This is a genomic window from Candidimonas sp. SYP-B2681, assembly GCF_003971065.1.
In the GTDB taxonomy this organism is placed as follows: Bacteria; Pseudomonadota; Gammaproteobacteria; order Burkholderiales; family Burkholderiaceae_B; genus Pollutimonas.
The window spans coordinates 286,665-402,007 of record NZ_RYDV01000003.1 but is presented as its reverse complement, the minus strand read 5'-3'; the positions used below and the strand labels follow the sequence as shown (position 1 = coordinate 402,007).

Genomic DNA, 115,343 nt, shown 5'->3' with positions numbered 1-115,343 from the left:
TTTCCAGCCGCGCGCTTGCGCAAGCTCGCGCAATGTGGGGCTGGGGTTAGTGGCGATAGGGTGCGTCACGACTTCCAGAAGGGGGAGGTCATTGGGCGAATCACTATAGAAGAATGAGTCTTCGAAGTCAGCTAGCTGCAAGCCCATGGCTCCCAGCCATTCGTTGACGCGTGTGATCTTGCCTGCCTGAAAACTTGGCACGCCCAGAATCTGGCCAGTGTAGCGGCCGTTATGCAATTCGGGCGTAGTGGCAATCAAGTGCGGGACGCCAAAAGCGCGGGCAATTGGAGCCGTGACAAACTCATTGGTGGCCGTGACAATTGCGCACAGATCGCCTTGCATAAGATGATTTCGAACCAAATTCTGTGCAATCGGCAATATAGCGGGACGCACGACTTCAGCCATGAAAACTTCGTGCCATTCGGCGAGTTCGCTTGCGTCGGCTCGTGTGAGCAGCCCCAACATGAATTCGGCAGATTGTTCGGCAGTCAGATTGCCTTCATTATACCGTTGCATAAGGTCTTCATTGCGGCGCTGAGCTTCGACAGGGTCGCCGGCGCGCCCAGTGCGAGCCAGGAAGTCGGCCCATTGATAGTCGCTATCGAGCGGAAGCAGTGTGTGGTCGAGATCGAACAGGGCGAGGCGTTTTGCGGACTTCATAGATGTAAATTCATATTAAGTGTGGCTGGATGCCAGCAGATCCTTAAGTAAAGGCAAGGTAATGGGCCGATGCTTCGCTAGGGAATAACGGTCGAGAGCATCTACCAAGGCGCTCAAACGGCTCATGTCGCGGGCATAGTGGGTAAGCACCCAGCTTATAACCTCGGGCGAAAGCTGTAAGCCGCGCTCGTTGGCCCGGGCTCGCAGGGCCTCGGCTCGATCTTGATCCGATAGCAATTCCAGGCGAAATACCAGATCCCAGCCTAGCCGCGTGCGCAAGTCTTCGCGTAGCGGCATGGCGAGCGGCGCCCGATCTCCGGCAGAAACAATAGCAAACGCGTCTTTCGTGGTAGCAACTTCGCGCCAGCGATTGTACAGGGCAAACAAGGCGGCCTGCCCTGCGGGATCGAGCAGTTCAATATTGTCGATGGCGATGATCTTGTGTTTGAGCTCGTCGCCTGTGGCGATGTCTTTCAGGATGGCAGGACTGTCGCCGGGTCCGTGGTATAGCGCAGCGGTCCCCGTCGCGCAGGCCCGAAGTAAATGACTTCGGCCAGCGCCGTGGGCGCCCCACAGGTAAATAGCACGGCCGCCTTTCCAATGGCGCAATGCGTCCAGCGCCGCCGCATTTTCGCCCACGACGAAGTTGTCCAGCGAGGGCGCGGAGGGTGGTAACAAGTCCAGAATCAGTTGCTGTGTCATGTGTTGTCTAATAGGGGGCGGCGCAATCAGGGCCTGCTTGCCATATTGCAGAGACGTGCATTTGCTGCGTTCATCGTAAAATCACCCCTGGTATTTAATTCAACATGCAATTCTTACACATCCCACGGCATTTCTCATGACAAACAAACATTCAGCTTCCTTGACCTATCGCGATGCAGGTGTCGATATCGATGCCGGCGATGCGCTTGTGGACCGTATCAAGCCTCTTGCTGCCAAAACCATGAGGGCCGGCGTGATGGCGGGGATTGGCGGATTTGGCGCCTTATTCGAAGTGCCAAAGCATCTTAAAGAGCCTGTTCTGGTGTCGGGAACCGATGGCGTCGGTACCAAACTGCGGCTTGCTTTCGAATGGCAGCGCCATGATACCGTGGGTATCGACCTGGTTGCCATGAGCGTCAACGACATTTTGGTTCAAGGCGCCGAGCCGCTTTTCTTTCTCGATTATTTCGCATGCGGAAAATTATCGGTCGATATCGCTGCAAGTGTAGTCGCGGGCATAGCGCGGGGCTGTGAACTCTCGGGTTGCGCTTTGATCGGCGGCGAAACGGCCGAAATGCCGGGCATGTATCCCGACGGCGAATACGACCTTGCGGGGTTTGCGGTTGGCGCGGTCGAGAAATCACGCATCATCGACGGCAAGTCTATCGTGCCTGGCGACGTAATCCTGGGCCTTGCATCCAGCGGTGCGCACTCTAATGGCTTTTCGCTGTTGCGCAAAATCCTGACCCATGCCAATGCCCGGCCCGGCCAAGATCTGGGTGGTCGGCCACTGGAAGATGTCGTAATGGAACCGACTCGTATCTATGTGAAGTCCGTGTTGGCAGCGCTTGCCGAGCATGGGCCCGCGATCAAGGGGCTGGCGCATATTACGGGTGGTGGTCTGCTCGATAACGTGCCCCGCATCCTACAGCCCGGTTTGTCGGCACAATTGCATCGCGATGCCTGGACTATGCCGCCGCTGTTCACATGGCTGCAGAAAAACGGCGGTGTTGCCGACACTGAAATGTATCGTGTATTTAATTGCGGCATCGGTATGGTTATTGTGGTCCCGGCGAATCAGGCTGAAGCCGTAAAGGCGACTCTTACGGCGCACGGCGAGCAAGTCAGTGTAGTGGGCGAAGTTGTGGACCGTGAAAGCGCTGATGCGCCGCAAACTGTAGTGGTGTAAAGAAAGTGTCCGGCGCCGTCTGTGGTCGAACATGGCGCCGGCAGTGCTGGCAGGGCGAATAGTCCGTTTCCCAGGAAAAATAAACCCGCTTTATTTTTTCGGCCAAAAGGGTGCAATCGTGTCCACGGCCCGCATGGCAGCGTCAGGACTCAGGCAGTCGATAATGTGACGCTGTGGCTCGGACCTAAGCCAGGTCAATTGACGCTTTGCCAGCTGGCGGGTGGCTGCAATTGCCTGTTCCACTGCTGCACTTAAGTCAATTTTTCCGTCCAGATAATCCCAAAGCTGCCTATATCCCACGCAACGCACTGAGGGTAAACCGGTGTGCAGTTCGCTTCGTTGGTGAAGCGCCTGCACTTCCCGCAGCAGTCCATCGTTGATCATCGTTTGATAGCGACCGGCGATTCTTGCATGCAGGGCAAGGCGGTCCGACGGCTCAAGGCTGACGGTGATGAATTCGAGTTCGCTGTCTTGCTGTGGTCGGGCATCGGCCAGCCATGCCGACATCGGCCTGCCGCTGATTCGGTAGATTTCGATGGCGCGCTGCAAGCGCTGGCTGTCATTGGGCGCCAGGCGCGCTGCGGTTATCGGATCATAATCGGCCAATTGCCGGTGCAGTTCGGGCCAGCCAGAGATTTGTGCTTCGAGGTCGATTTGCATTCGAACTGCAGCGTCGGCGGCGGGTAAATCGTTAAGCCCTTCCCTTAGGGCCTTGTAGTAGAGCATCGTTCCGCCACACAGCAATGGGATTTTTCCGCGTACCGTGATATCACGAATCAAGGCTGTTGCGTCTTGCTGGAACTCAGCGGCTGAATAGCTTTGCGCCGGATCCCGTATATCAAGGAGATGGTGCGGAACGAATGCCTGTTCGGCCCTCGACGGCTTTGCGGTACCGATATCCATACCGCGGTAAATCGTGGCGGAATCGACAATAATGATTTCAATCGGCCAGCGTTGTGCCAACGCCAGGGTCGCAGCGCTTTTGCCGGCGGCAGTGGGCCCCGCAAGGCATATGATGTTCTTTTTCATTCGCCACGCATGAACATACGGTCCAGGTCGCTGATTCGGAATTGGACCCAAGTCGGCCGGCCATGATTGCATTGGTCGGCCCTTTCGGTTTGTTCCATTTCGCGCAACAAGCCGTTCATTTCATCGATCGTCAGGCGCCGGTTTGCTCGTACCGAGCCATGGCAGGCCATCGTCGACAGCAGTTCGTTTCGCTGTTCGATCAGGCGCGGCGAACTACCCACCTGCGCCAAGTCGCGCAGTACATTGCGTGCCAGCGACTCGATATCGCCATTGGATAAAAGTGCGGGCACTGCGCGAACGGCAATGGTCGCGGGCCCGGTGGGCCTTAACGTAAGACCTAACTGACTCAGGGTATCGCCATGCTCTTCAAGCAATCCGATTTCCTTTTCGCTCACGGCAAATACGACTGGAACAAGCAGTTCCTGGCAGGGCAAACTCTGTGCATCCATTGCCTTTTTTAATTGTTCATAGACGATACGCTCGTGAGCGGCATGCATATCAACCAGAATCAGCCCTGCATGATTCTGCGCGAGGATGTAAATCCCGTGTAATTGGCCAAGCGCCATGCCCAATGGAAATTCATGATCTGCTAAGGTCGAGCTCGGGCCAGACCGCGCTGGCGTGGCTGCCGATTCCAAAGGACGATAAAACGACTGCCACTGGGCGGTAGTGTCGGCGCCGGAGTCGCGCAAAGGAAACGCGCGCTGTAACTGCTGTGGCGAAAAAAACGAGGCTCCAGAGCGGCCAGGCAGGCCATCGGGATAGTTATCCCTTGCCAACGGGCTATTCGGCTCGTGGGACCTATATTGATCCGGCGGCGCTGGGGGCATGCCAGTTGACGTTTCGGCAGCATGGCCGGTTTCGGCGGATTGGCCCCCGACACTTGCCAAAGTGTGCGCAAGCGTCTGGGACACGAATCGATGAATAGCACCGCTCTCGCGGAAACGCACTTCGTGTTTGGCAGGATGAACGTTTACGTCGACTCCGGCAGGATCGACCATCAGGAACAGCACGTAGGCAGGTTGCCGGTCGCCATGCAGCACATCGGCGTATGCCTGTCGTATCGCATGCGCTACGGTCCGGTCTTTCACATACCTTCCGTTCACATATAAATACTGGCGGTCGGCACGGCTGCGGGCATAGGTCGGCCGTGTCACGATACCTCGCAGGGAGATCAAGCCATGTTCGCGTTCGACCTCAAGACCCTGATCGATAAATTCGGCACCCAGCACATCACGTACGCGCTGGGCGATGTCAGTCGCCCGCCACTGACGCTGGGGTTTGTCGTTATGGAATAGACGAAAGGCAATATCGGGTTGTGCCAAAGCGATGCGCTCCAGCGCATCGACGCAGTGCCCGTACTCGGTGGCTTCGGCACGAAGGAATTTGCGCCGGGCGGGTACCTCGTCGAAAAGCTGACGCACGTCGATCGTCGTACCCACGGGGCCGGATGCAGCGGCAGGACTGCTGGCCGCCGACTCTACCTGCCATGCATGAGGGTCGCCCGCCGTTCGGGAGGTGAGGGCAATTCGTGCCACCGAGGCAATAGATGCCAGCGCCTCACCACGAAAGCCCATCGAGTTCACGGCTTCGAGTTCGCGCAGGCTTGTGATTTTATTAGTGGCATGGCGTGTCAATGCCAAGCTGAGTTCCCTCGCCGGGATACCCCAGCCATCGTCGCTTACGGCAATTCGGCGTATGCCGCCGCCGTCCAGTCGTATTTCAATCGCGCGGGCACCGGCGTCAATGGCGTTCTCGAGGAGTTCTTTCAGGACTGAAGCCGGCCGTTCGATCACTTCGCCGGCAGCAATCTGGCTGATCAGTAAATCAGGTAATGGAGCAATGGAGCGGCGTTCGGGCATTCAGGATTCCGTTAGACTAACTTAAGGCGATTGGCTTGATTTTAGCTGTTTGAAACGTAACGTTCTTACGCCGCTGCTTCGAACGCGTTATATTGCTGTATCTTTTTTTGGTTGCCCGCTATGCCCGATTTGTTAAACATGATCCTCCATATCGACCAGTTTCTGGGTACCTTCGTTACCCAGTATGGTGAATGGATATACCTGGTGCTGTTTCTGATTATTTTCGGAGAAACGGGATTTGTTGTGCTGCCTTTTTTACCGGGCGATTCCTTATTGTTCATCGCCGGTGCCTTCGGTGCCTCCGGTATGCTGAACCCGGTGTTGTTATCCGTTATCCTGATCATCGCCGCGATATTGGGCAATACGGTGAACTACGCGATAGGGCGGTATATCGGACCGCGCGTTTTTACCAGCAATTTCCGCTTTCTCGACCGCAGTGCCCTGATCAAGACACATGTCTTTTATGAAAAACATGGCGGTAAAACCATTGTTATGTCGCGATTTTTGCCCATTTTTCGTACCTTCGCTCCTTTCGTGGCGGGCGTAGGCAGCATGAATTTTGTGCGCTTTCAGTTATTCAATATATCGGGCGCCGTTCTGTGGATAGGAAGTTTGGTCACCTTGGGATACTTTTTTGGCAACGTCCCGATCATCAAAGAACACTTGAACACCATCGTGCTGATCGGCATCGGCGCCGCTGCAATACCGGTGCTATTCGGGGCCGTGTGGAAAATATTCAAGAAGAAGTCGCCGGCTGCTTGAATAGGGTAGTAAACAGGCCTGTGGCCCGTTTACGTGACCACTGTAAGGGGAAGGGTAAGTCAGGCCTTGCGCGCCAGGGCAGGGCGTGTAGCGAAATAATCGCTGATTCCGCTTAGCATGGCTTTGGCAATACGGTCTTGGTGCGCTGGGCTGCGAAGCAGGCGTTCCTCTTCGGGATTGCTGATAAAAGCAGTCTCGACCAGAATAGAAGGGATATCTGGCGCTTTCAATACCGCAAACCCGGCTCGTTCAACACGGTTCTTGTGCAAGGTGTTGATTTTTCCGATTTCGCTCAGTATGCGGTCGCCTACTCGCACCGAATCGTTGATCTGTGCGGCGGTGGAAAGGTCGAGCAATACCTGGGCAATCTGCTTGTTGTGCGAACCCAAGTTTATTCCGCCGATCAGGTCAGCATCATTTTCACGCTGCGCCATCCAGCGCGCCGCCGAACTGGTGGCGCCATTCTGGGACAATGCGAAAACTGAAGAACCGCGCGCGCTGGGCTTGATCCAGGCATCGGCGTGGATGGAAATAAACAAATCGGCTTTAACGCGGCGCGCTTTTTGAACCCGAACCTGCAACGGCACAAAGTAATCGTTGTCGCGCGTCAGGTAGGCGCGCATATTGGGTTGTGAATCGATAAGCTTTTTCAGGCGCCGCGCGATATTTAAAACAATGTCTTTTTCGCGCGTGCCATTCCGGCCGATAGCGCCTGGGTCTTCACCCCCATGGCCTGGGTCCAGGGCGACGAGAATCGGGCGTGCTTCGTCACGGGGTTGAGCCACGCTAGGCGGGGGCGGGGCTGGCGCCTGCGGTTTTTTGGCGATCGGCGGCAGCTTCTGCCCATTGACTGAAGGAATGGGTGCCTCAGAGGGGGCGTTCTGGGCCAGATCTTCCAGCACCTGCGCCAAGGGGTCGCTGTCCTTGTTGCCCATGATGGCCAGCAGAGGATCCTGGGCAACCTTGGGATACAAATCAAGCACTAATCGATACTTATATTCGCCGATAGGTTTCAGAGTGAACACCTGCGGTGCGATCGGCTGTTTCAAGTCCATTACCAGGCGGATTACGTCAGGTCTGTTCTGAGCAACCCGTACCGATGCGATATACGGATCGTTTGGACGAATTTTCGAAACCAGATCATTGATCGCCCGGTTCATGGTCAGGCCCTGGATATCCACCACGAGCCGGTCCGGTCCTTCAAGCGTGAAGTGTTCAGCCTTTAGCTCGCTATCCATTTCGAGCGTCACACGGGTGTATTCATCGGCGGGCCAGGTTCGCACGGCCAATATGGTGCCCGCCATTGCCATGCGAGGAACGACAGGAAGAATAAATAAAGTGCTTGCGGTTGCTATGAGCCGGCGGCGCGAGAATCCGTTCAGGGAGATTCCTGAGGAGGAAGGGCAAGAGTCGTCAGCCATAATTTTCCTTTGTTGCTATGGGCAGTTAAGCTGGCGTGCCGCCCGTGGTCTGCATATTCGAGATAAATGTCGAGATCTGGAGGGGGTAATAGTGCCCCGGCTTGCTCCGGCCATTCGATCAAAACTACTGCATTTTCATCGAGTATATCGCGAAAACCGGCATCAGCCCATTCTCGAGAGTCGCTAAATCTATAGAAATCAAGGTGATAGAAGTCTAAGTTAGAAAGATTATAGCTTTCTATAAGGGCGTAGCTGGGACTTTTTATTTTTCCGGTAATTCCAGACGCTCGCAAAAGCGCGCGCGCGAAGCTGGTTTTGCCAGCACCGAGGTCGCCGTGCAGATGAATTCGGCCGCCGCGCTGTTCGTGGCCAAACGCTGGATGGACGCCGCATAACATCGGAGCCAGCTGTGCGGCCAACGCAATTGTGGCGTCTTCATCGGGCAAATACAGTCTTTTGGTAGTCAAAATTAACCTGTTTGTTGTCGTGGGTATCGCTATAGGTAGGCGCCTAGCATGAGCCATAGCGGAATGGTCAACGCCGAGATAACAGTGCCACTTGACATGGTCACCGCTACGAGGGAACCGTTTCCTCCCATTCTCGCCGCAAGGACGTGGGCTGACGACGCCGTCGGCAAGGCACTAAAAAGCAACAGCATCTGGCGTTCGATCATGCTGAGATTCAGCGCCCATCCGATAACTACCGCCGCAATCGGCATGATCAGTAAGCGGACGGCGAGCATCCATGACATTAGTTTTCCCGCACCTTTTCCACCGTGAAGGGATAGCGTTGCACCCACGCACATCAAGCCGATCGCGAGTGCGCACGCGCCCAGCCGGCCAAGGCTGACCTGGATTACATCGGGAATTGGCACCGCGAAAAGGTTAAATATCAGCGCCAGGGCCGTCGCAATGATAAACGGATTCTTGACGATTTCCTTGAATACACGGCCTCCGTTTTGGCGAGCCAGGGCGTGCACAGCGGCCATATTCGCCAATGGCACGGCAAACCCTACGATCACCGCCATAATGGCCAGTCCCGCTGAACCGCCAAGGCCGCCAGCGAGCGACAAACCTATATAAGTATTGAATCGATACGCACATTGCGCGATCGAAGCATGCGCCATGGGGTTGGGCCGAAGCACCGGGACAGCTAGCCAAGACATGGCAACACCGAAGGCCATAACCAGCACGGTGGCTACCAGCAAAATATAGGTCGTCGACAGGCTCAGCGGCGTTTTAGTAATGGAATGAAACAGAAGCGCGGGAAACAGCACAAAGTACACAAGTCGCTCCGCGCCTCGGAAGAACTCGGCGGAGAATGCCAGTTTATGTAGCAACAGCCAACCCAGGGCAATAAGCAAAAAGTCGGGCAGGACCAGCTGGATCACAGACATGAAGCACTTATGGGAGCATGAAACGGGACGTCATTTTAGGCCATTGTTGACGAAGTATCGGCGCCTTGCCCACTGGTTGTGGCGCAATGAATGTGATAGGTGATTTCTGACAATTGCTGTTATTCTGCCAGCACAGTTAATCGCCTTGTTTTAGAATAGCGCGGCGTTAACAAATATTATTCTAAAGAGAGACTTTCCTATGGTTCCATTTCGCAATAAATTCGCCGTTCTTGCCTTGGTAACGGGCGTTGCATCAGTTTTTGGTGCAGGCGCTGCCCACGCTGCTTATCCCGAACAACCTATTCGCGTCATCGTGCCATTTGCGCCGGGCGGGTCAACGGACATCGTCGCGCGCATCGTGACACAACGCATGGGGCAAGAGCTCGGACAGACGTTTGTCGTCGAGAACAAGGGGGGCGCAGGCGGTGCAATAGGTGCGGCCGAGGCGGCGCGAGCCAAACCCGATGGCTACACACTTTCCATCGCAACGGTGTCTACGCTGGCAGTGCTTCCCGCATGTCGTCCTAAAGATCTTCCTTATGATGCCGTGAATGACTTCATGCCGGTAACGAATTTCGCCAACGTACCTAACGTTATTGAAGTCAATCCCAAGTTTCCAGCCAAGGACTTCAAAGAGTTCGTAAAAGTTCTTAAGGACAATCCCGGCAAGTATTCATATGGTAGTTCGGGCACATGCTCGGTACTTCACCTGTTCGGCGAGGCCTTCAAGCTTGCCACTCAAACTGACGCTGTACACATTCCCTACAAGGGATCGGGCCCGGCAGTAACGGATGCTGTGGGTGGCCAGATCGCCATCATGTTCGATAACCTGCCGTCTTCCATGGCGCAGATACAGGCCGGAAACTTGCGCGCCTTGGCTGTCGCGTGGCCTCAAAGACTGCCTGCACTGAAAGACGTTCCCACGCTGGCAGAAGTGGGTTACCCGCAGCTTAACCAACCCGCATGGTACGGCTTGCTCGCCCCGAAGGGGACGTCTCCCGAAATCGTCAAGAAATTGCGTGATGCCGCTGTAGTGGCGCTAAAAGATCCAAAAGTGATTGAAGCGCTCGAAAAGCAAGGCGCGGCTCCTTCGGGCAATACACCCGAGGAATTTGGCAAGGAAATCAAAACGCAATACGAGTGGGCCAGAGACGTTGTCGCCAAAGGCAATATAAAGCTTGAATAAGTAAAGGTAGCGCTAGGAAAAACCGGGGCAATCGTCCCGGTTTTTTTTCGACGGTGTAGTGCCTTATAATTCCGCTCTCATCTTACGTCTCCATAGTTAAATGGATATAACTTTCCCCTCCTAAGGGAAGATTGCAGGTTCGATTCCTGCTGGAGACGCCACTGCCTTACTGAATGTGCACATCGGACGCCCAAGAGCGTCTATTTTTGTACGCGCGGAATTGTCAAAGCCTTTATCCGTGCGGGCCCCCAAGTGTTCCCTGGTCAGCTTAAAGATTGCCAGTGCTTGCGCGTCTCCGAAGGCGTGCCACAGAATGGTTACCTTGCCGACATCCTGGCCGCTAACTTTGTGTCTCGCTGGATGATGGCGCGGTCCGTCGCTTGGCCCCTCGCGTTTCTGCGCAACTTTTTGTTGGCCGCGCGTCTGCGAAGCTGGATTGCTGGGCGTGGCAAGGCGCCTGATGCCGCCTGACATGGCACTGATCTGAGCGGCCTACACGTTCATCCACCAAGCACCTAGGGAAAACCGACCATGAACTGGAAGCAAGGCTTGCAAAAACCAGGCGTGATGAGCGCCTTACTGGCCGCGTTGCTATTTGGCGCTGGAACGCCCCTGGCCAAATTGCTCCTCGAGAGCGTCAGCCCGTGGCTCTTGGCGGGCTTACTGTATCTGGGCTCGGGTATTGGACTAACGCTCTATCGCCGCGTAAGGCGCGCTCCGGCGGTGCGCTTACCGCCCCACGAATTGCCCTGGTTACTTGGGGCCATTGGAGCCGGCGGTGTGGTCGGGCCCGTCTTGCTCATGCTTGGCCTGACCGGTATGCCAGCGTCCGGCGCCTCTTTATTATTAAACGCCGAGGGTGTATTCACGGCACTCTTGGCCTGGTTTGTCTTCAAAGAGAACTTTGATCGGCGCATCGCCCTTGGCATGGTCGCCATTGTCGCCGGTGCGCTTGTCTTGAGCTGGCCCGGCGAAGCGCGTTTTGCCGGTATGTGGCCGGCTTTGGCAGTGCTCGGCGCTTGTTTCGCATGGGGCATTGACAATAATCTGACACGCAAGGTGTCGCTTACCGATGCCACCTGGATCGCTGCGGTGAAGGGCTTAGCGGCGGGCGTCGTGAATTTGATCTTAGCCTTCATATTGGGTGCCTCATTGCCAGCATGGCCCAGCCTCTCGGGCGCGATGGTGGTCGGCTTCCTGGCGTATGGCGTAAGCCTGGCGCTATTCGTGGTCAGCCTGCGCCATTTGGGCACGGCGCGCACCGGCGCGTACTTTTCGGTGGCGCCATTTTTCGGTGCGGTCTTGGCCATTGCACTGGGCGAACCGGTTACTGTGCCCCTGCTCATCGCTGGCGCCCTGATGGCGCTTGGCATTTGGTTGCATCTAACCGAGCGCCACCACCACACCCATACGCATGAAATCTTGGAGCACGATCATGAGCACACGCACGACGAACACCATCAACACACCCACGACGAGCCCGTTGTTCCAGGAACCACACATCGACACTGGCATCGCCATGAGCCGTTAACGCATACTCATGAACATTTTCCCGATGCGCACCATCGGCACAAGCATTGATAACGTGGTTTGCGACTCGTCGTCGCGATGCAGTAGTGGGCCATTCAAAGCCCACGTAAATATGTAGCGTTTATTACCACAAGCTGAAACGCACAACCGGCCGCCCAAAATGAATTGAAGCGGCGCTCCACCACTGGCCTCGAGGAGACTTCTATGAAAGCATTGATCATAACTCTGGCACTTTTCACGACATCAACTTATGCAGCGGCAGCTACGGTAACCTTTGATGCGGATTCGGTCGGCCAACCTCCGTCGGACTGGACTTGCGGCGCTACGGGGAAAGGTAAGCCGCACTGGAGTATTGAGCCTGACGCGAGTGCACCGAGCGGCGCGAAGGTGTTGAAGCAATCCGGCTCGGCCACGTATCCGTGGTGCGTTAACAATGCGGTGACCATGGCCGATGGTGCAGTGGAGGTGAAGTTCAAGGCTCTTGCTGGCAAGCAGGATCAGGCCGGCGGCGTGGTGTGGCGCTGGAAAGATGGCGATAATTATTACGTTGCACGCGCCAACGCGTTGGAAGGAAACGTCTCTCTTTACTATACGATCAACGGCTCCCGTAAAACCTTGGCGTACAAGGATGCGCCGGTCGCGCCTCATCAATGGCACACGTTGCGGGTTGTCTTCAGCGGAACGACGATCCAAGTCTTGCTCGACGGGAAAAAGTATATTGAACTGCAAGACAACCATATTGCGGGGGCGGGGCACGTCGGCGTCTGGACCAAGGCGGATAGCGTGACGCTATTTGGTCAATTTATCTATAGTGCGTCCGCACCGTAGCGCTTGGCCGCCGTGCCGTGCAGCATAAAGCCGCCAAGTGATCGGCTTATGCTCTATTGCATGTTTGGCTGCATTGCGCCTGATTGCGATCGGGATGCGAGGTAGGAACCTTCGCTCAAGAAAGAGCATCGATCTGCACGGATTCGGCCTGACCAAGGTGCGCAAAAAAAACGACACGGCGTGATCCCTTTGCATTTTTTGCTGAGCTAATCGGTGCCGCGCATACCCGTCAACTTCTTTACAGCGGGTTGTGGATCCACGGCTTTCGGCCAAAAAGCAGCTCTTGGCAGCTACCGCGTAATTCGGCCACATCTCCTATAATCCATGGGAAATAGACTCGAAATCCATCGCAAATCCCATGAGCATCAGCGACAACTTGAAAGCCTGGGCCAAGCGAATAAAGCGTGACGGCGTAACGCTTTGGTTTGCAGGCAAGAATCGCAGAACGCCTTGGTATGCGAAGGCCCTGGGGGTGTTTGTGGTGGCCTATGCGCTGAGTCCCATTGACCTGATTCCCGACTTCATCCCAGTGTTGGGCTATGTTGATGATGTTTTGCTGCTTCCCGGACTAATCTGGTTAACCATCAGACTCTTGCCGCCTGAGGTACTCGCGGAATGTCGCGCCCAAGCAGACGAGTGGATGCAGGCGAAGGGTTCGAAACCAAGCAGCCGGGCTGGCGTGGTCCTAATCATGGCGCTATGGCTAGCCACAGGCGTAGCGGCATGGTTTTGGCTTAAGTCGCGTCCATAGGCCGTAAAAGTTTGACGCCCATGGTCGCCAATGCAGAGCGGATGCATGCCGATCTCCCCGACCTTTCGTGTCATCCGACTGCTGCGTACGCCGCGTTCAACTTTTCGGCAAAGCCACATTCACTGTCTTGGCGCCAAGTGGGTCGGCCAGCGTTCGCGCCGGAACCCCGATCAAATAGCCGCGCTTGCCGCCGTTCACATAGATTACCGAATACGCCAGAAGCCCTGCTTCTATCCATACCGGCATTTTCTTGCGCGTTGCGAATGGCGATGTACCGCCGACTAGATAGCCGGAATGCTTTTGAGCATTGTCTGGGGTGCAGGGGCTCACGCTTTTAACGCCTATCTGTCGAGCCAGATTTTTCGTCGACACCTCGCAGTCTCCATGCATGACCATAACCAAAGGATGTGATTTTTCATCTTCCATGATCAAGGTCTTTGCAACCTGATGCAAATCCAACCCTAGCCGATTTGCCGCCACCGTTGCACCTCCGTGATCCACGTAGTCATAAGGATGCTCACTGTAGGCGATCTGGTGTTTCTTCAGGAATTGTGTCGCTGGGGTTTCCGAAACGTGCTTTTCTTTTGCCATGATTCTGCATTGATAATGGCGGCGGCCAAGGTTTTGTCAAAAAACGGCGCGAACGTCAGGCGCGCGGATGGTGTTTTGCATGTAGCGCTTTAAGCCTCTCACGAGCCACATGAGTATATATTTGTGTCGTCGAAATATCGGCGTGGCCCAGTAGCATCTGCACGACGCGCAGGTCGGCGCCGTGGTTTAGCAGGTGGGTAGCGAAAGCGTGTCTTACGACATGGGGCGACAACGGCGTAAGGATATCAGCCTGGGCCGCGTGTTTTTTTACAATGAGCCAGAAAGATTGGCGCGTCATCGAGGCGGCCCTTGCCGTTACAAACAGTGCATCGCAACGGCGGGGACCCAGCAGTTCGGGACGAGCCTGCTTCAAATAGAGTTCGATCCAGTGTTGAGCCTCATCGCCAAGCGGCACAAGCCGGTCTTTTCCGCCCTTGCCCAGATTGACTCGTACCACGCCTTCCGTCAGGCTGACGTCCAGAACATTAAGGCTGATCAGTTCACTTACGCGCAAGCCCGTGGCATACAAGGTCTCCAGCATGGCCCGGTCGCGCAGCCCCAGCGTGCTCTTCTCGTTGGGTGCTTGCAACAGCGCGTCCACTTGGTCCTCTGACAGCGTTTTGGGAAAGCGTGCCGCCTGTTTGGCAGCGCGCAAGGTCAGGCAGGGATCCTTGCTTACCTGGCCGTGGCGCAGCGCCCAAAGGTAGTAGCGCCGCAGTGCCGCCAGACGCCGATTGGCGGTGGTGGCTTTGCTGCTGGTATGCCTGGCAGCAAACCAGTCCTGAATGTCATCGGCGCCGGCCTGCTCGAGCGCTTTGCCTTTCTTCGCATGCAGCCATAGCGCAAAGCTGCCAAGGTCGCGCCGGTAGGCCGACAGCGTATTTTGTGCTAGGCCGTCCTCCAGCCAGATGGCGTCAATGAATGTGTCGATGGAAGCGGGCGGTAAGAAAGCCAAAGTTATATTGCACCCAAATGAAAGGACGGACGGACAGGGGACGAACGGTTGGCCGGCATAGGCCAGCCTCGCGCCTTCGAGTGGATATCTTATCTCAGTGCAACGTTCCGGGAAAATTCGTTATTGTGCCGACCCGGATCGTAGATCCGAAGTAGGAAGGGCTAGCAAGCGAGGGCCGCTGTCTGGCCGGTTTGACTATCGTTATATAGCTATATATATTGCGGAACTACAGAGCGAAACAGTTCATAACGATGGTTAGGAGAGCAGTAATGAAATCAAGACTGTTTATGGCAACCGCGTTGTGCGCCCTGATTGGAATGAATGCAAGTGCCCGGGCTGATAATGTCCTGGTTTCTGCGGCGTCCAGCTTGACGAATGCCTTCACTGAACTCACGATTCAGTTTCAGCAGAAGCATCCCGGCACGAAGGTATTGATGAGCTTTGCCGGCTCCGATGTCCTCGCGCAGCAAATTGTGCAGGGCGCTCCAAGCGATGTATTTGCCTCGGCCGATCAGCAGGCAATGGACAAGGCTGTCAAAGCCAAAGTCATCAATCCGACGTCGCGGAAAGACTTTGCGCGCAATGAAGTGGTACTGGTCGTTCCCGTCAGCAACCCGCTTAATATCAAGTCGCTCGCAGATCTCAAAGGTAGCGGTGTCAAGCGCGTGGCCTTTGGGAATCCGGCTACGGTGCCGGCAGGGCGTTATACCAAGGCGGCACTCGAGCATTCCGGCAACTGGAACATGGTGAAGCAGCGTGAAGTCCTGGGTCAGAATGTACGGCAGGTTCTGGACTATGTGGCACGTGGCGAGGTCGATGCTGGTTTTGTGTATTCAACCGATGCATTGGCCATGGGTGACAAGGTTAAGGTCATTGAGTTGATTCCGTCTCCTGTGCCGGTGCTGTATCCGATCGCCTTGGTTCAGCGCGCCAATCGGCATCCTCTTGCGGCAGAATTCCTAACCTATGTACTCTCGCCAGAGGGTCAATCGGTTCTGGCTAAATATGGTTTTGCGAAACCCTGAGCGCTGTATGCATGAGTAGTCTCAGCGTCCCTTTATTGCTCTCGCTGAAGGTGGCTGGCTGGGCGGCATTTTTTGCTGCAATCCTCGGTGTGACCGCCGCATACGGGCTGTCACGCTGGCAGTCGCGATGGTGTGACGTAATCGATTCGCTGCTTACCTTGCCTATGGTGCTCCCGCCTACTGTCATCGGCTATTACCTCTTGGTGCTTTTTGGGCGTCGCGGTTGGTTGGGGCAATTCCTTGATGAGTGGGGAATCCAGCTGATATTTACCTGGCAAGGCGCAGTCATTGCAGCCACCGTGGTGGCGTTCCCCATGGTTCTGAAAGCCGCACGTGCGGCGTTCGAAGGGGTGGACCACACGCTCGAGGACGCTGCGCGGGTGTTGGGCATCAGTAATTGGGGCGTGTTTTTCAGAATTACTTTGCCGCTCGCGATGCGAGGAGTGCTTGCCGGCATCTTGCTGGCCTTCGCCCGTGCCCTCGGAGAATTCGGTGCCACGCTGATGATCGCCGGAAGTATCCCGGGACGCACCCAGACCCTTTCAATCGCTATCTATGAGGCAGTCCAGGCCGGTAAAGACGGTGTGGCATTAAGCCTGGTGCTGATAACCTCCATTACCTGCGTTATTGTGCTTTGGATAGCAAGCCAGTTAATGCCGAATCGATCCCGCCTAATAGGCTCGGGAGATCGCTTGCGATGATAAGCATGCATATAAAGCGTCGAGTACTGGCGGGCAAGCGTGAATTTCTGCTGGAAATCGAATTGGAATCGAAGGGATCGCGCATTGCCTTGTTTGGCCCATCGGGCTCGGGCAAAACGCTGACGATCCAGGCCATAGCGGGCCTGCTGCGCCCGGATAGCGGCTTTATTCGGGTGAACGGTACTACTTTCTATGATTCGGAATCGGCGACTTGCCTCTCACCCCAAGATCGTCGCCTGGCTTACCTGCAACAAGACTATGGTTTATTTCCTCATCTGACTGTCGCGCAGAATATTGCGTTCGGCTTAAGGAAGGGTTGGTTCAACATGCGGCGCAAGGGCTTGCCGGAAGCGGCTCGGCAATGGGCCGAAGATTTTGAGCTTGGATCGGTTCTAAATAGTTATCCCGCCGAAATATCCGGAGGTCAGAAGCAACGTGTTGCGCTGGCTCGGGCCCTGGCGGTGCAACCGAGCCTGATGTTGCTCGATGAACCATTGGCGGCATTGGACGCCGGTTTGCGTCTGCGAACCCGCGACCGACTTGCCGGGCTGCAGGCGAGCCTGAATATTCCCACCATCCTGATTACTCATGATCCTGACGATGCCATCGCGCTCGCAGACCATGTGTATGAAATTGAGAATGGCAGGATTGTCCGGCATTGCCGTCCGGATCAGTTGACGATTCCTTAGTCCAATACGCCGAGCATGACGCTGGATGCCTTGAAAATCGCATAGGCGGCTTGTTCTTCTTTTAGATCCATGGACTCAAGGCTTTCTTTACTGAGCATTGCCGCAATGATCTGGCCTTGTTCCAACGCTATGCTGACTTCGGCATTCACGGCTCCGGTGACGATACGGTTAACGGTTCCCTGTAATTGATTGCGGGCCGAAAGCCTGAGGTCTCCGCCGGGCAAACCGACGATCACCGAAGACGCCTGAATAAAGGCAATTGCCCGTTTTCCCGGATACAGGTCAAGGCTTTGTACACTTTCTTTGCTTATGGTGGCGATTATCTGAATCCCGTCGCCCACTGTCAGCGCGACTTCATCATTTATCGCACCGGGGCTGATGTGGTCGACGACACCTAGTAGCTTGTTGCGCGCTGAAGTTTCAATCATCATATGTTGCATAAGCTCCAGATTTTGAAAACACTCGTTATTTGCCCTGGACAGCAAAGCAATGAATCGCTTGTGCTCCTGATTTACAGCTTGATAAAGCCTTATCAGCTCGTGGGCTCGTTTGGTCAGCTTGGCGCCGCCTCCGTGCGGTCCACCGATGGAACGTAAAACCAGTGCTTCGCCCGCCAAATTATTCATGGTGTCCACGGCGTCCCATGCGGCTTTATAACTTAGCCCTATCTTCCTGGCCGCCGCGGTGATCGAACCTTCTTGCCCGATCGCGTCGAGCAATGCCATGCGTTTTTGATTGCCCCAGCTGTGTTGCCCCGAACGTAAGGATATCGCACCGCTAAGTTCTATGGCGGGAGCATTTGGCGAGATGCTGTTTGACTTGGTCATAAGCTAGTGTAAGCCGTGCCTTACATTTATCCAATCTTCATTCGTCTGGAGCAGCAAGCCAAATGTGCGCCGTCGTTTTCGCTGGGGTCTTTCTCGTTAGAATGGTGCTATTGCTTACTGACTTGGTGCCACCGGAATAATGATTGCAACCTTCAGGCCTATCTCCTTGGCTTCTTTGCCGGAGCTCCATGCTGGCACCACCTTGATTCTGACGGTCAACAATCGGCATGCCCGTCGTATTCTGGCGGAACTCTCCTCCCGTTTGACGGAAACCCGCAAAGTGATGGCGGTGCCCGACATCATGCCTTTGTCAGGATGGCTGGCTCATATCGCCGATCAGCTTTCTTTTGTGCCCGAGGCCGGGTTGGCGGCGCACACTCTTGATGCCTTCGGCTCCCAGTTTCTGTGGCAAAGGGTGATCGCCGAGGCCGAGTCTGACCACGTATTGCTCGATGTTTCCCAGGCTGCCCGTCTGGCGGCCCAGGCGGACCATTTATTGGACGAATGGCGTATACAGGTGCCTTCAGAGGTCGAGACGACCGATTATCAGCGTTTCAACGTATGGCGCGCGCGTTATCGTAAGCTGTTGCTCGAGCTTGATATCGAGGATGGCAACGTTGCCTACCAAAGAATTCATGATGCCATCAGCAATGGCCTGCTTGAAATGCCATTTTCAACGTTGGTGCTTGCCGGATTCAACGAAGTCTCACCGCGTTTTTCCAGTTTGCTGACCGCACTGCAACGACAGGGTATCGAGTTGCTCGCGTTGGAACAAGGTGAAAACCCGGCAGAACGGGTGCGCCGAGTCGTAGCGGCTGACCCCGATAAAGAATGGACCTTGGCCGCGCAATGGGCCGCGGGCCAGCTTAAGGAGGATCCTACCGGTCGGTATGCCATTGTGGCGGCTCGCCTTGAAGCCGATGTTGTGTTGGCTCATCGCAGTTTGCGTGCGGCGCTTGGCGCCGATGCGAATGGCGAACCGCTTCCTTACAACATCGCCGTTGCGCGCCCTTTGTCCGAGTGGCCGCTCGTCCGCGCCGCGCTCGCCTGGCTTCGAGTGATGGCCCAGCTTGCACAAAAAAAGCATTGCGAGCCGATTGAGCTAGGACAGGCATTGTTGGCAGGCGGCTGTGCTGGCGGTCAGCAGGAAGCGTCTGGCCGTGCCACGATCGACGCTGTCTGGCGCAAACAGGCAAAGATCAACGTCGCGATGGCGGATTTCGCAGACTTGCTCGGGCAACATACTCCCCAATTGGCACTGGCCTGGAGGCAGTGTATAAGCCTCTGGCCCGATGACACCGGTTCAGCGGCGATCGACATCTGGGCAGCACGTTTTCGCCGATGGCTGGAGGCTCTTGGTTTTCCCGGGCAAAATCGGCTCGACAGTCACGCTTATCAGGTGGTGGAAGCATTCGATGGCCTAATAGACCGTTACGCCCGGCAGGCTCCAGCGGCCGGGGCTACCGGGTTTGGCACGGCGGTGGCCATGCTGGCCCGATTGGCCCGCGAAACACCGTTTCAGCCGCAGCGCGATCCGGCTGCGCGCCTCGACGTACTCGGTTTCCTCGAGTCTGAAGGCGGACGCTGGGACGGCATTTGGGTATTGGGCCTTACCGACGACGTTCTGCCTGCTGTCCCCAAGCCAAATCCTTTCATTCCGTTGGCGGCACTGCGTCTGGCCAATGCTCCGCGAGCCACTCCCGAACGCGAACTCCATTGGGCTCGTACGATGTACCAAGCCTTGCTCAATTGTGCACCCGACATTTTGTTCAGCCATGCCCAGCACGAAGGCGAAAGCGAGCTGCGTCCCAGCCCTTGTATTGCCGATCTGGAAATATCGCAGCGCGAAGTTGCTCCGGTAACGCAAGCGCAATGCCTTCTGGAATTCGTGCAGGATGACCAGGGCCCACCCCTTACCGCTGGCAGCATCACTCGGGGAGGCATAGGCGTAATCGATACCCAGGCACGCAATCCATTATGGGCTTTTGTAAAGTACCGGCTCGGCGCGAGCCAGCTGGCCGACTATGCTGACATCTCGGACCAAAACGCTAGGGGTGTGTTCCTGCATCGCGCCATAGAGCTCGTGTGGCGGCTGGTGCCCGATCAGCAAGCTCTTAACGATCTGCATCATGGCGGCAGACTGACCGGTTTGCTTGAACAAGCAGTGGCGCAGGCGGCAGACGAGTGTCTGCAAGACTACGGTGAGGTATTGCGTTCGCTGGAGTCCTGCCGGGCTCTTCGAGTGCTCGCCGATTGGCTTATGCTCGAAATGAGGCGCAAGGCCTTTCGGGTGCGCGACGTGGAACAAAAATACCAGTGGTCGCACGGCGCGCTTGAGCTTAGCCTGCGTCTCGACCGTATCGACGAACTGCATGACGGCCGCCTGGCTGTAATCGACTACAAGGCGGGCGATGCCGGCATAGATCCAAAGTCCGACTGGATGCGCCCGCGGCCGGTGGGTCTGCAGTTGCCCTTTTACGCAGCAGTGTTGGCTGGCGAAGACCAGACGGTTGCCGCGCTTGTTCTGGCAAGGCTGCATGCCAGGGAAGTCAATCTGAAAGGCCTGGTCGACGGCGATTACGGTCTTGACGGCTTGTCGGCAGTGCAGGAATGGCCCGCTTTCACCGACTATACCTGGAATGGGTTGATGGCCGAATGGCGCCGTACCATCGAAGGTCTTGCAGACGAATATGCAAACGGTGTCGCCTGCAATCAAAGCCTGCGTGCAGACGATATAAAGTATTGCGACGTTCTGCCGTTTTTGCGTCTAACCGAGGAATACCAGCGTGTCGATTAAACAGCCCAGCGACAGTGCCGTTCGTGAGGCCGCCGTCGATCCGACGAAGTCCTTTATCATTCAGGCGCCTGCGGGATCCGGCAAAACCGAGCTTCTAACCGATCGAATACTGGCACTATTGGCGACCGTGAACCGGCCCGAAGAAATCGTGGCAATCACCTTTACCCGCAAGGCGGCATCGGAAATGCATGCCCGGGTACTAAGCAAGCTTGCCGCAGGCTGCGGGCCTTGTCCCGCCGAGGAATATAGGAAGCGCAGTTGGCAACTGGCTCGCAAGGCCATGCAGCGCAACGATGATCTGGGCTGGAATCTTCTACAGTACCCGGCGCGCCTGAGCATCCGCACCATAGATTCGTTCTGTACTTATCTGGTGCGGGCTATGCCGTGGCTCAGCTCTCTGGGCGGTTTGCCTGCCATTGCCGACAACGCCGAACAGCACTACGACGCGGCGGCCAAAGCCACGCTTTCCATGGCCGACGAGAACGAATCCGTTGCAAAGTTCATCTCGCATCTGGATGTCAATAGGCAAAGTGCTCAAAATTTGTTGGCCAGTATGCTGGCCAGCCGTGATCACTGGCTGCCGCTGCTGGCTTCCGGCAGTGACGTCGACCAGTTGCTGGAGAATCTGGACAAAGCGGTTGAAATCGATTTGCAGCGCTTGACTCAGTCCATGCCTGTGGGTTGGGCACCGTCCCTGGCACCTTTGGTATCCCGTGCCGCAAGTGTCTTGGCCAGCAAAGGTATACAGGCCGAGTGCTGCGTTCTGGAAGACTGGGAAGGAACACCGTTCGGCACCGATATTTCGTGCCTGCCGCAGTGGCAGGCATTGGCCAGCATGCTGCTTACCAAAGACAACAAGCTCAGGCGTACGGTTAATATCAGTCAGGGATTCGAGCCTAAATCTGCCTATAAAGACGATTTTATCGCCTGGATCAAGGCAATGCCCGAGTCCGATCCATGGATTGCCGCGCTAGCCGACCTCCGTAGCGCTCCGTGCCATGGTTATAGCGATGAGCAACAGGAAATCCTGCGTGTGCTGATCGAAGTGCTGTGGCTGGCGGCCGCCCAATTGAATGTCCGCTTCACCGAAACCGCTGAGGTCGACTTCACTGAAATTTCGCGGCGCGCACTTGAAGCCTTGGGAAGGGTGGACGACCCCAGTGATCTGCTGCTTGCTTTGGACACGGTGATCCGCCACATATTGGTCGACGAATTCCAGGACACCAGCCAGTCTCAGATCGAGTTGCTTGAGCGCCTTACCTCCGGGTGGATGCCCGATGATGGCCGCACGCTGTTTCTGGTGGGCGATCCCATGCAATCGATTTATCGCTTTCGGAAAGCGGAAGTGGGCCTGTTCCTGACAGTAAAAGAGCAGGGTCTGGGTGAGGTTTCACTGATTCCGCTTGAGCTCAAGGATAACTTTCGTTCTCAGGCCGGTCTGGTCGAATGGGTCAATAAAACCTGCAAGCCGATTTTTCCAAAAGAGGATCACTCCGGGCTGGGCGCAATACGCTATACCGCTTCCGTTGCGTTCAACGAAGAGGTCGAGGGCCTTGGCGTCGAGTTCCACCCTGTCTGGACCCTCAAAGGCAAGCAAGCCGAAGAGGCGTGCGATCCGGTCGCTACCGCAGAGTCCATTGCGATACAGCTGGCCAAGGAGGCCTTGGGGCGAAATCCCGAAAGCGAACATCCTGTGGCCATCCTGGTGCGGGCGCGTTCGCATCTTGACAGCATAGTGCATCGTCTGGCTCAACAGAACATTCCCTGCCGCGCCGTAGAACTGGTGTCTCTGAAATCTCGACAGGCCGTGATTGATGCCGCTCAACTGGCCCGAGCCTTATCGCATCCTGCGGATCGCTTGGCATGGTTGTCAGTTCTTCGCTCACCATTATGCGGTCTTACTTTAGCCAGTTTGCATGCCTTGTGTGGTACCGATCTGCACACGACCATACCCGTGTTGCTTTCCAGATGGTTGGCGCACGATTGCGAAGGCCTGGCGGATCTCGACCCTGTCGAAGCCCGACGAATGCGCCATGCGGCGACAGTGCTGCTCGACGATAGCAATATGTCGGGATCGATTCCCTTTGCCGCATGGCTGGAACAATGTTGGCAGCGCCTGGGCGCCCCTGGCGTCTACAGCAGCCAAAGCGATTCAGCCGATATCGAGCGCCTGTTTCGCTTGATCGAAGAGTTGGCGCCTTACGGCAACCTCGATCCACTTGAACTGGATAGCAAGCTGGAGAAACTCTACGCCGCGCCCAATAGCAGCGGACGAGCCGTAGAGGTCATGACCATACACAAGTCCAAGGGGCTGGAGTTCGATACCGTCATTCTGGCTGGCCTGCATCGCCGTCCCAAGGCCGATACGTCGCCTTTGATGCGTTTCGAGCACAGCGGCGGGGAACTCTTGCTGGGGCCGATTAAGCACAAGGTCTCCGACGAACACGATCCGGTATCCGTGTATTTGGCAGGTCGTGACAAGAAACGCGGGGCCTACGAGGCTGACCGGCTTTTATATGTGGCCTTGACGCGTGCCCGTGAACAATTGCACCTCATCGGCGTAGTCGGCATTGAAGAGGGGGGCGAGATAAAGAAGCCAGAGGCAACCTCCTTGCTGGGCCGCTTATGGGATCATATGAAGGCGCCTCAGATTCCCGATCTGACCGAGCTTGGCATCACCGGCTCGGATGTTCCGGAGGCATCCCGGCCCGAACGATTGTTAGTGCGCAGGCCTGAGGAATCTCTTCCGGTAGAAGCAGCGCCATCCGAGGAAAAGCGGCACGCCAGCGCCTGGAATTGGCGCCCTGATTCGGGGTACGAGGCCACAATTGGCACAGTCGCTCACGCATGGCTCGAACGTATCGGCAAAGAGGGGCCGGAATACTGGACAGTGGAGCGCGTCGAGTCCTGTTTGCCGGTGTTTCGCAAGCAACTGAGCCGGGCCGGACTTGTGGGTACGGCCATCGATCCCGCTGCAGAGGTATTGCGTGAAACGTTGGTGGCGACGCTGGCAAGTCCGAAGGGTCAGTGGCTGTTATGGGCGGCACGCGCTCATAGGGAATGGTCACTTCTTGATGTTAGCGGGCGTGTTTCCGTGATCGATCTGGCGATATCCCAGGAGCAGGACTGGCTGGTAGTCGATTACAAAACCGGCATACCGCGCAACGACGAAAGTAGCGATGCTTTCGCCCAGCGCATGCGTGAACGCTATCGTGAACAGATTGAACGCTATTGCGCGCACGTCAGTGCGCTGGACGGTCGTCCTGCGCGTGGTGCTCTTTACTTCCCAAGGGCCGATGTATGGGTCGATTACGGCTAACGATAAGCTGAGATTCGGCACGTTTGCTCAATCGCAGGGGTTTGCGGCCCCTGTGCAGTCAAACTCCTGTTAAACTCTTTTCTGGCGGGCCCCTTCGCATGGTCCGGCGGTGAAACTGGTCAGGTCGGGAACGAAGCAGCCATAGTCGCTTAGGATCAGTGCCGAAGTCAGGCTCGCCTTCTTGTTTTTCTCGTTGTCTCCCTCCAAATACCCCAAGCGCGCGACTAATCCGGTACACTTTTCGTTTATCGTTCGATAACTTCCGGCTTTTAGCTTTTTGCATGACTTATCTGGTATTGGCGCGTAAATGGCGGCCACGTTCGTTTGACACCCTTATTGGTCAGGACCATGTAGTCCGGGCCCTGACGCACGCCTTGTCCACCCAGCGCTTGCATCATGCATGGTTGTTTACCGGCACACGAGGCGTAGGTAAGACCACACTCTCGCGTATTCTCGCCAAGTCGCTTAACTGCGAAGCCGGCATTACGGCGACCCCTTGTGGCGTTTGTCGCGCCTGCACAGAAATCGATGAAGGTCGTTTTGTTGATTATGTAGAGCTCGACGCGGCTTCTAACCGCGGCGTCGAAGAAATGACCCAGCTGCTCGAGCAAGCGGTATACGCGCCAGGCAGCGGCCGATTCAAAGTCTACATGATCGACGAAGTCCACATGCTGACGGGGCATGCGTTCAACGCCATGTTGAAGACGCTCGAAGAGCCGCCGCCCCACGTTAAATTCATTCTTGCCACAACCGATCCCCAAAAAATACCGGTAACGGTCTTGTCACGCTGCCTGCAGTTCAATCTGAAGCAAATGACAGCGGAATCCATCGTTGCTCACCTCCAGAGCGTACTTGCTCAGGAATCGATGCCGTTCGAAACGCCTGCCCTGCGTTTGTTGGCGCAAGCTGCCTCGGGCTCGATGCGCGACGCGCTATCGCTGACCGATCAGGCCATCGCCTACAGTGCGGGCGATCTTACCGCCGAAGCCGTACAAGGTATGTTGGGCACGATCGATCATCGTCACTTGGTGGATTTGCTGCAAGCGCTGGCAGTAGGTGATGCCGTTCAAGTTTTGCGCGTCGCCGACGAACTTGCCGCGCGTGGTTTATCGTATTCGGGAGCGCTGGCCGACTTGGCCGTCCTGCTATCGCGCGTCGCTATCCAGCAGCGTATACCAGGCACCATCCCCGCCGACGATCCACAGGCTGAAGATATTGTGCAGCTGGCCGCGCGCCTGCATCCTGATCAAGCACAGCTGTTTTATTCGGTGGCAGTGCATAGTCGCCAGGAACTTTCTCTGGCCCCCGACGAGTACGCTGGATTTGTCATGGCGTGCCTGCGCATGCTGGCGCTAGTTCCCATCGGTACCGTGCCGCCACCCAGTCCCCCCTCATTGCCGTCAGGCTCTGCTGTCGAATCGTCGCCGGGCGGCGCAGCTGCCGCGGAGCCCCAGGTTCAGGCGGCCGCGGCCGTGGCCGAACCGGCTGCGATGGCATCAAGGGCCACGTCGGTTGTGCCGCCTGCCATGGTTGCGACGCCGCCAGTATCGCCTCCTGTTCCACTGCAAGCCGCTAACGATGCCGCCCCAGTCACCTTTGCGCCAGACGACATTCCCGCTTGGGAAGACGAGCCGTCGGCGTCTGTGGCAGGCGTCGACGCCCCCGCACCGGAAAGCGTCGTTCAGCCAGATATAAAGCCGGATTCCCCTGCCAAGTCAGTTTTTGCTGCAGTCGAACAAAACACTGAATTTGAAACCCTCGAGCCCGAAGCGTTCGAAACACTTCATTTTCAGGATGCCGATTCTGCCGACGACGGACATTTTGAACCGGTTGAGATGGGCGATCCTGGGTTCGAGATTCAGGATTCTGCCATCGAAGCCTCGGTCGAGCTCGCCGCGCCGGTATTCACTGCAGAGCGCAAGAAGACCAAGTCTCCACGTCTGCGTAACATGACGGCTCAGGCATGGCCCGCCCTGGCGGCGTCTTTGCCCGTAACCGGACTGGCCGCCGAACTCGCGCGGCAAAGCGAGTGGCTCGACCTGAAGGGCGATCAAGTCAACTTGCGCGTCGCCATTCGGACCCTTGCCGAAAGTCCGGGACGGGCACGTTTGTGTACTGTGCTGTCCGAGCACTTTGGCACGGTGGTTCAGCTTAATGTGGAATACGGCGCAACCGGTGACGAAACCGCTCACGCGGTCGAGCAGGCGCAAAAAGTCGTGCGACAGCAAAACGCCGAGCAGGCCGTTGCGGCTGACCCATTCGTACAAACTCTTATCAGTGAATTCGGCGCTAAGGTGGTGCCCGGATCCATTAGCGCCGTGCCCCTGACTCGGGCTGCATAGTCGCTACTTATTCTTTTACTTCAGGAATGTAAATCATGATGAAAGGTCAGATAGCCGGTTTGATGCGCCAAGCGCAACAAATGCAGGAAAACATGAAAAAGGCTCAGGATGCTCTCGCCGATATTGTTGTCGAAGGCAGTTCCGGCGGCGGGCTCGTCAAAGTGTCCATGACTTGCCGGCACGACGTCAAACGGGTCACGATTGATCCCAGTCTGCTCGCAGACGACAAAGACATGCTCGAGGATCTGGTTGCCGCCGCGTTCAACGATGCACTGCGCAAGGCTGAATCCACCTCACAAGAGAAAATGTCTGCTGTGACGGCCGGTATGCCTTTGCCTCCGGGAATGAAGCTGCCATTCTGATGGACGAACAGCTGCCCGAGCCCGAGCCGCTCAAAGCGCTGATCGACGCATTGCGCCGCTTGCCTGGCGTGGGAGTACGCTCGGCCCGACGTATGGCGTACCATCTGCTTCAACATGACCAGGCCGGTGCCGATCAGCTCAGTCGAGCCTTGGCCAATGCCGTGCAAGGCTTGCGTCATTGCACCCGATGCAATGGATTTTCTGAAGACGAAGTCTGCGCGACCTGCAGCAATCCCAAACGCGATCCGGCAGTGCTTTGTGTGGTCGAAACTCCGGCCGACCAGAACATGATTGAATCGAGCCACGGCTACCGTGGCTTGTATTACGTGCTGATGGGGCGGCTTGCGCCCCTCGAAGGTGTGGGTCCCGACGAGCTTCAGTTCGATCGCTTGATCCGGCGCGCCTCCGATGGTGTCGTGCAAGAAGTCATTCTTGCCACCAACTTCACGGCAGAGGGCGAAACGACGGCCCATTACCTGTCCGAGCTGCTCGGTGCACAGGGATTATCCGTGACCCGGCTGGCTCGTGGGGTTCCCGCTGGAAGCGAGCTCGAGTATGTCGATGCAGGCACAATTGCGTGGGCCTTGATGGAAAGACGCAGCACCTGAACTCGGCTGGGGCATATACCGATAAGGAAACCCGGCATTCTCGGGTAATATGTAAAAAAATTAACATCTCAAGGAGACATTGCATGTCTATATCTCGTCGCGATCTACTAAAGTTGGCCGGTGTTGCAGGTGCAGCGAGCGTTGCGCCCGGAATCGTCCAGGCTCAACAGCTTGAAAAAAAGGACGTGGTCATTGCCGTCGGTGGCCAGGCGCTTATTTATTACCTGCCATTGTCCATTGCCAATATCAAGGGCTATTTCAAGGAAGAAGGGCTCAATGCCCAGATCGTCGATTTCGCGGGCGGTTCAAAGGCCTTGCAAGCAGTTGTCGGCGGCAGCGCTGATGTCGTTTCAGGTGCGTTTGAACACACCATAACCTTGCAGTCCAAGGGTCAGGCATACCGCGCGTTTGCTCAGCAGGGGCGTGCCCCGATGATCGTGCTGGTCGTGTCGAACAAGACCATGGCCGACTACAAGACGCCAGCCGACTTGAAAGGCAAGAAAATCGGCGTTACGGCGCCCGGCTCCTCTACCAACATGATGGTCAGTTTTTTCCTGGCCCAACACGGTCTGAAGCCCACCGATGTATCGTTCATTGGTGTAGGCGCGGGCGCTGGCGCCATTACGGCAATGCGTACGGGTCAAATCGACGCCATGGCCAACCTGGATCCCGTAATCAGCACCCTGATCAAGGAAAATGCCGTCAAAGCCATTGCCGATACTCGTACCCTGAAAGATACGATGCAAATTTTCGGTGGCAATATGCCATCGGGTTGCCTGTACACGTCTCAGGAATTTATCGACAAGAACCCAAATACCACACAGGCCTTGGCCAATGCCATCGTACGCGCCGACAAGTGGATACAGTCTGCCAGCCCGGAAGAAATTGCGGCGGTCGTACCTAAAACTTATTTGCTGGGCGACCCCGACCTTTACAAGCTTGCACTTGCCGGCAATAAAGAAGCCTTGTCGCCGGATGGCAGCGTACCAGAAGACGGTCCGCAAACCGCATTAAAGGCCCTGACAGCCTTTGTGCCTAATTTCCCCGCCGACAAGATCGACGTTTCAAAAATCTGGACCAACGATTTCGTGGCCAAAGCCAATAAAAAGTATCCGAATGCCTGACGCTGCACTATTGCTTGACAACATTACCTGCACATTCGCTTCCCACGACGGCGGCAATAATGGATATACCGCGGTAAAGGAGGCTTCTATCTCCATTGCCCCCGGCGAGTTCGTCTCGGTGGTAGGGCCAACTGGCTGCGGCAAGTCCACGCTACTGAATGTCGGGGCCGGCTTGCTGGCGCCGTCATCGGGCGAAGTGAAAGTGTTTGGTAAAACGCTGCAAGGCGTAAATCACCGTGCTGGCTATATGTTCCAGGGCGAAGCGCTCATGCCCTGGCGTAGCGCTTTGTCGAACATAACCGCCGGCCTTGAATTCGCTAATGTCGCCACCGCAGAGGCTCAGGAGCTCGGGCGCGAATGGATGAAACGAGTGGGGCTGGGCGGCTTCGAGAACCGCTATCCGCACCAAATGTCTGGGGGTATGCGCAAGCGCACCATGTTGGCCCAGACCTTGATTCGCGACCCTGACATCATCCTCATGGACGAGCCGTTCTCCGCGCTCGATATCCAGACACGCCAGTTGATGGAAAACGAAGTTCTCGATATCTGGATGACGCAGCGCAAGGCAGTGCTATTCATCACGCACGATCTAGACGAAGCGATAGCCATGAGCGACAGGGTGGTGGTGTTGTCCGCGGGCCCGGGTACGCACCCCATCGGAGAATTCGATATTGATATTCCCCGCCCCCGGGACGTGGCCGAGGTGCGCAGCCACCCACGGTTCATCGAGCTGCACAAGGCGATCTGGGATGTCTTGCGTGAAGAAGTGTTAAAGGGCTATGCCCAACAAAAGCGGGCCTAAGATGTCGAAGTCAAATAAATCTAACTCCTTCACCATGCGGTTCTGGCAGATTCTCCTTTTGGTAATCGTGCTGGCCGCATGGCATTTTGCATCCCGTGACAAAAACTTTGCCTTTTTCTTCGGCCAACCCATTGAGGTCGCCAGGGTTATCTGGATGTGGTTTGTAGGCAATGCCGACATCTACCGCCACCTGGGCGTGACGCTGACGGAAACGGTACTGGCATTTGTCATTGGAACCGTCGCTGGCCTGGGCTTTGGGTTGTGGCTAGGCCTGTCTCGCGGCGCCAGTGCTTTGCTCGATCCCTACATTACTGCCGCGAATTCGATGCCTCGCGTTATTCTCGCGCCAATTTTTGGAATGTGGTTTGGATTGGGTATCTGGTCCAAGGTTGCGCTTGCCGTAACACTGGTGTTTTTTATCGTTTTCTTCAACGTGTACCAAGGGGTGCGGGAAGTCAGCTCCACGTTGCTGGATAACGCACGCATGTTGGGTGCCAACCGTAAACAGCTATTGCGCCATGTTTATATACCTTCGGCAACAAGCTGGGTGTTTTCCAGTTTGCATACGTCGGTCGGCCTGGCATTCGTGGGGGCCGTCGTTGGCGAATACCTGGGCTCGGCTAGTGGTGTTGGCTATCTGATTCTGCAAGCCGAGGGTACGCTCGACGTCAATACCGTGTTTGCGGGTATTGTCGTCTTGACTGTGTGCGCACTAATACTCGATGGCATGGTTACCCTGTTCGAAGACAGAGTCTTATCCTGGAAGCCAAAAGCGGGGGAAACCGAGAAGCTCTAAGGTTTTGCCAAGCGAGGACAAGCGGGCCGGACTAGCCGAAATGGCGTTAATCCGGCCCTTTTTTTTGTCGGTAGTCGAAGCGAGGCGCCAGGATACCTTTGATGCTACCCTTGCCGCGCCGTGGAAATCAGCGCGTCGAGCTTGATGCCGTCTGCCGCGAATAGCCGTATGCCCTCGGCCAGTTTTTCGGTCGCCATCGCGCTCTGGTTCATCTCGCTGCGGAATGCGACCTCGTTACTTGCCATCCATTCTGGAGCATGCGCTTTGGAGGTCTCGGGATCGAGCTGTCGCGGTAGCGGATCGGTACTGGCGGCGAGCTGGGCCAGGAGCTCGGGGCTGATCGTTAGCAGATCGCAGCCCGCTAAAGCCTGTATCTGACCGATATTACGGAAGCTCGCGCCCATGATTTCGGTTGGAATATCGTAGGACTTAAAATAGTCGTAGATTTGTTTTACCGACTTCACGCCTGGGTCGGCTGTGCCGGCATTGGCGGCTTCGTCCCATTGCTCGCCCGCTGACTTCTTGTACCAATCGTAAATACGGCCGACAAAAGGCGAAATCAGTTGCGCTTTGGCCTGCGCGCAAGCCAAGGCCTGGGGCAAGGCGAACAGCAGAGTCATATTGCAGCGTATCCCTTGGGCCTGCAGTATCTTGGCAGCCTGTATGCCTTCCCAGGTCGAAGCCAGCTTGATCAGGACTCGCTCACGCGGGATTCCCGCACGTTCGTATATTTCGATAATTTGATGTGCGCGTTCGATGCTGGCTTGCGTGTCGAAAGAAAGCCTTGCGTCCACTTCAGTGGAGACGCGCCCGGGCACGATTTGTAAAATTTCACGTCCGAACGCGACCAGTAAATGGTCGACGATTTCGCTGGCAGGACGCTGACCATGATCGGTGACTACTTTTTCCAGCAGGTGGCGATACTCTTCCTTCTGTACGGCCTTGAGAATAAGTGACGGATTGGTCGTGGCGTCAGTAGGCCGATGGATGCGTATGGCTTCGAAATCGCCGGTGTCAGCAACGACTGTAGTGAACTGTCGCAAGGACTCGAGTTGGTTGGGCATAGTAGTAGTCACACCGATTAAACAGTACAGGTTAGTGTCTGGTAATGTAGACCATTTTCGTAGCATGCACAGGCCGATACGGGTATTTACTGACCGTTCTTCAAGCGGTCTTCGTCTCAAGGTATAATCCGAAGGTTTACTTATTGACTTTACAACCGGGGTTTACAGTGCTGCCGTCACTCTTTCCTGAGGAACCGAACAGGTCTCCTTCTGCAATCCTTGCCTTGGCAGACGGTACCATCTTCAAGGGTGTCTCTATCGGCGCCGATGGTTATTGCGTCGCCGAAATCGTCTTCAACACCTCCATGACGGGCTATCAGGAAATCCTGACCGATCCCAGCTACAACGGGCAGATCGTTACATTAACGTATCCGCACATCGGAAATACTGGCGTCAATCTCGAAGACGTCGAATCCAGTCGTATTCATGCCGCAGGTCTCGTAGTACGGGATTGTTCCTTGCGCGTGTCGAATTTCCGCGCCACACAGTCATTGCCCGACAACCTCAAGGCCGAAGGCATAGTTGCCATTTCCGGCGTCGATACCCGCAAGCTCACGCGTATATTGCGCGAAGGTGGTGCTCAGGGGGCCTGCATCCTTGTGGGCGACGATGCCGAACGTGCTGTCCAGCTTGCCAAGGGTTTTCCTGGCATGTCCGGCCAGGATCTGGCCAAAGTCGTGTCCACCAAGACAACCGAAAATTGGGACCAGGGCACCTGGCAATTGGGTCGCGGCTTCAGCCAGCCCGAAACGGGCGCCTACCATGTTGTCGCATACGACTACGGAATCAAGACCAATATCCTTCGACTACTGGCCGATCGTGGATGCCGTATCACGCTCGTACCGGCTCAGACGCCGGTCGAAGATGTACTGGCTCTGGAACCCGATGGAATTTTCTTGTCCAATGGTCCTGGCGATCCGGGGCCTTGCCTTTACGCCATCGACGCCTGCAAGGCGGCTTTAGAACAAAAAATACCGTTATTCGGTATTTGTCTGGGCCAACAGATCCTGGGTCTGGGGCTCGGAGCCAAGACAATCAAAATGAAAACCGGCCACCACGGGGCCAATCATCCGGTTCAAGATCTGGACACCGGACGGGTCTTCATTACGAGTCAGAATCATGGCTTCAACGTCGATGCCGATACCCTGCCGGCCAACGCCCGCATCACGCATCTGTCGCTTTTCGACGGAACAGTGCAAGGGTTCGAGCTTACCGATAGCCCAGCATTTTGTTTCCAGGGCCATCCCGAAGCCAGTCCCGGCCCACACGATATCGTGGTCCTATTCGACAAATTCATCAGCCTCATGGCCGGACAAAAATAATTCAGCATTATGCCAAAGCGTTTAGACATAAAAAGTATTCTTATCATTGGGGCGGGTCCGATCATTATTGGTCAGGCGTGCGAATTCGACTACTCCGGCGCACAAGCCTGCAAGGCCCTCAAGGCCGAGGGTTATCGCACCATTCTGGTCAATAGCAATCCGGCCACCATCATGACGGACCCGGAAACCGCCGATGTCACCTACATCGAGCCCATTACCTGGGAAGCGGTCGAGAAAATCATCGAACGCGAGAAGCCCGACGCCTTGTTGCCCACCATGGGCGGCCAGACAGCGCTTAACTGTGCACTCGACCTGGTCCACAAAGGCGTACTGGAAAAGCACGGCGTCGAACTCATAGGCGCCAACGAACACGCCATCGAGAAGGCCGAAGACCGCCAGAAATTCAAACAGGCCATGACCAAAATCGGTCTTGAGTCTGCTAAATCGGGCGTCGCTCACACCCTTGATGAAGCCTGGGAAGTTCAGCGGCGCATCGCCAGGGAAGCCAATGTTTCAGGCTTTCCAGTGGTCATACGTCCCAGCTTCACCATGGGCGGCTCGGGTGGCGGCATCGCCTACAACAGTGAAGAATTCGAAACGATTTGCCGGCGCGGCCTGGAAGCATCGCCTACCAGCGAGCTGCTGATCGAAGAGTCCTTGTTAGGCTGGAAAGAATACGAGATGGAAGTTGTGCGCGACAGCGCCGACAACTGCATTATTATTTGCTCCATCGAAAACCTCGACCCTATGGGCGTACATACCGGCGACTCGATTACCGTGGCGCCTGCGCAAACCTTGACCGACAAGGAATACCAGATCATGCGTAACGCATCGATCGCGGTATTGCGAGAAATTGGCGTCGATACCGGCGGCTCTAACGTGCAGTTTGCCGTCCACCCCGGTACCGGCCGCATGATTGTCATCGAGATGAACCCGCGCGTGTCGCGGTCGTCCGCGTTGGCTTCCAAAGCGACTGGTTTTCCCATCGCCAAAGTGGCCGCGCGGCTTGCCGTCGGGTACACGCTCGACGAACTGCGTAATGAAGTCACGGGCGGCGCTACGCCCGCGTCGTTTGAACCGTCAATCGACTATGTGGTTACCAAGGTGCCACGATTCGCCTTCGAAAAGTTTCCCGCTGCCGATTCGCGCCTGACCACGCAAATGAAATCCGTGGGCGAAGTCATGGCCATTGGCCGGACCTTTCAGGAGTCTTTCCAGAAAGCGTTACGAGGGCTTGAAGTCGGAGTCGACGGGCTCAACCAGAAAACGACCGACCGCGAAAAACTGCAGGTTGAATTAGGCGAACCCGGACCCGAGCGTATCTGGTATGTGGGCGACGCCTTTGCTCAGGGTTTCACCCTCGAAGAAGTTCATGGCCTCACGCATATCGACCCCTGGTTCCTGGCCCAAATAAAAGAAATTGTCGATATCGAACTGGCGCTGGAACAAAAGACACTTGCCGACCTTGATTACGACACCGTGTGGCAATTGAAACGTCGCGGCTTCTCTGATCGCCGTCTGGCATTTCTGCTTGATACGTCCGAAACTGAAGTCCGTAAGTTGCGCCATCAGCTTGGCGTACGTCCCGTCTATAAACGGGTCGATACCTGCGCTGCCGAGTTCGCCACGAGTACGGCTTATATGTACTCCACTTACGAAGACGAATGCGAATCAGCCCCGACCGATCGTCAAAAGATCATCGTTCTGGGCGGCGGTCCCAACCGCATCGGACAAGGCATTGAGTTCGACTATTGCTGTGTCCATGCATCGCTGGCGCTGCGGGAAGATGGCTACGAAACCATCATGGTCAATTGCAATCCGGAAACCGTTTCGACCGATTACGATACGTCCGATCGCCTGTATTTCGAGCCGGTAACGCTCGAAGACGTTCTGGAAATCGTCCACAAAGAAAAGCCGGTCGGCGTGATCGTGCAATATGGCGGCCAGACTCCGCTAAAGCTGGCTCGTGCCTTGGAAGCCAATGGGGTGCCCATCATCGGTACCAGCCCGGAATCCATCGACGTTGCCGAAGATCGTGAGCGTTTCCAAAAGCTGCTTACCAAGCTCGGCCTGCGCCAGCCGCCTAATCGCACCGCCCGTACCGAGGGCGAAGCCCTGGCCCATGCCGCCGAAATTGGTTATCCGCTAGTTGTACGTCCCAGCTATGTATTGGGCGGACGCGCTATGGAAATCGTTCACGAGCAGCAAGACCTCGAGCGCTACATGCGTGAAGCGGTCAAGGTCAGCAATGATTCTCCTGTCCTGCTTGACCATTTCCTGAACAATGCAACCGAGGTCGATGTCGACTGCATTGCCGATGGCGAAACCGTCTTTATCGGCGGCGTCATGGAACACATCGAGCAGGCGGGTGTGCACTCAGGCGATTCAGCATGCAGTTTGCCTCCGTATTCGCTCTCGGCTGAAGCTATCACTGAAATCAAGCGCCAGACCTCGCTTATGGCTCGTGCTCTTAATGTCAAAGGTTTGATGAACGTGCAGTTCGCCATCCAGGATGGCGACGTGTATGTACTGGAAGTAAACCCACGGGCATCGCGTACCGTGCCTTATGTCTCAAAAGCGACCGGGCTGCAGCTGGCCAAGATCGCAGCAAGGGCCATGGCCGGCAAGACGCTTGCCGAGCAGGGTATACACAAAGAAATCGTTCCCACGTATTTCTCAGTCAAAGAAGCGGTATTTCCTTTCGTGAAATTCCCCGGTGTAGACACCATACTTGGCCCGGAAATGAAGTCTACGGGCGAAGTCATGGGTGTGGGCGAAAGTTTCGGCGAGGCTTTCGTCAAATCGCAGTTGGCTGCGAGCGTCTTGTTGCCTGAATTTGGTACGGCGTTCATCAGTGTGCGCGAACAAGACAAGCCGCGTGCCGTCGAAGTTGCACGCGGTCTTATTACGCTGGGTTTCAAGATTGTCGCCACGCGTGGTACTGCCATGGCATTCGAGGCGGCAGGCCTTGACGTTCAAGTTGTCAACAAGGTAACTGAAGGTCGTCCGCATATTGTCGACATGATCAAGAATGGTGAAGTTGCCCTCGTGATCAACACTGTCGAAGAGCGGCGCAACGCCATTGCCGATTCGCGCATGATACGGATTAATTCGTTGGCGGCCCGAGTCACCTTCTTTACGACGATCGCCGGGGCATGTGCCGCAGTAGAAGGCCTTCAGTATCTGCGTCAGGGGGGCGGCCTAAAAGTCTATTCTTTGCAAGATCTGCACGCCGGTTTGCCTAGCCAATAGGCCGGGCCTTGATGAAGCGCGTATTCATTACCGGGGCGAGCAGCGGCATAGGCGCCGCGCTCGCTTTGCTTTATGCGCGGCATGGTGTCCAGTTGGGGCTGGTCGGGCGCCGTTCGCAGGCGTTGCAAGCCCTGGCAGACAGCATCCCGGGCGACCACAAGATTTACCCGCTAGATGTCAGAGACCGTCAGGCCTTACATGCAGCGGCCGTCGATTTTCTTTCTGAAGGCGCGGTAGATGTGGTGATAGCCAGTGCGGGCATCAGCGTTGGCACCCTCACTGAAGCCCCTGAAGACTTCAAGATTTTTGAAGCCATCATTGACACAAACTTGACGGCTACGGTGGCGACATTCGAGCCTTTTATCGCCTCGATGACTCAACGAGGCGAGGGCCGACTTGTCGGTATATCCAGCGTGGCGGCCGTGCGGGGATTGCCGGGAGCGGGGGCGTATAGTGCGTCGAAAGCCGCAGTGCGAGCCTATTGCGAAAGTTTGCGGGTGGAATTAGGCCCGGCTGGAATTCGAGTTGTGACGCTGGCGCCGGGCTTTATTCAAACCCCGATGACGGCGCACAATCCATACAAAATGCCTTTCCTGATGTCGGCCGAGCGCTTTGCGGAACATGCCATGCGGGCTATTGAAAAAGGCGTTTCGTATAAAGTAATACCTTGGCAAATGGCGTGTGCCGCCAAATTGCTGGGCTGCCTGCCTGATGCTCTGTACGACTATCTTGCAGTGCGTCGTGAACGCAAGCCACGATCCACGTTATAGGCCAGGTTCTTTCGCATATCAGCCGGCGTTATGGCTGATTGAAATCCACATCGCCATCCACATAAAACCATTGTCCGCTTTCCAGTACAAAGCGACTGTGTTCTTTTATGCGGTGCGCGCGGCCGGCTTCGCGATACTTCGCCGTGAACATGACCTGGGCCTGCGTATCGGTAAGCTGCGTATGGCTGTGCACTGTGAGTCCGAGCCAGCGTATGGCGTGAGGGGCGCCGGGGGACTCCAGAACCAAATCAGTTGGCCGGGTGCTTGGGTGCCAGGTGGCTCGTACGTATGCCACATCAGCCATTACGTACGCGGTGTAGCGCGAACGCATAAGATGTTCGGCGCTGGGCGCCGGCTGCAGCCCTTCAATAAAGGGTCGGCAACAGGCCGCATAGGAAGAGCCTGCAATCATTCCGCCACACGGGCAGGTATTCAGATCCTGCTTCGTTTGCATCTGTTGCCTTAGATAATATCGTCTTGGGCAGCGTTTTCAAGGTGTTCGACTTGGCCCCAGTCGGTCAACTTCCATTGCAGATCTGAGTCGATCGAAAACTGATTGATACTGGCATTGAGAATAGGATGGGCGCGGGGAGCATCAAGCGGCAACTGTTCGACTCTGCGCCAGGCAATGTCGATGACTCCGCCGTGAGCAAAGGCAAGAATGTTCTTGCCTGGATAGCGTTGCGCCAGGTTCTCGAATGCGTCACTGATGCGTACATCAAACGCATGCAACGCCTCGCCCTGGTCGATAAGCTGCTGCGGATTGCGGAAATCGATACCGTTGCCGCGGGTCCGCATAATGTCGAGTGTGGCCCAGTCTTTACCCTCGTAGATGCCATAGCTGCGCTCGCGCAAGTCGGGTATGGCTTCTATCGGCAATCCTAAGTGGGTGGTGGCGATGCGTGCCGTTTCGACGGCACGGCCAAGGTCGCTGCTGACCACGACATCGATGGGTACGCCAAATGACGGCGACCGCAGGTAATCTGCCAGTTGTCGGGCTTGTTTTAACCCGATTGGGCTTAAGGGGATATCAATCCAGCCTTGCAGGCGTTTAGCGGCGTTCCATTGGGTTTCCCCGTGTCGTATCAGCCAGAAGTGAGTCATGCTCATGCAACGATTTTCATCAAGTTATCTATATTCCAGGTTTTTTTCAGCAGTGAAATAAGGCCAACAGTATTGCTTGTCCGGCGTTCTGGATGGGGCCGCCCGGAAGAAGGTGGATACCGCTTTCATGAAGGCCGTCGCGCTCGGGATAAGCCGCCATCGTAGGCGCAGCCGACACTCGACGGGTGCACACCTATTCTACCAGTTGGGTCGCAGGCAGCCCACGCGTCTTCAGTCTGGGCTACCCGTTAGCTCGACTGCCCTTCACCGGCAAGCAGCCTGATTTGCGCAGCTTCCAGGCCGATTGAGACCGATGCCCCAGGCCGATAAATGCTTAGGCCAGCGTAATGAGTTTGATCGGCCGTAATGCACTGTTCTCCGACACGTACCTCATAGCGGGTGAATTCGCCCAGGAATTCACTGCGCTCCACCACCCCTGGTAGCCAGATGAAGCGAGCGTTGCCTTGTCCTCCGACTGCTTCCATTTGTACTGTGTGAGGACGGAAGCTTGCAGAAATACGTGAAGTCGCGGGCGCGTCTGTGTGCAGGGGTAAGCTAAGGTCGCCCACTCCGTCTATGCTTAAAATTATGTTATTGCTGTTGCGCGCCTTCACGTCACCTTCAAGCACATTCATGGTGCCCACAAAATTAGCGACAAAGCGATTGCAAGGGAAATCAAAAAGAGTAGACGGGCTGCCTATTTGTTGAATCACGCCAAGGTCCATTACGGCCATGCGGTCGGCTGTCGTCATGGCTTCTTCCTGATCATGTGTAACAAAAATGGTCGTTATTCCCAATCTGCGTTGCAGAGAAAGCAGCTCTTGACGCATCTGTACGCGCAAATTCTTGTCCAGATTGGATAAGGGCTCATCAAGCAAGAGCACTTGCGGCTCGATGACGATAGTGCGGGCAAGCGCCACGCGTTGCTGCTGCCCACCCGACAATTCGTTCGGACGGCGCTTGCCATATTGCGGCAAGCCGACCAGTTCAAGGGCTGCGGCCACCCTGGCATTGACTTCGGCGCGGGGTGTTCTTCGCTCGATCAAGCCAAAGGCGACATTGTCCCAGACCGTCATGTGAGGCCACAAGGCATAGCTTTGGAACACCATTCCAATATTACGTTTATGCGGCGCGATAGTGCTGATGTCTTTTCCATCGACCAGCAACTGGCCAGAGTCTGCCTGATTAAATCCGGCGATCAGGCGCAACAGCGTCGACTTGCCCGATCCTGAGGGCCCAAGCAGGGCGAAAAATTCGCCAGGTTCGATACGAAGATTGATATCTTTCAAGACTTCGGTTTTGCCATACGAAAGCTTGATATTGCGGCATTCGACACTGACTTTTTTCATGTGGTTTCCAAACTGGCGCGCACGGGACGCTGGCGAGCCGAAGCACGTTCGACGATAAGATGGGAAGCATAGGTGCCCGCGGCGACGGCTACTACGGCCAGCACGCCTAGCGCCGCACCCGGCCCGCGCCCTGAAGCGCTTTGCATATACAGATAGATGCCATAGCTCATGGGCGCATCGCTGTCCCGCGTAACCAGCATGATAGTGGCCGAGAGTTCGACGGCGGCCGTAATAAAGCTCGTGACGAAGCCGGCCAGCATCCCGCCCGCCATCAGGGGAATCACTATCCTGCGGATTGTGCCGAAGCGATTGGCCCCGACCGACGCGGCAGCTTCTTCGAGCGACAGATTGATTTGTTGAAGGGCCGCAATGCATGAGCGCAATGCGTAAGGCAGACGCCGTACTGAGTAAGCGATCATGATCAAAACCCAAGTAGTCGTTATGCCAATTTCCGTACCGGGGATATCGATGCCGCGGAAAGTGCGCATGAAGCCGATGGCCAGCACAATGCCCGGAATCGCCAACGCCGCAGATGAGATCCAGTCCAGCCATTGACGGCCAGGCAGCCTGGTTCGCAACATGAGGTAGGCAATGGCAGTACCCAAGATGACGTCAATGCCCGCAGCCAGGCCACAGTAAAGCAGGGTATTGCTGATCATCCCTTGCGACTCATTGAACACGGCAGAATAATGCGCCAGCGTGTAGGCGTCGGGTAAGGGGGCGTAGCTCCATACGGTCGCCAGTGAGAGCAGTAGGACACCAAGATGGGGCGACAATACCAGCAGCAGCACTGCGGCGATCCAGGCATAGGCAAAAATGGATTGGGCTTTGCCAAGGGATCGTTGCTGTAGCGAGTTGCCGCCTTTTTGTAATGTCGAATAATCCTTGCCTTTAAGTGCCTTGGCGGACAGCCACAGCGCCAGAATGGAAAATCCGATCATGATCACGCTTATTACATAGCCTAGCGGGTCATCGATGCCTACCTGAGTAATTCGCAAATACGCTTGAGGCGCCAGCATATTCGTAATGCCCAGCACCAGGGGCGTGCCCAGATCGTCGAATACCTTTACGAAGACAAGTGACGCGCCGGCAACGTAACCGGGCAACGCCAAAGGAAAGATCACCCTCCGGAATAAGCGCCACCCTTTAGCGCCCAGATTGACCGCCGCCTCTTCCATGGCGCCGTCGATATTACGCAGCGCTACGGTGAGGTTCATAAGAATGAATGGAAAGTAATGCAAAGACTCTACAAAGATGATGCCATTAAGACCGTCCATCAGCGGGAGCGTGATGCCTAACCATTCATCCAACAGCAAATTGATCGTGCCTGCACGCCCGAAAATCAGCTGCATCGCAACCGCTCCGACAAAGGGCGGCATGATAAGCGGCAAAACCCCCAGTGTCTGAATGATGAGTGCGCCGCGAAAGTGAAAGCGGATAGTCAAATAAGCGAGCGGCACGGCGATCACTGACGAAAAGAAAGTGGCCGCCACGGCAACAAACAGACTATTGAAGAAAGATTCCTTTAGCAGAGTCTGATGAAAAAAAGCAGCAAAGTGGCCTAAGGTAAAGCTGCCATCTGCATTAACGAATGCGCTATAAAAAACGCTGGCAACCGGAATGATCAGGAACAAGGCAAGAAAGGCCAGCACAAGTAAGGCGATAAGCAAGAAACCGGAGGGAATCGCGATGAGGAGAAATAGGTCATGAAGGCCTTGAAACGTGCCGCAATTTGCCGCTGTTACTGGGAACACTAGAAACTGTGCCCGGCGTGCCCAATAGGCGCCCGGGCATGCCGGCTATTGCGAAGCCGCTTCTTTTGCCAGAGCTTGAGCTTTTTCGTAATTGATTTTTGCCTGGCTGTTCCAGTCGCCCTGAATCTTGGATAACTTCTGGCTTATGTCCGCGTCTTTCTTGTTGCCTGAAAACAGGGCAAGAAGTTCTGGCGACTTGGTTTGTTCGGCGCTTAACAATGGCGTCCAGGCCAGTTTCTTGGCTTCGTCCAGCAGCTGGCGAGCTTTTTCGCCGATGTTGGCTCCGTGTCTGGCATGGGCGGCGTGAATTGCCTTGGTGGCCTGTTGTAAATCGGCGTGCCGGAAGGTGATGGTTTGATCGAACAGCGATTGCACGATGTAGTAGCGGCTTTGGGAAAGGTCTACGTCGAACTGGACTTTGCTGCGCTTGGCGATTTCGCCCGGATCCGGATAACCTTCTGGAACGTTGTTCAGGTTCTTATAGGGCAGAACCGGCAGGCGGGAGATCTCGGGCTTGAGCAATAATTCCTGGCCTTCTTTGCTAAGGGTGTAAGCAATGAACTTCTTGCCCTCTGCCGTGCTCTTCGCGCCCGCGATCAAGGCGATATTGGCCGGCACGATGGCCGTTTCTTCAGGGTACACAAACTCTACGGGAAACTTCGAGTACTTACTTGAAAGGCCAAAAAAATCGATAACCGGCCCCGCGCCGAATTGTCCGTTATTGACCCCGTCAGGTACCCCAAAGGAACGATCGGTAATGGCGGCGCTATTGCCTGACATGCGAAGCAGCGTATTCCAGCCTTTGTCCCAGCCCTCGCCCTGCAAGATGGTTTCGACCGTCAGGTGCATGGTGCCCGAGCGCGAGGGCGACGTGATCCCAACGTTGCCGTACCACTCTGGCGCTAGCAGATCCGCCCACGAGGCTGGCGGCGCGAGCTTTTTGGCTTTGATCAAACGCGTGTTGTACATAATGCCGTAGCCGGCCAGCGCCTGACCCAGAAAGTAGCCGCTGGGATCGTTGATAGGAAAGTTGCCGATTTTGTCAGGGACATCGTGGTTGGCGATATCGCCCGCTTTCTCCAGCAGGTTCGCCTGAGCGAGAACTTCGAATGCATCGGGCGCGCTAGCCCAGAATACTTCCGGCCGTTTTCCAGCCTCGGTTTCTTTGACATAAGCGATTCCAGACACGGTGTTTTTATTCAGGATCTCGAGCTTTATATCCGGATTTGCTTTTTCGAAGGCTGTCTTATATGCCTGCGTAAGCTCTTTGGGAAAAGAGGTGATTACCGTAACGGTTCCCGAAATTGCCGGGCCGGCCGCCACCAGCAGCGCAGCTGCCAGCAAGGGTTTGAGTTTCTTATTCATATTTGTCTCCCTGGTAACGACGGATGCCCGAAACATAGCAACGTGACGGTCATCATCCATTAAAAATTTTTAAACTCGATGATAAGCTGGCGCGCGTAATAGTCTCCTAGGGAAAACCTTAGTCCCGAGCGTATTATTTCTTGCCGCGGAGCCGCAGGCAAACGTACACTCTGCCACGGTAAAAATGCAAATCCATAAAAAAGGCTACACCTCATGTTGAACTCTTATTTTCCCCGCTGGCGAAAAGTGCAAGGCGGCGCCCAGGGCGTTGTCGTGCAGCCAGATGAATGCTTATCCTGGCCGCAGAATATTGCGATGGGCGCCCAGCACGTTGTTGCAATGTTCGGATCCACAATCCTTGCCCCTCTACTCATGGGGTTTGACCCGAATGTGGCGATACTGATGTCCGGTGTCGGCACCTTGATTTTCTTTCTTTTTGTCGGCGGCCGTGTTCCAAGCTATCTCGGATCCAGCTTCGCGTTTATCGGGGGCGTTATTGCGGTAACCGGTTATGCCGGTTCGGGCCAGAACCTGAATATCGGCGTGGCATTGGGGGCAATTATTGTCTGCGGGTTGGTTTATACGCTTATTGGATTGCTGATATGGTGGATGAATGTCCGATCCGGCGGCGCTGCGGCATGGATTGATCGCTGGATGCCCCCCGTGGTCACGGGCGCAGTCGTTGCGGTTATAGGCTTGAATCTTGCCCCGATTGCCGCCAAAGGCGCCATGGGCGGCTCGACATTCGACGCATTGATGGCGCTGATGACTGTATTATGCGTAGGAGGGATTGCCGTTTATACACGGGGAACTACGCAACGCCTGTTGATTCTTGTCGGCTTGCTGCTGGCCTGCATTATCTACGCGATATTCGCCAATGGATTAGGCTTCGGCCGTGCTATTGACTTCGCTGACGTGGCAAAGGCCCCTTGGCTTGGTCTGCCGCAATTCGCGGCGCCTGTGTTCCAGCTACATGCAATCAGCGTCATCGCGCCGGTCGCCATCATCTTGGTGGCTGAAAATCTTGGCCACATCAAGGCGGTTAGTGCCATGACGGGCAGGAATCTCGACGTCTATCTCGGCCGCGCATTTGTGGGCGACGGCGTAGCAACAATGCTGTCGGGCTCTGTAGGCGGTACAGGTGTCACAACCTATGCGGAAAACATCGGGGTAATGACTGTAACCCGTATTTATTCCACTCTGGTCTTTGTGGTTGCGGCCCTGATCGCGATCTTGCTGGGCTTTTCGCCCAAGTTCGGAGCCCTTATTCAGACCATACCCGGGCCTGTGCTGGGTGGGATGTCGGTAGTGGTTTTCGGTTTGATTGCGGTGGCCGGCGCCCGTATCTGGGTGGTGAACCAAGTCGACTTCAGTGATAATCGTAATCTTATCGTTGCTGCCGTCACGCTGATTTTGGGAGCGGGCAACTTTACACTGCAGTTTGGCGCATTCAAGCTTGACGGCATCGGGACCGCCACGTTCGGCGCGATCATCCTATATGCGCTATTACGCCTAGGATCGCGTGCTGCTCCTAAGGGCGTTGTCTAGGCCTTTCGTCGACTTGCAATTTTTCTGAAGTTTGCCGACAATACAGACATATCCCCGGTTTGATCATGCGCCGGGGTTTTATTTTGAGCTAGACCTAATCGTTGTTTACAGCTATAACAAACCAACGCTTCCTTTAGTTCGCATCACAGTACAGTCCGATACTGTTTGACCAATTCATTATTTATAGGCGCTCCTTGTGAGGAGCGTCTTTTACTTTTTATTCAGGAATGTTATGTCTGCGATACCGTTGACAGTGCGTGGCGCTGAGCGCCTGCAAATCGAGCTGCATCGTTTGAAAACCGTTGAGCGCCCCGAGATTATCAATTCGATTGCCGAGGCCCGCGCCCAGGGTGACCTTTCCGAAAATGCCGAATACGATGCGGCGCGAGAGCGCCAGGCGTTTGTTGAAGGCCGGATCAAGGAACTCGAGGGTACGTTGTCCAATGCGCAGATAATCGACCCTACATCGCTCGATGTCGATGGCCGGGCCGTTTTTGGCGCTACCGTTGAAATTGAAGATCTGGAGTCTGGCGAACGCGTCACGTACCAAATCGTGGGCGATGTCGAGGCCGACATCCGTTCCAATCGTATATCAGTGTCAAGTCCGGTAGCGCGCGCGCTCATCGGCAAAGGCGAAGGCGATGTTGTGTCGGTCAAAGCGCCCGCCGGAATTCGTGAATTTGAAGTGCTGAATGTTAGCTATCTGTAATTGATGCCTTCCAGCCGCATTGGCGGCTGGCGTACAATACGCGCTCAAAAAATAAAAGCCCAGTCACTCGGTGTGTTGGGCTTTATAATTTGAATCAGCGTTTTCCTGGTCCTTGTGTGCGCCTGGCTCCTGCACGCAACGACATGGCACTGCCCGCACGGCGCGGGATTCCATGTGCAGGACGTTCTGGTGTTGCAGCGCCGGCGCGGCGGGCGCGTGGTGGGGCCGATTCAAGCCTTTCGACCTTGCGTGCTTTCCGCTCGGCTTTCTCGGTTCGGCGTGTGCGTGTAACGCCCTGGGCCGCCAGCTTCTTGGGTGTATGTGGTTCCGAGGGCTTGCGGACTGCGCGCGTTGCATTTTCGGCGTCGAACTTGGCTCGTGCAGCAGCGGTATCTGGCCGGTAAATAATCAGGGTTTTGCCCAAATGGTGAACCAAAGCGCACGATAACGTTTCGCATATGGTTTCCAGCATGGCGGTGCGCGCTTCACGATCGTCGTCTGCAACGCGCACCTTGATCAATTGGTGGGCATTCAGATTAAGATCGATTTCTTTAAGCACTGAATCGGATAAGCCCCGGTCTCCAATCAGTACGACCGGACGCAAAGGGTGGGCGGCAGCGCGCAGTGCGCTACGTTCTTGGGAAGTAATGTCGAGTTTTGGCATAATGAGATTGTACGGGAATGGCCAAAAATAAATTCTCAAAAGAGTGGATTCAGCAGCATATTAATGATCCCTACGTCAAAATGGCGCAACAGAAGGGGTATCGGGCAAGGGCAGCATTCAAGCTGACCGAAATTCTTGATACCGAAAAGCTTATGCAGCGCGGCGATATCGTGGTTGATCTTGGGTCGGCGCCAGGCAGCTGGTCGCAGGTTGCTCGGGAACGCCTCGCGGGCGCAGGTGGGGTCGTTACTGGCCGGATCATCGCGCTCGACATGCTGCCCATGGAGCCCGTCGCCGGAGTCGAGTTCATACAAGGCGATTTTCGCGAAGATTCCGTACTAGAGCAACTAAAGATTTTGCTCGAAGGGCAGCAAGTAGACCTTGTAATCTCGGATATGGCCCCCAATTTGTCTGGGGTAGGGTCGGCCGATTCAGCAAGAATTCAGCATCTGTGCGATTTGGCGCTTGAATTTTCCTGCAGTTATCTAAAGCCGGATGGCGCACTTATTATCAAGGCTTTCCATGGCAGCGGGTTCTCCCAAATCGTCGAATCGTTCAAGCAACGTTTCCAGCGAGTGGTAGAGCGCAAACCCAAGGCCTCCCGCGATAAATCCTCCGAAACCTTTTTGGTCGCCCGGCGTCTTAAACGGTAAGGTTTTGACAAACATATTTCTATCTATCAGGTAGAATGAATTATTGACATACTTGTTTTGCTGCCGTCTTTGCGGGGGTCTGGCAAGTCGTAGTTACAAGTAGGAGGTTGGCTTTGAACAACTCGTTTTCCAAGGTTGCGATCTGGATGGTGATTGCGCTCGTTCTGTTTACTGTTTTCAAGCAGTTTGACGGGCGTGCGACCACCACCGAGGCCGTAACATATACGCAATTCATGAGCGACGCTCAAGCGGGCCGCATCAGTAAGGTCGATATTCAGGGCGACACCCTTTATGTCACGCCTGACGCGGGTCGCCCCTATAGTCTGACTTCGCCGGGCGACCTATGGATGGTGCCTGAACTGGTTAAGTCTGGGGTTCAGGTGTCGGGCAAGGCACGCGAAGAGCCTTCCTTCCTTGCAAGCCTGTTTATTTCGTGGTTCCCCATGCTGCTTCTGATTGGAGTGTGGGTATTTTTCATGCGTCAAATGCAGGGTGGCGGCAAAGGCGGGGCATTCAGCTTTGGCAAGTCGCGCGCTCGCATGATGGATGAAAACACCAACCACATTACCTTCGCCGACGTCGCTGGGTGCGACGAGGCCAAAGAAGACGTCCAGGAACTGGTCGATTTCCTGCGCGACCCTACCAAGTTTCAACGGCTTGGCGGCCGTATTCCTCGCGGCGTCCTGATGGTCGGCTCGCCAGGTACGGGTAAAACGCTACTGGCCAAGGCCATTGCCGGTGAAGCGAAAGTGCCGTTTTTCAGTATCTCGGGTTCCGATTTTGTCGAAATGTTCGTCGGTGTGGGTGCTGCCCGGGTCCGTGACATGTTTGAAAACGCCAAGAAACAAGCGCCTTGCATCATCTTCATCGATGAAATCGATGCGGTCGGTCGTCAGCGCGGTGCTGGCCTGGGTGGCGGCAACGACGAACGCGAGCAAACACTTAATCAGTTGCTTGTTGAAATGGACGGCTTTGAAACCGGTCAGGGCGTTCTGGTTATTGCCGCGACCAACCGCCCTGATGTGCTCGACCCTGCCTTGCTTCGTCCAGGCCGCTTCGATCGCCAGGTGGTTGTATCGTTGCCGGATATCCGAGGCCGCGAGCAAATTCTGAAAGTACATATGCGCAAGGTTCCTTTGGCGACGAATGTCGACGCCATGGTTCTTGCTCGCGGTACACCGGGATTCTCGGGTGCCGACCTGGCAAACCTTGTCAATGAAGCGGCTTTATTCGCCGCACGCCGCAGTGGTCGTACGGTCGAAATGAGCGACTTCGAAAAGGCCAAAGACAAAATCATCATGGGTGCCGAGCGCCGCTCGCTCATCATGCCCGAAGAAGAACGCCGTAACACGGCCTACCACGAATCGGGCCATGCATTGGTAGCGCGCAGTTTACCCAAGACAGATCCGGTCCATAAAGTAACCATTATCCCGCGCGGCCGAGCACTGGGTGTGACCATGCAATTGCCAGAAGGCGATCGCTACAGCATGGATAAAGAACGCCTGTTGAACACTATTGCTGTCTTGTTTGGTGGCCGTATCGCCGAAGAAGTATTCATGCATCAAATGACAACCGGTGCCTCCAACGACTTCGAACGAGCCACAGCCATTGCGCGCGATATCGTCACGCGCTACGGCATGACGGACTCCCTCGGGCCAGTCGTCTATGCCGAGAACGAAGGCGAAGTGTTTTTGGGCCGCAGCGTTACCAAGACTACCCATGTGTCCGAAGCCACGATGCAAAAAGTCGACCACGAAATCCGTGCGATCATCGACGAGCAATACAATGTGGCGCGCAAGATCATCGAAGAAAATCGCGACAAGATGGAAGCGATGACGGCTGCCTTGCTTGAATGGGAAACGATCGATGCAGAGCAGATCGAAGACATCATGCAAGGTCGCCCGCCGCGTGCGCCGCAGCCACCTGCTTCATCCACCGATACGCCTGACAGCACTCCACCAACAGGCTTGACATCGGCTGGGGGCAACACTGCCGCGACTCCTGTATAGGACTTAGCATTACACCAATGACCTCAACTTTGGTTTGCGGGCGCTTCGAGCTTCAGCTCGAGCGCCCGTTAATAATGGGGATCGTCAATGTCACCCCAGACTCATTTTCTAATACATCCACGCAGTTCGGAACCGATGTCGCCATTGCTCATGCCAAGGCGTTAATTGCCGAAGGCGCCGATATGCTCGACATAGGGGGGGAATCAACCCGCCCTGGAGCAGAGCCGGTATCAGCGGCTGACGAACTCAAGCGCATTCTGCCCGTTATTGAAGGTTTGCTGGATACCGGCGTTCCGTTGTCGGTCGATACGTTTAAACCAGAAGTGATGCGCGCGGTGCTCGATGCCGGCGTGGATATGATTAACGACATCTATGGCTTCCGTCTTGCTGGCGCCCTCGAGGCCGTTGCGCGGTCCGGGTGTGGCGTGTGCGTAATGCATATGCAAGGCGAGCCTAAAACCATGCAGCAGGCGCCGCGCTACGACGATGTGCTGCATGAGGTGCAAGTTTTCTTGCATGAACGCTTACAAGTGATGAACGCTGCCGGCATCGATTCGCGACGTATTGTCCTGGATCCGGGTTTTGGTTTTGGCAAGACGCCGCAACAAAACTACCTGATGTTAAGGTGCCTCAACGAAATTGACAGCAAAGGGCTTCCCTGGCTGCTGGGCCTGTCGCGAAAATCCATGATAGGTCACGTTACAGGCAGGGTACCAGCCGAAAGGTTGGGCGGGAGCGTGGCAGCGGCGTTGGCCGGTGTGGCGCGAGGCGCAAATATAATCCGTGTGCACGATGTCGCAGCGACGGTGGATGCGGTAAAAGTATGGCAAGCGATTGAATACGGAACATTTTTATGACAGAACGTAAGTATTTTGGTACCGATGGTGTGCGCGGCGAAGTTGGGGGCGCGACCATCAATGCAGAATTCGCCCTTCGTTTGGGTTATGCTGCCGGCCGTGTCTTGGCGCGTTACTATCCGGGCCGCGGCCGCCCCACTGTGGTGATAGGAAAAGACACACGCATCTCGGGCTATATGCTCGAATCCGCGCTTGAGGCAGGTTTATCCGCCGCTGGTATCGATGTTTTGCTGGCTGGCCCGGTTCCCACACCCGCCGTGGCTTATCTGACACGAGCGTTGCGGCTGGTGGCGGGCATCGTCATTAGCGCCTCGCATAATCCCTATCAAGATAACGGAATCAAGTTCTTCTCGGCTCAAGGCATGAAACTGCCCGACGAGGTCGAGGCCGAAATTGAAGCGGCTATTGATGAACCGCTGGGCTGCGTCAGTTCCGAGGCTCTGGGACGCGCACGCCGTATCGACGACGCCGCTGGCCGGTACATTGAGTTTTGCAAAAGTACTTTCCCAAACGAGTTGGACTTGTCTGGCCTATCGATCGTCGTCGATGCGGCCAACGGTGCTGCTTATAACATTGCGCCACACGTATTCCGCGAACTTGGCGCTGAGGTCTTCGCCATTGGCTGTCAACCTGACGGGCTGAATATCAACGAGGGCGTTGGCGCGATGCACCCCGAGCATCTGGCAAGCGAGGTCAAGGCTCGCGGAGCGGATCTGGGCATCGCTCTTGACGGCGACGCCGATCGCCTGCAGATGGTGGATGGATCCGGGCGCATCTATAACGGCGATGAATTGTTGTACGCCATCATCCGCGATCGAATGACACAGAGCACGGTCGATGGAGTCGTCGGTACGCTGATGACGAACTTTGGTTTTGAAAAACAGATGCAAGCTTTGGGTGTCGGTTTCGAGCGCGCCAAGGTAGGCGATCGCTATGTACTGGAAAGCATGCAGAAACGCGGTTGGCTCTACGGCGGCGAGAGCTCAGGCCACTTACTGTGTCTAGATTGCCACACTACAGGCGATGGAATTATCGCAGCCCTGCAAGTGTTGACGGCAATGAGCCGAAGTGGCGAAAGCCTAGCGACTTTGGTTGCCGATCTGAAAATGTATCCGCAGAAAATGGTCAATGTTCCATTGGCGCCAGGCGTTGACTGGCAAAATCACATAGGCCTGCAAAATGCCAAGGATAAGGTCGAGCGACTATTGAACGGTCGAGGTCGCGTCCTGATTCGGGCGTCAGGCACCGAACCTAAGCTGCGGCTCATGGTAGAGGCAGAAGAAACCACGCTGGCTGAAGAAGGCGTACGAAACCTCGTCGCGGTCGATTTAACAAACGGGTAATGTGACGATCAAAATCCTGCAACATTCCATGACCATAATCATGGAATGTTTACGGAGTCACAACTATGCTCGAACTTGCACGTACCGCATCTGAACCTAAACCTGGTGTCTCCTGGCCTGGCCCTTCACATGGCGGCCTTGCAGTCGGCCTAGCCCGCAGCAACGAAGAACTGGAAGCTATACAGCGTCTAAGGTACAACGTTTTTACTGAAGAGTTGAATGTCGTATTCTCGGATGCTGCCGACGGCCTGGACAGCGACCGCTACGATCCCTGGTGTGAACACATCATGGTCAAGGAATTGGATACGGACCGGGTCGTGGGGACTTATCGTTTGCTTACCCCGGCCAATGCCGTGAAGGCTGGCGGCTACTATTCCGAGACGGAATTTGATATCTCCGGTCTCGGTGTCGTGCGCCAGGAACTCGTCGAAATAGGACGCTCTTGCACCCACGCTGATTACCGCAATGGTTCAGTCATCATGTTGTTATGGTCGGGAATGGCCAAATTGGTCTATGAGATGGGCCTGCGGCACGTGCTTGGCTGCGCTAGTGTCAGCTTGCGCGATGATGGGGTAACGGCCGCCGAGGTTTGGCGCCGAGCCAGTGCAAATATGGCGGGCAGGCCCGATTTGCCGCGCGTCGTTCCATTGCATCGTTATCCGGTAGACCGGCTCGATAGTGTGTTGCCCGCTCGCGTGCCTCCCCTAATCAAGGGATATCTGAAGATCGGAGCAGACATTTGCGGAGAACCTGCCTGGGATCCCGACTTCAATACGGCCGATTTTCCCGTGTTGTTAGATATTCAGCGTATGGACCCGCGCTACCGCAAGCACTTTGGCATTAGTTGAAAGGGCGGCCTGCTCGCAGCAGGTCGTGTCAGTCGTAACCAGGCAGTATTCAGGTTTCGATCAGCTCGAAATTGAAACCCGCCTTTTCCCATTCATGTTTCTCGGCCTTTAGCGAGAACTCGGTCAGGGGATGGGCCTGGAGCCACGATCGATCGGCGCTGATCTGCACGCTTTTGCCATTGGCCTTCACGGTAATAGGCAACGATCCCGTATTATCCCGCCGCCGCGATACCAAGACGGCAAGCCTCAAACACAGCAAAGTCAACCATTTTGCGCGGGTCGGCTCAAGCACCTGAAGCTTATTGACCTTGCCCATGTGTCCCAACGTAAACATGGCGAGGCGCGCTTGATCGTCATTTGAGAATCCCGGCATGTCGGCGTGTTCAAGGATGTAGGCACTGTGCTTGTGGTAATCGGAGTGCGCAATGCTGATGCCGATTTCATGCAAGTCGGCGGCCCAGCCAAGTGTCCGTTCCAGTTCCTGAGTTTCCGTGCCGTCCGTCAACTGAAGCTGTTGAAAGAAATCCAACGACGCACGTTTGACCCTGGCCGACTGGCGTATGTCGACATGGTACCGTTTCAGGAACTGGCGTACTGTCTCGTCGCGTTTGTCATGATGGGAATCGCGACCGAGCAAGTCGTACAGAACGCCTACCCTTAAGGCACCTTCACCGGGCATCATCATCTTGATTTTCAGCTCCTGGAATGCTGCCATCATGATGGCCAGACCGCCCGCCAGTACCAGCGCGCGATCATTTTTCAGACCCGGAAGTTCACTCATGATTACCTTGCCATCTTTTACTAGCTTGGCTTTTAACTGCTCCATGCCATCAAGGGTAATGCCCTTCTTGGACATGCCGCCTTCGATAAGAACGGCCAGAATTCCCTTGGCGGTACCTGAGGAACCATAGGCTTCCTGCCAACCCGTCCTGCAATACAGCTTGGAAATGCCTTCGAGTTCTCGGCGGGCGGCCAACTGCGCTTGTTGCATGCGCGCTTCGGTAATCCGACCGTCGGGGAAAAACTGGCGGGTGTAGCTGACGCAACCCATGTACAAGGACGACATATGCAAGGGTTGAAAGCCTTTGCCAATAATCACCTCTGTCGAGCCGCCACCAATATCAATCATCAGCCTGCGATTCGTCGATGGCGGAAGCTCATTGGTAATACCCGAAAAAATCAGTCGCGCTTCTTCCTGCCCGGCAATTACCTCAATAGGAAAGCCCAGGGCTTCTTCGGCACGCGGCAGAATTTCCGCCACATTGCGCGCAATGCGAAAGGTATTGGTGGCCACCGCCCTGACGCGATTAGGATGAAAACCGCTAAGCCGTTCGCCAAAACGTTTAAGAATCGTAACGGCTCGCTGAATAGCTTCTTCGGAAATTACGTTGTTTTCGTCGAGCCCGGCGGCCAGCCTTACTGACTCTTTGAGTCGGTCGATGGCATAGATCTGGGCATTGCCTTCTCGTTGTACGACCCGCCCGATAGAGAGCCGGAAGCTGTTCGAACCAAGGTCAACAGCGGCGAGTAAGTAGTCCATTTTTTGGCTGATAGTGGGTGAATACCCTAGGATTATAAGGACTGTGTTCGCCTGCGGCGGTCAAATCAGCAAAACAATCGATCTAATTGCGTTGTTTGATAGTATTGAGGCTTGAATCGCTATCTGCGCGATTGTCACTTAACTGTAATAAAAATGAAGTAAAACATTACGTTATACTCCTGCACGGAAAATTCATGCTCCCTTTGTTGTCTAATCCCACTTTGCTCAATCGGGAATTAGCTCTGCTCAAGTTTAATGAGCGGGTTCTCGCCATGGCCGAGAATCGTTCAACGCCTTTACTAGAACGGCTTCGTTACCTTTGTATTGTCAGTTCTAATCTAGACGAGTTCTTCGAGATCCGTATTGCCAGTCTCAAAGAGCAGCAGCGCCAGAATCCTGAGCAGGTTGGGACTGACGGCTACACGCCCGGCGAGGCGTTCGAACGGGTCCAAGCGGCGGCTCATGAACTGGTTGAGCGACAAAATTCTCTGTTGACCCACGACGTACTTCCCAAGCTGCGAATCGAAGGAATCGCCTTACTGGATCCTCCCGAATGGAGCGAAGAGCTTCGCGCGTGGGCGCAGGCGGGTTTCTTCAGGGACGTCATGCCGATGTTGACGCCTATCGGCCTCGATCCGGCGCATCCTTTTCCACGAGTCTTGAACAAAAGCCTGAATTTCATCGTGGCCCTGCATGGACAGGACGCCTTTGGTCGCAGCGCCTCGATCGCCATCGTGCAAGCACCCCGCGCGCTGCCTCGCGTAATCAAGGTACCGACCGAAATATCGGGAATACCTCACGGTTACATATTGCTGACGGCGCTGATCAGTGCCTTTGTGTCCGAGCTCTTCCCCGGACTTGAAATCAAAGGCTGTTTTCAGTGGCGCGTGACACGCAACAGTGACCTATTTGTAGACGAAGAAGAAATTACCAATTTGCGGCTAGCCTTGCAAGGTGAATTATCGCAGCGCAATTTCGGTGCTGCCGTGCGCCTGGAAATTGATCATGTCATGCCTGGAGATCTGGCGGTATTTCTTCAGAAAGAATTCCATCTTAAGGCACCGGATACCTATCGCGTAAGCGGTCCGGTCAATTTGTCGCGCCTGATGCAACTATGCAATGTCATCGAGCGGCCGGAGCTCTTGTTTTCAGATTATCGTCCTCGCATCCCGCCACCTTTTGATACAGCACTAGACAAGCCTGAAGAAATCTTCGTTGCCATCGCTCAGAAGGACCGCCTACTGCATCATCCCTACCAATCATTTCAGCCGGTGCTCAATTTCTTGACTGCGGCGGCGCTCGACCCATCTGTCGTCGCTATCAAGCAGACGATCTACCGTACGGGCGAGGATTCCGAACTGATGCGGCTGTTGGTCGCGGCAGCCAAAGCCGGTAAAGAGGTGACGGTAGTCGTAGAACTTATGGCGCGGTTCGACGAGCAGACTAACATTAACTGGGCCGCTAAATTGGAAGAAGTCGGCGCGCACGTTAGCTATGGCGTAGTAGGGCACAAGACACACGCCAAAATGTTATTGGTATTGCGTCGCGAGAGCGGAAGCATCCGCCGTTATGGTCATCTGGGTACTGGAAATTATCACCCGCGCACGGCCAGGCTTTATACCGACTTCGGCTTGCTTACCGCAGATCAAAAAATTTGCGAGGACATGGATAAAGTCTTCTCCCTGTTAACCGGATTGGGTGCGCGTCGGCCACTGAAACTGTTATTGCAGTCGCCCTTTACCCTTCACGAAACCATGTTGGCTCTGATTCGTAACGAAGCGGTGAATGCCAAGGCGGGGAAAAAAGCGCGCGTCATGGCCAAAATGAATTCTTTGCTTGAGCCCAGTATTATCGATGCGCTTTACAAAGCAAGCCAAGCAGGCGTTAAAATCGATCTCGTCGTTCGCGGCGCTTGTGCCTTGCGTGCAGGCGTCGAGGGATTATCCGATAACATTCGTGTGCGATCCGTCATTGGTCAGTTTCTAGAACATTCGCGAGTATTCTACTTTTACAGCGACGGCGCTGAACATGTCTATCTATCGTCGGCCGACTGGATGGACCGTAATTTTTTCCGGCGCGTGGAAATCGCTTTCCCCATTCTCGACAAGGTGCTGAAAAGGCGGGTGATCAACGAATCATTCACTTATGCGTTGCGCGATAACCAGCTAGCCTGGCGTGCGCTTCCGAACGGAAGCTACACCAAGGTGAAGGGCCGCGGCAAACCCTTCAATCTCCATGACCACCTGATGGAAACACTGGGCTAATTCATGTAAGTACAGGCGATCTCATTCATTGTCACGAACATGTAATATTAAGTTCTTAATATAGTGTTTGTGCAGGTTCACCTGTCTTTCAACTAGCTATCAGGTCAAGAGGAATCCTCTATGTTTAAACGCGCTTTATTACAAATTTCGGTCGGTGTGGCTTTCGCTGCAGCATCGCTGTCCGTGCATGCTGCCGACATTACAGGTGCAGGGGCTTCGTTCCCATACCCGATTTACGCTAAATGGGCTGCTCAATACCAGAAGGAAACCGGCCACCGTATTAATTACCAATCCATTGGTTCGGGCGGCGGTCAACAACAAATCATCGCCAAGACGGTTGATTTCGGCGCCTCCGATGATCCAATGAAGGCCGACGCGCTGGAAAAAAACGGCTTGCTCCAATTTCCGGCCATAGTTGGCGGTACGGTGCCCGTCATTAACGTCAACGGCGTTAAACCGGGCGAGTTGAAGTTGTCGGGTCCTGTCATCGCTGACATCTTCCTGGGCAAGATCACTAAATGGGACGACGCTGCCATTAAGGCGATGAATCCCGACGTGAAGCTGCCAAGCGCGTCTATCATTGTTGTACACCGTTCCGACGGCTCGGGCACCACGTTTGGCTGGACCAACTACCTGTCCAAGGTATCTCCGGCCTGGAAAGAAAAAGTCGGTGAAGGCAAGGCCGTGAAGTGGCCTACTGGTCAGGGCGGCAAGGGTAACGAAGGGGTGGCAGCGTACGTTCGCCAGCTCAAGAACTCCATCGGCTACGTCGAGTACGCCTATGCCAAGCAAAACAATCTTTCCTGGACGCAACTGCAGAATAAAGACGGCCAGTTTGTACAGCCTACACAAGCCGCTTTTGCTGCTGCCGCTGCCAATGCCGACTGGAAGAGCGCGCCTGGTATGGGCGTAGTCTTGACTGAAGAGCCCGGCGCTGAATCCTGGCCTGTTACATCGGCCAGTTTCATCCTGGTCCACAAGAAACAGGACAAGCCTGCAAACGCCAAGGAAACGCTTGCTTTCTTTGACTGGGCCTTCAAGAACGGCGACAAGCTTGCCGAAGAACTGGACTATGTGCCGATGCCTGATAACGTGACAAATCAGATCGCCGATTTGTGGAAAACTGAAATCAAAGCGACCGACGGCTCCGCAGTCTGGAAGTAATGGGTAAAATCAGGGTTTCCATACCCCGATACACCTGACAAAGACGGTGCCGTGAAGATGGCACCGTCTTTGTTGCGTAGAGATTATGCTGATACATCTCGGTCATATACCTTCAGTACTACCTTGCTTACATTACTGGTTCAACCGAGAATCGCAATAGAAACGACATGAAAAAAAATCAGAACGCGCTGATGGACCTGCTGTTCAAGAACCTTACGCGAACCTTTGCGTTTCTAGTCTTCTTGCTACTGGGCGCCATTATGGCGTCGCTCATTTATGGCAGCCGCGAATCGATTGCCGCCCACGGAATTGCGTTCTTGTGGACCAATAATTGGGACCCCGTGCAGAATGTGTACGGCGCCCTGGTGCCCATCACCGGAACCTTGTTGACCTCTGCCATCGCCCTGGTGATAGCCGTGCCGGTGTCGTTCGGCATTGCCATGTTTCTTACCGAACTCTCGCCGGTGTGGCTACGCCGCCCGCTGGGGACTGCGATTGAAATGCTGGCCGCTATCCCCTCCATTATCTACGGTATGTGGGGTTTGTTTGTATTTGTGCCGCTGTTCCAACAATACGTGCAGCCCTATGTGATCGATTTTTTCGAAGGTGTACCTTTGCTGGGTGATGCCTTTGCCGGGCCCCCATTTGGTATTGGGGTGTTTACCGCCGGACTGATCCTTTCCATTATGGTCATTCCTTTCATTACTGCCGTCATGCGTGATGTCTTCGATTTGGTTCCGCCCTTGCTGAAAGAATCTGCCTATGGGTTGGGCGGAACGACTTGGGAAGTGATCTGGCAGGTGGTCCTGCCCTACACAAAAACCGGAGTCATCGGGGGCATCATGCTGGGCCTGGGTCGCGCTTTGGGCGAGACGATGGCGGTAACCTTTGTCATTGGTAACGCCTTCAATTTGCCTTCGTCGATTTTTTCGCCCTCCAATTCCATTGCTTCTGCCTTGGCCAACGAGTTCAACGAAGCTGGCGGTATGCAAAAAGCAGCTTTACTTGAGCTGGGCCTTATTCTTTTCCTGATTACCACTGTAGTGCTGGCTTTCTCGAAACTTCTGCTTCTTCGCCTGGCCAAGGCTGAAGGAACTTCGCACTAACCGAGCAACACGCTATGTTCAATTCCGATTCCATCGTTAATTTATCTAACCCCGTCTACAGAAGGCGGCAAATCGTGAACAAGGTGCTGCTGGGCCTGTCTGGCGCAACCGTGGTGTTTGGCTTGTTCTGGCTGTGCTGGATTATTCTGACACTCTTCGTAAAGGGCGGTTCGGCCCTGTCGCTGACTTTGCTGACTGAAAGCACGCCGCCTCCAGGAGCCGACGGCGGCCTGCTCAACGCCATCCTGGGCAGTGTCATGATGGCTGCGGTGGGCACGCTTATCGGCACCCCCATCGGCATATTGGCAGGAACTTACCTTGCTGAATATGGCCAGCGCGGCTGGCTGGCACCGGCCACGCGCTTCCTGAACGACGTTCTCCTGTCGGCGCCGTCGATTATTATCGGCCTGTTCATTTATGCCACTTATGTGGCGCAGGTCGGCCACTATTCTGGATGGGCCGGTGCGTTAGCGCTCGCCATACTGGTTATTCCAGTGGTCGTCAGGTCGACCGATAATATGTTATTGCTGGTTCCCAACAGTTTGCGCGAGGCCGCTGCCGCGCTGGGATGCCCGCAATGGCGTATCGTGATGGATATCTCCTACCGTGCAGCGCGCTCTGGCATTATCACTGGGGTTTTGCTGGCAATCGCACGAATTTCCGGTGAAACAGCTCCGTTGTTGTTTACTGCTCTGAACAACCAGTTCATGTCCGTGAACATGAACGCGCCCATCGCCAATCTGCCCGTGGTCATCTTCCAATACGCAGCCAGTCCCTTCGAAGACTGGAATCGCCTGGCATGGGCCGGCGCCGTACTCATTACTTTGCTGGTGCTGGGCATCAATATCGCCGCTCGCAGCCTTTTCCGTAAATAACATATGTGGGCAGAAAGCGCTGCGCTTTCTGCCGGGAATTTATTATGCCGATCTCTACACCCCCCGAACGTGTCAAGCTGGAAGTCAAGAACCTGAATTTTTATTATGGCAAATTCCAAGCCATCAAGGACGTTAATCTGTCTATCAGGGAAAACAAGGTTACGGCATTCATTGGTCCTTCCGGTTGCGGCAAATCGACACTGCTGCGCACGTTTAACCGTATGTTCGAACTTTATCCGGGCCAGCGCGCCGAGGGTGAAATCAATCTGGACGGCGAGAACCTGCTTTCATCAAAAACCGATATCTCGCTTATCCGGGCCAAAATTGGCATGGTATTCCAAAAGCCCACTCCATTTCCCATGAGCATTTACGACAACATCGCCTTCGGCGTGCGTCTATTCGAAAAGCTTAGCAAGGGCGAGATGGAAGAGCGGGTCGAATGGGCATTAACCAAGGCAGCCTTATGGAACGAAGTCAAAGACAAGCTGAATCAAAGTGGAAACAGTCTGTCGGGTGGGCAACAGCAACGGCTTTGCATTGCGCGTGGCGTGGCAATCAAGCCAGAAGTTTTATTGCTTGATGAACCATGCTCGGCTCTGGACCCTATTTCTACCGCCAAGATTGAAGAACTTATCGCTGAGATCAAGTCCGAGTATACGGTTGTCATCGTGACCCACAACATGCAGCAAGCGGCACGTTGTTCCGATTACACGGCATATATGTACTTGGGTGAGCTCATGGAGTTCGGGGAGACCGACCAGATTTTCGTCAAACCCGGACGTAAAGAAACAGAAGACTACATTACCGGACGTTTCGGATAGCCTAAAGGGGTTGACTCCGCTCCTTAGGACTCGCATGCTATAGGCAGCAAGCGGGGCAATCGTTCTGTATTGCGTCTGCTTGCACGATCTGTCAGGAGACCGTGTATGCCAAAAGCAGATAAATCGTCAAAGAAGCCTGCATCTCTTAAGCCAACCGCGCGAGGTGGGGGCGTCGATCCGCAACCGCCCTCGAATTCCAATACTGGCGACACCGGTCGCTACCTCGTGCTGTTGCGCCAAGACCGGCCACAGGAATCGCTCAAGGCTTTGCGCGAAATGACCGGGGTCGATATTGCGATGTCCGCGCAAACTGACGACGATGCAAGCCGTCAATCCAAGTTGCCGCCTGAGTGTGCCATTGTCTTCGAAAGCATAGGCGTAGCCGTGGTTCGCTGCGCCCCCGCCACCCATAAATTGATTGATATGGCCGTCAAGAACGGCGATGGGACCATTCTTGCGATCGAGCCGGAACGACGGGTTTATGCGATCGGGGCGCGGCAAGAGGTCGGTATTCCTGCTCCAGTCGAATCCGGCGACGCCCCAACAGCGAGTTATCTGAAAGGGTATCGTGACGCGGTGAACGACCTGGTGGATCGCGCTCTGGCGCGCCACGATGTGGAAGCGCCTCCTGTGCCGCGACAGGCGCTTGACGAGACGGCGGTTACATGGGGCGTTCAGGCCACTCGCTCAGACCTCTCATCCTATACAGGAAAGGGTGTGCGTTTGGCCGTACTGGATACTGGTCTGGACCTTAAACATCCAGATTTCTCCGGCCGGCGCATTGAAGCGCGTTCTTTTGTCGAGGGGGAGCCGGCGCAAGACGGAAATGGGCACGGCACGCATTGCGTTGGTATTGCGGCCGGGCCTGAAAGTCCTGGCTCGTCTCCTCGGTATGGTGTTGCCAGCGAGGCCGAATTATTTATTGGGAAAGTCTTGGGCAATCAGGGCGCGGGCTCGGATGGCGGGGTGCTCGATGGCATTAACTGGGCGGTCGAAAACAAGTGCCAGATTGTCTCCATGTCATTGGGCAGCACGGTAGCAACTGGGGAAACGTATTCCACTATCTTCGAAGAAGTCGCCAAGCGAGCGCTGACAGCCGGCACGGTGATCATTGCTGCTGCAGGCAATGACAGTGAGCGCCCAGAATCGATTGCACCGGTTTCCCATCCCGCCAATTGCCCTTCCATACTGGCTGTTGCGGCAGTGGATAGGTCGCTGGACATTGCACCATTTTCATGCGGTGGCCTGGTGCCTGACGGAGGGCAGGTCGATGTCGCCGCTCCGGGGGTTGCCATCTTTTCGTCGTGGCCAGCCCCTAGACTGCATAACACCATCAGTGGAACAAGCATGGCCACTCCTTTTGTTGCGGGGATAACCGCCTTGCATGCGCAGGCCCACCCGGAAACACGGGGCCGCGCCTTGTTGAACATCGTTCTACAGAATGCGCGACGTCTACCGTTGCCGTCGCGTGACGTCGGAGCCGGCCTCATACAGGCGCCCTAATATTTCCCGAGTAATGTCATGACCCAGATTGTTATTTCTATCCTTATCGACGAGGCCTGCCGGGACCACTTTGCCGAAGTGGTCGAAAGCTGCCGGTCGGTGGGATTGGTCGTTCATCACGAAATGGCGCTGCTGGGCGTCATTTCCGGCTCTATAGATTCATCCGAGCTTGCCGGTCTGAGCCAGATTAAAGGCATCGCGCGTATCGAAAAATCGCATGACGTGAGATGTCTTGATAAGTCATCCGGCCCTCGCTGAAAGTCGGGGTCGGCTTGATCGCCGTATTGGCCGAGTTCCTATTGCCGACTTTACAGACAGGCTTTTTCGGCCCCGATACTCTCCACGTTTACCCTCTGTTTTATTTCGATAGTCTGATTCGCACTAGTTAATGTCCGTTTCGAATGAGTCGATGCTCCGCTGTTTTGATAACCTCGGTTCAGCCCTTAAGCACAACAATTCGTAACAATGCTCACGGCTGCATTAAAAATTAGAAATAACCGGTAGACAAAAACACGCTCAACGCTACGCATTGACGCGGCGACAGAGCATATTTCTTAAGTCAGGAAGTGTCCATTCCCCTATGGGAAGGGGCGCAGCTTGTCAGCAGAAGACGGAAGACGGATTCGAACGTTACCGAAATACTCAAAGGAGAGTACCAGTGAAAGAGACAATTATTCATAATATCGAGGCGGGTTCCACCAATCGTCGTGGTTTTCTTAAGACCGGGGCGACGGTAGCAGGGGGGCTTTTAGTACCAGGAGCCTACAGTTCTGCCGCTTCGGCGCAAAAGAAAGATTATCCCAAACTGGGCAACTATCCAGATGGCGTAGCGGGCGATACGGTGGTTGCGGGACTCACCCTCGACCTGACGGGCCCATATTCCGCAGAAGGCGCGGGGCAAAAGCGCGGCTTCGAGCTGGCCGCCGAACTTATCAATAATGGCGACCCCAGAATTAAAAAAGTATCGCCTTTGACGAAAAACGGAATCCTCGGCAAAAAACTGGTTCTTGCGATTGGCGATGCCGAAACCAAGCCGAACAGCGCCGTCCAGGCCGCCACCCGCTTTATCCGCCAGGACAAGGCCATGATGATCGCTGGTAGCGTCAGCAGCTCGGTCGCGATTGCACTGCAAAACACCTGCGAACGGGCCAAGACCCTTTACTTTCCCATTATCAGCGGCTCCAGCGACACGACTGGCAAAGATTGCCGGCGGTATGGCTTCCGCTTGTGTCACCACGCTTACACCGCGGCAAAGGCCATTGCTCCGCCGCTTGCTGAAGCCTACGGCAAAAAGATGAAAGCCATTTATCTGGTGCCGGATTACAACTATGGACACTCGATTCATGACCATATGCGCGAATTTACCGAAGCGCAGGGCTGGACGACTATCAATTCGCCGCAAATCCATCCTCTGGGCGCAACCGATTACAGCGCTTACCTGCTTAATGTGGCCAATAGCGGCGCCGATATCCTCATCAATCTCGACTACGGCGCCGATGCGGTCAACTCTGCCAAGCAGGCGCACCAGTTTGGTGTCCTGAAAAACATGAAGATGTGTGTGCCTTATATGCCGGCATACATGCTTGAAGAAGTCGGGCCGGAAATCATGCAGGGTGTATTCGGCACAATGGATTTCTGGTGGACCATGGCCGATACCAACGAAATTGCAAAAGATTTCGTTGACGCGTATCAGGCCAAGTTCGGCGGCAAACCGCGTGATCCCGAACATAATGCTTACATGAGCATGCTCTTGTGGGCCGACGCCGTCGAACGCGCGGGTACCTTTTACCCCGCTGAAGTCGTCAAGGCCCTTGAAGACAGTGTCAACCACAAGCGTCCGCACACGATGGGTGGTGACGTTTACTTCCGCGCTGAAGACCACGACGGTGCTGCTAACTTTGCGGTCGTACGTGGCAAGAAGCCTTCCGAGATCAAGAATAAGGACGATCTGGTCGATCTTATTACCGTCGCTGATGGCGTGGCTACATTACCGCCCGTCGGATACGCCGGCTGCAAGATGGCGCCTGCCGCATAAGCGTACTTACTACGCTCGACTATAAATAAGGAGGGGGACTCGTATGCCTAGCCTGGGCCTATTCATGTCACAAGTGTTCAACGGTCTCGCGCTGGGGGTGCTGCTCTCCCTCATTGCGGCAGGGCTGACCATTATTTACGGCACGCTCGGTGTAATTAACTTTGCGCATGGCGCGCTGTTTGTAGTGGGTGCTTATGCCGGCTTTTCTGTATATACATTCACTGATTCGTTTGTCCTTAGCATCGCCGGGGGTGCCGCGGCAGCCATGATCGTCGGTTTGATCATGGAAAGGGGGCTGATCAAGCGGTTTTACAACCGTCCGGTCGAAGATCAAATTTTGGTCACGTTCGGAATCAGCATCGTGTTGGTGGAAATTATCCGCGCTATATATGGCGGTGTTGGCCAACGAGTACCGATCCCGACATGGGGCGAAGGTGTGGTCGACATGGGTTTCGTCGTCTATCCCTTGTATCGGATCCAGATATTAGCGATTGCGGCGGGGGCGCTGGGCCTTTGCTGGATGGTGCTGTATCGCACCCGTCTTGGGTTGATCATTCGATCAGGAATTGAGGATGCGCTTATGGTGCGCTTGCTGGGCATCAACATTCAGCGTGCTTTCCTGGTCGTGTTTGGGGTTGGTGCCGCGGCGGCAGGTTTCGCCGGGGTCATATACGCCCCCATTGTCTCTATCGTGCCCGACATGGGCTTCCGCATCCTGATCCAGTCGTTTGTAGTCGTGGTGCTGGGCGGCGTCGGATCATTTCCAGGCGCTATTCTGGGCGGCTTGATCGCCGGCCAAATACTCAGTCTCACCTCTCTCGTTAATCCTGTTTATTCCGATGTCATGCTTTTCGCAGCCATGGCGTTAGTTCTTATTTTGCGGCCTCAAGGGCTCTTGGGCGTGGAGGGTAGGGCATGAGCCAGACAGATAACTCAGTGGCGATCGACGCCAGCGCAGGTTCGTCCAAAGGGCAGAATGTACCCGCAGCGCCGTCATCTGGCGGCCTGCGTCGCCGGTACAGCGTCGAGTTCTTTACCGCGGTTGTACTGACTTTGGCACCGTTCCTCGCACCCCTCATAGGTGCGGGCCCCGATTTGCTGGGCCGTGTCCTGATATGGGGACTATTTGGCCTCGGTTTCGATCTGTTGTTCGGGTACGCGGGTTTGCTGTCATTTGGGCAAGCGGCCTTCTACGGAACAGGAAGTTTTGTTACCGCCTATTTGTTGACGACAGGCCTGATTCCCAACATGCTGCTCGCCCTTGTGGTCGCCATGCTGGTAGCTTCAGTATTGGGTCTGCTGATTGGCTACCTTACTCTTCGGCGTAGCGGCATTTATTTCGCCATGAGCACTCTCGCTTTTGCGGAAATGATCTATTTCCTTGAATTCGGGCCCTTGCGCGACTGGACGGGCGGCGAGAACGGGATACCCGGTATTCCTGAACCTGTGCTGGACTTCGGTTTTTACAGCATATTGATCCAGCCTGGCTGGCCAATGTATACCTTCCTTGCCGGAATGTTCTTCATTGGTTTCATCATTGCTCGACGCATTTCCTTGTCGCCTTTTGGTGTGGTGCTCACTGCGATTCGCGGTAACCCCACCCGCGCAATGGCGGTGGGACATAAAATCCAACGATACAAGTTGGCAGTGTTCGTCGTCGCGGCCGCTTATGGCGGTGTGGCGGGCGGTTTGTTGGGCTTGTTCCAAGGTTATATGCCGCCCGACGCGTTCAACCTTCATACGTCCGCTGAACTCGTCATCCAGACCGTAATGGGGGGCTCGGGTACGTTATTTGGCCCATTGCTTGGCGCCTTGATATGGCTATACCTGTACGAAGTCCTGCAGTTTGTCGATTCCGTGGGCGCCTACTGGCGGCTGATACTGGGCGTTATCTTTGTCATCCTGGTCACGGTCTTCCGCCGTGGTATCTGTGGCGAATTTATCGCGTGGCGTAATAAGCGCATGACAAATCGCCTTACCCGTGCCACAGCGACTGGCAATGGCGGGGCGCATCCAGGTCATCACCATGGCAGGCAGCTACTTATGCGTGCCTCCAAATCTCTACCAGCCGGCACTCCCGTGTTACAGGCCAATAATATCGCCAAGCACTACGGCGGTCTTAAAGCGGTCAAGGGTGTGTCGATATCCATAGCGGAAGGTGAGTTGCGGGGTCTCATCGGGCCTAATGGCGCGGGCAAATCGACCTTCTTCAAAATGCTGGCAGGCGAGATCACCCCCACGTCAGGCGAAGTTTTTCTCCGGGGCGACAATATCACCGGTATTGGTGTAACGCAGGTATGCCAGCTTGGCATGAGTAAAAGCTATCAGGTCAATGAGCTCTTCGATGCCCTGACTGTGCGCCAGAATATTCTGATGTCGGTGCTTGGCCAGCAACGTGGATCTTTCCGCTTCGATGCTTTGTCCAGTCTTAACGGTGTCAGCGGCTACGGCGCGCAGGTCGAGGCGGCACTCGAACTCGTCGAGCTTTCTCATAAGGCCGATACGCTGGTGCACGAGCTTTCCTATGGCGAGAAAAGGCGGGTCGAAATCGGTCTGGCGCTGGCGACCGGGGCGAACGTTCTCCTGCTTGACGAACCGCTGGCAGGTATGAGTCCCGAAGAGCGGGTGCAGACCGTGGCGCTGCTAAAAAGCATACGGCGTGGGCGAACTGTCCTGATCGTCGAGCACGATATGGACGCCATGTTCGAACTGGCCGACAAAATCACTGTCTTGTATGACGGAAATTTCCTGGCAGAAGGTACGCCCGAGGAAATACGTAATAGCAAAGCAGTTCAGGAAGCTTATCTTGGAGGCGTAGACGAATCATGAGTTTGCTTGAAGTCGAAGGTATCAATACCTATTACGGTGATTCTCACATTCTGTTCGATGTGTCGCTCAATGTTCAAGAGAACGAAGTGGTAGCCTTGTTGGGTCGAAATGGCGCAGGCAAGTCCACATTGCTCAAAACCATCGCCGGCGCTCTGACGCCCAAATCGGGCACCATTTCGTTTGACGGGACGCCCACGCATCAGTTGCCGGCTCACCAGATCGCGCGACTGGGTCTTCAATTGGTACCTGAAGAGCGGCGAGTCATCGGCGGCATCACGGTTCACGAGAACCTTCAGCTTGCGGCAATGACGGCAAAGAAACCTTTGAGTTATGCGGAAATCTACCGTACTTTTCCCCGTCTGGATGAGCGGCGCAATAACAAGGGGCGTGAACTGTCGGGGGGGGAACAGCAAATGGTTGCGATTGCTCGCGCCATGATTCGCGATGCCCGCCTGATTTTGCTTGACGAGCCGTTCGAAGGTCTCGCACCGCTTATTGTGCGCGATCTCATGACTATCTGCCAAGGCCTTGCACGACAGGGCAGAACGATAGTCGTTGTCGAACAGAACGTTGCTGCAGCGTTATCCATGGCCGACCGTTGCTACCTATTGAACACCGGCCATATCGTCTTCGGCGGTACTACCCAAGAGCTGCAACAACAGCCCGAGATCATGAATCGCTATCTTGGTGCAGCCGCCTAAGCCCTTTCTCCGTAAATGCAGGAGTGTATGCAATGTCGTCTACCATTGATTCCATTCTCGTGGAAAATCGCGTGTTTTCACCGGGACGTTCCGCCGTGGCTGGAGCCACTGTGTCGGGTATGGAAAATTACAAGGCACTCTGTGAAGAGGCGGATCAGGATCCGGAGGGCTTCTGGGGCCGCCATGCTCAGGAACATCTGCGCTGGAGCAAGCCCTTCACTCGAATTCTTGACGAATCACGGGCGCCTTTCTATACCTGGTTCGACGACGGTGAATTAAACGTTTCAGAAAATTGCCTGGACGTCCATCTTGAAAATGGCAATGGCGACAAGAACGCCATTATTTTCGAAGCTGACGACGGGCAAGTCTGCACTATTTCCTACCGTGCACTCCACGCTCGTGTATGCCGGATCGCCAACGGCTTAAAATCACTGGGTTATGGCAAAGGTGATCGGGCCATTATTTATTTGCCGATGTCTATTGAAGCGATTGCGGCGATGCAAGCGTGTGCCCGTTTGGGCATTACGCATTCGGTTGTATTTGGCGGATTCTCGGCAAAAAGCCTGCACCAGCGTATTGTCGACGTCGGTGCACGGCTTATTATCACGGCCGACGCGCAGCAGCGCGGTGGCCGTGCAATCCCATTGAAGACGGCTGTTGATGAAGCGCTGGCCGAAGAGGGCGGCGACGTCGTCGAAAAAGTTATCGTCTATAAGCGCGCCGGTACAGACGTCGCCTGGGACAACGCCCGCGACGTATGGCTGCACGAGCTTGAAGCTGGGCAAGCCGAGACCTGTGAACCGGTTGCTGTCGAGGCCGAACATCCTTTGTTCATTCTATACACCTCGGGGTCTACAGGAAAGCCTAAGGGCGTGCAGCATTCCTCAGCCGGATATCTTTTGTGGGCGTCCTTAACCACGAAATGGGTATTCGATGCCCGGCCCAATGATGTTTTCTGGTGTACTGCCGACGTAGGCTGGGTAACGGGCCACACGTATATCGCCTACGGCATCCTTGCCGCAGGTATGACGCAAGTAATCTTCGAAGGCATACCTACTTACCCGCATGCTGGCCGTTTCTGGGAAATGATCGAGCGCCATAAGGTGAGTATTTTCTATACTGCGCCGACGGCGATCCGTTCGTTGATTAAAGCTTCGCAAGCAGCAGGCGCTGCGCATCCGCGCAACTTCGACCTCAGCAGTCTGCGTTTACTGGGTTCGGTCGGAGAACCCATCAATCCTGAAGCCTGGATCTGGTATCACAACAATGTCGGCGCCGGGCGCTGCCCCATCGTCGACACGTGGTGGCAAACCGAGACGGGCGGCCATATTTTGGCTCCGCTACCCGGGGCCACACCGCTTAAACCGGGTTCATGCACTTTTCCATTGCCGGGTATTTCGGCAGGCATAGTCGACGAGGCGGGCAACGATATCCCGAACGGGCGCGGCGGCTATCTGGTCATTAAACGGCCTTGGCCTGCCATGATACGTAACGTATGGGGCGACTCCGAGCGTTTCAAAAGCAGTTACTTTCCTGCCGAGCTGAAAGGCTATTACATGGCGGGCGATAACGCGCAGCGGGATAAAGACGGCTATTACTGGATCATGGGCCGCACAGACGACGTTCTAAGCATTTCCGGGCATCGCCTTGGCGGGACGGAAATCGAGTCGGCTCTGGTGGCGCATGAGCTCGTCGCAGAAGCCGCGGTGGTAGGGCGCCCCGATGCGACCACCGGAGAAGCGATCGTCGCTTTCGTGATACTCAAAGGACAGCTTCCTGAAGGTCAGAAGGCCGAAGCTCTGGCGCAAGTGTTGCGCGATTGGGTGGCGAATGAGGTCGGTCCCATCGCCAAACCGCGCGATATTCGCTTCGGAAATAACCTGCCCAAAACCCGATCCGGAAAAATCCTTAGACGCTTATTGCGTGTGGTAGCGGAAGGCCAGGAAGTCACACAAGACGTGTCGACCCTTGAAAACCCAGATGTCTTGAAGCAGTTTACGGGCGTGTACTGATAAACACAGCTTGCCCGCGGTACAAAAAGTCAAGGTTCCTAACCCCGTTTTTCGCGGGGGTTTTCCTCCATGGCTTTACGTACTGACCCCAGTAGAATCGGTGTAACAATACCGCGGCAGAAGGGTGTGCAAGGGGATAAGTATCGCTTATGATGTCGCAGCTTAATACGGGTGCTGCACTTGGCACCGGTGTACTGGTCGGCGGACTCAGCCGAGACTTCGCCGACTCTACCGTGCTTTCCAGTCTCGGGCACGGGATGGGCGAGCTTAAACTCGCCTTAAGTGGCGTAATGATAGTTTCCAGCACCGATGGTCATTGGGTGGTCCCTCCTAGCCGCGCCCTGTGGTTGGCGCCTAACGTCAGGCATAAAGTACGCATGTTGGGCAAGGTGCAATTGCGTTCGGTGTTTGTCAATCCTGAATTTCAGCCAGATCTTCCAGCTCAAAGCTATATGTTGTCAGTCTCGCCCCTGTTTCGCGAGCTAATCAGTGCAGTCGCTGCCGCCCCGGCACAAACGGTTTCGTGCCCACGAATCACCTTGCTGATGGATCTGCTGCTCGAACAAATCAACGGGTCGTCCGCGCTGCCTCTGCACTTGCCGACCCCGCGTGATCACCGTCTGGCGCGAATCTGTACACATATCCAGGAACACCTTGACGATACGAAAACCCTGCAAGAATGGGCCATGGATCTGGGCTACGATCAACGCACCTTGCACCGTCTGTTCGTCCATGAACTGGGTATGTCGTTCTCGCAGTGGCGTCAACAAGCCAAGCTGCTGATCGCCCTGGAATGGTTGGCGGAAGGACGGCAGGTCTTGAGTATTGCGCTCGATCTCGGATACCAGAACCAAAGCGCGTTTACCGCAATGTTCAGGCGGAACCTCGGTATCACGCCCAGCGATTTCATCAGAAATTCGCTCCTCCAGTCGTAATCCGGGGATGCCGGTACATGGTGTCCGGCAGGCATGAGGTTCAGCTTTATTCTCTTAACGGTTGCGTCACCTTTATCTTGGAACTCCCAGTTTTACCTTGGGCTTTTCAGTGCGCCAAACCTAGCTCGATAAGCCCCGGTATGCTTGCCTGGGCAGCGCGGCGGCCCTCGTCCATCGCCACTTGGGCTCGGTGAAAATCCAACAGGCCTAAATGAGCGAGTTTTGGCGAAATCACGATGTCGGCAGGCTCGCCAGCCAGGCGGCTGCGCGTAATGCGTACTTGCATGATGTTTATGCTTGCGGCCACCACATCAAGCATCGATGGCAGTCGCTGTTCCGGCGGAATCGATTCGGGAAGGAAAGAGCTTAAATTGAGCTGCAATTTTCTCATCCATTCAGAGCCCACCGTCCCCGTCGTTGCAGGGGTCGGGCTGCGGTCTGTATGGCGGCCCATGATGTCGGAATTAAGCTCGACAGCTATCGTTATGTCGGCTCCCATCGCGCGTGCGAGGGAAACTGGCACGGGATTTACGAGCCCACCATCGACCAGTAACTGTCCTTCGTGCCAGACCGGAGAAAATAGGCCGGGAAGTGCGATCGAGGCCCGTACGGCATCGACAGTTGAACCGCTGCGCAACCATATCTCGTTGCCATTATGCAGCACGGTCGCGACGGCGCCGAAGGGGATTTCCAGCTCGTCAATCGGCTGATCAACGAAGTTGCGCCGAAAGAATTCCATAAGACGTTCGCCTTTTAGCATGCCGCCATTCAAGCGAACGTCCATGAACGATACGACGTCTTTGATGCCCAGGCCAAGCACCCATTTTTCGAAGCGGTCCAATTCGCCAACAGCATAAGCAGCGCCTACGAGGGCTCCGATGGAAGTGCCACAGATTATGTCGGGACGAATGCCCGCTTGTTCTAATACCTGTATTACGCCGATGTGTGCCCATCCGCGTGCAGAGCCGCTACCCAGCACCAGGCCAATGCGCGGTTTGCGCGGTGACCTGTGTTGAGCGGAATTCATCAACAGAGCCGCTTTGACACTATCGTGGCTTAATTCCAGCGGCCGTTTTTGCCGCCCAGGCTAAAGCGGCCAGCACCCAACAGGACAACGGCCAGGCTGCCAAACAGAAAAAGTCCCTGGAGCTCGAGGCGCCAGCCGCCAGTGTTGGCCAACTGGAACAATTGCCCGCTATGAGCAAGTGCGATCGCAACCACCATGTTCGCCAGAATCAGCAAGGCGCCCACGCGCGTGTAAAACCCGATAATCACCAATAGTGGAGCAATGACTTCGCCAATATATGCCCCCCAGGCGATGAATGCCGGCATGCCGCGGGCCACCAGCATGCTTTCAATAGGGCCAATGCCATTGAGTACCTTGGCCACCCCGTGGAACAGGATCAAAATGCCGATCGTCAGACGGAGGATCAGTTTGCCAAGATCATCAAGCGAGTTAGGGGACATGTCGTGATTCCGTAGTAGTAAAAAAAGGGCCGGATGGGCAGGCGCGCCATTATAGGAGCATCAGGCATAACAAAGGCACTGCGAATTTCAGGAGTTTTCGGCGCTGGTTACATCGTGGCGTTGCGGTGTCTGATCTCGATAAGTCAGTACCAACCCCGGAAATTGTGAGAACGGAATTTTTAACTCATCTTCGCTTTTGATCAGGGCATCACCAAGCTTGTCCACAATAATGGCAGAGGGGTGGGTATCGATCAGTATTTGATGCAGCTGCTCTGACGTGCCGTAGCAATTCAAGGGCACCAGCGTTTTTCCAGCAGCCAATATGGCCAACATGCTGACAATATATTCCATCGAGTTGGCCGCACACAGACCGACCTTTGAGGCCGGAATCGGATCTTTCACCTGAAGGGCTACGGCCAGCGCATTGACGGAGATCAATAGTTCGGAATAGCTTACTTGGGCGCTGGAATCTTCTATCGCGATTTCGTCGCCGCGTTGTTGCGCAAGGGTACTTAAAAAATCTAGTGAGGGCAGCATTAAGAGACCTGTGGATTAGTGGGCGTGGGCTGAGTATAGATAGCCTGCTTCACGTGTACACGGGAAAACTCTAGTGGTTTTCCCCTGTTGCCGTCCTCCGGCCAAGGCCATCGTCACCCTTGGCCTGTGCACCCATAGCAATAAATTCCCTTATGGCATTTTCGTAGGCTTCGCCGCTTCGACTTGCCCCGGAATGCGACGCACCTTCTATCTTTACAACACGTCGCAGTGGTCCATTGGGCTTTTCGGCGGCTGCGCGCAGCGCATCGCTCATGCTGTGTGGAACCACCGAGTCCGCAGTTCCATGAAGGAAAAGAATCGGGACTTTGACACTTTGTATCGTGCCGATCGAATTAAAGGGTTGCGTGACCAGCATAGCCAGCCCTGGTATGTGAGCATAGCGGGTGTTACCTATCATGCTCTCGATACTGGTAAATGTAGATTCAAGAATCAGCCCGGCAAACTCGGGCTGATCCGCTTGGACTGCCAGCGCAACAGCGACCGCGCCTCCCAGGCTATGTCCGTATACAAATCTGCGTGCTGGGTCGGGTTGCCGGCGCGCAAGCTCCTGCAGGGCAGCGTTGGCATCTTGCGTTGCAGTGCCCTGGGACGGTAGAACATGGCTCGATTCCCCAAACCCACGGTAGTCGATGGCCAAAACCGAAAAACCCATCTCGAGCCAGCGTTCAATACGGAATACGCTCCCGTTAAGATTCCAGCGGGAACCATGCAGATAGAGCACGGAAGGGGCCTGAGGATTGGGATTGGCAATATACCAACTGTGTATCTTTTCACCGTTTTTCAGGGTGATGTCGAACACTTCGGTTCCCTGCGGGGCCTCTCGCCACCAGCGGCTATCGCCCAGTTCTACGGAAAATATCGTCTGGCGCTGCCAGCGGTCCAGCCAGATATAGCTGCCCGCCGCTACTAACAGCAGGCATACCAGTATGATCAGGGGTAAAAGCCGGCGGATACGCATCGATCAAGTGCAAGAAAAAAAGTCGACAGCTACTAAGATTCTCGATTGACCCAGTAAGTTCCCTTGAGCCACGGTGTATGCCGCGACGCCGGAGCGGAATCGGGCCTAAGCCTTTTTTAGAAAGCAGGCCTTTAGCATAAAGCTAGCGCCATCGATTTTGCAATCGACTTCGTGGTCGCCCGCAACCAGGCGTATGCTTTTGACTTTGGTGCCTTTTTTCAACGTGGTCGATGAGCCTTTTACCTTGAGGTCTTTGATCAGAATGACAGCGTCGCCATCGGCAAGCGGATTATTATTACTGTCCTTGATGACCCTATCGTCGGATTCTTCATCGTTGCCAGAAGAATCGATGGGCCATTCGAGGGCGCAATCGGGACAGATGTAATGTTCACCGTCGGGATAGGTGTTGTCCATGGCGCATTGAGGGCAAGAAGGCAGTGTTTGCATAACAAGGTATAGAAATTTAAAGTGGCTCGATCCTAACATGAACAACGTAACAATCACGGAAGCAGACGGCGTGCGTAATATGCACTTTGGCACCCGATGGGTGCAGGGCTCTATGCGGCTGGACGACCCTTTCGCACTGGAGCTGGAGTATGTGCAGCAAATGATGATATGGGCACTTTTTATTCATCAGCCAAAGAGCATTGTCCAGCTTGGGTTAGGCGCCGGTGCACTGACTAAATTTTGTTATCGCCATTTTCCGCAGGCAAGGACTACCGCCATTGAACTCAGCAGTGCAGTCATTACCGCAAATCACGCCATGTTTGCCTTGCCTCCTAACAATAGCAGGCTGCATGTCATTGAAATGGATGCCATGAACTTTGTGCAGGATCCTGGCAATCGGGGCGTCGTCGACGTGCTACAGGTCGATTTGTATGACGCCGATGCGCATGGACCTGTTTTCCAGTCGGCCGAGTTTTATCAAGCTTGCGCTGATTGCCTGACACCGCAGGGCATGATGACGGTGAATTTGTTCTGTGATTACCCCGATCATGGCAAGAATCTGGAAGCCATGGACCATGCGTTCGAAGCGGTGGCATGGTTACCCGAAGTCCACGATGGCAATGTCGTGGCCATGGGTTTCAAACAGGCGCCGTCGGTAGACTTCGATCAGCTTTATGCTCGCGCTGTACTATTTCGGCGGGATACAGGGCTTCCCGCTGAAAGTTGGGTCGACGGCCTGCAAGCATGGATGCAAGGCGCTTGAAAAAAACATTATTGCGTGGGACACCGACCGGGGCGTCCGGTGGTGCCCGGGTTTTGCGCTTATTTAAATTGTATTGAGGGCGGCTGCGTGCCCCAAGGCATCAGTGGTACCGTTGAAATACTATTCGAGGGCGAGCCCTCGATTATTTTTTCGCTGACGACCAGGTAAATCAGCGAATTGCTTCCCCTGTCTACCAGCCTTGATACGTTCAGGCCCTTGAACAGGAAGCTCATACGATGAGTGAATACGTCTTCTTCGTTTTGCGGAATGATTTTCTTGCTGCTGATGGGGCCGACCTGGCGGCACGCGATCGAGAAGCGGGAGGGGTCTTCTGCAAAGCCCAGGGCGCCGGAGATGCCCCCGGTTTGTGCGTAGGATACATGGCAGACCACGCCGTCGATGTCAGGGTCTTTGAATGACTCAACGCAGACCTTGTCGTTATTGAGTACCCGCCACGTGGTGCTCACGCAGCCGACCTTTTCGGCATGCGCCATGTTACCGAACAGGCCGGTTGCGGCCAAAAGGAAGAAGGCAAGAATACGGTTCATAACAATGGCCTTGCTGAAAATTAGATTCTATCGCGAGCGTCGCATTAGTCGAGCGTGTTTAAATAGGTTTTTAATTTGGATACGAAGACCCGTAATGAGCACTATAGGGATTCTTGCGGCGCTGCATGACGAGATTGCTACATTGTTGACGGCCATGGGGTCTGGGGCTGTCACCCACCGCATTGGGCAGCGCGATTATCATGTGGGCGAGATATCCGGGCAAAATTGCGTGGTGGTGCTGGCTCGCATTGGTAAAGTGGCGGCGTCAGCCACGGCCGTGACGTTGATACGCGAATTCAATGCCAGTTGCGTGATTTTTACCGGTTTGGCCGGCGCGGTTGCTGAACATGTCCGTATCGGCGATGTCGTGGTGGCGCAATCCTTGTTGCAGCACGATCTGGACGCCCGGCCCTTGTTCCCACGATACGAGGTGCCGCTCCTGGGACGCAGCTATTTCGATGCGGATGTCCAGCTGGCGGCGTTATTGGGCGCATGTGCCAAGGACTATTTGCAAGAAGATTTGCCCGCCCAGGTGTCATGCGAAATTCGAACGGTTTTTGGCGTGATCAGCCCGGTGGTGCACTGTGGCACGATCATCAGTGGCGATTCGTTCGTTAGCAGCACCAGCGGCATGGAGGCCTTGCGAACTTGCTTGCCCGACGCCCTGTGTGTCGAGATGGAAGGCGCGGCGGTGGCTCAGGTTTGTTTTGAATATGGCGTTCCTTGCGGTGTGGTCAGAACGGTATCGGATCGTGCCGACTGTTCTGCCGGGATAGACTTCAACGCCTTTCTGACACAAGTTGCCAGCTTCTATTCGGCCGGAATATTGCGCCGTTTCTTAATGAGCTACTCTGGCTGATGGGCCGCTCGCCCATTCTTCCGAAGGCTTCAGCGATGAATACAATACCGTTATTCCCCTTGGCTACGACCCTTTTTCCGGCTGGCGTGCTGACCTTGCGCATATTTGAAGTCCGATATTTGGACATGATAAAAAAGTGCATCGCGGACGGTAGCCAATTCGGGGTCGTGACACTCCTGAGCGGCAGCGAAGTACGCAGTCCCGAAGGCAATGAACAGCTCGCTACGATAGGCACTATGGCGCGTATCGAGGAATGGAGTGCTCCCATGCCCGCCTTGCTGCACGTGCGCTGTACCGGTACGAGCCGATTCCACCTGGCGTCGGCCGAGCAGGGTAAGTACGGCTTATGGTCTGGTGTTGCCGTGCCTATTGACGACGACCCGGAAGTGCCCATTCCGCCGAAACTACAATCGCCGGCAAACGCATTGGGCGCGCTGATAGCATCCCTGCAGAAAGACGGCGTACCGGCGGATCAAATGCCTTTGGCTGCGCCGTTTCGGTTAGACGAAAGCGCTTGGGTCGCCAACCGCTGGAGCGAGTTGCTACCCTTACCAGTTGAGGAAAAATTGCGCCTGCTTATGTTGCAGGATCCGATCCTGCGTCTGCAAGCCATCCGGCAATTGCTCGACGATCGCGACCTGCTTTCGTAATTCTTTTGGTCGTGAATCGCTTCGTGTTTCGACTGCAAGTTTCGTGCTTCGAAACCTGCAGACAAAGAAAAAGGGCCTACACAACTAGTGTGTAAACCCTTGTTCATTTTCGCTGTGATTTATTGGTCGGGGCGATAGGATTCGAACCTACGACCCTCTGGTCCCAAACCAGATGCGCTACCAGGCTGCGCTACGCCCCGACTGAATTTCACAACAGCCAGCAACTATAACATAAATAAATTTATCATGCAGCGTCTGACTGGTGCATGCGGTCGTAATCGGACACCATGGCCGTTCTTTCGATCTGAACTTTGGCTATTCTTCGACCTTCTCGCTGCAAGACACGGAACAGGAACTGGCCGTTCGCATGGTCCACGTTTATTTCGTCTCCCACGTCAGGCAGTCGCCCAAACTGGCGCAGCAGGTAGCCAGCTACCGTGCTGTATTCGTCAGACTCTTCCAGGAGTCCTTCCACGTTCAGCGTTTGTTCGAAATGATGCATGTCAGTGGCGCCGTCCACAATCCAGCGATTCTCGCCTTCGGCAATGATGTCAGGGCTCTCATCCTCGTCGGGAAAGTCGCCGGCAATGGCTTCGAAAACGTCTATGGGAGTAACCAGCCCTTCGACGGTGCCGAATTCGTTGATAACAATGACCAGTTGCCCGCGTGCCGACTTAAGGGTTTCCATCAAATCAAGAATACGGACTGTTTCGTGAACAATAATCGCAGGACGAAAGCCTTTTTCGTTCAGCGTCTTGCGCAGTATCAGGTCGGCGATCATGTCCTTGGCGCGGCCTATGCCGACGATGTCATCAAGCGAGCCGCGGCACACGGGGAAAAAACCATGGGGCGTGCTACTGATTTCCTTGCGTATGGTTTCAGCGTCGTCATCCAGATTGATCCACGTAATATCATTACGTGGAGTCATGATCGAGTGCACGCTGCGGTCGGCCAATCGCAGTACGCCGCTGACCATGTTCCGTTCTTCCACAGCGAAGGGGGTGTCATCAGCGCCTGAAGCTGGGTCGCTTGACGTGTCATCGCCCGAAAGGGGCCGTTTCCCCAGCATGCGCAATATGCCTTCTGCCGTGCGTTCACGCATGGGACGCGGCGTGCTCAAATTGATCAAATTACGTCGTGCCACTTGATTCAATGATTCGATCACCACCGAGAATCCGATGGCGGCGTACAGATAGCCTTTGGGCACTTTGAAGCCGAAGCCTTCTGCGACAAGCGCGAAGCCTATCATCAGCAAGAACCCTAAACACAGAATAACAACGGTGGGATGCGCATTGACGAAGCGGGTTAGCGGCTTTGACGCAACCAGCATGATGCCGATTGCGATGATGACGGCGGCCATCATGACCTCCAGCCGATCGACCATGCCCACCGCCGTAATGACGGCATCAAGCGAAAAGACGGCGTCCAGCACCACTATCTGCGTCACGATGATCCAGAAACTGGCGTACATCCTTGAGCCGGACAAATTCGCGGCCTTGCCTTCAACACGCTCGTGCATTTCCATGGTGCCTTTGAACACCAGAAAAAATCCGCCCATGATCAGTATCAGGTCGCGACCCGAAAAAGACATAGGTCCGACAGCGATTAATGGCTCGGTAAGCTTGAACAGCCAGGAAATGGCAGAGAGAAGGACTAGGCGCATGACAAGCGCAAGAAGCAGGCCGATGACGCGAGCGCGATCTCGCTGCGAAGGCGGAAGTTTGTCCGCCAGAATGGCAATGAAAATCAGGTTGTCGATGCCTAGAACGATTTCCAGGACGACCAAGGTTAACAAGCCGACCCACATGGTGGGGTCAAGCAGCAACTCCATTACAAAGTTTCCAATATCGAAAAAGCGATTATAGAGATAAATGTCTAAACTTTTCCTGCAGTTTGCGTGCAGTTAGTGAAAGTCAGTAGTTTATAGGTATGATTTCCGGCTTGTTTTTTACGTGTTTTGGCGGGACTATATCGTGATGGCGAGCGTAGCCTGATATCCGTTGGGTTAATCGAGGCAACTTCATAATTTACGAAACAGGACGAGATAAATCATGAGTAAAAAGCTTTTGATGCTGGTGGGCGACTATGCCGAAGATTACGAAACGATGGTGCCGTTTCAAACCTTGCTAACTGTCGGACATACGGTGCATGCGGTGTGCCCGGACAAAAAAGCCGGCGACACGATTGCCACCGCTATTCACGACTTCGAAGGGGCGCAAACCTACAGCGAAAAGCCAGGTCACCGATTTGCGCTAAACCATAATTTCGACGACGTCGACGTCAATGACTATGACGGGCTGGTAATTCCGGGTGGGCGGGCGCCGGAATATTTACGCATGAACGACAGAGTGCTGGAAATCGTGCGTCAGTTTGATTCGGCAAGCAAGCCGATTGCCGCGGTGTGTCATGCGGCGCAAATACTTGCCGCGGCCGGTATCTTGCAAGGACGTACCTGCTCTGCTTATCCGGCTTGTGCGGCTGAAGTGCGTTTGGCCGGTGGAATCTATGCTGAAATCGGGATAGATCAGGCATACACCGACGGGCACCTGGTTACTGCACCGGCGTGGCCGGCCCATCCTGCCTGGATGGCGCAGTTTTTGAAGGTGCTCGGCACGACAATAACGCATACCTGATCAGATCTTCAGGTGCAAATGAGGTAGGGTGTATGCCTGGTTCTGGTAGACCCAGCTGGGCCATATTGCATGGGCCAGGGCTTCGCGAGCCAGCTCGGCATTCAACGGCATCGGGGTATAGTTGGCAGGCGCCTGGTAGCGGTATTGGCTGGCATCGCGGTGAGGCTCAAGTACGATCAACTCGTCGCCCTTCAAGTAGCCATAGTTTTCGCCGTATTGCATCATGGCTCTACCGCCACCGTTCCGTGTCAGATCATGCCCGATCATGGGATGCTCACAACGCAGGCCCATAAGCGACAGCAAGGTGGTCGGAAGATCAATCTGACTGATGAGCCGGTCGTCGCGCCGGGCCGACACATCGGCGCCGAGGATCAATGCCGGGATATGGAAATGCCGCAAGGGTACAAGGCTGGCACCGCCCACCCTGGAATCATGGTCGGCCACAATCAGGAATAGGGTGTTGTCCCAGTAGTCCGACTGTTTTGCTTGGTCAAAAAACTGACCCATGGCCCAGTCAGCGTAACGGACCGTGTTTTCCACGGTCGCAGGGTCGCCATCGGGATCGATTCTGCCGCTGGGATACTCCCATGGCGAGTGATTGCTGACCGAAAATGCGAGGGTGAACGTGGGCTGCCCGGCTGTGGCGCTGAGCAAGGCGTGCACCTTGTTGAACATGTCTTCGTCGCTGGCACCCCAGGTTCCTACAAAAGCCGGGTCTTTAAAGGTGGGCGCATCGTAAAGATCATCAAAGCCGTTTCCCAGGAAAAAGCTCTTCATATTGTCGAAGTGCGATTCTCCGCCATAAACAAAGCTCGAGCGATAGCCGTGCTGCTTCAATACCTGGGCCATCGTAAAGAAATGGCTTTGCGCTCCCGAAAGCCGCAGTGCGGCATCGGAGACAGTGGGCGGGAAGCCCGCCACTACCGCCTCGAGCCCGCGTACCGATCGGGTGCCGGTGGCGTAAGCCCGCGTGAAATTCCAGGCGGTTTTTGCCAGCTCATCGAGGCAGGGCGTAAGGTTGGCGCCGCCAAGGTTGCTGACATACTGTGCGCCCAGACTTTCTTGCACGATCATGACTACGTTTAACGGGCGTTTGCGTTTCGAGGTGGGCTCCTGCCAGTGAAGGGTGGGGATCTCGGCCGGCCCTTCCTCCAGAGTAGCGCATTGCCTCACAATGGCATTCATCTCGGCGGGTGTTATCTTGCCGTAAACGTCTTCCGCCGAGCGCTCGTTTTTCATGCTGTAGATGGCGTAAATTACGTTATAGAGCGAGTTCAGCGGCAGGGTATTGAGCATGCTGTCGCCGCAGTAGGCGACGGTCGATGGGTTAATGGGGCGATGTCCCAGGGTGCCACGTATCGCAAGGAATGTAATGATTGCGGCTGCGACCGAGATCAGGGGGCGCAACCACCATGTCATCCCGGCATCGGCCCGCGCCTCAATAAATAACAGGTAGCCTATCCATGCAAACAAGCCCAGCATGGCAACGGCGCCGAATATAACGGCCTTGTAGCCTTTCCAGAGCATGCCAAAGACTTCTTGCGGATGTTGCAGGTATTCGACATACAAGCGGTTTGGCCGGGTATCATATTCATGAATGAACTGTGGCGTGGATACTTCCATTAGTACCAGCAACATCCATGTAAGGAGGAACCACCACCCCGTGATTGCCACGGCCAAAGGAATATGCCCGATCCATGGCGCAAGAACGGCAGGTATGCCCGCAATAACCGCTATCTGGTTGGCGTCGATGCGCAAGCCGCCCTTCAGTATGGGTAACATTCCGCCGGCCTGCTTTACGCGCTTCCATTGCCAGGCCGCCAGCAGGCACCGGCTAAGCATAAGCAGGCACAAGCTGGAAACGACGAAGATCAGGGTCAGATTGAGCATGTTTCAGTTATTAAAAATCGGTTAACGGCGTAGTGTAATGGCTGCTGCCGAGCGACCGGCGATAATGCGTACAATTTATTGTGATCGCTCTTTACACGATTCAGAACAGGAACTTTATATGAACACCCCTCCGGTATATGCGAAGTTATTGAGCGCTGCTGCCTTATCGGTAGTAGCGGCGTCGGTTTGTGCGCAAGACGTCATCAAGATAGGCGAACTCAATAGTTATAAAAGCCAGCCCGCCTTCCTGGGTCCTTACAAGAAAGGCATGGAATTCGCAGTTGAACAGGTAAATGCCGCCGGAGGCATAAACGGTAAAAAACTCGAACTCGTCATCAAGGACGACAATTCCAATCCGGGTGACGCGGTCCGCGCCGCGGAAGAGCTCCTTTCACGTGACAAAGTCGACGTCTTGACGGGCACGTTCTTGTCACACGTCGGCCTTGCGGTAACGGATTTTGCTAAGCACAAAAAAGTCTTCTTCCTTGCCAGTGAGCCCTTGACCGACAAAATAGTATGGTCTGACGGCAATCGCTATACCTATCGCTTGCGTAATTCCACCTATATGCAAGTGGCCATGTTGATTCCCGCCGCAGTGAAAATGAATAAGAAGCGCTGGGCAATCGTCTATCCGAATTATGAATATGGTCAGTCTGCGGTGGCAACGTTCAAGACACTGCTTAAACAAGCCCAACCCGATGTCGAGTTTGTAGCGGAGCAGGCCGCGCCATTGGGTAAGATCGATGCCGGCAGCGTGGTGCAGGCCTTGGCCGATGCAAAACCCGACGCCATGTTTAATGTGTTATTCGCCACCGATCTGGCGAAGTTTGTCCGAGCAGGAACACAGCGCAATTTTTTCAAGGACCTGTCCGTGGTCAGCATGTTGACCGGAGAACCAGAATATCTGGATACTCTCGGTAATGAAACGCCCACAGGGTGGGTGGTCACTGGCTATCCTTGGTATGCCATCGATACCCCCGAGCACAAGTCGTTCTTGAAAGCCTATCAGGATCGCTTCAACGATTACCCCCGTCTCGGCACTATTGTGGGCTATAACGCGATTTTATCGCTGGCCGCAGGAATCAAGAAAGCCGGGTCAACCGAGACCGAGGCCTTGATCAAGGCATTCAAGGGGCTCGACGTCGAGACGCCCTTTGGCCCTATCCAATATCGCGCTCTGGACAACCAGTCCACAATGGGCGCCTATGTGGGAAAGTTGGCCATCAAAGACGGCAAAGGGATCATGACCGACTTTGAGTACGTGGACGGCGCGAAGGTCCAGCCGTCCGATGAACAAGTCAAACAATGGCGACCCGCCTCCGCTAACTAAGTGTCTTATAACGCGGCGTCTTCGAGGCGCCGCAATCCACAATGCAGCTTACCGGTTTTATCGTTCAGTTTCTGAACGGCCTGGCCGAGGCGTCATCCTTGTTTTTGGTGGCGGCCGGTCTCTCGCTGATTTTTGGTGTCAGCCGTATCGTCAATTTTGCGCACGGGTCTTTGTATATGACCGGCATATACATTGCGTATTCGGTCGTCCAGCGGTGGGGACAGAGCCCTTATGGATTTTGGGCAAGTCTGTTTGTGGCGTCACTTGTCGTGGCTATCATGGGCGCCCTGATAGAGATACTGCTGCTTCGGCGCATTTACAAAGCTCCGGAGATGTACCAACTGCTGGCCACTTTTGCATTGGTGCTGGTCATTAACGATGCCGCCCTCTGGTTTTGGGGCCCTGATGACCTGCTCGGACCTCTTGCGCCAGGTCTGAATGGCTCTGTACTTATTTTCGACCGCTATCTACCCGTATACGATCTGGCCCTGATCGTTATTGGTCCGGCCGTCCTGTTGGTCTTGTGGCTGCTATTGACCAGAACCCGGTGGGGTACGCTCATTCGTGCTGCGACCCAAGACCGAGAAATGCTGGGGGCGCTCGGGGTGAACCAGGCGTGGCTTTTTACGGGCGTATTTGCCCTGGGAGCTTTTCTTGCAGGGTTAGGAGGGGCGATTCAAATTCCCCGGCAGCCAGCCAGCCTGATGATGGACTTAAGCGTCATCGGCGACGCCTTCGTGGTGGTCGTAGTCGGAGGCATGGGATCCATACCGGGAGCCTTTCTGGCTGCCTTGATCATTGCCGAACTAAAAGCACTCTGCATTGCGCTGGGGGTAGTCGACATCGCAGGTGTGAGCGTCGCGTTTCCCAAACTGACTCTGGTGGTCGAGTTTATTTTCATGGCTTGCGTTCTGGTTTTTCGGCCGTGGGGGCTACTGGGCAGGCCTCTTGTGAACATCCGGCATGCTGGTACGCCAGATGCACCGCTGCGCCCTGGAGGATCGGCGTTCAAAGCAATGGTGGTTTTGTTAGTGGGGGTGTTTGCCATCTTGCCTATGTTATCGACTACCTTTCCCTATGCCCCGGTTCTGGCTCAGGACATTCTTGTGGCAGTGCTATTCGCGGTGAGTTTGCATTTCATGATGGGCCTGGGAGGCATGGCTTCGTTTGGCCATGCCGCGTACTTTGGTATGGGCGCCTACGGTGCCGCCTTGTTGTTTAAATCGGCTGGTCTGGGCATGGCTGGGTCAATCATTGCAGCGCCGCTCGTGGCGGGTATGGCGGCGATGATGTTTGGCTGGTTCTGTATCAGGCTTTCCGGTGTTTATCTTGCGATGTTGACCTTAGCCTTTGCTCAGATCATATGGTCGGTCGTTTATCAATGGGACGCCGTCACGGGCGGGTCCAACGGCATTATTGGCATCTGGCCAGAGCCGTGGCTGTCGGGCGATGCTTACTATTACTTCACGCTGGCGGCGACAATACTTGTCATTTTTGCCATTCGACGGCTCGCGTTCTCGCCTTTCGGCTACGCACTGCGTGCAGTAAGGGATTCGCCTTTGCGCGCCGATGCCATTGGTATCCACTCGAAAGGCGTGCAATGGACGGCTTTTATTGTCGCGGGGTCGCTTGCGGGTCTAGCCGGCGGTCTGTATGTTTTCTCAAAGGGAAGCACGTCCCCCGAGGTGATCACGGTGGCTAAGTCGGTCGATGGCCTGGTGATGGTGTTGTTGGGTGGCATCCAGACCTTGTTCGGACCTGTCGTCGGGGCGGCCAGCTTTACGATGCTGCAGGATTATTTCGTGGGCGTCACTGAATATTGGCGCGCCCTTTTCGGGGCAGTCATTTTGTTGATCGTCTTGGCCTTCCCGCAAGGCATCGCGGGCTATTGCGCCAGGTTGATGCAAGGCATAAGGAAGCGAGCATGAGTTTGCTGTCAGTGCGTAATTTGACCAAGCGATTTGGCGGCAATACGGCCGTCGACAATGTAAGTTTCGATCTGCAGGCCGGCGAATTGTTGGCCCTTATCGGTCCCAATGGTGCCGGGAAGTCGACGACTTTCAATATGGTCGGCGGACAATTGCCTGCAAGCTCGGGTTCAGTGATGTTCAACGGCACCGAATTATTGGGTATGGCTTCGCGTCGTATCGCCCATTTGGGAGTAGGAAGGACGTTTCAGATCGCCGCTACCTTTGCATCTCTTACGGTCGTGGAAAATATCCAGATGGCTTTGCTGTCCCATCATCACAATGTTTATTCTTTCTGGCGTCCTGCATATCGCCGATTCAAGGACGAAGCGCTGCAGCTTCTGGAACAGGTCGGCATGCAAGCGCAGGCTGACCGACCCTGCAGTGAATTGGCCTATGGGGATGTGAAACGGGTAGAGTTGGCAATGGGGCTGGCCGGGAAACCGCAGCTTCTGTTAATGGATGAGCCCACGGCCGGGATGGCCCCCGCGGAACGCAATGCATTGGTGGCGTTAGTAAAGAAAATGGTGCTGGAACGGAATATGGCAGTCTTATTTACCGAGCACAGCATGGACGTGGTTTTTGCTTATGCCGATCGCATTATTGTGCTGGCGCGCGGGCAGCTTATCGCTGAAGGCAACGGCGAACATATACGGCTTCATCCTAAGGTCCAGGAAGTTTATTTCGGAAGCGGCAGGACATTTGAAACCCAGACTGCCGGAGGGGCATGATCATGCCTCCGAATCACAATTCGATCGTGTCTGTTCCCTTATTGAAGGTAACCGATCTGAACGCCTGGTATGGCGCCGCGCATATCCTGCATGACATCGACCTGCATGTCGGCCGAGGTGAGGTTGTGGCGCTAATGGGGCGCAATGGTGCGGGAAAATCCACGACACTGAAATCCATTATGAACCTCATGCTAAAGCGCAATGGCCAGGTTCATTTCTTGGGGCATGCTCTCGAAGGAAAACAGTCTTACGAGGTGGCGCGCCTGGGTTTGGGCTATGTGCCGGAAGATCGCCGAGTCTTCACCGAGCTTACTGTCAAGGAAAACCTGATGACCGGTCGCCAAATGCCCAGAAGCTGGCCTGATGGTGGGGTCGGCCTGAACTGGACGATCGAATCGATTTACGAGCTGTTTCCGAATTTGGCGCCGATGCAAAATCGTCTTGCCGGCTCCATGAGCGGGGGCGAACAGCAAATGCTGACCGTGGCAAGAACGCTGATGGGTAATCCGTTTCTTGTGTTGCTGGACGAGCCGTCCGAGGGGGTTGCCCCACTTGTCGTCGAGCAGATGGTCTTGATGATTCTCGCGTTGAAAGAACGCGGCGCCAGTGTGCTGTTGTCTGAACAGAACATCCATTTCGCCCGTCTGGTGTCAGATCGCGCCTATGTGCTCGAGAAAGGCGCCATTCGGTATACAGGGTCTATGCAGGATTTGGCGGAAAATGAAGAGGTCAGAAGATCGTACCTGGCACTGTAGGCGGAATGGCTTTTTAGCGGTCAGGCATCGGTTCGCGGTGTGCGCACCGAACATTTGCTCTTGTGCGATTTTGCTGACCGCGAGAACGGCGGGATGCTGAAGTCGACGTTCGGTGGTAATGGCATACATCGTAGACTATCCATAAGCGTTCGCAACTACGTGAGGAATACCTCATGCATGGAGTCGAAACCTTTGCTACCTTGCCAATGTGGGCCGGTTTTGTCTCGTTCGTACTGGCGGTTCTTGCGCTGGACCTATTCGTCCTGGGCGGTAAGCAGTCACACCGGGTATCGTCACGGGAGGCCCTGAGTTGGGCGCTCGCCTGGGCCACGCTCGCCACGATGTTTGGCATTGTCCAGTGGTGGTACCTGAACGAAACCTCCGACCGGATCGTCGCCAATAGCAAGACGCTGGAATTTTTTACGGGATATTTGATTGAACTGTCGTTGTCTGTGGACAATATGTTCGTGTTCTCGATGATTTTCAGCTACTTCGCGGTTTCTCCCGAATTTCAGCGCCGCGTATTGCTGTTCGGCGTGCTCGGCGCTATTGTGATGCGAATCATGATGATCCTCACTGGCGTGTGGCTAATATCGAAATTTGTATGGCTCTTCTATGTGTTTGGCCTGTTCCTGGTTATCACTGGCATCCGAATGTTGGTCATGGCAGAACATGCGCCGGATCTCGCTCGCAACCCAATTGTTCGCCTGATGCGCAAAACCATGCGAATGACCAAGGACTATCAAGGGGAATCGTTTTTTGTACGCATGAATGGGCTGGTGTATGCCACGCCGATGTTCGGCGTGCTGCTGCTGGTGGAAGCCACTGACCTGGTGTTCGCCGTGGACAGCATTCCTGCTATCTTCGCTGTAACAATGGACCCATTCGTCGTCTTTACTTCGAATATTTTCGCGATTATGGGGTTGCGGGCCTTGTACTTTCTATTGGCCAATATGGCAGAGCGATTTCGCTACCTGAAGTACGGTTTGGCGATCATACTGATTACTATCGGCGGCAAGATGCTGATGGCGCCATGGGTCCACGTCCCTGTGCACTGGTCGCTCGGGGTTGTTGCCATGATTTTGCTGGCGTCCATCGGCGCCAGTTTATCTCTGTCCCGACGGGCATCTACCCGCGATGCAGATCACAGCACACGCATCGCGAATCGAAAGTCTGCAGAGTCAAAAAGGAGACCATGATATGAACAATATCGTACTTGCGACCGACGGGTCCGCGCGCAGCGATGCGGCGGCGCGATATCTGGTCGAGAGTCCTTTGCTGAACCGTGATTTCACCGTGCATGTGGTTCATTGTGAGCCGGGCGTTAGCGGCGACATCCAGACTTTCGTGAACCGTGATGATATCGAGGCCTGGCATCGAGAACAAAATGAAAAGGCCATGATCTCAGTGACCAACATTTTGCGCCAGGGCGAGATTGCCGTCGAATGCCACGGACTGGTCGGGCATACGCCAGACCGCATTATCGAGTATGCCCGTAAGGTTGACGCAATGGCCATCGTGATGGGCTCGCACCACCGTAGGCCCGTGCTCGATGCCATCATCGGGTCGGTCTCCGGTCGTGTACTTGCCCATGCACACTGCCCCGTGTTGCTGGTTTGACATTCGCAGGCGGGTTCACAGGGCAGGTTGGCGGGGCTGCGGCGGGGTAGCCGCCGCGGCGCGTCGCTTCGCATGCTCGCCGTGCGGTGCCGGGTCGCGGTTCACAACACTATGGGCATGGCCGACTTGAGCGCGTTTGCCAACAGTCAGGCGACCCTCCCCAAAATAGCTGCCTGCCGATAGCTGTCCAGCAGGGCGCTGCGTTTTGCCTTTGCCGCCAGCATACTTTTTTCCTTTACGTGGCCGAAGCCACGAATGTCGTCGGGGAGGTTTGCCAACTCCAGCGCCATGGCGAGGTTTTTTGCGGTCACGGTTTCGGTCAATTCCTTGACAAGTTGAAAGTATTCGACAACCAGCTCGCGCTCCTGTTGTCTTTCTCGGGTTTTTCCGAACATATCCAGCGCGGTTCCGCGCAATCCTTTCATTCGCGCAAGCAGCTTGAAGACGGTCATCATCCACGGACCAAATTTTTTCTTCACTAACTCGCCCTGTTCGTTCCGTTTTGCAAATAGTGGCGGTGCCAAGTGAAAGTTAAGTTGATAATCGCGTCCTGGTTCGCCTTCGAACTGTTCACGTAGTTTTTCGGTGAACACCGGATCCACATACAAACGGGCGACTTCGTACTCGTCTTTGTAGGCCATCAGTTTGGCCAGATTTCTTGCAACAACCGGAGTCAGCCGCAAGGGTTTAGGCATCGATAGCGCCGCCTCCCGCTCTCGTATCAAGGCGATAGCATTGGTGTAATGCTTGGCGTAATCGGCGTCTTGATATTCGGTCAGCCATCTGGCGTTGCGTTCGATTAACTTATCGAGCGTTTCGGGCATGGCAATAACCGCTGCGGCGTATTCGTTCTTGCCCAGATCTGGCGCAACAATGCTCACACCGTGATGGGCCGCAGCGCGGCCCCATTCAAATGCTGACAGATTTTTCTCTATCGTGACGCCGTTAAGTTCGATTGCACGCACCAGGCTCTCGTACGATAAAGGTATCCAACCTTTCTGCCATGAATAACCCAAGAGCAATGGATTGGCATAAATGGCGTCTCCTAGAAGCTTAAGGGCCAGCGCATTGGCATTCAGAAACTCGCACCCTGTTCCGATGGCAGTGGTCAGGTCTCGGGCAGCGGCCGCTTCGGGGAACTGCCACTTCCGATTGTGAATAATATCGGCGGTTGGAATAGGAGCGCTGTTAACAGCGGCGTGAGTGACATTTTTATGAGCCCTGGACAGGACTTCCGGCGAGGTCGTAACGATAGCATCGCAGCCGATAATCAGTTCGGCTTCACCTGTTGCGATACGTGTAGCGTGAATATCGTCAGGATGATGTGCGATTTGCACGTGGCTTAGCACCGCTCCGCCTTTCTGAGCCAGACCCGCCATGTCGAGTACCGTCACGCCCTTATTTTCCAAATGGGCAGCCATACCTAGCAGGCCGCCGATCGTAACGACGCCAGTACCACCTATACCGGTGACGAGTATGCCGTAAGCGCCAGCAATAGCGGGCAGGGTCGGTTGCGGCAAGCCGGTATTGGCGATGCCGCCTGCGTCGCCCGCTTTGGGGCGGGGCTTTTTAAGTTGTGCGCCTTCAGCGGTGATAAAACTGGGACAGAACCCATTTACGCAGGAATAGTCTTTATTACATGATGATTGATTGATCTTCCGCTTGGTTCCTGAAGCGGTGTTCAGGGGCTCAACCGACAGACAATTTGATTTGACTGAACAGTCGCCGCAACCTTCGCAAACGGCGTCATTGATAAAAGCCCGACGCGCAGGGTCGGGATAGGTGCCGCGCTTGCGCCTGCGCCGCTTTTCGGTGGCGCAGGTCTGGTCATAGACCAATACGGTCGTGCCCTCGATCTCGCGCAACTCGCGCTGTACGCGGTCGAGTTCGTCGCGGTGATAAACAGGCGGATTGCCGACCAGTGTCATGCCACGGTATTTTTCTGGTTCGTCGGTCACGACCACGACTTTTTTGGCACCTTCCGCATGGACCTGTGCGATGACGTCTGTCACCTTGAGCACGCCGTCTACGGGTTGCCCCCCCGTCATGGCGACCGCGTCGTTATAAAGAATCTTGTAGGTAATGTTGGCATTCGCGGCAATGGCGGCCCTGATTGCCAATACTCCGGAATGAAAGTACGTTCCATCGCCCAGGTTGGCAAAAATATGCTTTTCTTTGGTGAAGGACTTCTGACCTATCCATGCCGCGCCTTCACCGCCCATATGGCTGAAAGTTTCCGTTTTCCGGTCCATCCAGATCGTCATGTAATGGCACCCAATACCGGCAAGGGCGCGCGAGCCTTCGGGCACATTGGTCGACGTATTGTGTGGACACCCGGAGCAGAACCACGGCTTGCGCTCTGTGGTCGCCACAGGCTGCAGCATTTCGCGTTCTTTGGCATCGATGATGGCGATACGGGCCGCGATTCTGGAGCGCAACTCGTTGGGTAGGTCGGTTCTTTCCAGTCGCCGCGCGATAGCGCGGGCGATCATGGCTGGTGACAGTTCGGCGCGGGCAGGCAGTAGCCACTGGCCCCGGGGTACCGACCACTCACCGCCTGCATTGTCTTTTTCGTCGAACTTTCCGAAGACCCGGGGGCGAACGTCGTCGCGCCAGTTGTACAGTTCCTCTTTTAGGGCATATTCGAGTATCTGGCGTTTCTCTTCAACGACCAGGATCTCCTCGAGCCCTGTAGCAAATTCGCGGGCATCTTGCGCGTTCAATGGCCACACGCAGCCGATTTTTATCAAACGTATGCCGATTTGCGCACAGGCGGCTGCGTCGAGACCCAGATCGGCCAATGCCTGTCGAGTGTCGAGATAGGCCTTTCCAGCCGTCATGATGCCAAAGCGTGCGCGTGGCGAGTCGATAACCACACGATTAAGCTTGTTGGCGCGTGTGTATGCCAACGCTGCATACCATTTATAGTCGATCAAGCGCGCTTCCTGAACCAAAGGCGGGTCCGGCCATCGTATGCTCAGACCTTCGGGCGGTAGCATGAAATCTTCAGGAATGATAATGCGCGCGCGGTCTGGATCAATTTCCACCGAAGCCGTGGACTCCACGACGTCGGTTACGCATTTCATGGCGACCCATAGGCCTGAATACCGGCTCATGGCCCAGCCGTGCAAGCCATAGTCCAGATACTCCTGGACGTTTGACGGGTACAGCACCGGAATGCCTGCTGCCTGAAATGCGTGTTCGGACTGGTGTGCCACCGTAGACGATTTTGCTCCGTGGTCGTCGCCTGCCAATACCAGTACGCCGCCGTGTCGCGCGGTACCTGCAGAATTTGCATGCTTGAATACATCCATGGAACGGTCTACGCCTGGCCCCTTGCCGTACCACATGCCGAAGACGCCTTCACGGGTAGCGTCGGGATACAGGGTGACTTGCTGCGTGCCCCACACGGATGTTGCCGCCAAGTCTTCGTTAAGACCGGGTTGAAAGACAATATCCTTGTCGCTCAAGTGTTTTTTTGCTTTCCACAGAGCCATGTCGAGCGCACCGAGGGGAGAGCCGCGATAGCCGGAAATAAACCCCGCCGTATTCAGACCGGCTCGTTCGTCACGTGCCTTTTGCAGCATCGGCAGCCGTACGAGCGCCTGGGTACCGCTCATGTAGGCACGGCCGTGTTCCAGCGTGTACTTATCGTCGAGCGTTGCCTTGGCATGTGCCGAAAGCATCGACTGATCAAGGGGAGCATTCATTCGGCCGTCTCCTATTGGAATAATTAGTATGGCGAGTGTAGAAGCTAAGTTTGCCATCGTAAAATCAAATTTTCCGTTAACAGCTATTGGAAAACCAAATGAAGAGCGAAGTCACTCTGCGCCAGTTCCGATATTTTATTGCCGCAGCAACTTCCGGCCAGTTTTCCACTGCTGCAGTTTCGGCGCATGTGTCTCAGTCGGCGATTACCAGTGCAGTGCAAAGCCTGGAAAAGCAACTGAAGGTGCGCCTGTTCGAGCGCTTGCCGCATGGTGTGGTATTGACTCCGGAAGGTCAGGTTTTTTTTCACCATGCGCGGCATGTGATGGACTCGGTGAACGATGCTATGCGCCATGCGAGCTTGCTGCCCCAGACGGCAACGGGCACCATACGGGTGGCGGCCACCTACACTGTGTTGGGGTATTTCTTGCCTGACTTGCTCAGCCGATTCAAACGGAGCTTTCCCCAGGTAGAAATTGATCTGGTCGATATGGACAGGGGCGCTCTTGAGAAAGCGCTGGCGGATAATTCCATCGATTTGGGCATAGGGTTATTGTCGAATATCGATTCGGGCGGGCATTATGGTCAGCACTTACTGGTGCGCTCGCGACGTCGAGTCTGGATGGCTAGCAACCATGCTTTAGCCAGGAAAGCAGCCGTTAGCCTGCAAGAAATTGCAGAGTGTCCTTATATATTGCTGACGGTCGACGATGCCGATGTTGCCGCTATGCGCCACTGGGGCGCTGCCGGCGCCAAGCTCAAGGTGGCTATGCGAACAAGCTCGCTGGAAGCTCTGCGAGGCTTGGTCGCCTATGGTTTTGGCGTGTCGATATTGTCGGATTTAGTCTACAGGCCCTGGTCGCTTGAGGGAAAGAAGATCGTTGCGGTCCCGATCAGCGATGCCGTTGCGCCTATGGATGTGGGTTTATTATGGCCTGCATCGAAAGAGCCTGTGGGCCTTGTCGATACATTCAGGCAGTTCCTGATTCACGCGTGCGATACCGATAGTTAGGGAACCAAGGCAATTCCTATACGAATCTGGCCGTCGCTTTTGCGGTTGTAGTTAAGCAAGGTTTGACCATAACCTTGAAAATACTGTACATGAAAGTAGCCATTCATATTCAGGAAGGTTCTTCGCAATGGCCATGCGGCTTCTAACTGGCTGGTATTACGTCCGCTCTTTCCGTGACGATACAGACCAGACAACACAAGGCCGTTATCCTGGGCCCAGCGCAGTTTCCAGTCTACGTAGCCAGCATAATCTGCATAGTCCGGGTTCTCGTTCTTCTCGAAGTACGCTTTGATGCGTGGGGCAAAAGTAAGGGTGCTTCCGCCATCGAAACGGTAGTTGAATTCCGGTTGTACGTAAGCGAAATTCAGGGACCGTGATTCATCCTCTTTCTTCCCGTTGGATTCATGCTCTACACCGCTGGCAAGCCCGACAAACCAATCTTTCTGCGGAGCCTGCCAGAGGGCATCTTTACGCCAAAAAAGACTGGGTTTGAACGAGGTGTCGACGAACGGATTCGAATCAGAGCTCAAATCCCACAGTGACGTTTGTGTGTATCCAAAATAGAAGTTGTCTATGAATTCCGGGTTGGCTGGATCGTTGGGAGAAAATAGGCGATATTTGAAACTAACCTGATAGCGTGCGTTTCGCCCCCCTTTATTGCCTACATCGAAATAGATAGGTTCATAGGGCGAGATGGCGCTTCGAAAATTCTCGAATGCGGTAGGCGGGGCAACCAGACGTTCCGGCGTGTTCACCGGCGGTCCTTCAGTAACAGACGCTCCGGTCGCGGCGACGATGCTGTCCGGAAGAGCTGGATCACTAAGCCCGCGGCCTGCTCCCGCATCGATGACGGGGCCGGCGGCAACGGTTCCTGATACCGGACTGTTTTCCAAGGGGCTCGTGTCCAACGCCAGAAGCGTAGGTTCGCCTTCAACATTGACAGCTTGCAATCCCTTAACGCCGGTTGGAACCACGGCGCGCCATGCGAATTTCACAAAATTATTCACCGGGACGTTGACCTGGGCTCCGCTTGTAGTCAGACGCGCGAGGCTGCGTATCACTTTGCCATCTTGATTACGCCACTGCAGAACCAGGCTTTTCGGAGCGGTCCAGCTAATGGCCGTGTCGCCGTCATTGAACAAGAGACCAATAATATTGATCGCCTCACCGGCAAGTGCTTGGGGGCGGTCAAGTTTGTAGGTAATTGCCGCCGTTGCGGGACCTGCCAGCAACAGTGCGCCGAGCATAGCGATACTGTGAAGAAGTCGTTTACGTAATGGGGTAGAGGGGCGCATCGGCTGCTTTATCGTGTTGTGGCTCAGGCGGGAAACTGTAGCATTTGGCCAAATTGACTACGTTACCTAATGTAATAGTGTCGTTTAAGTGATACTTTCATGCGGCACCTGACATGCATTCTGCTTCGCAAGTAGACGAAAACAGAGGGTTTTCCACTTTTGGATGTGACGCGGTAAAATGCGCCCACGCGTCGTTAGCTCAGTTGGATAGAGCAATGCCCTTCTAAGGCATGGGTCGGGGGTTCGAACCCCTCACGACGCGCCATTTTCCTCTCAACGCTGCCGAGCACATCGACTTTCTCTTATTCCAATACCTCGCGGGGCTTACCTGTATATATCGGTTGAACGCCCGCAGTCTGCACCAGCGCGCAATATGCAGATCTGAGCTGCGCCTCTCGGTGTAGGCACCGCCGCCGAGGATCTCGAAGGCTCCGTCGCACTATCTTAGTTTGCCGACGTCGACATCGTTTTCGACGCGACTTGGACCGTTGCTTACGTATAGATGACGCCTACTCGCTCAGTATTAAGCCTGACATTCGACTAAATAGACCTTATGGGCGGGACAAGCAACGCGACGGATGCGCGGGCGTTCAGGTAGGAGCATCACTGGTAAAGGCTATTTCTCATCATCTTGATGCCCTACTCAGCCTGTGAACCAACATGGCAGAGGGCGAGCTCGCCATCGCTCACGACCAAAACGCCCGTATGTTGGTATGAGAAATAAGAAGAAGCGAATAGTGTTTCATGATCGCGGGTGTTTTCCCCGCTGGCCCTAAACTGGTTGAGAGCGTGGTACTGCGTGGTGAGTTTGATGATACGCCTTACGATGAGCAACGGGCTTTTCCGTACGATAAAGTCATGGAGCTGATCGAAGCGATGCCTACATATCGGGACAAGGCTCTGTACGCGCTACTCGCTGCTAGTGGATGTCGTACATACGAGGCGTTACAGGTTTTGTTCAACGATGACGTCGATGTGGAAGGAGGAGTAGTACGACTCGTAAGTCCAAAGAGTAGGCCGGGGCATCCGAGCTACAGGGCCCTAGTTCCTGCGCAGCGAGAACTGCTTGCATGGAAGGGGCGAACGTCGAAACTTAGCCGCATCCGGGCATGTTCCTTTGAGCCTTGGCAGAATAGTCCAGATAGAGTGACTGGAGCAAAACGAACAAAGATATGGGCAATCGCGCCTCGCTTCAACGAACAGTATGCCGACTTTGCTGCTAGCAGCTCGTCCGAAACCTCACTTCGTGGCTGTTATTTTGGAGTGCTGAAGCAGCTTTAGAAAATTATTCGCCAGCACAGAAGGGGTCCGGCCTTCCCTCGTCACGATGCCAAGCGACCTGTGCATTGCCGGTGAACGCAAAGGAATAACCCGCAAGTCAATTTGCCCGAGTTGAGGCAGGACTAGACGAGGAATAGCAGTAATCCCCAATCCCGCAGCAATCAGTTGGCCGGTGAGCCGAAGGCCATCTATTTCGTACGCCGGCTCGACATCCAAATGGAGTTGTTTGAAGACCTGTTGGGTCAGCAGAGACATACTTGTCGTAGGCGAAAGCGCAATGTAGGGATATTTTTTAAAAACACTCCATCTACATGATGACGATTTGGCCAACGGGTGAGCAGGACTGCAGATCAAGACAAACTCATCATCCAAGAGATGTTCGTACAGTACCTTTTCACTTTTCGGCGGCTTCATGGTAATGCCGAAATCCACCTGACCGTTAACAACTAAGTCGGTCAAGATCTGGTTGTGTGGGGCGACGATGGACACTTTCACTGCGGGCCAGGTCCTTGCAAATTCGCACATCACCTCAGGTAGTAGCGTGGCTCCCAATGAAGGCAATGCGGCGATAGAAAGCGTCCCGCGATCGCCATCCATATATTCAGTAACTCCCTCTATAAGACATTCAAAGTCCATAAGAAGGCGACGAGCGATAGGCAAAAACGATGCCCCGGCCGGAGTCAGGCTGACATTTCGGGTGGTTCTGTCAAAGAGTTTTGCTCCAACTGCCTCTTCTGCGCCCTGGATACATCGGCTTAAAGCCGGTTGCGATGTATGCAACTGCAATGAGGCTTGGTGAAAGCTTAAGTTTTCCGCCACAGAGACAACCGCCTCCAAATGAACAAGGGTGAGTCGCGACCGCATGATTATTCCACTTTTTGCAATACATTAATGATACTTTTGCATTTTACAGAATAATGATGAGCGCATAAACTCCTCGACTCTATTGGTCTTGAAGCAAGGCTGATAACGTAACGGAGAAGACACAATGATAAAGATTGCGCTGTCCGCAATAACAATGATGGTATTGACAATAGGCACGATGGAAGGACCCGTCGCATTCGCCTCAACATTTCCTGAAAAGCCCATTACCCTGCTCGTGCCATTTCCGGTTGGAAGCGGCAGCGATAATACGGCGCGCGTAGTCGCGCAGGAAATCTCCCGTCAGAGCGGACAACCTGTAGTCGTTGAGAATCGGCCTGGAGCGAATGGATTTATCGCGACTCGTGCGGCAGCCTCCGCCCGTCCTGACGGCTACACGCTATTGCTTACGAGCAATACCCATTACGCGAACAAGTTTCTTTTCAAAAGCATGCCCTATGAACCTATCGCGAGCTTCGATACGGTAGGGGTGATCCGCGAGCCCTCACCGCTCGTGCTGGTTGTGGGTGCAGCCTCCCCTTATCAAACGCTGGACGATCTAACCAGAGCGGCGCGGGCAAAGCCGGGGGCACTGTCATACGGAAGCGGCAACTCTTCCTCTCGAGTCGGGGCAGAGCTCTATAAACAGCAGATTGATGCCGATATTCTTTATGTGCCTTACAAGGGCAATGCGGAAGCGCTCAATGATGTGGCTGCAGGGCGTGTGGATATGATCTTTTCTGATGTGGGTGCCATGAGGTCCATGTTTGAGGCCGGTAAAGTACGGCCACTTGCCATCACGGGCAAGCAGAAATTAGCGTTCCTCAAAGGCGTCCCCTCTTCTTCAGAATTAGGGTTGCCAGGCCTTGAACTTGGTTCATGGGGTATTTTTCTAGCGCCCAAAGGTACGCCAACAGAGGTCCTGAATAAGCTTCATAAGTGGATCTCTGATGCTTCAGAGGCGAAACCGGTTAAGCAATTGATTGCCGCAACGGACGGAATTCCGACCCGAATGACCCGTGAAGAAATGGATAGGTTTGTCGAAACAGAGATGATGAAATGGGGCGCGATCATTCAAAAAGCGGGTATTGAACCGCAATAGCAACCGTCATCTACATACAACCAAAAGGAGTTCTTCTCGTGTCTTTAAAAGGTATACGCGTTGTCGAGATAGGGCAAGTGTTATCCGCCCCCTACGCAGGCATGATTTTTTCAGATCTTGGCGCTGAAGTCATCAAGGTCGAAAAGCCTGTGACGGGCGATGACTCGCGCGCAATGGGGCCCGCATTTCGTGATAACGCTTCCATGACATTTCATGACGTCAACCGGGGAAAGCGTTCGGTGGTCATTGATTTGAAGTCGCCAGAGGGCGTGAAGCAGTTGTTCTCTATCCTGGCCGATGCGGATGTGTTGATCCATAACCTGCGCCCTGGTGAGTCAAAGAAACTGGGGCTGGATCAGGATGCGCTCAATCGGAAATTCCCAATGCTCGTGTACTGCGAGATCACCGCGTTCGGTCACAAAGGTCCGCGTCGGCTTCAACCGGGGTACGAGCCCCTGCTGCAGGCGTACAGCGGCTTGATTAGCATGAATGGAAGCGAAGAGAGTCCCCCCGCAAGAATGGGAGCATCGATCGTGGACCAAGGCGCCGCAATGTGGGCAGTGATTGGGGTATTGACCGCTTTGCGCGAGCGCGAGCAGACCAAACGTGGCGCGGTAGTGAACACCTCGTTACTTGAAACGGCATTGGCCTGGGCGGCACCTCGGATACATGGTCACATTAACGAGGGGCGCAAATCGCGACGATACGGAACCGCCCACCCCGGATTGGTCCCCTATCAGGGATTCGATACGCCGGACGGACCGATCATGATCTGTGCAGGCAACGATCGGTTATTTGTAAAGCTTGCCGAGGCGATGGGGCATCCAGAATGGTGTGTGGATGAACGGTTTACGAATAACCGGCAACGCTTAATCAATCGTGAGCAGATGGTAGACGAGATTCAATCCACCTTGCTAAGTGCCTCAAGAGCGATGTGGATAGCACGTCTGGAGGCAGCTGGCGTACCGGTTGCGGCCATCAACAGCATTGAGGAAGCGCTTGATGAACCCCAAGTGGTGCAGCTGGATATGGTGCGCCCCGTCGGCGAGGCTGGTTTCAAGCTCGCGGGGCTGCCGCTGTCGTTCGATAAGGTTCGACCGGCTGTGACAGAACCGGCTCCGGGACTGGGTGAACATACCCATCATTATCTGAATGCCTTATCTATAAGCTAAATCTATCATGTCAGTTGACTTTCATATACCAGAAGACGGCATTGCGCTCATCACTATAAACCGGCCAGAGAAACGCAATGCGCTGGATGCTGAACATTATCAAGCGCTTTCCGCTGCTTGGGAACGCGTCCGCGATGACAGTAGTATTCGTGCTGCCATCATTACCGGTGCGGGAGACAAGGCATTCAGCTCTGGTGCGGATCTGAAAAGTTATTTCTCACGAAAAACCGACCTCAATGAGTTCTGGCAAACGCAAAAAGGGATGCTGCTCAACCGTGGGCTAGAAATATGGAAGCCTATCGTTGCCGCAGTGAACGGTTATTGTCTTGCCGGTGGCATGACCCTTTTACTGGCCACCGATATCCGGGTTGCGGCATCGCATGCAACTTTTAGTCTAGCTGAAGTAAAACGGGGCATCATCGCGGGCAATGGCGGCACGCAACGTGTTATGGCCCAACTGCCACACGCCATTGCCATGGAAATGCTTTTGACCGGCGATAGCATTGACGCGGCGACCGCGCAGCGTTGGGGACTGATTAATCGAGTTGTCGACGCAGACAAGCTTCTGGAAACGGCCATGGAGTATGCGCGTCGAATCGTAAAAAATGCTCCTTTAGCGGTTCAGGCAGCAAAAGAGCTTGCACTGAGAGGTCCTGAGTTAGGACTCGCAGGCGGGCTGCGATTCGAGCAAATGGTCAATAAAATCCTGGTTGCATCCGATGACGCAAAAGAGGGAACGCTGGCATTCCAGGAAAAGCGACCCCCCGTTTTTAAGGGGTCATAGAGATGGCTTCAAATTCAAGTTCGATGAAGGGTAAGTATGTTATTGCAGGAATTGGCCATACTGATTTCGGCAAACTCGGGCTGGATACGGTTTCGCTGAATGTGGAAGCATGTACCCGCGCGCTACAGGACGCTGGTGTCGAAAAGGAGGCCGTCGACGCGCTGTTTGTGAAAACACCGACCTCGAACCGCGAGATACTGTACGGGCAGAAAGTTGCCAGTGCCCTGGGGATACAGCCGCGCTGGGGTGGTGCCTGGGATCAGGGCGGGGCGGCCAATATCACGTTAATTTCATTGGCGATGATGGCAATTGAAACGGGCCAGTGCGAGATTGCGGTGATTTCCTACGCCGACAATCCACGCAGCGGTAACCGCGACGTGTATTCACGACCCAGAGGAAATGACGCCTTGTTTGGATGGTTTTCCACGGCGGCGGGCTACGGCATGATCCATCGCGCCCATATGATTGAATATGGTACCCCTGTGGACGCGTTTGCGGCGGTCGCCATGGCCGCGCGAAAGCACGGTGCCAGCAATCCGCAAGCTCAGCTTCGCAAGGAGATTTCGTTTGAGGATTATTTGGCATCGCCCATGTTGATCGACCCATTGCGCCGGGACGACTGTTGTCTTGTCTCTGATGGTGCGGCTGCTGTCGTTGTCATGAGTCGAGAGAAGGCCCGGGCGCGAGGGATCGACCATGCTGTGCCGATTCTCGGAGTGGGTAGCGGTCAAACCTCGTGGGAGCTTCCGAGTAGACCAACGTTGACCACTACACAAGCAGTACAGTCCGGCAAGTTGGCATTCGACATGGCCGGTATTACGCCCGACGATGTCGATGTTGCGCAACTGTACGATTGCTTCACCATCACCCCGCTCATGACATTGGAAGACTACGGGTTTTGTGAAAAAGGAAAAGTAGGCGATTTCGTGCGTGATGGGCAAATTGAGATTGGCGGTCGCCTACCTATCAACACCAGCGGGGGCTTGCTGTCAGAAACGGGTATGCCTGGGCTGCAGTTGATTCTGGAGGGGGTTCGACAAATCAGAGGTACCGCGACGCTCCAGGTGCCGGGTGCGGATGTCTGCGTTGTCAGCAATCAAGGTGGAACCATGCATACCCATGCCACGCTCGTTTTGGGGGACTAAATCAGTGAGTGACGGATTACCATTAGATATTTACGAATTCAATCGCCCCTACTGGGAAGCACTGACACGCGGTAGTTTGATTTTCCAGTCTTGCATGTCGTGTGGTCATTGCTGGATGCCAGCCAGCAGGTCTTGTCCGGCATGTCTTTCTATGACGTGGAGCTGGCGCGAGTCGTGCGGAAAGGGAAAAATAATCAGCTGGGTCGTGTATCACAAGGCGTATCATCCAGCCTTCAAAAATCGCCTTCCTTACAATGTCGCCATAATAGAACTGCTGGAGGGGCCGCGAATGATCAGTAATGTGCTGGGTGACTGCACTACACTCGCAGCAAACGCGGCAGTGAATCTGACTGTTGAATTAGAAGGCGATATCCATGTACCCAGATTTTCTTTCGAGCCCTGCCATAGGCCGTCCGCATGACGCTGGTATCGTAGGTGAGCCGAAACGAGATCCGAGTCGAGCCATATACCGTAGAGAATTGGGCATTGCAGGCACAGACCCCATATCTCTGGGCATACAGGCGACCAAGGTGTTTGCCCACCAACTTGATGGAAGCATGGATCGCAAAGGGGCGGGGTTAAGGTTAGCTGGACCAAGCGTCGTATCTTCGTAAACGGTTTGGATGCGTTGATCGCCGTAGACCGAGATCGACGACGCAAGCACGGTTTTTTTATTATTTATTACCTAGAATGCGTGCGGCCTCTAGCGTGTTGAGCAGGCCCATAACATTCACTTCCACGCCAAGAATAGGGTTAACGCTCAGGGGTACGGGTCAATTCGGCCTGCGGAGTGATGGCCGAAAGGCGTTGTAGCAGTGTCGCGGCGACGGGCGCGATTGCCTTCGATGATGTACTCGCGATCGTTTCTGCCCACGCAGAATACATTACGCCTCAGTTTTACCATAGGAGGCGCAAGCGCGACGTCCGTCAGGTGGCGCACGTGCTTTGTGTCGGGATGTTTGCACGATGCGTTGATGGTGAAAAGCCCGGCGGCCCTCATCGGCAAAAGATCATCGATGGAAGAGGGGGAAGGTAGGCGACGATCCGGTTCCCAGGCGGCGGTAACATGGCGCCGATTGGACCTTTTCATTGCGGGTTAGCCGGGTAAATGCCCAGGTAAGATTCGACGACACCGATTAGGAAACGAGCATACTGCGTTGCATCGACCCCTTGACGCGCATATTTGCTACGTTTCAGATACCAGTCCTGCATCATGGCTTTGCACAACGAAGCCAGCAAACGCGCGTTCACGTCGTTGAACACGCCCGCTTCAATTCCTTGCACGATCACATCGTGAAAGATGTCTTCGACTTTCTGTTCAACGGCAATGGCTTGTCTCTTTTGCGGAGCCGGCAGACTTTTGGTTTCCATGAACGAAAAATAGAACCACGGCTGCATGATTTCGCTGAGGAAAACGTGAGCCATGATGGCGTTCGTCAGTTTCTTATGCGGGCTCGTTGCCTGTCCTGTATAGGTCAGCAAGGTGCGCAGTGTTATCAGAAAACCATGGCCCTGTATCAAGATCACTAGATCCTGTTTGTTACGAATATAGGCATATAAGCCGCCGATGCTGAATCCGGCATCGGCGCAAAGGTCACGCAGCGACATGGCTTCAAAACCTTTGAGGCCGGTGAGCCTGAGGGTGGAATCGATAAGGCGAACCAGATTGCCTACGGCCACTTCTTCGTTCTTGATCCGTATGGTTTCCCTGTTTTGGCGATAGAGCTCACGGCAGATTTCCACCTTTGAAAGGCTTAGTTCCTGTTTGAAGGATTCAAAGTCGGTGATCATGAAGACAGATATTTCGGATTCGAGATGCGCAGTTTATCGTGTGTGAGAGCGAGCAGCAGAGCCCGCAATGCTCTTTCATGCTCCTGCGGTATGGCTTGTTGGCGGATGATCGTTGCCAGGAACGATTCAGAGACGGGTTCGTTGTCATCAAGAGCGACTCCTGCCATGCCAAGCAGCGCGGCAATGGATTCGTTGTGAAGGGGCGGTTTGGGCAAGGCTTGGAGTTCACGTGAGGCGATGCCCATGGCATTCGCTATCATCAAGGCCGTATAAGTCTTTTCTGCGGGTAAGCCCGGCAAAATGGTGTCCAGCAAGGCACGTCTTGCGGTTTCCAGCAGATCGAATCCGTCGGGTTGATTAATCATGGCGTCGATTCCAGAGCCTCAATTTGATTCAGGATGTCCATCTCGATTTCAGGCAGCATACGCCCGGTCAGTGCTAATTCCAACGAGGGTTGTTGTCTTGATAAGTGCCGTTGAGCCTGCTGAAGCGCAATGATGGCCCAGCGCACCATTGCCATGACTTCCCAGTATTCGACGGTCAGCGGATCGACTTGCCGCCCGGTTGATTCGGTGTAAGCCTGGAAAAGATCGGTTTTATGGCCGACACCACCGACCTCAAGATTGAACTGGCCGAATCGCCAGCTCCGGGCACACAACCAACCCAGGTCCTCATAGGGGTCACTCCATGTGGCAAATTCCCAGTCGAGTATCCCGGTGATTCTTCCCTCGTGAACCATGTAATTGCCGGTACGAAAATCGCAATGGCACAGGACCACGCCAGCAGCTGGTGGCGCCTTACGCCGGAGCCATAGCAAGGCATATTCCAAGGCCGGGTGGGGTTCGTCGATTTGTCCCAGCGCGCGGCGGTACCCTTGAATGCGGGCCTGGGAAGGGTCCTGGTTAGGCACCGTCAGAAATGGTAGGCGGGCGTCAGGGGGGTGAATGCTGTGTATTGTGGCCAATTCGTGGCCCAGTTGGCGCGTCAATGCCCGCGCCTGTTCGGCGGTAAGAGTCGATCGGACCAGGGTGCGTCCAGAGGCGGTGCCTGCCACGCGTGCCATGATGCAGAACGGTACCCCGATCAGGGAGGTGTCTGCGCAAAACCAGTAGGGTTTCGGCACCGTGACACCCGCCCGATGAGCCATTTGCAGGACGTGGAATTCTTCTTCACGGGATAGACTGGCGCTGACGCCCGAGGGGGAGTCGCTGCGCACGACCAGTTCGTGGCGTCCCGGCAGTGTCCCCCCTTGACAGACCACCGTCAGACCATAATTGCTTTGTATGGCGCCACCGGACAAGCGGGAAAAGGCTTCGACTTGAACGGATTGCGCCTGAGCCTGTTTCTGAATGAACCCGGCCAGCATCTGGGCGATTGAATCTGTGGGCTCGGTGTTCATACGTTTTAACCCCAATGCCAAAAACCGTCGCCTTCTTTCAGCAGATATTTCGAAAGCACCATTTTGTGAACTTCAGATGCCCCGTCGACCAGGCGAGCCTGCCGGGCATAGCGGTAAATCCACTCCAGCCGGGTATCTTTCGAATAGCCGCGGGCACCGCACAATTGCAAGGCGGTATCGACGGCCTTGTACAGCGTGTCGGCCACGGTGACCTTGGCAATCGAGACTTCCTTGCGGGCAAAGTCGCCTTGATCGAGTTTCCAGGCGGCATGCATGGTGAGCAGGCGGCCAATTTGAATCTGCATTGCGGCTTCACCCAGCAACCATTGCACGCCTTCACGGTCTGCCAGTTTTTGTCCAAAGGACTCGCGTTCGCTGACGTAGGCCGATGCGATTTCCATGGACCGTTTGGACAGCCCGAGCCATCGCATGCAGTGCGTTAAGCGCGCTGGTCCGAGGCGGATCTGGGTCAGCTTCAGGCCATCGCCAACGCTCATAAGCCGGTTGCTATCCGGTATACGCATATTGTTGAACCGTAATTCACAGTGACCACCATGTTCCTCAGGGCCCATTATGGGAATATGCCGAATAATTTCCCAGCCCGGATCATCTTTGTGAAACAGGAAGGCGCTTAAACCTTTGCGAGGATCGTCGGACGTCTTGGCAATGAGGATGAAATGCGACGCGATACCGGCCCCGGTAATGAAATGCTTGTGACCATTGACGACCCAGTCATCGCCATCTCGTACGGCGGTGGTCAGCATCATGGAGGGGTCGGAGCCAGCTCCGGGGCCAGGTTCAGTCATCACAAACGAGGAGCGCACATCGCCGTCGACAATGGGCTGCAACCAACGCGCTTTTTGTTCTTCGGTGGCCACCTTGTTCAGGACCATCATGTTGCCATCGTCCGGGGCGGCGGAATTAAAGACCACTGGCCCGAAAATGGATCGGTTCATTTCTTCGTAGCAGGCAGCCATTTCACTGATGTTCAACCCCTGGCCACCACGCTCTACCGGCATTTGCAGACACCAAAGACCTTCCTGCTTGGCCCGTGCCCGCATGGTCTGGAGCAAAGGTTCAGCAATATTCTCGTGTTCATCGTACGAAGCGGGTTCCTCTTCTAGCGGAATGAGTTCATTGTTGACAAATGCCTGGACGCGGCGACGGTAGTCTTCGCCTTTGGCTGATAACGTGAAATCCATGGGTCAGGACCTTTTTAAAGCGTGGAGTGGAGATGGCCGCCATCGACAACAATAGAGCTGCCGGTCATATAGGAAGAAGCGTTGGAGGCCAGAAGCAGCAGGGCGCCTTCAAGATCTTCGGGGGAGCCCAGACGACGCTGGGGAATACGTTGGATCATGGCCTTGCCGGAATCGGTGGCGAAAAAATCGCGATTCAGGTCGGTTTCGACGTAGCCAGGCGCCAGGGCGTTGACACGGATTCCATACCGGGCCCATTCAAGGGCCAGCGCACGTGTCATTTGTTCCATTCCTGCTTTGGCAGTGGTGTAGGCCAGCACCGCTCCGCCTACACGGTGTCCAAGGATGGAGGTGATGTTGACGATAGCACCGGGCTTGCCTGCGGCGACCAGCCGGCGTGCTGCTTCGGAGCAAATAATCCAGCCGCCTTTCAAGTTCGTATCAACGACTTGTTGCCATTCGTTCAGCGACAGCGTGATGGCCGTTTTGGTGATGGCGACGCCCGCATTATTGATGATGACGTCAACTGAACCGAAGGTGTCTTCAATCGTGCTGAAGGCTTCTGCCACGCTGGATTCCTGGGTGACGTCCATGGTGACGGGAAGAGCGCTGATCCCTTGCTTGCGCAGTTCGCCCGCAACTTTTTCCAAAGGTTCCAGGCGCCGACCGGCGATAGCAACATGGGCCCCAGCCTTGCCCAGTGTGTGCGCAAAATGAGCACCTAGAACGCCACCACCGCCGGTGACAAGGGCTACATTGCCATCAAGACGGAAGTTGGCCATTATTTTTTCTTCCAAGATTTTTTTGCAGCATAGAACGATCGTTCTATGAAGTCAACGCTTGATGTGATCGGATTTAGAACGTGCGGGAAACTTGGAACACGTTGGCCTAATCTGTCGAGATATAGAGTGCGCCGCTTATGGAAAACCACACTTGTGGGGTTATCTCGGTTTTCCTATTCTTGACGCGCATCAAGGGTGCACAGCCCTGAACATCGACTTGCCGCTGCATTAAAACTTAGGAAAAATCTATGCCGGATTCGGGCATCCAGGGAAATAATTAATGAACAAACCGGGCGCTACGCGTAGTGTTAACGCAGCGCCATTTCCAAAGGCGCGAGTGGCGCGCCAAACTCCGCACGCCAAGCCTGCCCTGGTTCCAACGGCCAGGCGTTGGTCCATGTACCGGTTGTCACGATATCTCCAGCCTTTAGATCTGGTGCCCCGGGACAGGCCCGCAGTTCGCCGACGAAATGCAAAATCGACTGCAACGGCCCGCCTAGCACTATGGCGCCCGCTCCTTCGTCAATTAACGCTTGGTCACGGTACAAATGTACCTGAGCCGCCGCCAATATGCCGTTTAGTGCGGCTCCGCTATTGGCAAGTGATCGTACCGGTGTACGACGCCCAACGATTTGTCGTGCATGCAGCCCGCCGTCCGCGATGGCTTCCGTCGCAGCAGGCTTCCAATCGGCTTTGTGCGATTGGACAAGCTCGAAACTCGGCGCCAACCATTCAACACACGCGAATATATCTTCAAGCGTCGCCCCGGCGGGCGGTGTGGCGGAGATTCCAAACGTGATTTCCGGCTCAAGTCGAGGCATGGACGTCCCAGTCAAATCGACAACGCAATGCTCGTCGCAGTTCAATAGGGTAGTGTCCCAAATCGAGCCCCAGATGGGTGCAGAAACACCATTGCGCTCCCAGGCGGATTGATTGGTGTATCCGATCTTGTAGCCGACGGCTTGCTCACCCCGAGCCAGACGTAAGGCGCGTAACGCAAGGGCGCTACGGTAGGCCGCGGCAATATCGGGCCATCGTGCGCCTTCAGTGGCATTGGGCCAAAGTGAGGCATTATCGTAGTGCGACAGAATAAGGTCGGGGTTCATATGGCCTATTTAGAGAGAGGAGGCTAGGGGATTAAGAGCTACTTGAATTGACGAATGCGGTCTACACTAGTGTTGGCTTTTTCCAGACCTTACTGCCGCACAATTTCATTGGATGGATATATTATGCCCGCTTATGTGGTTGCATCAATGGCGATACATGACCCGGAAACGTATCGTAAATATACTGAGCGGACTCCGCCGCTGGTAAAGAGGCACGGCGGCAGGTTTCTGACACGTGGTGACGAGGTCACGACTGCAGAAGGCGAGCCATTTACCGACCGAATGGTGATCCTCGAGTTTCCCAGTAAACAGCATGTGGAAGCCTGGCTTGGCGACCCGGATTATGTCGCGGCAGCGGAATTTCGGCACGCTGCCTCCACGTGTCGGCTTCTTGTGCAGGAAGGGGTATCAAACCCTGAAAATCCAGACCCTAAGGTGAAATAGTCCGAAACGTGATCGAATACCGTAGGGATCTTGTCGGCGCAACGCTATGTTGCCAAGCCCATCGGGCTGGCCCACGAAGGACATAAATCGAACGCGGCAACAACGTTAGTTTGATGATGTCCGCCTTGCTGGGCTGCATGGGCGGATAGGGGCGAAATCTTAATACGGCTTCTCCCTGCAAGGAAACGCCAATAATGTCTTCAAAATCCGGCACGTCACGATGCCATCCTAGCGGTGTGCCGGTTTGATATTCGGCGATCAAAATCTGGCGTATTTGTTCCGGTGAAACGTGTGCCCAATCGGCGACCCGTGCCCTTAACGGTTTTAGAAAATCCGGGCATGCCGGCGATGGGCGTAGTGTGTTATCGCTAAAGTCGTATTGCCCTTCGAAGCTCAGTATTCGCCTTTTCGCCGTATAGGCTTTGTATTGCATTTCGCTCAAGGGCAAGGTCCGAATTACGTCGATCAGCGCCTGTTCCTCTTTGGGGCTAAGGAAATTATCCTGGTACCGCAGGCCGGCTGGCTGAACGATAGGCAAGTCATCAAAAAGATTAGTTTGCAAGCTGCTTGTTCCGGTTTCCATAGCCGACCCCTTTTGCTTGATGACTCCCACTTGGTAATGGCGTTCCCTAGTAATGCCTACTATACGTCAGGCGATGGAGGGCTGTACGTCAGGCGATGGGCCGCTGTATTAGGGATAACTATAGGTGACGATGAAGCAAGAATGTCGGAAGATATTCATAATTATGCATTACGCGTAACGATCACTTACGGACTGTTCCATTGGCCACTCGTATTGTTCAGCAGGTGTTATATCTGGAAGTCGCAGACAGACTGCGCGCCAAGATTCAGGCGCACGAGCTTACCGCGGGCGCTTGGATAGACGAAATGCGCCTCACTAAAGAGCTGGGCATTTCTCGTACACCTCTTCGAGAAGCACTTAAGGTGTTGGCCAATGAAGGGTTGGTTCGTCTTGAACCACGGCGCGGTTGCTTCGTCAATGAACTGTCTGCACGCGATTTGGACGACATTTTCCCGCTCATGGCCATGCTCGAAGGCCGCTGCGCCCACGAGGCAGCCCGCAAGGTCAAGGAACAAGACCTTCAACGGCTCGAACCTTTGCATGCACAATTGCAGTTGCATGCGGCGGCGGGCGATATCGATAGCTATTACGCGACCAACGCCCTCATCCATGAAGAGATTCAGGCCTTGGCCGATAATCATTGGCTATCTGATCTGGTCGACAACCTACGGCATGTACTGAGCCTTTCGCGTCATAAAAGTTTGGCGTTGCCAGGACGGGTGCATGAGTCTTGTGCTGAGCACATGGCTATTTTTGCTGCGCTAAAGGCGCGTGATCCCGAGGGGGCCGAGGCCTTGACACGCATGCATCTGACCCGCCAGCTCGACGCACTTCATCGCTTGGCAGAACAGCAGTCCGCTCCGCGCGGCGATTCGGGCAAAGATACGTACCCCAAAATTCAGGAGCTTCATTCATGACAGCTACGGATACAAAGCAGGGCCCCACCGGCACCGAGGTCACGCTTGGCGAGCCTAAAGATAAGGAAGCCCAGGGCGGCCTGATGTCACGCCTTGGAAAATGGCTTGATCGAGACCGTTGGCCGGTTCCTGCAGAAACCCAAACACTGTTTTCCGCGCGCATGACCGACGTAGCCGCCAATCGTCTCGCTAAGCAATGGAGCGTCCGGTATCTGGCGGGCGACAGCAACGAACGTCGCGCTTTGCTGGCCGCATTGGCCGAAGCAAGTGCCGCGCTGGAACCCCGCGGCGAGCAAGGCTTGCGTCTCTTTCGTCGTTTGTATGCTCAGGCGGACAGCCTGCATTTACTGGTTGAACTGCGCTCCGATATGCTGCGCTGGCGAAACCAGGTTGCGGGGTTGACAGTGCTGGAGCGGGAACTGGAAGGTTTGCTTTCCAGCTGGTTTGATGTCGGTATGCTGGAATTGCGTCCTATCACTTGGGATTCGCCCGCGTCGTTGCTCGAAAAACTGATCCAGTACGAAGCTGTGCACGAGATCAAATCATGGGAAGAATTGCGCCATAGGGTTGCAGACCATCGGCGTTGCTATGCCTTTTTTCATCCACGCATGAATGATGTGCCACTGATTTTTGTCGAGGTCGCTTTTGCAACGCAAATGGCCGACAACGTTCAGGTGTTGCTTGATCCCAAGTTGCGCGACGCCGATCTGAATAAGGCTCGATGGGCGATCTTTTATTCGATATCCAATACCCAGCCTGGGTTGAAAGGCATCAGTTTTGGCAATTTTCTACTTAAGCGAGTGGTCGACGAACTGTTGAAGGAAATTCCGAAGCTCAAGTCGTTTGCCACGCTGTCGCCAATCCCGGGATTCGTTGATTGGTTAAGCAAGCAAGACGGTAAGTCCATGCAGGAACTGCTGCACGAAAAAATTGATAAGCAGCAAGCACAGGGCGATACCGCAGCAGGACTGAAGTGGGTCGAGCGCCTGCAGACGGCAGCAAACGGCAAAGCGAACGAATCGGTTCGCCGTAGCGGCTTGCGTTTGGCGACAATGTACCTTAGGACGATGAAAAATGGACAACCTGTCGACCCGGTTGCACGCTTCCATCTGGGCAACGGTGCCCGTATCGAACGATTGAACTGGGCGGCCGACCGCTCGCCTAAAGGGTTAGCACAGTCTTGCGGCATCATGGTCAATTACTTGTATGATCTTGACCAGCTCGACGACAACCTCGCGCAGCTGGCAGCGGGCAAACCGAAAATGGGACTCAATCTACGATGGCTATAGCGCCGCCCGAATCCAGTGCCGCATCCGGCAGCGTGATTGTCGAGTACGAAGGGCCTATAGCGCTGGTTACGCTAAGCCATCCGGGGCGCCTGAATGCGATCAGCATCTCGATGTGGCGTGCGCTTGCCCGGGTATTCATCGAGCTGTCCAATAATGCAGGTCTTCGCTGCGTGGTACTGCGCGGCGAAGCCGGCAACTTCGCCGCAGGGGCCGATATTCGCGAATTTCCGCGCGAGCGTGCCGACTTGGCGGGGGTCATGCGTTATCACACCGAAATACTGGCTCCCGCTTTGAAAGCGATCGCCACATGCGTGCATCCGGTGCTTGCTCTGATACAGGGCGTATGTGTAGGCGGTGGGCTCGAAATTGCCAGTCAGTGCGATTTGCGTATTGCGGCGAGCACTTCACGCTTTGGCGTCCCCATCAATCGTTTAGGGTTTCCGATGGCGCCTGCCGAGATGCAGGGCCTGTTGGCCCTGGCGGGAAGGGCCACGACCCTGGAAATCCTGCTCGAAGGCCGGGTTTTTGGTGCGGGCGAGGCAATGGCCAAAGGCTTGTTGACTCGCGTCGTGCCCGACAACGAAGTCGTCGCTGACGTCATGCATTCGGCGCGTAAACTGGCGCGCGGAGCGCCACTGGCCGCACGCATCAACAAGCAGACAGTGGCGCGTTTATGCGCCAACCCAGAGCCCCTGACAGATTCAGAGCTTCGGGCGTTTTTTAACTATGCTGAAAGTCGTGACCACCGCGAAGGGGTTAGGGCGTTTCTGGCTGGCCAAGAGCCGGTGTTCTCAGGAGAGTGATTTGGAAGGCAACGCCAATTTATATGCATTACTTGCAACGGGTTTCCCGGCCGATCATGGAACGGTGGCCATCGAAACGCCAACGCGTTCGTATAGCTGGAACGATATAGAACAAATAAGCGGCCGCTATGCCAATCTATTGCATGCGCTTAGTCTTCCCCAGGGCTCTCGCATTGCGGTTCAAGTTGAAAAATCCCCCGAGGCATTGATGCTATACCTGGCCAGTGTTCGGGCAGGGTTAGTGTACCTGCCGCTGAATACTGCCTATCGCGAATCGGAGATCGAATACTTTCTGACTGATGCGGAACCTGCCGTGGTGGTGTGCGACAGTAAAAACCAGGAATGGGTCAGTCGCCTTGCGGAAAAGACAGGGGCAGTTGATGTCTATACGCTCGACGAAGACGGCAGCGGCAGCCTGGCGGTGGCCGCTGCCAGCCAGTCTCCCGACTTCCAGACCGTACAGAGCCTGCCCGACGATCTCGCTGCGATTCTATACACGTCTGGCACAACGGGCCGCAGCAAGGGAGCGATGCTTTCACATCGGAACCTATCGTCGAATGCGCAGGTCCTGAACGAGTACTGGGGCTGGCGCGCTGATGACGTGCTGTTGCATATGCTGCCGATTTTTCACGTGCACGGTCTGTTCGTGGCGTCGCATGGTGCTTTGCTGGCGGGCGCCCGCATGATCTGGCTGCCCAGGCTAGATATCGAACAGGCTTTGCATTATTTGCCGCAAAGTACCGTTTTGATGGGTGTGCCCACTTATTACGTGCGCTTGCTTAACGATCCAAGGTTCACGCGTGAGCTCTGCCGTACTATGCGCTTGTTCATTTCCGGCTCGGCGCCTCTGTTGACCGAAACGTTCGAAGAATTCAAGGCGCGTATCGGCCAACCTATCCTTGAGCGCTATGGGATGAGTGAAACCATTATGCTGACTTCCAACCCTTATGATCCCGCGTTGGGAGAGCGTATCGGCGGTACGGTCGGCCAGCCCTTGCCGGGCGTGATGGTCAGGGTGGTCGATGATGCAGGTACCGAATTAGCGCCGGGCGAGATTGGAAACGTGCAAGTGCGAGGTCCGAATGTTTTCTCCGGATATTGGCGCATGCCCGAAAAGACCCGGGAAGAATTTACCGCAGACGGTTGGTTTCGCACGGGCGACGTGGGTCGATGGGGTGGCGATAATGTGCCCGCTAACTACTTATCGATTGTCGGACGCAGCAAAGATTTGATTATTTCAGGCGGCTTCAACGTCTATCCTAAAGAAATTGAATTGGTCATCGACGATATGCCGGGCGTCGATGAGTCGGCCGTTATAGGCGTCGCCCATGCGGATTTTGGCGAAGCGGTGGTTGCCGTGGTGGTGCCCAAGGCCGGCATGTCGTTGAATCCGGACTCCATGATGGCTGAACTGAAGTCGCGGCTGGCCAATTTCAAGGTGCCCAAACGAATCTATATTGTGGATCAATTGCCTAGAAATACGATGGGTAAGGTTCAGAAAAACATCCTTCGCACGCAATATTCATGAATTCGGGGCTTGCCCCGTGAAGTAGGCAGTTAGTATTAAAGCCCGTGCATCGGACACGGGCGCTTTTAACAAAAAATCTACACACTTATATAAAAATCCAGAGAGGAGACCTCATGAAGAATCGTATCAAGCATTCCGTCGCGCTGGCGCTATCAGCGCTGGTATTCAGCGGTGTTGCACAAGCTGCGTGGCCGGAACGGCCTATCACTATCGTCGTTCCGTTCCCTGCAGGCGGCGGTACTGACACCTTTGCACGGCCGCTCGCCCAGCAATTGGCCGAGCAACTCGGCAAGAGCGTCGTCATCGATAACAAGGGCGGGGCGGGCGGTACGCTCGGGGCAGGGATTGCCGCGCGTGCGCCAAACGATGGCTATACTTTTTTCATGGGCGGAGCGCATCACGCTGTCGCACCGGCCATCTATAAAAAGCTTAGCTACGATATTCAGAAAGACTTTACGCCGGTAGCCATGCTGGCGCAGCCACCTCAGGTGATTGTCGTTAATCCGAAGAAGCTGCCTGTTAAATCGGTCAAGGAATTAATAGAGCGGGCGAAAGCCAATCCTGGACAGATCAATTACGGTTCAGCCGGTGTCGGCAGCACCCACCACCTGGCTGGCGAGCTCTTTGCCTTGAAGAGCGGGGTTGAACTTACCCATGTTCCATATCAGGGCGCGGGCCCCATGCTTACCGGTTTGATCACGGGCCAGGTAGACATGGCTTTCGACGGTCTGGGGTCATCTTCCTCGCATATTCGCGCTGGGACTATCCTGCCCTTGGCTGTGGCAGCGGCCAAGCGCTCACCGTCGCTCCCTGATGTGCCAACGACTGCTGAAGCGGGAGTGCCTGGTTATGAAGTGTCGACCTGGTATGCCATGTGGGCGCCTGCCGGTGTGCACGCTGACGTTGTCACGAAAATGGCTGCCGAAGTGACAAAGGCCTTGAACACTCAAAAGCTAAAAGAACTTTGGAACAGTAACGGCAGTGCAACGCCGAATCTGACAGGCGCCGACTTCGGAAAATTCGTTGACAGTGAAATAACTCGCTGGGCCGGAGTCGCGAAAGAATCGGGTGTTGAACCTCAGTAACTACTTGCAGCGGATTCTACCGCCGGTTTGGCTCGTGGAATCTGCACTCGAATGCTACAGGTACGGGCTGGCTAGCCAAATAACGCGGTTGCGTAAACGTTTTCCAAAAGGAATAGCGGCCAGAGTTTCCAGCGTCACCAGGTCCGCCTGCTCGATTTCGCGATCGATCAGGCGCTCTATTTCGAGGGCAGTGTCTCGGCTGTAGATTTCCATATCGAGTTCAAAATTCAGTCGCAGGCTGCGCGGATCCAAATTCGACGATCCAACGTAAGACCAGGCCCCATCGATGGTAATCAATTTGGAATGATTGAAATTTCCGCTAGCGCGCCATACTCGGCAACCATTGCGTATTACCTGGTCGAGCTGGGCGGTCATGGCGTAGTTGACGAGCCGCAAGTTATTTCGACCCGGGATCACGATATCAACCACGATGCCGCGGCGTGCGGCCGTGTTGATTGCCCCGAGCAAAATTTGATCTGGCAGAAAGTAGGGCGACTGGATGCGTATGTGGGTTTGCGCGACAGCAAAGGCTCCCAGTAGCATATTATGCGTTCCCACCATGTAGCGATCCGGTCCGGATCGAATGCAGCGGGCAGGCGCCTGCGGTTCGGCGGCTTGCCACGTATCACCGCACCAGGTCTCGTAGGGCAGCTCCTCTTTGGTGGTGAACTGCCAGTCGTGTGCGAACACAGACACTAATTGCAGCACCACCGGACCTTCCACAACAAAGTGAGTGTCACTCGCGGTAGCGGTGCCGGAAATCGCAGTCACGAAGCCGGCGCGTATATTCATGCCACCGGTAAAGCCAATGCGCCCGTCGACGACCAGAATCTTGCGGTGGCTGCGCAGGTTTGCGTAGGGCATACGCAAGAAACCCAACGGATTTGTCATGAACAAAGCGCTAGGAATTTTTTTGCTTCGCAGCAGCCGAATAATGGGAGGGCGCGAGTACTTGGAGCCTATGGCGTCGACCAGTACGCGTATTTCGACACCGCGCTCTTGTGCCCGGACCAGGGCGTCGACAATTTTCCGCCCCTCGCTATCGTTGTCAAAAATATAGGTTTGAAGCGCGATGGATTTTTGAGCGCCATTGATGGCAGCTATCATGGCCGGGTAAGTTTGATCGCCGCCTTCCAGCATTTTTATGTGGTTGCCATCGCGCAACGGAAAGCGGCTTATGCGGTCGCCCAGCACCCGTAGAGAACGGAATTGCGCTGCGCTAATGTGACTTACGTCGACCACTGGCGGGCTTGGATTTCCCGAGAAATCTTTGATGTACTTGTTGCGCTGCTCGGAAATATGGTCGTGGCGTATGCGATTAATGCCCGCCACCAGGTAAACAAACGGCCCCAGCAGGGGCGACATGAGAATGACGCCTACCCATCCGATGGCTGCCCTGACGTCATTTTTGGTCATGGCTGCATGTACTGCGGCTGTTCCGCCTACGGTAAGGCTTAACAAGAATGCGAGGTGCGGCCAATACTCCTGAAACAGATAGTGTAGTGAAGTCATATTAAAACGCCATAACAGAGTCGTTCTTGTAAGCGTCCAGGCGTGTTGGGAACGCCTGGATGGTGCGCTATAGAACGCAGCGCACCAGTCGCCAAGTATATAGAACGTTTTATGCTGTTGTCGTATCGGCTCGTTCTTGGAGGCTGGCAAACCATTGCGGGTTGGGTCGGCCTTGGAAGTAAAATGCCTGGGCTCGCGAGGGCGCGCGTCACACGCCGCCCCCGATTCCGGCAACGGCTTCACGGCATACCAGAACCATCGTCCGCAGGTACTTGCCCGATATCATCGGGGGACAATACAAAGGTTTCGCAGGAAAGGTGGTTGGAGTTTTCGCCTGCGCTCGATGGCGAGCGGTGGCCATTCGCTGGGAGCGGAGCTTCTGGATTGAGGGTGCAAGACCTTTGGGCTGACCATCAACGAGTTCTATGGCCAGACGGAATGCAATATGACCGTCGCATCATGCGCCGATATTGTGCCGACGCGGGCGGGCGCCGTCGGCCCCGGGCAAATCGAAGACAGCATTCTGACGTAGCGTAATTGGCGGGTTGACAAGGCTTGCAATCAGGAGCAAATTAAAAGAAAGCGAGGGGATCGAATCGTGACGCAGGTATGCGCCCGGATGTGCATGCTTTCCAAACAGGAAAGCTTGTGAATGCGGTGTTGCATGGGCCTGTACAAGGAGTCCCCATGGAGCCACAATTTAAATCGGCCGCGGTCAGTCGCCGTGCTGTTCTTCAATTGGCGGCGGCTGCTGGCCTTGCACAGCTAACACCACCTTTCATCATCAAAGCGCGGGGCGAAGAGTCCGTCAAGCTTGGGCTGGACAATCCGCTGACCGGCACTTACGCAGCCACTGGAAAAAACGAGCTTACCGGCTGCCAACTTGCGATCGAACAAATAAACGCCAAGGGCGGCATTCTGGGGCGTCCGGCGGAGCTTCTTATCGAGGACTCTACGAGCGGCGATGCTGGCACAGCGGTGCAAAAAGCGCGCAAGCTTATTGATCGTGACAAAGTCAATTTCCTGCTGGGCAACGTTAATTCGGGGCTCTCCCTGGCCATGGCCCAGGTCAGCAACGAGAAGGGCGTGCTGCACGTGGTTCCGGGCGGCCATACCGATGCAGTGACGGGAACCACCTGCCACTGGAACGTATTCCGTGTCTGCAACACGACTCGCATGTTGACCAATGCCATCGCCAAGACGTTGATGGACAGCTATGGCAAGAAGATGTATTTCATCACCTCCGATTATGCCTTCGGCCATACGCTACAGGAGGGGTACGACGCCAACCTGAAGCAATTCGGTGGGACCAAACTTGGGGAAGATTTGACCCCCCTTGGCACAACCGATTTTTCTTCTTACCTGATCAAGGCGCAGGCCACCAACCCCGATGTCATCGTCTTTCTCATGAATGGCGAAGACTTGCTCAATGCGCTCAAGCAAGCCGTTCAATTTGGCTTGGACAAGCGCATTCATTTGGCCGGGGCCAATACCGAGCTGGAGGTGCTGGAGGGCCTGCCGCCCGAGGCCCGCATCGGGGATTGGGTCGCCGAGTGGTACCACATTCAACCGGGTGTGCCCCATGTCGATGAGTTCGTCGCGGCAATCAAAAAGAAGACGGGCCGCGTGCCCACTGCGCGCACCTGGTTTGGGTTCGTCGGCACTTGGACCTGCGCTCTTGCGGCGAACAAGGCGCAATCCCTCGAAGCGGTAAAGATGGCGAAGGCCTTGCAGGGATTGGAGCTGCCTCCCGAAGTGGGGCTTATGCCCGATGTGCCGTTCTACCGTGCCAACCAGAATCAGTTGATAGGGTCGCTGTATGTCGGCCACGCCCAGGCGAAAGGAAGCGAGCCCGACGACTTGTTCCATGTCGACAAAGTGGTCAAGGGCAAGGACGTGGCGGGAACCGTGGAGGAATCCGGTTGCAAAATGACTTGGCCCGCCTGAGTGCGGTAAAGAGTGGGCGCCGCCGGATGCTCGGCGCCTGTTTTTTCGTGCCCGGCATGGGTATACGCATCGTGCGATGGAAAACAGCATGACCGAGCTTATCCTCTTCAATGTGTTCAACGGCTTGATCGTTGGCGCTTTCTATGCCCTGATGGCCTTAGGGCTTTCCTTGATCATCAATTTGACCAGTGTCATCAATTTCGCCCACGGTGGATTTTTGGCATTGGGCGCTTATATAGCCTATGAGCTGGTTCCCTACCTGGGGTTCTGGGGCGCCCTGATCGTAGCGCCCGTCCTGACTGCCATGCTGGGCCTGCTCGTCGAACGCCTGATGATACGCAGGCTGTACGGACGAGATCCGCTTTACAGCCTGTTGCTCACATTTGGGCTGGCCTATGTATTCGAAGACGGGCTTCGCTACATATGGGGAGCGCAAAGCTTGCCCTTCAGGGTTCCCGATTGGCTGACCCGGCCGTTAAGTACGTATTTCTTTTTCCTGACGGGTTATCGCGTATTCATGGTCGTGCTGGTCACTATTGCGGTGGCGGGGCTCTTTCTGATCCTGACGCGAACCCGGCTGGGCATTCGCATCCGGGCCGGCACGCTGGACCTTGAAACCGTATCGGTGCTGGGCGTGAATGTACGCATCTTGCGCAACTTGAACTTCGGGCTGGGTATCTATCTGGCCGGGTTGGCCGGTGTGCTGGCGGCGGGGCTTCTCGGGCTACAGCCCACCATTGGCGACGCGCTCATCATGCCCAGCTTTGTTGCG

The 115,343-nt window shown here is 55.0% G+C and carries 103 protein-coding genes, 3 tRNA genes, 1 other RNA gene and 1 pseudogene (2 of these 108 cut by a window edge); 69 read left to right on the top strand and 39 right to left on the bottom strand.

All coding sequences use genetic code 11. The features are described from left to right. Together EKL30_RS09140 and hda are read right to left on the bottom strand one after the other, a co-directional pair. On the bottom strand, positions 1-660 hold the 5' portion of the coding sequence (locus EKL30_RS09140; protein ID WP_126706900.1) for an HAD family phosphatase. 42 nt of this gene lie to the left of the window's left edge; only the first 660 of its 702 coding nucleotides appear in the window; it begins with the start codon at positions 658-660; its stop codon lies off the left edge, out of view. A gap of 15 nt (positions 661-675) precedes the next feature. Continuing rightward, complete coding sequence (gene hda / locus EKL30_RS09135) at positions 676-1,362, bottom strand: DnaA regulatory inactivator Hda (protein ID WP_126706899.1); 687 nt, start codon at positions 1,360-1,362, stop codon at positions 676-678. 136 nt (positions 1,363-1,498) lie between these two features. Here hda and purM point away from each other — a divergent pair, with 136 nt between their 5' ends. Further along, positions 1,499-2,551, top strand: coding sequence for a phosphoribosylformylglycinamidine cyclo-ligase (gene purM / locus EKL30_RS09130; RefSeq protein WP_126706898.1), 1,053 nt, complete (start codon positions 1,499-1,501; stop codon positions 2,549-2,551). Between the two features lie 90 nt (positions 2,552-2,641). Here purM and miaA read toward each other — a convergent pair whose 3' ends face one another. Both miaA and mutL read right to left on the bottom strand, forming a co-directional pair. Continuing rightward, positions 2,642-3,580, bottom strand: a complete 939-nt coding sequence (gene miaA, locus EKL30_RS09125) for a tRNA (adenosine(37)-N6)-dimethylallyltransferase MiaA (RefSeq protein ID WP_126706897.1) — start codon at positions 3,578-3,580, stop codon at positions 2,642-2,644. Further along, positions 3,577-5,442: a DNA mismatch repair endonuclease MutL gene (mutL, locus tag EKL30_RS09120; RefSeq protein WP_126706896.1), complete on the bottom strand. Its 1,866-nt coding sequence runs from the start codon at positions 5,440-5,442 to the stop codon at positions 3,577-3,579. Before mutL ends, miaA begins: the two co-directional genes overlap by 4 nt. 120 nt (positions 5,443-5,562) lie before the next feature. Here mutL and EKL30_RS09115 point away from each other — a divergent pair, with 120 nt between their 5' ends. Then, positions 5,563-6,204, top strand: a complete 642-nt coding sequence (locus tag EKL30_RS09115) for a VTT domain-containing protein (RefSeq protein ID WP_126706895.1) — start codon at positions 5,563-5,565, stop codon at positions 6,202-6,204. A 59-nt stretch (positions 6,205-6,263) separates the two neighbouring features. On the opposite strand, the gene EKL30_RS09110 is transcribed toward EKL30_RS09115, so the two are convergent. Genes EKL30_RS09110 through EKL30_RS09100 form a run of 3 tightly spaced genes read right to left on the bottom strand, consistent with a single transcriptional unit; the run spans position 6,264 to position 9,021 of the window. Continuing rightward, positions 6,264-7,625, bottom strand: a complete 1,362-nt coding sequence (locus tag EKL30_RS09110; RefSeq protein WP_126706894.1) for an N-acetylmuramoyl-L-alanine amidase — start codon at positions 7,623-7,625, stop codon at positions 6,264-6,266. Then, on the bottom strand, positions 7,583-8,149 hold the full coding sequence (tsaE, locus tag EKL30_RS09105) for a tRNA (adenosine(37)-N6)-threonylcarbamoyltransferase complex ATPase subunit type 1 TsaE (RefSeq protein WP_126706893.1): 567 nt from the start codon (positions 8,147-8,149) through the stop codon (positions 7,583-7,585). The genes EKL30_RS09110 and tsaE overlap by 43 nt, the downstream gene beginning before the upstream one ends. Further along, positions 8,122-9,021 (bottom strand): AEC family transporter, encoded by a 900-nt coding sequence (locus tag EKL30_RS09100; RefSeq protein ID WP_126706892.1) that lies wholly within the window; start codon positions 9,019-9,021, stop codon positions 8,122-8,124. The genes tsaE and EKL30_RS09100 overlap by 28 nt, the downstream gene beginning before the upstream one ends. A gap of 199 nt (positions 9,022-9,220) precedes the next feature. Between EKL30_RS09100 and EKL30_RS09095 the strand changes: the two genes are divergently transcribed. From EKL30_RS09095 to EKL30_RS09070, 6 genes are all read left to right on the top strand, one after another. Then, on the top strand, positions 9,221-10,207 hold the full coding sequence (locus EKL30_RS09095) for a tripartite tricarboxylate transporter substrate binding protein BugE (RefSeq protein WP_126706891.1): 987 nt from the start codon (positions 9,221-9,223) through the stop codon (positions 10,205-10,207). An 86-nt stretch (positions 10,208-10,293) separates the two neighbouring features. Next, a tRNA-Arg gene (locus tag EKL30_RS09090) sits at positions 10,294-10,368 on the top strand. A 124-nt stretch (positions 10,369-10,492) separates the two neighbouring features. Continuing rightward, positions 10,493-10,678: a hypothetical protein gene (locus EKL30_RS09085; protein WP_126706890.1), complete on the top strand. Its 186-nt coding sequence runs from the start codon at positions 10,493-10,495 to the stop codon at positions 10,676-10,678. Between the two features lie 60 nt (positions 10,679-10,738). Then, a complete protein-coding gene (locus EKL30_RS09080; RefSeq protein WP_126706889.1) occupies positions 10,739-11,788 on the top strand; it encodes a DMT family transporter in 1,050 nt (349 codons plus the stop codon). Between the two features lie 153 nt (positions 11,789-11,941). Then, positions 11,942-12,565, top strand: coding sequence for a family 16 glycoside hydrolase (locus EKL30_RS09075; RefSeq protein ID WP_126706888.1), 624 nt, complete (start codon positions 11,942-11,944; stop codon positions 12,563-12,565). Positions 12,566-12,923: 358 nt separating this feature from the next. Continuing rightward, a complete protein-coding gene (locus EKL30_RS09070; RefSeq protein ID WP_126706887.1) occupies positions 12,924-13,316 on the top strand; it encodes a YkvA family protein in 393 nt (130 codons plus the stop codon). A 96-nt stretch (positions 13,317-13,412) separates the two neighbouring features. Here EKL30_RS09070 and EKL30_RS09065 read toward each other — a convergent pair whose 3' ends face one another. Beyond that, entirely contained in the window at positions 13,413-13,907 is a 495-nt protein-coding gene (locus EKL30_RS09065) for an aminoacyl-tRNA deacylase (protein ID WP_126706886.1), read from the bottom strand. 55 nt (positions 13,908-13,962) lie between these two features. After that, the gene (xerD, locus tag EKL30_RS09060; RefSeq protein ID WP_199748517.1) at positions 13,963-14,862 is read right to left on the bottom strand and encodes a site-specific tyrosine recombinase XerD; all 900 of its coding nucleotides are present in this window, start codon (positions 14,860-14,862) and stop codon (positions 13,963-13,965) included. Positions 14,863-15,131: 269 nt separating this feature from the next. On the opposite strand from xerD, the gene modA reads away from it, so the two are divergent. The 3 genes from modA to EKL30_RS09045 are packed head-to-tail and all read left to right on the top strand — an operon-like array spanning position 15,132 to position 17,277. Then, positions 15,132-15,887 carry a molybdate ABC transporter substrate-binding protein gene (modA, locus tag EKL30_RS09055; RefSeq protein WP_126706884.1) on the top strand — a complete coding sequence of 252 codons (756 nt, stop codon included), beginning with the start codon at positions 15,132-15,134 and terminating at the stop codon, positions 15,885-15,887. A gap of 11 nt (positions 15,888-15,898) precedes the next feature. After that, entirely contained in the window at positions 15,899-16,588 is a 690-nt protein-coding gene (gene modB / locus EKL30_RS09050; RefSeq protein WP_126706883.1) for a molybdate ABC transporter permease subunit, read from the top strand. 5 nt (positions 16,589-16,593) lie between these two features. After that, positions 16,594-17,277: an ABC transporter ATP-binding protein gene (locus EKL30_RS09045; protein WP_370246246.1), complete on the top strand. Its 684-nt coding sequence runs from the start codon at positions 16,594-16,596 to the stop codon at positions 17,275-17,277. Here EKL30_RS09045 and EKL30_RS09040 read toward each other — a convergent pair. Continuing rightward, a complete protein-coding gene (locus EKL30_RS09040; protein WP_126706881.1) occupies positions 17,274-18,104 on the bottom strand; it encodes a TOBE domain-containing protein in 831 nt (276 codons plus the stop codon). The two genes, EKL30_RS09045 and EKL30_RS09040, sit on opposite strands and share 4 nt — an antisense overlap. A 139-nt stretch (positions 18,105-18,243) precedes the next feature. On the opposite strand from EKL30_RS09040, the gene EKL30_RS09035 reads away from it, so the two are divergent. The 9 genes from EKL30_RS09035 to EKL30_RS08995 all read left to right on the top strand — a co-directional run bounded on the left by EKL30_RS09035 (position 18,244) and on the right by EKL30_RS08995 (position 30,254). Next, on the top strand, positions 18,244-20,901 hold the full coding sequence (locus EKL30_RS09035; RefSeq protein ID WP_126706880.1) for a PD-(D/E)XK nuclease family protein: 2,658 nt from the start codon (positions 18,244-18,246) through the stop codon (positions 20,899-20,901). Beyond that, the gene (locus tag EKL30_RS09030; protein ID WP_126706879.1) at positions 20,891-24,220 is read left to right on the top strand and encodes an exodeoxyribonuclease V subunit beta; all 3,330 of its coding nucleotides are present in this window, start codon (positions 20,891-20,893) and stop codon (positions 24,218-24,220) included. The genes EKL30_RS09035 and EKL30_RS09030 overlap by 11 nt, the downstream gene beginning before the upstream one ends. An 83-nt stretch (positions 24,221-24,303) precedes the next feature. Further along, positions 24,304-24,401: signal recognition particle sRNA small type (gene ffs, locus EKL30_RS09025), an RNA gene on the top strand. A 100-nt stretch (positions 24,402-24,501) separates the two neighbouring features. Beyond that, complete coding sequence (locus tag EKL30_RS09020; RefSeq protein WP_126706878.1) at positions 24,502-26,562, top strand: DNA polymerase III subunit gamma/tau; 2,061 nt, start codon at positions 24,502-24,504, stop codon at positions 26,560-26,562. A gap of 35 nt (positions 26,563-26,597) precedes the next feature. Next, positions 26,598-26,924 (top strand): YbaB/EbfC family nucleoid-associated protein, encoded by a 327-nt coding sequence (locus EKL30_RS09015; protein ID WP_126706877.1) that lies wholly within the window; start codon positions 26,598-26,600, stop codon positions 26,922-26,924. Continuing rightward, positions 26,924-27,532 (top strand): recombination mediator RecR, encoded by a 609-nt coding sequence (gene recR, locus EKL30_RS09010; protein ID WP_126706876.1) that lies wholly within the window; start codon positions 26,924-26,926, stop codon positions 27,530-27,532. Before EKL30_RS09015 ends, recR begins: the two co-directional genes overlap by 1 nt. 83 nt (positions 27,533-27,615) lie before the next feature. Next, positions 27,616-28,656, top strand: coding sequence for an ABC transporter substrate-binding protein (locus EKL30_RS09005; RefSeq protein WP_126706875.1), 1,041 nt, complete (start codon positions 27,616-27,618; stop codon positions 28,654-28,656). Then, complete coding sequence (locus EKL30_RS09000) at positions 28,649-29,458, top strand: ABC transporter ATP-binding protein (RefSeq protein ID WP_126706874.1); 810 nt, start codon at positions 28,649-28,651, stop codon at positions 29,456-29,458. The genes EKL30_RS09005 and EKL30_RS09000 overlap by 8 nt, the downstream gene beginning before the upstream one ends. Before the next feature lies 1 nt (position 29,459). Next, entirely contained in the window at positions 29,460-30,254 is a 795-nt protein-coding gene (locus EKL30_RS08995) for an ABC transporter permease (protein ID WP_126706873.1), read from the top strand. 104 nt (positions 30,255-30,358) lie between these two features. Here EKL30_RS08995 and tal read toward each other — a convergent pair whose 3' ends face one another. Then, positions 30,359-31,318, bottom strand: coding sequence for a transaldolase (gene tal, locus EKL30_RS08990; protein ID WP_126706872.1), 960 nt, complete (start codon positions 31,316-31,318; stop codon positions 30,359-30,361). A 167-nt stretch (positions 31,319-31,485) separates the two neighbouring features. On the opposite strand from tal, the gene carA reads away from it, so the two are divergent. Genes carA through EKL30_RS08975 form a run of 3 tightly spaced genes read left to right on the top strand, consistent with a single transcriptional unit; the run spans position 31,486 to position 36,662 of the window. Beyond that, positions 31,486-32,640, top strand: coding sequence for a glutamine-hydrolyzing carbamoyl-phosphate synthase small subunit (gene carA, locus EKL30_RS08985; protein WP_199748524.1), 1,155 nt, complete (start codon positions 31,486-31,488; stop codon positions 32,638-32,640). A gap of 9 nt (positions 32,641-32,649) precedes the next feature. Beyond that, positions 32,650-35,892 (top strand): carbamoyl-phosphate synthase large subunit, encoded by a 3,243-nt coding sequence (carB, locus tag EKL30_RS08980; protein ID WP_126706871.1) that lies wholly within the window; start codon positions 32,650-32,652, stop codon positions 35,890-35,892. Positions 35,893-35,903: 11 nt separating this feature from the next. After that, a complete protein-coding gene (locus tag EKL30_RS08975; protein WP_126706870.1) occupies positions 35,904-36,662 on the top strand; it encodes an SDR family oxidoreductase in 759 nt (252 codons plus the stop codon). A gap of 28 nt (positions 36,663-36,690) precedes the next feature. On the opposite strand, the gene EKL30_RS08970 is transcribed toward EKL30_RS08975, so the two are convergent. The 5 genes from EKL30_RS08970 to EKL30_RS08950 all read right to left on the bottom strand — a co-directional run bounded on the left by EKL30_RS08970 (position 36,691) and on the right by EKL30_RS08950 (position 42,234). Then, the gene (locus EKL30_RS08970; protein ID WP_126706869.1) at positions 36,691-37,116 is read right to left on the bottom strand and encodes a YchJ family protein; all 426 of its coding nucleotides are present in this window, start codon (positions 37,114-37,116) and stop codon (positions 36,691-36,693) included. An 8-nt stretch (positions 37,117-37,124) separates the two neighbouring features. Beyond that, entirely contained in the window at positions 37,125-37,772 is a 648-nt protein-coding gene (locus EKL30_RS08965) for a histidine phosphatase family protein (protein WP_233582951.1), read from the bottom strand. Between the two features lie 242 nt (positions 37,773-38,014). Further along, a complete protein-coding gene (locus EKL30_RS08960) occupies positions 38,015-39,115 on the bottom strand; it encodes an ABC transporter ATP-binding protein (protein WP_126706868.1) in 1,101 nt (366 codons plus the stop codon). Then, the gene (locus EKL30_RS08955) at positions 39,112-40,806 is read right to left on the bottom strand and encodes an iron ABC transporter permease (RefSeq protein WP_126706988.1); all 1,695 of its coding nucleotides are present in this window, start codon (positions 40,804-40,806) and stop codon (positions 39,112-39,114) included. The genes EKL30_RS08960 and EKL30_RS08955 overlap by 4 nt, the downstream gene beginning before the upstream one ends. Positions 40,807-40,914: 108 nt before the next feature. Next, positions 40,915-42,234 (bottom strand): ABC transporter substrate-binding protein, encoded by a 1,320-nt coding sequence (locus tag EKL30_RS08950; protein WP_126706867.1) that lies wholly within the window; start codon positions 42,232-42,234, stop codon positions 40,915-40,917. Between the two features lie 213 nt (positions 42,235-42,447). Between EKL30_RS08950 and EKL30_RS08945 the strand changes: the two genes are divergently transcribed. Together EKL30_RS08945 and greA are read left to right on the top strand one after the other, a co-directional pair. Further along, positions 42,448-43,782, top strand: a complete 1,335-nt coding sequence (locus tag EKL30_RS08945) for a solute carrier family 23 protein (RefSeq protein WP_126706866.1) — start codon at positions 42,448-42,450, stop codon at positions 43,780-43,782. A 232-nt stretch (positions 43,783-44,014) separates the two neighbouring features. Continuing rightward, positions 44,015-44,491, top strand: a complete 477-nt coding sequence (gene greA, locus EKL30_RS08940) for a transcription elongation factor GreA (protein WP_126706865.1) — start codon at positions 44,015-44,017, stop codon at positions 44,489-44,491. 94 nt (positions 44,492-44,585) lie between these two features. Here greA and EKL30_RS08935 read toward each other — a convergent pair whose 3' ends face one another. Beyond that, positions 44,586-45,155, bottom strand: a complete 570-nt coding sequence (locus tag EKL30_RS08935) for a YhbY family RNA-binding protein (protein WP_126706864.1) — start codon at positions 45,153-45,155, stop codon at positions 44,586-44,588. A 17-nt stretch (positions 45,156-45,172) separates the two neighbouring features. Between EKL30_RS08935 and EKL30_RS08930 the strand changes: the two genes are divergently transcribed. The 5 genes from EKL30_RS08930 (at position 45,173) to EKL30_RS08910 (ending at position 50,865) form a co-directional block, all read left to right on the top strand. Next, on the top strand, positions 45,173-45,808 hold the full coding sequence (locus tag EKL30_RS08930) for an RlmE family RNA methyltransferase (RefSeq protein ID WP_126706863.1): 636 nt from the start codon (positions 45,173-45,175) through the stop codon (positions 45,806-45,808). A gap of 113 nt (positions 45,809-45,921) precedes the next feature. Then, positions 45,922-47,817, top strand: coding sequence for an ATP-dependent zinc metalloprotease FtsH (gene ftsH, locus EKL30_RS08925; RefSeq protein ID WP_126706862.1), 1,896 nt, complete (start codon positions 45,922-45,924; stop codon positions 47,815-47,817). Positions 47,818-47,834: 17 nt separating this feature from the next. Beyond that, positions 47,835-48,674 (top strand): dihydropteroate synthase, encoded by an 840-nt coding sequence (folP, locus tag EKL30_RS08920; RefSeq protein ID WP_126706861.1) that lies wholly within the window; start codon positions 47,835-47,837, stop codon positions 48,672-48,674. Further along, positions 48,671-50,017 (top strand): phosphoglucosamine mutase, encoded by a 1,347-nt coding sequence (glmM, locus tag EKL30_RS08915; RefSeq protein ID WP_126706860.1) that lies wholly within the window; start codon positions 48,671-48,673, stop codon positions 50,015-50,017. The genes folP and glmM overlap by 4 nt, the downstream gene beginning before the upstream one ends. A 65-nt stretch (positions 50,018-50,082) precedes the next feature. Further along, complete coding sequence (locus EKL30_RS08910; RefSeq protein ID WP_126706859.1) at positions 50,083-50,865, top strand: GNAT family N-acetyltransferase; 783 nt, start codon at positions 50,083-50,085, stop codon at positions 50,863-50,865. A gap of 49 nt (positions 50,866-50,914) precedes the next feature. Here EKL30_RS08910 and ppx read toward each other — a convergent pair whose 3' ends face one another. Continuing rightward, the gene (gene ppx, locus EKL30_RS08905) at positions 50,915-52,405 is read right to left on the bottom strand and encodes an exopolyphosphatase (RefSeq protein ID WP_126706858.1); all 1,491 of its coding nucleotides are present in this window, start codon (positions 52,403-52,405) and stop codon (positions 50,915-50,917) included. 194 nt (positions 52,406-52,599) lie between these two features. On the opposite strand from ppx, the gene ppk1 reads away from it, so the two are divergent. The 13 genes from ppk1 to EKL30_RS08840 all read left to right on the top strand — a co-directional run bounded on the left by ppk1 (position 52,600) and on the right by EKL30_RS08840 (position 68,650). After that, positions 52,600-54,669, top strand: coding sequence for a polyphosphate kinase 1 (gene ppk1, locus EKL30_RS08900; RefSeq protein WP_126706857.1), 2,070 nt, complete (start codon positions 52,600-52,602; stop codon positions 54,667-54,669). 120 nt (positions 54,670-54,789) lie between these two features. Further along, complete coding sequence (pstS, locus tag EKL30_RS08895) at positions 54,790-55,833, top strand: phosphate ABC transporter substrate-binding protein PstS (protein WP_126706856.1); 1,044 nt, start codon at positions 54,790-54,792, stop codon at positions 55,831-55,833. 167 nt (positions 55,834-56,000) lie between these two features. Next, positions 56,001-56,939 carry a phosphate ABC transporter permease subunit PstC gene (pstC, locus tag EKL30_RS08890; RefSeq protein ID WP_126706855.1) on the top strand — a complete coding sequence of 313 codons (939 nt, stop codon included), beginning with the start codon at positions 56,001-56,003 and terminating at the stop codon, positions 56,937-56,939. A gap of 14 nt (positions 56,940-56,953) precedes the next feature. Continuing rightward, entirely contained in the window at positions 56,954-57,814 is an 861-nt protein-coding gene (gene pstA, locus EKL30_RS08885) for a phosphate ABC transporter permease PstA (RefSeq protein ID WP_126706854.1), read from the top strand. Between the two features lie 44 nt (positions 57,815-57,858). Beyond that, positions 57,859-58,635: a phosphate ABC transporter ATP-binding protein PstB gene (pstB, locus tag EKL30_RS08880; RefSeq protein WP_126706853.1), complete on the top strand. Its 777-nt coding sequence runs from the start codon at positions 57,859-57,861 to the stop codon at positions 58,633-58,635. 105 nt (positions 58,636-58,740) lie between these two features. Further along, positions 58,741-60,138: a S8 family serine peptidase gene (locus tag EKL30_RS08875; RefSeq protein ID WP_199748516.1), complete on the top strand. Its 1,398-nt coding sequence runs from the start codon at positions 58,741-58,743 to the stop codon at positions 60,136-60,138. A gap of 18 nt (positions 60,139-60,156) precedes the next feature. Beyond that, positions 60,157-60,396, top strand: a complete 240-nt coding sequence (locus EKL30_RS08870) for a ketohydroxyglutarate aldolase (RefSeq protein ID WP_126706852.1) — start codon at positions 60,157-60,159, stop codon at positions 60,394-60,396. A 400-nt stretch (positions 60,397-60,796) separates the two neighbouring features. Beyond that, the gene (locus tag EKL30_RS08865; protein WP_233582949.1) at positions 60,797-62,173 is read left to right on the top strand and encodes a substrate-binding protein; all 1,377 of its coding nucleotides are present in this window, start codon (positions 60,797-60,799) and stop codon (positions 62,171-62,173) included. Between the two features lie 43 nt (positions 62,174-62,216). After that, positions 62,217-63,092 (top strand): branched-chain amino acid ABC transporter permease, encoded by an 876-nt coding sequence (locus EKL30_RS08860; protein ID WP_126706850.1) that lies wholly within the window; start codon positions 62,217-62,219, stop codon positions 63,090-63,092. Next, entirely contained in the window at positions 63,089-65,002 is a 1,914-nt protein-coding gene (locus tag EKL30_RS08855) for an ATP-binding cassette domain-containing protein (protein ID WP_126706849.1), read from the top strand. Before EKL30_RS08860 ends, EKL30_RS08855 begins: the two co-directional genes overlap by 4 nt. After that, complete coding sequence (locus tag EKL30_RS08850; protein WP_126706848.1) at positions 64,999-65,703, top strand: ABC transporter ATP-binding protein; 705 nt, start codon at positions 64,999-65,001, stop codon at positions 65,701-65,703. The genes EKL30_RS08855 and EKL30_RS08850 overlap by 4 nt, the downstream gene beginning before the upstream one ends. A 32-nt stretch (positions 65,704-65,735) precedes the next feature. After that, entirely contained in the window at positions 65,736-67,715 is a 1,980-nt protein-coding gene (gene acs / locus EKL30_RS08845) for an acetate--CoA ligase (RefSeq protein ID WP_126706847.1), read from the top strand. Positions 67,716-67,864: 149 nt separating this feature from the next. Next, positions 67,865-68,650, top strand: coding sequence for a helix-turn-helix domain-containing protein (locus EKL30_RS08840; protein WP_126706846.1), 786 nt, complete (start codon positions 67,865-67,867; stop codon positions 68,648-68,650). A gap of 106 nt (positions 68,651-68,756) precedes the next feature. Here EKL30_RS08840 and EKL30_RS08835 read toward each other — a convergent pair whose 3' ends face one another. The 5 genes from EKL30_RS08835 to EKL30_RS08815 all read right to left on the bottom strand — a co-directional run bounded on the left by EKL30_RS08835 (position 68,757) and on the right by EKL30_RS08815 (position 72,080). Continuing rightward, positions 68,757-69,677, bottom strand: a complete 921-nt coding sequence (locus tag EKL30_RS08835; protein ID WP_126706845.1) for a patatin-like phospholipase family protein — start codon at positions 69,675-69,677, stop codon at positions 68,757-68,759. 29 nt (positions 69,678-69,706) lie between these two features. Next, positions 69,707-70,117, bottom strand: a complete 411-nt coding sequence (locus EKL30_RS08830) for a DoxX family protein (protein ID WP_126706844.1) — start codon at positions 70,115-70,117, stop codon at positions 69,707-69,709. Positions 70,118-70,204: 87 nt separating this feature from the next. Beyond that, entirely contained in the window at positions 70,205-70,654 is a 450-nt protein-coding gene (locus tag EKL30_RS08825) for an AMP-binding protein (RefSeq protein ID WP_126706843.1), read from the bottom strand. A 70-nt stretch (positions 70,655-70,724) separates the two neighbouring features. Continuing rightward, positions 70,725-71,633: an alpha/beta hydrolase gene (locus EKL30_RS08820; protein ID WP_126706842.1), complete on the bottom strand. Its 909-nt coding sequence runs from the start codon at positions 71,631-71,633 to the stop codon at positions 70,725-70,727. A gap of 105 nt (positions 71,634-71,738) precedes the next feature. After that, a complete protein-coding gene (locus tag EKL30_RS08815; protein ID WP_126706841.1) occupies positions 71,739-72,080 on the bottom strand; it encodes a zinc ribbon domain-containing protein YjdM in 342 nt (113 codons plus the stop codon). A 37-nt stretch (positions 72,081-72,117) separates the two neighbouring features. Here EKL30_RS08815 and EKL30_RS08810 point away from each other — a divergent pair, with 37 nt between their 5' ends. Beyond that, positions 72,118-72,843, top strand: a complete 726-nt coding sequence (locus EKL30_RS08810) for a spermidine synthase (protein WP_126706840.1) — start codon at positions 72,118-72,120, stop codon at positions 72,841-72,843. Positions 72,844-72,902: 59 nt separating this feature from the next. Here the strand turns inward: EKL30_RS08810 and EKL30_RS08805 are convergent, their stop codons facing one another. Beyond that, positions 72,903-73,391: a CreA family protein gene (locus EKL30_RS08805; protein ID WP_126706839.1), complete on the bottom strand. Its 489-nt coding sequence runs from the start codon at positions 73,389-73,391 to the stop codon at positions 72,903-72,905. 94 nt (positions 73,392-73,485) lie between these two features. On the opposite strand from EKL30_RS08805, the gene EKL30_RS08800 reads away from it, so the two are divergent. Both EKL30_RS08800 and EKL30_RS08795 read left to right on the top strand, forming a co-directional pair. Then, positions 73,486-74,250, top strand: a complete 765-nt coding sequence (locus EKL30_RS08800) for a 5'-methylthioadenosine/adenosylhomocysteine nucleosidase (RefSeq protein WP_126706838.1) — start codon at positions 73,486-73,488, stop codon at positions 74,248-74,250. A gap of 35 nt (positions 74,251-74,285) precedes the next feature. After that, positions 74,286-74,900 carry an LON peptidase substrate-binding domain-containing protein gene (locus EKL30_RS08795; RefSeq protein ID WP_126706837.1) on the top strand — a complete coding sequence of 205 codons (615 nt, stop codon included), beginning with the start codon at positions 74,286-74,288 and terminating at the stop codon, positions 74,898-74,900. Positions 74,901-75,023: 123 nt separating this feature from the next. On the opposite strand, the gene EKL30_RS08790 is transcribed toward EKL30_RS08795, so the two are convergent. Continuing rightward, positions 75,024-75,100: transfer RNA gene (locus EKL30_RS08790), tRNA-Pro, on the bottom strand. Between the two features lie 44 nt (positions 75,101-75,144). Further along, on the bottom strand, positions 75,145-76,731 hold the full coding sequence (locus tag EKL30_RS08785; protein WP_126706836.1) for a TerC family protein: 1,587 nt from the start codon (positions 76,729-76,731) through the stop codon (positions 75,145-75,147). A 220-nt stretch (positions 76,732-76,951) separates the two neighbouring features. Between EKL30_RS08785 and EKL30_RS08780 the strand changes: the two genes are divergently transcribed. Continuing rightward, a complete protein-coding gene (locus EKL30_RS08780) occupies positions 76,952-77,533 on the top strand; it encodes a DJ-1/PfpI family protein (protein ID WP_126706835.1) in 582 nt (193 codons plus the stop codon). Here EKL30_RS08780 and EKL30_RS08775 read toward each other — a convergent pair whose 3' ends face one another. After that, the gene (locus tag EKL30_RS08775) at positions 77,534-79,423 is read right to left on the bottom strand and encodes an LTA synthase family protein (protein ID WP_126706834.1); all 1,890 of its coding nucleotides are present in this window, start codon (positions 79,421-79,423) and stop codon (positions 77,534-77,536) included. Positions 79,424-79,541: 118 nt separating this feature from the next. Here EKL30_RS08775 and EKL30_RS08770 point away from each other — a divergent pair, with 118 nt between their 5' ends. From EKL30_RS08770 to EKL30_RS08745, 6 genes are all read left to right on the top strand, one after another. Continuing rightward, positions 79,542-80,753 (top strand): ABC transporter substrate-binding protein, encoded by a 1,212-nt coding sequence (locus tag EKL30_RS08770; RefSeq protein WP_126706833.1) that lies wholly within the window; start codon positions 79,542-79,544, stop codon positions 80,751-80,753. Positions 80,754-80,794: 41 nt separating this feature from the next. Then, positions 80,795-82,681: an ABC transporter permease gene (locus EKL30_RS08765; protein WP_126706832.1), complete on the top strand. Its 1,887-nt coding sequence runs from the start codon at positions 80,795-80,797 to the stop codon at positions 82,679-82,681. Continuing rightward, a complete protein-coding gene (locus EKL30_RS08760; RefSeq protein ID WP_126706831.1) occupies positions 82,678-83,451 on the top strand; it encodes an ABC transporter ATP-binding protein in 774 nt (257 codons plus the stop codon). The genes EKL30_RS08765 and EKL30_RS08760 overlap by 4 nt, the downstream gene beginning before the upstream one ends. A 2-nt stretch (positions 83,452-83,453) precedes the next feature. Next, entirely contained in the window at positions 83,454-84,206 is a 753-nt protein-coding gene (locus EKL30_RS08755; protein WP_233582947.1) for an ABC transporter ATP-binding protein, read from the top strand. Between the two features lie 173 nt (positions 84,207-84,379). Further along, on the top strand, positions 84,380-85,405 hold the full coding sequence (locus EKL30_RS08750; RefSeq protein WP_126706829.1) for a TerC family protein: 1,026 nt from the start codon (positions 84,380-84,382) through the stop codon (positions 85,403-85,405). Position 85,406: 1 nt separating this feature from the next. Further along, complete coding sequence (locus EKL30_RS08745; protein WP_126706828.1) at positions 85,407-85,826, top strand: universal stress protein; 420 nt, start codon at positions 85,407-85,409, stop codon at positions 85,824-85,826. Positions 85,827-85,972: 146 nt separating this feature from the next. On the opposite strand, the gene EKL30_RS08740 is transcribed toward EKL30_RS08745, so the two are convergent. Beyond that, on the bottom strand, positions 85,973-89,536 hold the full coding sequence (locus EKL30_RS08740) for an indolepyruvate ferredoxin oxidoreductase family protein (protein ID WP_126706827.1): 3,564 nt from the start codon (positions 89,534-89,536) through the stop codon (positions 85,973-85,975). A 98-nt stretch (positions 89,537-89,634) separates the two neighbouring features. Between EKL30_RS08740 and EKL30_RS08735 the strand changes: the two genes are divergently transcribed. Next, the gene (locus EKL30_RS08735; RefSeq protein ID WP_126706826.1) at positions 89,635-90,546 is read left to right on the top strand and encodes a LysR substrate-binding domain-containing protein; all 912 of its coding nucleotides are present in this window, start codon (positions 89,635-89,637) and stop codon (positions 90,544-90,546) included. Here EKL30_RS08735 and EKL30_RS08730 read toward each other — a convergent pair. Next, the gene (locus tag EKL30_RS08730; protein WP_126706825.1) at positions 90,543-91,841 is read right to left on the bottom strand and encodes a phospholipase A; all 1,299 of its coding nucleotides are present in this window, start codon (positions 91,839-91,841) and stop codon (positions 90,543-90,545) included. The genes EKL30_RS08735 and EKL30_RS08730 overlap by 4 nt on opposite strands. 188 nt (positions 91,842-92,029) lie before the next feature. Here EKL30_RS08730 and EKL30_RS08725 point away from each other — a divergent pair. Then, a tRNA-Arg gene (locus EKL30_RS08725) sits at positions 92,030-92,106 on the top strand. Between the two features lie 974 nt (positions 92,107-93,080). On the opposite strand, the gene EKL30_RS08720 is transcribed toward EKL30_RS08725, so the two are convergent. Then, on the bottom strand, positions 93,081-93,986 hold the full coding sequence (locus tag EKL30_RS08720; protein WP_126706824.1) for a LysR family transcriptional regulator: 906 nt from the start codon (positions 93,984-93,986) through the stop codon (positions 93,081-93,083). A gap of 124 nt (positions 93,987-94,110) precedes the next feature. Between EKL30_RS08720 and EKL30_RS08715 the strand changes: the two genes are divergently transcribed. The 5 genes from EKL30_RS08715 to EKL30_RS19460 are packed head-to-tail and all read left to right on the top strand — an operon-like array spanning position 94,111 to position 98,607. After that, a complete protein-coding gene (locus EKL30_RS08715) occupies positions 94,111-95,085 on the top strand; it encodes a tripartite tricarboxylate transporter substrate binding protein (RefSeq protein ID WP_126706823.1) in 975 nt (324 codons plus the stop codon). A 38-nt stretch (positions 95,086-95,123) separates the two neighbouring features. Further along, positions 95,124-96,257: a CaiB/BaiF CoA-transferase family protein gene (locus tag EKL30_RS08710; protein ID WP_126706822.1), complete on the top strand. Its 1,134-nt coding sequence runs from the start codon at positions 95,124-95,126 to the stop codon at positions 96,255-96,257. A gap of 7 nt (positions 96,258-96,264) precedes the next feature. Next, positions 96,265-97,041, top strand: a complete 777-nt coding sequence (locus tag EKL30_RS08705; RefSeq protein WP_126706821.1) for an enoyl-CoA hydratase/isomerase family protein — start codon at positions 96,265-96,267, stop codon at positions 97,039-97,041. Between the two features lie 2 nt (positions 97,042-97,043). Continuing rightward, entirely contained in the window at positions 97,044-98,186 is a 1,143-nt protein-coding gene (locus tag EKL30_RS08700; RefSeq protein WP_126706820.1) for a thiolase family protein, read from the top strand. Beyond that, entirely contained in the window at positions 98,119-98,607 is a 489-nt protein-coding gene (locus EKL30_RS19460; protein WP_370246244.1) for a Zn-ribbon domain-containing OB-fold protein, read from the top strand. The genes EKL30_RS08700 and EKL30_RS19460 overlap by 68 nt, the downstream gene beginning before the upstream one ends. A 339-nt stretch (positions 98,608-98,946) precedes the next feature. On the opposite strand, the gene EKL30_RS08690 is transcribed toward EKL30_RS19460, so the two are convergent. From EKL30_RS08690 to EKL30_RS08660, 7 genes are all read right to left on the bottom strand, one after another. Further along, positions 98,947-99,276: a hypothetical protein gene (locus EKL30_RS08690; RefSeq protein ID WP_126706818.1), complete on the bottom strand. Its 330-nt coding sequence runs from the start codon at positions 99,274-99,276 to the stop codon at positions 98,947-98,949. Then, positions 99,273-99,977 carry a TetR/AcrR family transcriptional regulator gene (locus EKL30_RS08685; protein WP_126706817.1) on the bottom strand — a complete coding sequence of 235 codons (705 nt, stop codon included), beginning with the start codon at positions 99,975-99,977 and terminating at the stop codon, positions 99,273-99,275. The genes EKL30_RS08690 and EKL30_RS08685 overlap by 4 nt, the downstream gene beginning before the upstream one ends. Next, positions 99,974-100,342 carry a DUF6285 domain-containing protein gene (locus EKL30_RS08680; RefSeq protein WP_126706816.1) on the bottom strand — a complete coding sequence of 123 codons (369 nt, stop codon included), beginning with the start codon at positions 100,340-100,342 and terminating at the stop codon, positions 99,974-99,976. The genes EKL30_RS08685 and EKL30_RS08680 overlap by 4 nt, the downstream gene beginning before the upstream one ends. Continuing rightward, positions 100,339-101,376 carry a phosphotransferase family protein gene (locus EKL30_RS08675; protein WP_126706815.1) on the bottom strand — a complete coding sequence of 346 codons (1,038 nt, stop codon included), beginning with the start codon at positions 101,374-101,376 and terminating at the stop codon, positions 100,339-100,341. Before EKL30_RS08675 ends, EKL30_RS08680 begins: the two co-directional genes overlap by 4 nt. 5 nt (positions 101,377-101,381) lie before the next feature. Further along, positions 101,382-102,578 (bottom strand): acyl-CoA dehydrogenase family protein, encoded by a 1,197-nt coding sequence (locus EKL30_RS08670; protein WP_126706814.1) that lies wholly within the window; start codon positions 102,576-102,578, stop codon positions 101,382-101,384. 14 nt (positions 102,579-102,592) lie between these two features. Beyond that, positions 102,593-103,357: an SDR family NAD(P)-dependent oxidoreductase gene (locus tag EKL30_RS08665; RefSeq protein ID WP_126706813.1), complete on the bottom strand. Its 765-nt coding sequence runs from the start codon at positions 103,355-103,357 to the stop codon at positions 102,593-102,595. A 308-nt stretch (positions 103,358-103,665) separates the two neighbouring features. Continuing rightward, on the bottom strand, positions 103,666-104,463 hold the full coding sequence (locus tag EKL30_RS08660; protein ID WP_126706812.1) for a 2-keto-4-pentenoate hydratase: 798 nt from the start codon (positions 104,461-104,463) through the stop codon (positions 103,666-103,668). Positions 104,464-104,586: 123 nt separating this feature from the next. Here EKL30_RS08660 and EKL30_RS08655 point away from each other — a divergent pair, with 123 nt between their 5' ends. Beyond that, positions 104,587-104,907 carry a DUF1330 domain-containing protein gene (locus EKL30_RS08655; RefSeq protein WP_158618408.1) on the top strand — a complete coding sequence of 107 codons (321 nt, stop codon included), beginning with the start codon at positions 104,587-104,589 and terminating at the stop codon, positions 104,905-104,907. On the opposite strand, the gene EKL30_RS08650 is transcribed toward EKL30_RS08655, so the two are convergent. Then, entirely contained in the window at positions 104,894-105,490 is a 597-nt protein-coding gene (locus EKL30_RS08650; protein WP_126706810.1) for an alpha-ketoglutarate-dependent dioxygenase AlkB, read from the bottom strand. The genes EKL30_RS08655 and EKL30_RS08650 overlap by 14 nt on opposite strands. Positions 105,491-105,690: 200 nt before the next feature. Between EKL30_RS08650 and EKL30_RS08645 the strand changes: the two genes are divergently transcribed. The 5 genes from EKL30_RS08645 to EKL30_RS08625 all read left to right on the top strand — a co-directional run bounded on the left by EKL30_RS08645 (position 105,691) and on the right by EKL30_RS08625 (position 111,112). Beyond that, positions 105,691-106,407, top strand: coding sequence for a GntR family transcriptional regulator (locus EKL30_RS08645; protein ID WP_126706809.1), 717 nt, complete (start codon positions 105,691-105,693; stop codon positions 106,405-106,407). Beyond that, positions 106,404-107,696, top strand: a complete 1,293-nt coding sequence (locus EKL30_RS08640; RefSeq protein WP_126706808.1) for a malonyl-CoA decarboxylase domain-containing protein — start codon at positions 106,404-106,406, stop codon at positions 107,694-107,696. The genes EKL30_RS08645 and EKL30_RS08640 overlap by 4 nt, the downstream gene beginning before the upstream one ends. Beyond that, positions 107,687-108,499, top strand: coding sequence for an enoyl-CoA hydratase/isomerase family protein (locus EKL30_RS08635; RefSeq protein WP_126706807.1), 813 nt, complete (start codon positions 107,687-107,689; stop codon positions 108,497-108,499). The genes EKL30_RS08640 and EKL30_RS08635 overlap by 10 nt, the downstream gene beginning before the upstream one ends. A 1-nt stretch (position 108,500) precedes the next feature. Beyond that, entirely contained in the window at positions 108,501-110,027 is a 1,527-nt protein-coding gene (locus EKL30_RS08630) for a malonyl-CoA synthase (RefSeq protein ID WP_233582943.1), read from the top strand. 113 nt (positions 110,028-110,140) lie between these two features. Continuing rightward, positions 110,141-111,112, top strand: coding sequence for a tripartite tricarboxylate transporter substrate binding protein (locus EKL30_RS08625; RefSeq protein ID WP_126706805.1), 972 nt, complete (start codon positions 110,141-110,143; stop codon positions 111,110-111,112). A gap of 54 nt (positions 111,113-111,166) precedes the next feature. Here EKL30_RS08625 and EKL30_RS08620 read toward each other — a convergent pair whose 3' ends face one another. Beyond that, complete coding sequence (locus EKL30_RS08620; protein WP_126706804.1) at positions 111,167-112,624, bottom strand: phospholipase D-like domain-containing protein; 1,458 nt, start codon at positions 112,622-112,624, stop codon at positions 111,167-111,169. Between the two features lie 322 nt (positions 112,625-112,946). On the opposite strand from EKL30_RS08620, the pseudogene EKL30_RS19165 reads away from it, so the two are divergent. The 3 genes and pseudogenes from EKL30_RS19165 to EKL30_RS08610 form a co-directional block, all read left to right on the top strand. After that, positions 112,947-113,123, top strand: a pseudogene (locus EKL30_RS19165) (AMP-dependent synthetase); the annotation flags it as partial. Between the two features lie 188 nt (positions 113,124-113,311). Further along, on the top strand, positions 113,312-114,571 hold the full coding sequence (locus tag EKL30_RS08615) for an ABC transporter substrate-binding protein (protein ID WP_126706803.1): 1,260 nt from the start codon (positions 113,312-113,314) through the stop codon (positions 114,569-114,571). Between the two features lie 88 nt (positions 114,572-114,659). Next, a protein-coding gene (locus EKL30_RS08610) for a branched-chain amino acid ABC transporter permease (protein WP_126706802.1) crosses the window boundary here: on the top strand, positions 114,660-115,343 show its 5' portion. 186 nt of this gene lie beyond the right edge of the window; only the first 684 of its 870 coding nucleotides appear in the window; it begins with the start codon at positions 114,660-114,662; its stop codon lies beyond the right edge, outside the window.

What these genes read in the sequence shown, in the direction of transcription:
- EKL30_RS08860 (WP_126706850.1), top strand. Translation starts at nt 62,217, where the DNA reads ATGCCTAGCCTGGGCCTATTCATGTCACAAGTGTTCAACGGTCTCGCG.
- EKL30_RS09075 (WP_126706888.1), top strand. Translation starts at nt 11,942, where the DNA reads ATGAAAGCATTGATCATAACTCTGGCACTTTTCACGACATCAACTTAT.
- EKL30_RS08855 (WP_126706849.1), top strand. Translation starts at nt 63,089, where the DNA reads ATGAGCCAGACAGATAACTCAGTGGCGATCGACGCCAGCGCAGGTTCG.
- EKL30_RS08785 (WP_126706836.1), bottom strand. Translation starts at nt 76,731, where the DNA reads ATGGAGTTGCTGCTTGACCCCACCATGTGGGTCGGCTTGTTAACCTTG.
- EKL30_RS08755 (WP_233582947.1), top strand. Translation starts at nt 83,454, where the DNA reads ATGCCTCCGAATCACAATTCGATCGTGTCTGTTCCCTTATTGAAGGTA.
- EKL30_RS08835 (WP_126706845.1), bottom strand. Translation starts at nt 69,677, where the DNA reads ATGAATTCCGCTCAACACAGGTCACCGCGCAAACCGCGCATTGGCCTG.
- EKL30_RS08850 (WP_126706848.1), top strand. Translation starts at nt 64,999, where the DNA reads ATGAGTTTGCTTGAAGTCGAAGGTATCAATACCTATTACGGTGATTCT.
- EKL30_RS08625 (WP_126706805.1), top strand. Translation starts at nt 110,141, where the DNA reads ATGAAGAATCGTATCAAGCATTCCGTCGCGCTGGCGCTATCAGCGCTG.
- EKL30_RS08945 (WP_126706866.1), top strand. Translation starts at nt 42,448, where the DNA reads ATGTTGAACTCTTATTTTCCCCGCTGGCGAAAAGTGCAAGGCGGCGCC.
- EKL30_RS08950 (WP_126706867.1), bottom strand. Translation starts at nt 42,234, where the DNA reads ATGAATAAGAAACTCAAACCCTTGCTGGCAGCTGCGCTGCTGGTGGCG.
- EKL30_RS09115 (WP_126706895.1), top strand. Translation starts at nt 5,563, where the DNA reads ATGCCCGATTTGTTAAACATGATCCTCCATATCGACCAGTTTCTGGGT.
- EKL30_RS08705 (WP_126706821.1), top strand. Translation starts at nt 96,265, where the DNA reads ATGTCAGTTGACTTTCATATACCAGAAGACGGCATTGCGCTCATCACT.
- EKL30_RS08770 (WP_126706833.1), top strand. Translation starts at nt 79,542, where the DNA reads ATGAACACCCCTCCGGTATATGCGAAGTTATTGAGCGCTGCTGCCTTA.
- pstC (WP_126706855.1), top strand. Translation starts at nt 56,001, where the DNA reads ATGAAAAAAAATCAGAACGCGCTGATGGACCTGCTGTTCAAGAACCTT.
- EKL30_RS08660 (WP_126706812.1), bottom strand. Translation starts at nt 104,463, where the DNA reads ATGAACCCCGACCTTATTCTGTCGCACTACGATAATGCCTCACTTTGG.
- ppk1 (WP_126706857.1), top strand. Translation starts at nt 52,600, where the DNA reads ATGCTCCCTTTGTTGTCTAATCCCACTTTGCTCAATCGGGAATTAGCT.
- EKL30_RS08640 (WP_126706808.1), top strand. Translation starts at nt 106,404, where the DNA reads ATGACAGCTACGGATACAAAGCAGGGCCCCACCGGCACCGAGGTCACG.
- EKL30_RS08765 (WP_126706832.1), top strand. Translation starts at nt 80,795, where the DNA reads ATGCAGCTTACCGGTTTTATCGTTCAGTTTCTGAACGGCCTGGCCGAG.
- EKL30_RS08780 (WP_126706835.1), top strand. Translation starts at nt 76,952, where the DNA reads ATGAGTAAAAAGCTTTTGATGCTGGTGGGCGACTATGCCGAAGATTAC.
- EKL30_RS08720 (WP_126706824.1), bottom strand. Translation starts at nt 93,986, where the DNA reads ATGCGGTCGCGACTCACCCTTGTTCATTTGGAGGCGGTTGTCTCTGTG.
- EKL30_RS08815 (WP_126706841.1), bottom strand. Translation starts at nt 72,080, where the DNA reads ATGCAAACACTGCCTTCTTGCCCTCAATGCGCCATGGACAACACCTAT.
- EKL30_RS09045 (WP_370246246.1), top strand. Translation starts at nt 16,594, where the DNA reads ATGCATATAAAGCGTCGAGTACTGGCGGGCAAGCGTGAATTTCTGCTG.
- EKL30_RS09040 (WP_126706881.1), bottom strand. Translation starts at nt 18,104, where the DNA reads ATGACCAAGTCAAACAGCATCTCGCCAAATGCTCCCGCCATAGAACTT.
- EKL30_RS08960 (WP_126706868.1), bottom strand. Translation starts at nt 39,115, where the DNA reads ATGAAAAAAGTCAGTGTCGAATGCCGCAATATCAAGCTTTCGTATGGC.
- EKL30_RS08730 (WP_126706825.1), bottom strand. Translation starts at nt 91,841, where the DNA reads ATGCGCCCCTCTACCCCATTACGTAAACGACTTCTTCACAGTATCGCT.
- EKL30_RS08800 (WP_126706838.1), top strand. Translation starts at nt 73,486, where the DNA reads ATGAGCACTATAGGGATTCTTGCGGCGCTGCATGACGAGATTGCTACA.
- EKL30_RS08775 (WP_126706834.1), bottom strand. Translation starts at nt 79,423, where the DNA reads ATGCTCAATCTGACCCTGATCTTCGTCGTTTCCAGCTTGTGCCTGCTT.
- EKL30_RS09005 (WP_126706875.1), top strand. Translation starts at nt 27,616, where the DNA reads ATGTCTATATCTCGTCGCGATCTACTAAAGTTGGCCGGTGTTGCAGGT.
- EKL30_RS09035 (WP_126706880.1), top strand. Translation starts at nt 18,244, where the DNA reads ATGATTGCAACCTTCAGGCCTATCTCCTTGGCTTCTTTGCCGGAGCTC.
- EKL30_RS09065 (WP_126706886.1), bottom strand. Translation starts at nt 13,907, where the DNA reads ATGGCAAAAGAAAAGCACGTTTCGGAAACCCCAGCGACACAATTCCTG.
- modA (WP_126706884.1), top strand. Translation starts at nt 15,132, where the DNA reads ATGAAATCAAGACTGTTTATGGCAACCGCGTTGTGCGCCCTGATTGGA.
- EKL30_RS09000 (WP_126706874.1), top strand. Translation starts at nt 28,649, where the DNA reads ATGCCTGACGCTGCACTATTGCTTGACAACATTACCTGCACATTCGCT.
- EKL30_RS08805 (WP_126706839.1), bottom strand. Translation starts at nt 73,391, where the DNA reads ATGAACCGTATTCTTGCCTTCTTCCTTTTGGCCGCAACCGGCCTGTTC.
- EKL30_RS08655 (WP_158618408.1), top strand. Translation starts at nt 104,587, where the DNA reads ATGCCCGCTTATGTGGTTGCATCAATGGCGATACATGACCCGGAAACG.
- EKL30_RS08665 (WP_126706813.1), bottom strand. Translation starts at nt 103,357, where the DNA reads ATGGCCAACTTCCGTCTTGATGGCAATGTAGCCCTTGTCACCGGCGGT.
- EKL30_RS08820 (WP_126706842.1), bottom strand. Translation starts at nt 71,633, where the DNA reads ATGCGTATCCGCCGGCTTTTACCCCTGATCATACTGGTATGCCTGCTG.
- recR (WP_126706876.1), top strand. Translation starts at nt 26,924, where the DNA reads ATGGACGAACAGCTGCCCGAGCCCGAGCCGCTCAAAGCGCTGATCGAC.
- EKL30_RS08685 (WP_126706817.1), bottom strand. Translation starts at nt 99,977, where the DNA reads ATGATCACCGACTTTGAATCCTTCAAACAGGAACTAAGCCTTTCAAAG.
- EKL30_RS08975 (WP_126706870.1), top strand. Translation starts at nt 35,904, where the DNA reads ATGAAGCGCGTATTCATTACCGGGGCGAGCAGCGGCATAGGCGCCGCG.
- tsaE (WP_126706893.1), bottom strand. Translation starts at nt 8,149, where the DNA reads ATGGCTCATGCTAGGCGCCTACCTATAGCGATACCCACGACAACAAAC.
- ppx (WP_126706858.1), bottom strand. Translation starts at nt 52,405, where the DNA reads ATGGACTACTTACTCGCCGCTGTTGACCTTGGTTCGAACAGCTTCCGG.
- tal (WP_126706872.1), bottom strand. Translation starts at nt 31,318, where the DNA reads ATGCCCAACCAACTCGAGTCCTTGCGACAGTTCACTACAGTCGTTGCT.
- EKL30_RS08935 (WP_126706864.1), bottom strand. Translation starts at nt 45,155, where the DNA reads ATGCCAAAACTCGACATTACTTCCCAAGAACGTAGCGCACTGCGCGCT.
- EKL30_RS08750 (WP_126706829.1), top strand. Translation starts at nt 84,380, where the DNA reads ATGCATGGAGTCGAAACCTTTGCTACCTTGCCAATGTGGGCCGGTTTT.
- EKL30_RS08635 (WP_126706807.1), top strand. Translation starts at nt 107,687, where the DNA reads ATGGCTATAGCGCCGCCCGAATCCAGTGCCGCATCCGGCAGCGTGATT.
- EKL30_RS08650 (WP_126706810.1), bottom strand. Translation starts at nt 105,490, where the DNA reads ATGGAAACCGGAACAAGCAGCTTGCAAACTAATCTTTTTGATGACTTG.
- EKL30_RS08995 (WP_126706873.1), top strand. Translation starts at nt 29,460, where the DNA reads ATGTCGAAGTCAAATAAATCTAACTCCTTCACCATGCGGTTCTGGCAG.
- EKL30_RS08810 (WP_126706840.1), top strand. Translation starts at nt 72,118, where the DNA reads ATGAACAACGTAACAATCACGGAAGCAGACGGCGTGCGTAATATGCAC.
- miaA (WP_126706897.1), bottom strand. Translation starts at nt 3,580, where the DNA reads ATGAAAAAGAACATCATATGCCTTGCGGGGCCCACTGCCGCCGGCAAA.
- EKL30_RS08715 (WP_126706823.1), top strand. Translation starts at nt 94,111, where the DNA reads ATGATAAAGATTGCGCTGTCCGCAATAACAATGATGGTATTGACAATA.
- EKL30_RS08615 (WP_126706803.1), top strand. Translation starts at nt 113,312, where the DNA reads ATGGAGCCACAATTTAAATCGGCCGCGGTCAGTCGCCGTGCTGTTCTT.
- EKL30_RS08680 (WP_126706816.1), bottom strand. Translation starts at nt 100,342, where the DNA reads ATGATTAATCAACCCGACGGATTCGATCTGCTGGAAACCGCAAGACGT.
- EKL30_RS08735 (WP_126706826.1), top strand. Translation starts at nt 89,635, where the DNA reads ATGAAGAGCGAAGTCACTCTGCGCCAGTTCCGATATTTTATTGCCGCA.
- EKL30_RS08620 (WP_126706804.1), bottom strand. Translation starts at nt 112,624, where the DNA reads ATGACTTCACTACACTATCTGTTTCAGGAGTATTGGCCGCACCTCGCA.
- greA (WP_126706865.1), top strand. Translation starts at nt 44,015, where the DNA reads ATGTCTGCGATACCGTTGACAGTGCGTGGCGCTGAGCGCCTGCAAATC.
- EKL30_RS19460 (WP_370246244.1), top strand. Translation starts at nt 98,119, where the DNA reads ATGTCTGCGTTGTCAGCAATCAAGGTGGAACCATGCATACCCATGCCA.
- pstB (WP_126706853.1), top strand. Translation starts at nt 57,859, where the DNA reads ATGCCGATCTCTACACCCCCCGAACGTGTCAAGCTGGAAGTCAAGAAC.
- EKL30_RS08690 (WP_126706818.1), bottom strand. Translation starts at nt 99,276, where the DNA reads ATGAAAAGGTCCAATCGGCGCCATGTTACCGCCGCCTGGGAACCGGAT.
- EKL30_RS08760 (WP_126706831.1), top strand. Translation starts at nt 82,678, where the DNA reads ATGAGTTTGCTGTCAGTGCGTAATTTGACCAAGCGATTTGGCGGCAAT.
- EKL30_RS08675 (WP_126706815.1), bottom strand. Translation starts at nt 101,376, where the DNA reads ATGAACACCGAGCCCACAGATTCAATCGCCCAGATGCTGGCCGGGTTC.
- EKL30_RS08825 (WP_126706843.1), bottom strand. Translation starts at nt 70,654, where the DNA reads ATGCTGCCCTCACTAGATTTTTTAAGTACCCTTGCGCAACAACGCGGC.
- EKL30_RS08970 (WP_126706869.1), bottom strand. Translation starts at nt 37,116, where the DNA reads ATGCAAACGAAGCAGGATCTGAATACCTGCCCGTGTGGCGGAATGATT.
- EKL30_RS08700 (WP_126706820.1), top strand. Translation starts at nt 97,044, where the DNA reads ATGGCTTCAAATTCAAGTTCGATGAAGGGTAAGTATGTTATTGCAGGA.
- EKL30_RS09110 (WP_126706894.1), bottom strand. Translation starts at nt 7,625, where the DNA reads ATGGCTGACGACTCTTGCCCTTCCTCCTCAGGAATCTCCCTGAACGGA.
- EKL30_RS08740 (WP_126706827.1), bottom strand. Translation starts at nt 89,536, where the DNA reads ATGAATGCTCCCCTTGATCAGTCGATGCTTTCGGCACATGCCAAGGCA.
- EKL30_RS08840 (WP_126706846.1), top strand. Translation starts at nt 67,865, where the DNA reads ATGATGTCGCAGCTTAATACGGGTGCTGCACTTGGCACCGGTGTACTG.
- modB (WP_126706883.1), top strand. Translation starts at nt 15,899, where the DNA reads ATGAGTAGTCTCAGCGTCCCTTTATTGCTCTCGCTGAAGGTGGCTGGC.
- EKL30_RS09080 (WP_126706889.1), top strand. Translation starts at nt 10,739, where the DNA reads ATGAACTGGAAGCAAGGCTTGCAAAAACCAGGCGTGATGAGCGCCTTA.
- EKL30_RS08745 (WP_126706828.1), top strand. Translation starts at nt 85,407, where the DNA reads ATGAACAATATCGTACTTGCGACCGACGGGTCCGCGCGCAGCGATGCG.
- hda (WP_126706899.1), bottom strand. Translation starts at nt 1,362, where the DNA reads ATGACACAGCAACTGATTCTGGACTTGTTACCACCCTCCGCGCCCTCG.
- mutL (WP_126706896.1), bottom strand. Translation starts at nt 5,442, where the DNA reads ATGCCCGAACGCCGCTCCATTGCTCCATTACCTGATTTACTGATCAGC.
- folP (WP_126706861.1), top strand. Translation starts at nt 47,835, where the DNA reads ATGACCTCAACTTTGGTTTGCGGGCGCTTCGAGCTTCAGCTCGAGCGC.
- EKL30_RS09100 (WP_126706892.1), bottom strand. Translation starts at nt 9,021, where the DNA reads ATGTCTGTGATCCAGCTGGTCCTGCCCGACTTTTTGCTTATTGCCCTG.
- pstS (WP_126706856.1), top strand. Translation starts at nt 54,790, where the DNA reads ATGTTTAAACGCGCTTTATTACAAATTTCGGTCGGTGTGGCTTTCGCT.
- EKL30_RS09070 (WP_126706887.1), top strand. Translation starts at nt 12,924, where the DNA reads ATGAGCATCAGCGACAACTTGAAAGCCTGGGCCAAGCGAATAAAGCGT.
- EKL30_RS08875 (WP_199748516.1), top strand. Translation starts at nt 58,741, where the DNA reads ATGCCAAAAGCAGATAAATCGTCAAAGAAGCCTGCATCTCTTAAGCCA.
- EKL30_RS08870 (WP_126706852.1), top strand. Translation starts at nt 60,157, where the DNA reads ATGACCCAGATTGTTATTTCTATCCTTATCGACGAGGCCTGCCGGGAC.
- EKL30_RS08830 (WP_126706844.1), bottom strand. Translation starts at nt 70,117, where the DNA reads ATGTCCCCTAACTCGCTTGATGATCTTGGCAAACTGATCCTCCGTCTG.
- carB (WP_126706871.1), top strand. Translation starts at nt 32,650, where the DNA reads ATGCCAAAGCGTTTAGACATAAAAAGTATTCTTATCATTGGGGCGGGT.
- EKL30_RS08795 (WP_126706837.1), top strand. Translation starts at nt 74,286, where the DNA reads ATGAATACAATACCGTTATTCCCCTTGGCTACGACCCTTTTTCCGGCT.
- pstA (WP_126706854.1), top strand. Translation starts at nt 56,954, where the DNA reads ATGTTCAATTCCGATTCCATCGTTAATTTATCTAACCCCGTCTACAGA.
- EKL30_RS08910 (WP_126706859.1), top strand. Translation starts at nt 50,083, where the DNA reads ATGCTCGAACTTGCACGTACCGCATCTGAACCTAAACCTGGTGTCTCC.
- EKL30_RS09020 (WP_126706878.1), top strand. Translation starts at nt 24,502, where the DNA reads ATGACTTATCTGGTATTGGCGCGTAAATGGCGGCCACGTTCGTTTGAC.
- EKL30_RS08965 (WP_233582951.1), bottom strand. Translation starts at nt 37,772, where the DNA reads ATGAGCATGACTCACTTCTGGCTGATACGACACGGGGAAACCCAATGG.
- EKL30_RS09015 (WP_126706877.1), top strand. Translation starts at nt 26,598, where the DNA reads ATGATGAAAGGTCAGATAGCCGGTTTGATGCGCCAAGCGCAACAAATG.
- purM (WP_126706898.1), top strand. Translation starts at nt 1,499, where the DNA reads ATGACAAACAAACATTCAGCTTCCTTGACCTATCGCGATGCAGGTGTC.
- acs (WP_126706847.1), top strand. Translation starts at nt 65,736, where the DNA reads ATGTCGTCTACCATTGATTCCATTCTCGTGGAAAATCGCGTGTTTTCA.
- glmM (WP_126706860.1), top strand. Translation starts at nt 48,671, where the DNA reads ATGACAGAACGTAAGTATTTTGGTACCGATGGTGTGCGCGGCGAAGTT.
- EKL30_RS09095 (WP_126706891.1), top strand. Translation starts at nt 9,221, where the DNA reads ATGGTTCCATTTCGCAATAAATTCGCCGTTCTTGCCTTGGTAACGGGC.
- EKL30_RS08930 (WP_126706863.1), top strand. Translation starts at nt 45,173, where the DNA reads ATGGCCAAAAATAAATTCTCAAAAGAGTGGATTCAGCAGCATATTAAT.
- EKL30_RS08670 (WP_126706814.1), bottom strand. Translation starts at nt 102,578, where the DNA reads ATGGATTTCACGTTATCAGCCAAAGGCGAAGACTACCGTCGCCGCGTC.